The 115,343-nt window shown below is 71.6% G+C and carries 94 protein-coding genes, 5 pseudogenes and 1 riboswitch; of the genes and pseudogenes, 42 read left to right on the top strand and 57 right to left on the bottom strand.

Annotation, left to right across the window (positions count from 1 at the left end):
- Positions 1-22: 22 nt before the first annotated feature.
- Positions 23-1,162, top strand: a complete 1,140-nt coding sequence (locus tag P3T39_RS11760) for a glutamate--cysteine ligase (protein WP_280697428.1) — start codon at positions 23-25, stop codon at positions 1,160-1,162.
- Positions 1,163-1,242: 80 nt separating this feature from the next.
- Here P3T39_RS11760 and P3T39_RS11755 read toward each other — a convergent pair whose 3' ends face one another.
- The gene (locus tag P3T39_RS11755) at positions 1,243-2,820 is read right to left on the bottom strand and encodes an adenosine deaminase (protein ID WP_280697427.1); all 1,578 of its coding nucleotides are present in this window, start codon (positions 2,818-2,820) and stop codon (positions 1,243-1,245) included.
- 572 nt (positions 2,821-3,392) lie between these two features.
- On the opposite strand from P3T39_RS11755, the gene P3T39_RS11750 reads away from it, so the two are divergent.
- From P3T39_RS11750 to P3T39_RS11740, 3 genes are all read left to right on the top strand, one after another.
- Positions 3,393-5,132, top strand: coding sequence for a TIGR03767 family metallophosphoesterase (locus P3T39_RS11750; protein WP_280697426.1), 1,740 nt, complete (start codon positions 3,393-3,395; stop codon positions 5,130-5,132).
- Positions 5,133-5,281: 149 nt separating this feature from the next.
- The gene (locus P3T39_RS11745) at positions 5,282-5,599 is read left to right on the top strand and encodes a hypothetical protein (protein ID WP_280697425.1); all 318 of its coding nucleotides are present in this window, start codon (positions 5,282-5,284) and stop codon (positions 5,597-5,599) included.
- 618 nt (positions 5,600-6,217) lie between these two features.
- A complete protein-coding gene (locus P3T39_RS11740; protein ID WP_280697424.1) occupies positions 6,218-6,883 on the top strand; it encodes a transcriptional regulator in 666 nt (221 codons plus the stop codon).
- A 152-nt stretch (positions 6,884-7,035) separates the two neighbouring features.
- On the opposite strand, the gene P3T39_RS11735 is transcribed toward P3T39_RS11740, so the two are convergent.
- The 4 genes from P3T39_RS11735 to nadE form a co-directional block, all read right to left on the bottom strand.
- On the bottom strand, positions 7,036-7,242 hold the full coding sequence (locus P3T39_RS11735) for a cold-shock protein (protein WP_280697423.1): 207 nt from the start codon (positions 7,240-7,242) through the stop codon (positions 7,036-7,038).
- A gap of 161 nt (positions 7,243-7,403) precedes the next feature.
- On the bottom strand, positions 7,404-8,324 hold the full coding sequence (locus P3T39_RS11730) for a PfkB family carbohydrate kinase (protein ID WP_280697422.1): 921 nt from the start codon (positions 8,322-8,324) through the stop codon (positions 7,404-7,406).
- On the bottom strand, positions 8,321-9,247 hold the full coding sequence (locus tag P3T39_RS11725; RefSeq protein ID WP_280697421.1) for a pseudouridine-5'-phosphate glycosidase: 927 nt from the start codon (positions 9,245-9,247) through the stop codon (positions 8,321-8,323). The genes P3T39_RS11730 and P3T39_RS11725 overlap by 4 nt, the downstream gene beginning before the upstream one ends.
- Before the next feature lie 258 nt (positions 9,248-9,505).
- Entirely contained in the window at positions 9,506-10,336 is an 831-nt protein-coding gene (gene nadE, locus P3T39_RS11720; RefSeq protein ID WP_280697420.1) for an ammonia-dependent NAD(+) synthetase, read from the bottom strand.
- 197 nt (positions 10,337-10,533) lie between these two features.
- Here nadE and P3T39_RS11715 point away from each other — a divergent pair, with 197 nt between their 5' ends.
- Positions 10,534-10,761 carry a (2Fe-2S)-binding protein gene (locus tag P3T39_RS11715; RefSeq protein ID WP_280697419.1) on the top strand — a complete coding sequence of 76 codons (228 nt, stop codon included), beginning with the start codon at positions 10,534-10,536 and terminating at the stop codon, positions 10,759-10,761.
- 173 nt (positions 10,762-10,934) lie between these two features.
- On the top strand, positions 10,935-12,389 hold the full coding sequence (locus P3T39_RS11710; RefSeq protein WP_280697418.1) for an amino acid permease: 1,455 nt from the start codon (positions 10,935-10,937) through the stop codon (positions 12,387-12,389).
- A 6-nt stretch (positions 12,390-12,395) separates the two neighbouring features.
- Here P3T39_RS11710 and P3T39_RS11705 read toward each other — a convergent pair whose 3' ends face one another.
- Positions 12,396-13,115, bottom strand: coding sequence for a Mut7-C RNAse domain-containing protein (locus P3T39_RS11705; RefSeq protein ID WP_280697510.1), 720 nt, complete (start codon positions 13,113-13,115; stop codon positions 12,396-12,398).
- Positions 13,116-13,190: 75 nt separating this feature from the next.
- The gene (locus P3T39_RS11700; RefSeq protein WP_280697417.1) at positions 13,191-14,045 is read right to left on the bottom strand and encodes an SAM-dependent methyltransferase; all 855 of its coding nucleotides are present in this window, start codon (positions 14,043-14,045) and stop codon (positions 13,191-13,193) included.
- A 127-nt stretch (positions 14,046-14,172) separates the two neighbouring features.
- On the opposite strand from P3T39_RS11700, the pseudogene P3T39_RS11695 reads away from it, so the two are divergent.
- Positions 14,173-14,271 (top strand): annotated as a pseudogene (locus tag P3T39_RS11695) (short-chain dehydrogenase); the annotation flags it as partial.
- A 44-nt stretch (positions 14,272-14,315) separates the two neighbouring features.
- Here the strand turns inward: P3T39_RS11695 and P3T39_RS11690 are convergent.
- Positions 14,316-15,665 carry a phosphoribosyltransferase family protein gene (locus P3T39_RS11690; protein ID WP_280697416.1) on the bottom strand — a complete coding sequence of 450 codons (1,350 nt, stop codon included), beginning with the start codon at positions 15,663-15,665 and terminating at the stop codon, positions 14,316-14,318.
- 203 nt (positions 15,666-15,868) lie between these two features.
- On the bottom strand, positions 15,869-17,011 hold the full coding sequence (locus P3T39_RS11685; protein ID WP_280697415.1) for a polyprenyl synthetase family protein: 1,143 nt from the start codon (positions 17,009-17,011) through the stop codon (positions 15,869-15,871).
- Positions 17,012-17,864: 853 nt separating this feature from the next.
- On the opposite strand from P3T39_RS11685, the gene P3T39_RS11680 reads away from it, so the two are divergent.
- The 3 genes from P3T39_RS11680 (at position 17,865) to P3T39_RS11670 (ending at position 23,078) form a co-directional block, all read left to right on the top strand.
- A complete protein-coding gene (locus P3T39_RS11680; RefSeq protein WP_280697414.1) occupies positions 17,865-18,611 on the top strand; it encodes a transglycosylase SLT domain-containing protein in 747 nt (248 codons plus the stop codon).
- A 269-nt stretch (positions 18,612-18,880) separates the two neighbouring features.
- Positions 18,881-19,873, top strand: a complete 993-nt coding sequence (locus P3T39_RS11675; RefSeq protein ID WP_280697413.1) for a glycosyltransferase family A protein — start codon at positions 18,881-18,883, stop codon at positions 19,871-19,873.
- 169 nt (positions 19,874-20,042) lie between these two features.
- Entirely contained in the window at positions 20,043-23,078 is a 3,036-nt protein-coding gene (locus tag P3T39_RS11670) for an FAD-binding and (Fe-S)-binding domain-containing protein (RefSeq protein WP_280697412.1), read from the top strand.
- 191 nt (positions 23,079-23,269) lie between these two features.
- Here the strand turns inward: P3T39_RS11670 and P3T39_RS11665 are convergent, their stop codons facing one another.
- From P3T39_RS11665 to P3T39_RS11655, 3 genes are all read right to left on the bottom strand, one after another.
- Positions 23,270-24,256 carry a RimK family alpha-L-glutamate ligase gene (locus P3T39_RS11665; RefSeq protein ID WP_280697411.1) on the bottom strand — a complete coding sequence of 329 codons (987 nt, stop codon included), beginning with the start codon at positions 24,254-24,256 and terminating at the stop codon, positions 23,270-23,272.
- Between the two features lie 471 nt (positions 24,257-24,727).
- Positions 24,728-25,147 carry an MFS transporter gene (locus P3T39_RS11660; RefSeq protein WP_280697410.1) on the bottom strand — a complete coding sequence of 140 codons (420 nt, stop codon included), beginning with the start codon at positions 25,145-25,147 and terminating at the stop codon, positions 24,728-24,730.
- Positions 25,148-25,199: 52 nt separating this feature from the next.
- On the bottom strand, positions 25,200-26,042 hold the full coding sequence (locus tag P3T39_RS11655) for an NAD(P)H-binding protein (RefSeq protein WP_280697409.1): 843 nt from the start codon (positions 26,040-26,042) through the stop codon (positions 25,200-25,202).
- A gap of 100 nt (positions 26,043-26,142) precedes the next feature.
- Between P3T39_RS11655 and P3T39_RS11650 the strand changes: the two genes are divergently transcribed.
- Positions 26,143-26,637: a MarR family winged helix-turn-helix transcriptional regulator gene (locus P3T39_RS11650; RefSeq protein ID WP_280697408.1), complete on the top strand. Its 495-nt coding sequence runs from the start codon at positions 26,143-26,145 to the stop codon at positions 26,635-26,637.
- A gap of 312 nt (positions 26,638-26,949) precedes the next feature.
- Positions 26,950-29,133, top strand: coding sequence for a SpoIIE family protein phosphatase (locus tag P3T39_RS11645; RefSeq protein WP_280697407.1), 2,184 nt, complete (start codon positions 26,950-26,952; stop codon positions 29,131-29,133).
- Here the strand turns inward: P3T39_RS11645 and P3T39_RS11640 are convergent.
- Both P3T39_RS11640 and P3T39_RS11635 read right to left on the bottom strand, forming a co-directional pair.
- Positions 29,120-29,347, bottom strand: coding sequence for a hypothetical protein (locus P3T39_RS11640; RefSeq protein WP_280697516.1), 228 nt, complete (start codon positions 29,345-29,347; stop codon positions 29,120-29,122). The genes P3T39_RS11645 and P3T39_RS11640 overlap by 14 nt on opposite strands.
- Before the next feature lie 20 nt (positions 29,348-29,367).
- Positions 29,368-29,607, bottom strand: a pseudogene (locus P3T39_RS11635) (AraC family transcriptional regulator); the annotation flags it as partial.
- On the opposite strand from P3T39_RS11635, the gene P3T39_RS11630 reads away from it, so the two are divergent.
- The gene (locus tag P3T39_RS11630; RefSeq protein ID WP_280697406.1) at positions 29,513-30,376 is read left to right on the top strand and encodes an NADP-dependent oxidoreductase; all 864 of its coding nucleotides are present in this window, start codon (positions 29,513-29,515) and stop codon (positions 30,374-30,376) included. The pseudogene P3T39_RS11635 and the gene P3T39_RS11630 overlap by 95 nt on opposite strands.
- Before the next feature lie 37 nt (positions 30,377-30,413).
- Here P3T39_RS11630 and P3T39_RS11625 read toward each other — a convergent pair whose 3' ends face one another.
- On the bottom strand, positions 30,414-31,079 hold the full coding sequence (locus P3T39_RS11625; protein ID WP_280697405.1) for an SMI1/KNR4 family protein: 666 nt from the start codon (positions 31,077-31,079) through the stop codon (positions 30,414-30,416).
- Between the two features lie 108 nt (positions 31,080-31,187).
- Complete coding sequence (locus tag P3T39_RS11620; protein WP_280697404.1) at positions 31,188-31,685, bottom strand: hypothetical protein; 498 nt, start codon at positions 31,683-31,685, stop codon at positions 31,188-31,190.
- A gap of 459 nt (positions 31,686-32,144) precedes the next feature.
- On the opposite strand from P3T39_RS11620, the gene P3T39_RS11615 reads away from it, so the two are divergent.
- The 3 genes and pseudogenes from P3T39_RS11615 (at position 32,145) to P3T39_RS11605 (ending at position 35,503) form a co-directional block, all read left to right on the top strand.
- Positions 32,145-32,492 (top strand): hypothetical protein, encoded by a 348-nt coding sequence (locus P3T39_RS11615; protein ID WP_280697403.1) that lies wholly within the window; start codon positions 32,145-32,147, stop codon positions 32,490-32,492.
- Between the two features lie 176 nt (positions 32,493-32,668).
- Positions 32,669-33,428, top strand: a pseudogene (locus tag P3T39_RS11610) (transposase); the annotation flags it as partial.
- 773 nt (positions 33,429-34,201) lie between these two features.
- Positions 34,202-35,503, top strand: coding sequence for an aspartate aminotransferase family protein (locus P3T39_RS11605; RefSeq protein WP_280697402.1), 1,302 nt, complete (start codon positions 34,202-34,204; stop codon positions 35,501-35,503).
- 148 nt (positions 35,504-35,651) lie between these two features.
- On the opposite strand, the gene P3T39_RS11600 is transcribed toward P3T39_RS11605, so the two are convergent.
- The gene (locus tag P3T39_RS11600; RefSeq protein ID WP_280697401.1) at positions 35,652-35,963 is read right to left on the bottom strand and encodes a hypothetical protein; all 312 of its coding nucleotides are present in this window, start codon (positions 35,961-35,963) and stop codon (positions 35,652-35,654) included.
- On the opposite strand from P3T39_RS11600, the pseudogene P3T39_RS11595 reads away from it, so the two are divergent.
- Positions 35,931-36,338, top strand: a pseudogene (locus tag P3T39_RS11595) (amidohydrolase family protein); the annotation flags it as partial. The gene P3T39_RS11600 and the pseudogene P3T39_RS11595 sit on opposite strands and share 33 nt — an antisense overlap.
- 137 nt (positions 36,339-36,475) lie before the next feature.
- Here P3T39_RS11595 and P3T39_RS11590 read toward each other — a convergent pair.
- From P3T39_RS11590 to P3T39_RS11555, 8 genes are all read right to left on the bottom strand, one after another.
- Positions 36,476-36,775 (bottom strand): AzlD domain-containing protein, encoded by a 300-nt coding sequence (locus P3T39_RS11590; protein ID WP_280697400.1) that lies wholly within the window; start codon positions 36,773-36,775, stop codon positions 36,476-36,478.
- Positions 36,775-37,464 carry an AzlC family ABC transporter permease gene (locus P3T39_RS11585; protein WP_280697399.1) on the bottom strand — a complete coding sequence of 230 codons (690 nt, stop codon included), beginning with the start codon at positions 37,462-37,464 and terminating at the stop codon, positions 36,775-36,777. The genes P3T39_RS11590 and P3T39_RS11585 overlap by 1 nt, the downstream gene beginning before the upstream one ends.
- Before the next feature lie 9 nt (positions 37,465-37,473).
- Positions 37,474-38,217, bottom strand: coding sequence for an alanyl-tRNA editing protein (locus tag P3T39_RS11580; protein ID WP_280697398.1), 744 nt, complete (start codon positions 38,215-38,217; stop codon positions 37,474-37,476).
- A gap of 86 nt (positions 38,218-38,303) precedes the next feature.
- Positions 38,304-39,983, bottom strand: a complete 1,680-nt coding sequence (locus P3T39_RS11575; protein ID WP_280697396.1) for an FAD/NAD(P)-binding protein — start codon at positions 39,981-39,983, stop codon at positions 38,304-38,306.
- Positions 39,980-40,687 carry a class I SAM-dependent methyltransferase gene (locus P3T39_RS11570; RefSeq protein WP_280697395.1) on the bottom strand — a complete coding sequence of 236 codons (708 nt, stop codon included), beginning with the start codon at positions 40,685-40,687 and terminating at the stop codon, positions 39,980-39,982. Before P3T39_RS11570 ends, P3T39_RS11575 begins: the two co-directional genes overlap by 4 nt.
- Positions 40,684-42,948, bottom strand: a complete 2,265-nt coding sequence (locus P3T39_RS11565) for a pyridoxal-phosphate dependent enzyme (RefSeq protein WP_280697394.1) — start codon at positions 42,946-42,948, stop codon at positions 40,684-40,686. Before P3T39_RS11565 ends, P3T39_RS11570 begins: the two co-directional genes overlap by 4 nt.
- Positions 42,938-43,828, bottom strand: coding sequence for a kinase (locus P3T39_RS11560; RefSeq protein WP_280697393.1), 891 nt, complete (start codon positions 43,826-43,828; stop codon positions 42,938-42,940). Before P3T39_RS11560 ends, P3T39_RS11565 begins: the two co-directional genes overlap by 11 nt.
- On the bottom strand, positions 43,825-45,327 hold the full coding sequence (locus tag P3T39_RS11555) for a lyase family protein (protein ID WP_280697392.1): 1,503 nt from the start codon (positions 45,325-45,327) through the stop codon (positions 43,825-43,827). Before P3T39_RS11555 ends, P3T39_RS11560 begins: the two co-directional genes overlap by 4 nt.
- 601 nt (positions 45,328-45,928) lie before the next feature.
- Here P3T39_RS11555 and P3T39_RS11550 point away from each other — a divergent pair.
- The gene (locus P3T39_RS11550) at positions 45,929-47,557 is read left to right on the top strand and encodes a phosphodiester glycosidase family protein (RefSeq protein ID WP_280697391.1); all 1,629 of its coding nucleotides are present in this window, start codon (positions 45,929-45,931) and stop codon (positions 47,555-47,557) included.
- Positions 47,558-47,896: 339 nt separating this feature from the next.
- Here P3T39_RS11550 and P3T39_RS11545 read toward each other — a convergent pair whose 3' ends face one another.
- Positions 47,897-48,544, bottom strand: coding sequence for a hypothetical protein (locus P3T39_RS11545; protein ID WP_280697390.1), 648 nt, complete (start codon positions 48,542-48,544; stop codon positions 47,897-47,899).
- Positions 48,545-48,682: 138 nt separating this feature from the next.
- Between P3T39_RS11545 and P3T39_RS11540 the strand changes: the two genes are divergently transcribed.
- Both P3T39_RS11540 and P3T39_RS11535 read left to right on the top strand, forming a co-directional pair.
- Positions 48,683-49,360, top strand: coding sequence for a response regulator transcription factor (locus P3T39_RS11540; protein WP_280697389.1), 678 nt, complete (start codon positions 48,683-48,685; stop codon positions 49,358-49,360).
- Complete coding sequence (locus P3T39_RS11535) at positions 49,353-50,762, top strand: HAMP domain-containing sensor histidine kinase (RefSeq protein WP_280697388.1); 1,410 nt, start codon at positions 49,353-49,355, stop codon at positions 50,760-50,762. The genes P3T39_RS11540 and P3T39_RS11535 overlap by 8 nt, the downstream gene beginning before the upstream one ends.
- 142 nt (positions 50,763-50,904) lie before the next feature.
- Here the strand turns inward: P3T39_RS11535 and P3T39_RS11530 are convergent, their stop codons facing one another.
- The gene (locus P3T39_RS11530) at positions 50,905-52,041 is read right to left on the bottom strand and encodes a hypothetical protein (RefSeq protein WP_280697387.1); all 1,137 of its coding nucleotides are present in this window, start codon (positions 52,039-52,041) and stop codon (positions 50,905-50,907) included.
- Positions 52,042-52,178: 137 nt separating this feature from the next.
- Between P3T39_RS11530 and P3T39_RS11525 the strand changes: the two genes are divergently transcribed.
- Positions 52,179-52,619, top strand: coding sequence for a MarR family transcriptional regulator (locus P3T39_RS11525; RefSeq protein ID WP_280697386.1), 441 nt, complete (start codon positions 52,179-52,181; stop codon positions 52,617-52,619).
- Positions 52,620-52,638: 19 nt separating this feature from the next.
- On the opposite strand, the gene P3T39_RS11520 is transcribed toward P3T39_RS11525, so the two are convergent.
- A complete protein-coding gene (locus P3T39_RS11520; RefSeq protein ID WP_280697385.1) occupies positions 52,639-53,658 on the bottom strand; it encodes a zinc-binding alcohol dehydrogenase family protein in 1,020 nt (339 codons plus the stop codon).
- A 234-nt stretch (positions 53,659-53,892) separates the two neighbouring features.
- On the opposite strand from P3T39_RS11520, the gene cbiE reads away from it, so the two are divergent.
- Together cbiE and cobM are read left to right on the top strand one after the other, a co-directional pair.
- Positions 53,893-55,227 carry a precorrin-6y C5,15-methyltransferase (decarboxylating) subunit CbiE gene (cbiE, locus tag P3T39_RS11515; protein WP_280697509.1) on the top strand — a complete coding sequence of 445 codons (1,335 nt, stop codon included), beginning with the start codon at positions 53,893-53,895 and terminating at the stop codon, positions 55,225-55,227.
- Entirely contained in the window at positions 55,224-55,985 is a 762-nt protein-coding gene (gene cobM, locus P3T39_RS11510) for a precorrin-4 C(11)-methyltransferase (protein WP_280697384.1), read from the top strand. Before cbiE ends, cobM begins: the two co-directional genes overlap by 4 nt.
- A gap of 257 nt (positions 55,986-56,242) precedes the next feature.
- On the opposite strand, the gene P3T39_RS11505 is transcribed toward cobM, so the two are convergent.
- The gene (locus P3T39_RS11505; protein ID WP_280697383.1) at positions 56,243-57,445 is read right to left on the bottom strand and encodes a cobalt-precorrin-5B (C(1))-methyltransferase; all 1,203 of its coding nucleotides are present in this window, start codon (positions 57,443-57,445) and stop codon (positions 56,243-56,245) included.
- Positions 57,446-57,465: 20 nt separating this feature from the next.
- Here P3T39_RS11505 and P3T39_RS11500 point away from each other — a divergent pair, with 20 nt between their 5' ends.
- Positions 57,466-58,242: a cobalt-precorrin-6A reductase gene (locus P3T39_RS11500; protein WP_280697382.1), complete on the top strand. Its 777-nt coding sequence runs from the start codon at positions 57,466-57,468 to the stop codon at positions 58,240-58,242.
- A 48-nt stretch (positions 58,243-58,290) separates the two neighbouring features.
- On the opposite strand, the gene P3T39_RS11495 is transcribed toward P3T39_RS11500, so the two are convergent.
- The 3 genes from P3T39_RS11495 to P3T39_RS11485 are packed head-to-tail and all read right to left on the bottom strand — an operon-like array spanning position 58,291 to position 61,687.
- Positions 58,291-59,838, bottom strand: coding sequence for a precorrin-2 C(20)-methyltransferase (locus P3T39_RS11495; RefSeq protein WP_280697381.1), 1,548 nt, complete (start codon positions 59,836-59,838; stop codon positions 58,291-58,293).
- On the bottom strand, positions 59,835-60,461 hold the full coding sequence (locus P3T39_RS11490; RefSeq protein ID WP_280697380.1) for a precorrin-8X methylmutase: 627 nt from the start codon (positions 60,459-60,461) through the stop codon (positions 59,835-59,837). The genes P3T39_RS11495 and P3T39_RS11490 overlap by 4 nt, the downstream gene beginning before the upstream one ends.
- Positions 60,458-61,687 (bottom strand): cobalamin biosynthesis protein CobG, encoded by a 1,230-nt coding sequence (locus P3T39_RS11485; protein ID WP_280697379.1) that lies wholly within the window; start codon positions 61,685-61,687, stop codon positions 60,458-60,460. The genes P3T39_RS11490 and P3T39_RS11485 overlap by 4 nt, the downstream gene beginning before the upstream one ends.
- A gap of 161 nt (positions 61,688-61,848) precedes the next feature.
- A riboswitch (cobalamin riboswitch) is annotated at positions 61,849-61,974 on the top strand.
- Positions 61,975-62,212: 238 nt separating this feature from the next.
- Here P3T39_RS11485 and cobN point away from each other — a divergent pair.
- Positions 62,213-65,824, top strand: coding sequence for a cobaltochelatase subunit CobN (gene cobN, locus P3T39_RS11480; RefSeq protein ID WP_280697378.1), 3,612 nt, complete (start codon positions 62,213-62,215; stop codon positions 65,822-65,824).
- A 157-nt stretch (positions 65,825-65,981) separates the two neighbouring features.
- The gene (gene lnt, locus P3T39_RS11475; RefSeq protein ID WP_280697377.1) at positions 65,982-67,544 is read left to right on the top strand and encodes an apolipoprotein N-acyltransferase; all 1,563 of its coding nucleotides are present in this window, start codon (positions 65,982-65,984) and stop codon (positions 67,542-67,544) included.
- Positions 67,545-67,626: 82 nt separating this feature from the next.
- Here the strand turns inward: lnt and P3T39_RS11470 are convergent, their stop codons facing one another.
- Both P3T39_RS11470 and P3T39_RS11465 read right to left on the bottom strand, forming a co-directional pair.
- Positions 67,627-68,391, bottom strand: coding sequence for a VOC family protein (locus P3T39_RS11470; RefSeq protein ID WP_280697376.1), 765 nt, complete (start codon positions 68,389-68,391; stop codon positions 67,627-67,629).
- A 14-nt stretch (positions 68,392-68,405) separates the two neighbouring features.
- Positions 68,406-69,314, bottom strand: coding sequence for an NADP-dependent oxidoreductase (locus tag P3T39_RS11465; protein ID WP_280697375.1), 909 nt, complete (start codon positions 69,312-69,314; stop codon positions 68,406-68,408).
- A gap of 242 nt (positions 69,315-69,556) precedes the next feature.
- On the opposite strand from P3T39_RS11465, the gene ribA reads away from it, so the two are divergent.
- The gene (gene ribA / locus P3T39_RS11460) at positions 69,557-70,225 is read left to right on the top strand and encodes a GTP cyclohydrolase II (RefSeq protein WP_280697374.1); all 669 of its coding nucleotides are present in this window, start codon (positions 69,557-69,559) and stop codon (positions 70,223-70,225) included.
- 736 nt (positions 70,226-70,961) lie between these two features.
- On the opposite strand, the gene P3T39_RS11455 is transcribed toward ribA, so the two are convergent.
- Together P3T39_RS11455 and P3T39_RS11450 are read right to left on the bottom strand one after the other, a co-directional pair.
- Positions 70,962-73,271, bottom strand: a complete 2,310-nt coding sequence (locus P3T39_RS11455) for an EAL domain-containing protein (protein WP_280697373.1) — start codon at positions 73,269-73,271, stop codon at positions 70,962-70,964.
- Positions 73,268-74,074: an SAM-dependent methyltransferase gene (locus P3T39_RS11450; protein ID WP_280697372.1), complete on the bottom strand. Its 807-nt coding sequence runs from the start codon at positions 74,072-74,074 to the stop codon at positions 73,268-73,270. Before P3T39_RS11450 ends, P3T39_RS11455 begins: the two co-directional genes overlap by 4 nt.
- 303 nt (positions 74,075-74,377) lie before the next feature.
- On the opposite strand from P3T39_RS11450, the gene P3T39_RS11445 reads away from it, so the two are divergent.
- From P3T39_RS11445 to P3T39_RS11420, 6 genes are all read left to right on the top strand, one after another.
- Positions 74,378-75,508, top strand: a complete 1,131-nt coding sequence (locus tag P3T39_RS11445) for an aminotransferase class I/II-fold pyridoxal phosphate-dependent enzyme (protein ID WP_280697371.1) — start codon at positions 74,378-74,380, stop codon at positions 75,506-75,508.
- Between the two features lie 219 nt (positions 75,509-75,727).
- Positions 75,728-77,083 (top strand): ergothioneine biosynthesis glutamate--cysteine ligase EgtA, encoded by a 1,356-nt coding sequence (gene egtA / locus P3T39_RS11440; RefSeq protein ID WP_280697370.1) that lies wholly within the window; start codon positions 75,728-75,730, stop codon positions 77,081-77,083.
- The gene (gene egtB / locus P3T39_RS11435; RefSeq protein WP_280697369.1) at positions 77,077-78,423 is read left to right on the top strand and encodes an ergothioneine biosynthesis protein EgtB; all 1,347 of its coding nucleotides are present in this window, start codon (positions 77,077-77,079) and stop codon (positions 78,421-78,423) included. The genes egtA and egtB overlap by 7 nt, the downstream gene beginning before the upstream one ends.
- Positions 78,423-79,163, top strand: a complete 741-nt coding sequence (gene egtC, locus P3T39_RS11430; protein ID WP_280697368.1) for an ergothioneine biosynthesis protein EgtC — start codon at positions 78,423-78,425, stop codon at positions 79,161-79,163. The genes egtB and egtC overlap by 1 nt, the downstream gene beginning before the upstream one ends.
- A gap of 62 nt (positions 79,164-79,225) precedes the next feature.
- Entirely contained in the window at positions 79,226-80,209 is a 984-nt protein-coding gene (egtD, locus tag P3T39_RS11425; RefSeq protein WP_280697367.1) for an L-histidine N(alpha)-methyltransferase, read from the top strand.
- Positions 80,210-80,320: 111 nt separating this feature from the next.
- Entirely contained in the window at positions 80,321-81,745 is a 1,425-nt protein-coding gene (locus P3T39_RS11420) for a sugar porter family MFS transporter (RefSeq protein WP_280697508.1), read from the top strand.
- A gap of 194 nt (positions 81,746-81,939) precedes the next feature.
- On the opposite strand, the gene P3T39_RS11415 is transcribed toward P3T39_RS11420, so the two are convergent.
- Positions 81,940-82,587 carry a TetR/AcrR family transcriptional regulator gene (locus P3T39_RS11415; protein WP_280697507.1) on the bottom strand — a complete coding sequence of 216 codons (648 nt, stop codon included), beginning with the start codon at positions 82,585-82,587 and terminating at the stop codon, positions 81,940-81,942.
- A 179-nt stretch (positions 82,588-82,766) separates the two neighbouring features.
- On the opposite strand from P3T39_RS11415, the gene P3T39_RS11410 reads away from it, so the two are divergent.
- From P3T39_RS11410 to fabG, 3 genes are all read left to right on the top strand, one after another.
- Positions 82,767-83,930, top strand: coding sequence for an acyl-CoA dehydrogenase family protein (locus P3T39_RS11410; protein ID WP_280697366.1), 1,164 nt, complete (start codon positions 82,767-82,769; stop codon positions 83,928-83,930).
- 134 nt (positions 83,931-84,064) lie between these two features.
- Entirely contained in the window at positions 84,065-85,252 is a 1,188-nt protein-coding gene (locus P3T39_RS11405) for an acetyl-CoA C-acyltransferase (protein WP_280697365.1), read from the top strand.
- Between the two features lie 138 nt (positions 85,253-85,390).
- Positions 85,391-86,149: a 3-oxoacyl-ACP reductase FabG gene (fabG, locus tag P3T39_RS11400; protein ID WP_280697364.1), complete on the top strand. Its 759-nt coding sequence runs from the start codon at positions 85,391-85,393 to the stop codon at positions 86,147-86,149.
- A 757-nt stretch (positions 86,150-86,906) separates the two neighbouring features.
- Here fabG and P3T39_RS11395 read toward each other — a convergent pair.
- The 3 genes from P3T39_RS11395 to P3T39_RS11385 all read right to left on the bottom strand — a co-directional run bounded on the left by P3T39_RS11395 (position 86,907) and on the right by P3T39_RS11385 (position 90,687).
- On the bottom strand, positions 86,907-87,125 hold the full coding sequence (locus tag P3T39_RS11395) for a hypothetical protein (RefSeq protein ID WP_280697363.1): 219 nt from the start codon (positions 87,123-87,125) through the stop codon (positions 86,907-86,909).
- A 121-nt stretch (positions 87,126-87,246) separates the two neighbouring features.
- Positions 87,247-87,882, bottom strand: coding sequence for a cyclase (locus P3T39_RS11390; protein WP_280697362.1), 636 nt, complete (start codon positions 87,880-87,882; stop codon positions 87,247-87,249).
- Positions 87,883-88,548: 666 nt separating this feature from the next.
- Positions 88,549-90,687 (bottom strand): SpoIIE family protein phosphatase, encoded by a 2,139-nt coding sequence (locus P3T39_RS11385; protein ID WP_280697361.1) that lies wholly within the window; start codon positions 90,685-90,687, stop codon positions 88,549-88,551.
- Between the two features lie 235 nt (positions 90,688-90,922).
- On the opposite strand from P3T39_RS11385, the gene P3T39_RS11380 reads away from it, so the two are divergent.
- Positions 90,923-91,555 (top strand): hypothetical protein, encoded by a 633-nt coding sequence (locus tag P3T39_RS11380; RefSeq protein ID WP_280697360.1) that lies wholly within the window; start codon positions 90,923-90,925, stop codon positions 91,553-91,555.
- A 100-nt stretch (positions 91,556-91,655) separates the two neighbouring features.
- Here the strand turns inward: P3T39_RS11380 and P3T39_RS11375 are convergent, their stop codons facing one another.
- A complete protein-coding gene (locus P3T39_RS11375; protein WP_280697359.1) occupies positions 91,656-93,866 on the bottom strand; it encodes a tetratricopeptide repeat protein in 2,211 nt (736 codons plus the stop codon).
- A 257-nt stretch (positions 93,867-94,123) separates the two neighbouring features.
- On the opposite strand from P3T39_RS11375, the gene P3T39_RS11370 reads away from it, so the two are divergent.
- On the top strand, positions 94,124-94,576 hold the full coding sequence (locus tag P3T39_RS11370; protein ID WP_348534332.1) for a DUF4232 domain-containing protein: 453 nt from the start codon (positions 94,124-94,126) through the stop codon (positions 94,574-94,576).
- Between the two features lie 136 nt (positions 94,577-94,712).
- Positions 94,713-95,687, top strand: coding sequence for a magnesium transporter CorA family protein (locus P3T39_RS11365; RefSeq protein WP_280697358.1), 975 nt, complete (start codon positions 94,713-94,715; stop codon positions 95,685-95,687).
- A gap of 272 nt (positions 95,688-95,959) precedes the next feature.
- Here P3T39_RS11365 and P3T39_RS11360 read toward each other — a convergent pair whose 3' ends face one another.
- The 13 genes from P3T39_RS11360 to P3T39_RS11300 all read right to left on the bottom strand — a co-directional run bounded on the left by P3T39_RS11360 (position 95,960) and on the right by P3T39_RS11300 (position 109,595).
- Positions 95,960-99,955 carry a LysM peptidoglycan-binding domain-containing protein gene (locus P3T39_RS11360; RefSeq protein WP_280697357.1) on the bottom strand — a complete coding sequence of 1,332 codons (3,996 nt, stop codon included), beginning with the start codon at positions 99,953-99,955 and terminating at the stop codon, positions 95,960-95,962.
- Entirely contained in the window at positions 99,955-100,368 is a 414-nt protein-coding gene (locus P3T39_RS11355; RefSeq protein WP_280697356.1) for a hypothetical protein, read from the bottom strand. Before P3T39_RS11355 ends, P3T39_RS11360 begins: the two co-directional genes overlap by 1 nt.
- A gap of 121 nt (positions 100,369-100,489) precedes the next feature.
- Positions 100,490-100,936, bottom strand: coding sequence for a TadE/TadG family type IV pilus assembly protein (locus P3T39_RS11350; protein WP_280697355.1), 447 nt, complete (start codon positions 100,934-100,936; stop codon positions 100,490-100,492).
- A gap of 13 nt (positions 100,937-100,949) precedes the next feature.
- Positions 100,950-101,312, bottom strand: a complete 363-nt coding sequence (locus P3T39_RS11345; RefSeq protein ID WP_280697353.1) for a TadE/TadG family type IV pilus assembly protein — start codon at positions 101,310-101,312, stop codon at positions 100,950-100,952.
- A 77-nt stretch (positions 101,313-101,389) separates the two neighbouring features.
- Positions 101,390-101,659: a hypothetical protein gene (locus tag P3T39_RS11340; protein ID WP_280697352.1), complete on the bottom strand. Its 270-nt coding sequence runs from the start codon at positions 101,657-101,659 to the stop codon at positions 101,390-101,392.
- Positions 101,660-101,691: 32 nt separating this feature from the next.
- A complete protein-coding gene (locus tag P3T39_RS11335; protein WP_280697351.1) occupies positions 101,692-102,576 on the bottom strand; it encodes a hypothetical protein in 885 nt (294 codons plus the stop codon).
- A complete protein-coding gene (locus P3T39_RS11330; protein ID WP_280697350.1) occupies positions 102,573-103,520 on the bottom strand; it encodes a type II secretion system F family protein in 948 nt (315 codons plus the stop codon). The genes P3T39_RS11335 and P3T39_RS11330 overlap by 4 nt, the downstream gene beginning before the upstream one ends.
- Complete coding sequence (locus P3T39_RS11325; RefSeq protein ID WP_280697349.1) at positions 103,520-105,070, bottom strand: CpaF/VirB11 family protein; 1,551 nt, start codon at positions 105,068-105,070, stop codon at positions 103,520-103,522. The genes P3T39_RS11330 and P3T39_RS11325 overlap by 1 nt, the downstream gene beginning before the upstream one ends.
- Positions 105,060-106,127 (bottom strand): hypothetical protein, encoded by a 1,068-nt coding sequence (locus tag P3T39_RS11320; protein WP_280697348.1) that lies wholly within the window; start codon positions 106,125-106,127, stop codon positions 105,060-105,062. Before P3T39_RS11320 ends, P3T39_RS11325 begins: the two co-directional genes overlap by 11 nt.
- Complete coding sequence (locus P3T39_RS11315) at positions 106,127-106,942, bottom strand: SAF domain-containing protein (RefSeq protein WP_280697347.1); 816 nt, start codon at positions 106,940-106,942, stop codon at positions 106,127-106,129. Before P3T39_RS11315 ends, P3T39_RS11320 begins: the two co-directional genes overlap by 1 nt.
- A gap of 111 nt (positions 106,943-107,053) precedes the next feature.
- Positions 107,054-107,974 (bottom strand): hypothetical protein, encoded by a 921-nt coding sequence (locus P3T39_RS11310; protein WP_280697346.1) that lies wholly within the window; start codon positions 107,972-107,974, stop codon positions 107,054-107,056.
- Between the two features lie 14 nt (positions 107,975-107,988).
- Positions 107,989-108,375 (bottom strand): hypothetical protein, encoded by a 387-nt coding sequence (locus P3T39_RS11305; protein WP_280697345.1) that lies wholly within the window; start codon positions 108,373-108,375, stop codon positions 107,989-107,991.
- A 371-nt stretch (positions 108,376-108,746) separates the two neighbouring features.
- Positions 108,747-109,595, bottom strand: a complete 849-nt coding sequence (locus P3T39_RS11300; RefSeq protein ID WP_280697344.1) for a hypothetical protein — start codon at positions 109,593-109,595, stop codon at positions 108,747-108,749.
- Positions 109,596-109,826: 231 nt separating this feature from the next.
- Between P3T39_RS11300 and P3T39_RS11295 the strand changes: the two genes are divergently transcribed.
- The 3 genes from P3T39_RS11295 (at position 109,827) to P3T39_RS11285 (ending at position 112,496) form a co-directional block, all read left to right on the top strand.
- The gene (locus P3T39_RS11295) at positions 109,827-110,258 is read left to right on the top strand and encodes a pyridoxamine 5'-phosphate oxidase family protein (RefSeq protein WP_280697343.1); all 432 of its coding nucleotides are present in this window, start codon (positions 109,827-109,829) and stop codon (positions 110,256-110,258) included.
- Between the two features lie 176 nt (positions 110,259-110,434).
- Positions 110,435-110,890: a MaoC family dehydratase gene (locus P3T39_RS11290; protein ID WP_280697342.1), complete on the top strand. Its 456-nt coding sequence runs from the start codon at positions 110,435-110,437 to the stop codon at positions 110,888-110,890.
- A 322-nt stretch (positions 110,891-111,212) separates the two neighbouring features.
- Positions 111,213-112,496 (top strand): MBL fold metallo-hydrolase, encoded by a 1,284-nt coding sequence (locus tag P3T39_RS11285; protein WP_280697341.1) that lies wholly within the window; start codon positions 111,213-111,215, stop codon positions 112,494-112,496.
- A gap of 22 nt (positions 112,497-112,518) precedes the next feature.
- Here P3T39_RS11285 and P3T39_RS11280 read toward each other — a convergent pair whose 3' ends face one another.
- The 3 genes and pseudogenes from P3T39_RS11280 to P3T39_RS11270 form a co-directional block, all read right to left on the bottom strand.
- Positions 112,519-113,595, bottom strand: coding sequence for an ADP-ribosylglycohydrolase family protein (locus P3T39_RS11280; RefSeq protein WP_280697340.1), 1,077 nt, complete (start codon positions 113,593-113,595; stop codon positions 112,519-112,521).
- A 68-nt stretch (positions 113,596-113,663) separates the two neighbouring features.
- Positions 113,664-114,014 (bottom strand): annotated as a pseudogene (locus tag P3T39_RS11275) (DUF389 domain-containing protein); the annotation flags it as partial.
- Positions 114,015-114,376: 362 nt separating this feature from the next.
- Positions 114,377-114,781, bottom strand: coding sequence for a hypothetical protein (locus P3T39_RS11270; RefSeq protein ID WP_280697339.1), 405 nt, complete (start codon positions 114,779-114,781; stop codon positions 114,377-114,379).
- Positions 114,782-115,343: the final 562 nt, after the last annotated feature.

Here is a 115,343-nt window from a genome sequence, read left to right as displayed (position 1 = left end):
CTGACCGCTGCCGGGAGAGACTATGGCCGTCCGCCTTCCTGTGCTCGGCGCCACGACATGCGCCATCCAGGTCCCGACCATGGGGGTCGAGGAGGAGTTCTTCCTTGTCGACGCCGACAGCCGGACACCGGTCGCCCACGGCCCACAGGTGATCGCCGACGCCCGCCGTACGCTGGGCCCTCTCGTGCAGGCCGAGCTCTACCCGACCCAGATCGAGGTGTGCAGCAGCCCGACCCTCTCCGGCAGCGACCTCCGCGCCGAACTCTCCTTCCTACGGCGCACACTGGCCAGTGCCGCAGAACGGGCGGGGTGCCTGCTGGTGGCCTCCGGCACCCCGGTACTGCCCGGTGCGGCGCCCACCAAGGTGACCGACACCCCGCGCTACCGGCGGATGGCAGAGCGTTTCGGGGCGGTCGCCGACGGCAGCGGCGGCGGTGTCTGCGGCTGCCACGTCCACCTCGGTACCGCCTCCCGGGCGCAGGCGCTCGCCCTGGCCAACCGGATCAGGCCCTGGCTCCCGATGGTGCAGGCGCTCGCCGTCAACTCTCCCTTCCACGCCGGAAAGGACAGCGGTTTTGCCAGCTGGCGGGCGATCCAGTGGAACCAGTGGCCGACCGTCGGCCCCTCGCCCGTACTGGACGAAGCGGGCTATGAACAGCTCGCCGACGCCCTGGTGGACTCGGGGATGCTGCTCGACCGGGGAATGATCTACTGGTACGCCCGCCCCTCCGAGCACGTCCCGACCCTGGAAATCCGCGTCGCCGACGTCAGCGCCGACCTCGACACCACCATCGTGATCGCCCTGCTGGTCCGAGGCCTTGCCGCGGTGCTGCTGGCGGAGCTCGAAGCGGGCATCCCGCACACGGACCTGCCCACCGAGCTGCTCCGGGCCGCGCACTGGCGCGCCGCCCACGACGGCCTCGCGGGCGAGGGCCTCGACCCGGTGAGCGGCGACCGCCGTCCGATGCGCGAACTGGTCGGCCGCCTCCTCGACCGGGCCGAGCCCGGTCTGGCCGCCGCCGCCGACGCCGGCACCGTCCGCCGTCTGCTCGACACCGTCATGGCCCGGGGCACCGGCGCCACCCGGCAGCTCCACGCCTATCACCGCCGCGGTGAACTGCGCGACGTGGTGGACGACCTGGCGCAGACGACGCTCTCCTGAGCCGGGCCCGGACAACGGTGGGCCGCGACAGCTGCACGGCTGTCGCGGCCCACCGTTGTCCAGGCCCGGCTCAGGAGAGGTCAGTGCGCGGCGGCCCCGTGCTGGAGGACGTCGGCCTCGAAGGCCGTGAACGCGCGCTCCTCACGCCACTCAAGCGCAGCCTTGGGGCTGTGCGCCAGCAGCTGGGCGCACCGGCGGCTCGGCCTGTCGGAGCCGGGGCGGTCCTTGGCGCACTCGGGCACCGGCCGGAAGCCGTCACGACTCGCCCAGAGGCTGCCGCCGGGCAGGAATGCGTACTCCAACGAGGTGCGGGCGAGGTTCTTGAGGTCGCGGTAGGTCAGGTCGTACCTGGCGGCGGCCTTCCGGTACTCGTCGGTGATGTCGATCCGCTCGACGCCGGGGTCGTCCGTCGCGAGCGCGACGGGCACACCGTACTTCCGGTAGAGCGGGAAGGGATGCGCGGGGCCCGACACGCCCAGGATCTGCTCGTTGCTCGTCAGCGGGACCTCGATCATGATGTGACGCTCCGCCAGGGTCCGCAGCAGTTCCTTGTACGGCTCCTCATGGGTCACATCGACGCCGTGGCCGATGCGTTCCGCGTGGCCGGTGAGCACCGCCTCCCTGATGTGGAAGGTGAGGTCCTCGGGCTTGACCAGTCCGGGCACCAACTCGCCAGCGTGGAGGGTGATGTGTGCGTCCGGGTACTTGCCGTGGAGGTAGTCCAGCATCCTCATCTGGAGGTCGTAGTTCTGCAGCGAGGCCTGGTAGTCCTCGGGCTGGACCAGGTTGACGGCGACGAACCTCGGGTCGCGTTCGGCCAGTTCCATGCCGAGCAGCAGCTGGGTGAAGACCCGCTCGGGCGTGGAGGCGCGCGAGGCCTGCGAGATGAAGCGGATCGTCATCGCGCAGCCCGGGGCCGGGGTGTCGGTGTCGCACTTCGAGGTGGTCCGGAACTCCGCCATGGCCCGGTCGGCGTCGGAACCGGCCTGCCGGACCAGGGTGTCGATACCGCCGTCGGCCAGCAGCTTGTCCCGCAGCCGGTCGAAGTCGCTGTCGTAACCGACCTTGGCCGCCAGCGCTGCGGCACCGGAGGACGCGGGCGTCAGCATCGTCTCCAGGTAGGACTGGTGCTGAGTCGCCGCCGTGTCGGCGACCTCGCTCAGCATGCGGCCGGGATGCCGCCAGCTCGCCTCGCCGAACTTGCCGAAGGTGGCGAAGAAGTGGTCGTGCCCGGACTCGGCGCCCGGTACGAAGTCCTGCATCGACCAGGCGCGGATGACCTGGAGCCTGAACGCCTCGTCCGAGGTGGTGTCGGCGGCCGGTCGGCTGGTCGCCGGGCACGGCGGCGGCAGCGCGGTGAACGAGCTGCTGTCGATGCACAGGCCGTCCTCGACGGCGAGTTGCAGCAGGAGTTCGGTGGAGACCGCCCCCGACAGGTGGTTGTGGAGGTCACCCCCCTTGGGCAGGTCGTGGAAGAACGTGCGCAGCTGCTCGGGGCTGCCCTGGATGGTCTTCAGGTAGGCCGAGACGGCCGGCTCGCTGCCGCGGCCCGGCACCGGGGAGGTGGCCGGTGCCGCGGCCTGCGCCGGGACCAGGGACATCAGCATCGCTGCACCGGCCGCCAGGGCGACCGAGGTGCTACGTCGTACAGAGATCATGGGTCCATCCTGACGGTTCGTCACACCTCCTCTGATCGCAACATGCCAGGACCGGTCGTAAACCAGCCATTCGCGGGAGCAGGCCGTCGAGACGTCGCTCGCCACCGGCAAGTACCGTGTGGTGCCGATGAGTTGTAAATCCGATTGCCGCAGCGGGCACCGTCCGCGCAGCCTCCCCGACGTGGCGGTCGACGGCCACGGCAGCGTGGTCGGCATCCGGCTCAGTGGCGAGTTCGCCCGGGTGGATGTCTGCCGCCGCTCCGTCATGGCGCTCTGACACCGTCGTACCCCTGGCCCGTGGCCGGCTCCGGCCGGCCACAGGCCGTGGTGTGCCCCCGGGCAGGTGACCCGGCGTCCGGTCGGCTGCCGCACACGGACGTTGCCAAACGTTCTCGTCCCGTTCCGTCAGGAAGCTATGCCCTGCTCCTACCGATGGGTAATATGCGCCCCGGCCAGCATCGGTCCACGACTCGAAGCGGGCTCCGCACCGGGCAGGACCGCTGCGCCGAACGGCTTCAGGGCAGACCGTCGGGGTACTGCCGGACCGTCAGGAGGGGTTTCGCATGCGTGCAATGACCAGACGTTCCTTTGTCGGCGGTGTCTCCGCCACCGCCGCCGGGGCGGCACTGTCCCTGGCCGGTGGAACGTTCGCCTCGGCGGCCGAGCGTGACCGGGCGCTGGCGGCCACGGCGGCCCGGGCGGTACGGGTCGAGGGGACGACACTGGAGCAGGTCGCCACCCCCACCGGCACCACCGGCTACCGGCGGCTGGCCGCCGGGCCCGGCTGGCCGCTGGTGGTCCGTGCCGAACTCGCCGCCGCACAGCCGGGCCGCGACGACCGGCGCACCGCACTGGCAGGCTTCGTCCAGTTCACCGACCTGCACCTGGTCGACACCGAGTCCCCGGTGCGCTTCGAGTACCTGGCCCGGTTCAACGACAGCGCGCACCGGCCGCAGGAGACGCTGACCACACGCGGAGCCTCCTCCCTGGTCGAGCGGGTGAACGCGCTCGCCGCCGGTCCGCACACCGGCAAGGCGTTCAACCTGGTGATGACCACCGGTGACAACACCGACAACCACGAACACATAGAACTCGACTGGTACCTCACGGTCATGAGCGGCGGCCGTCTCACCCCGAGCAGCGGCGACCCCACGCGGTACGAGGGCGTGCAGGACTCGGGCAGCAGCGCCTTCTGGAACCCCGAGACGTCCTTCCGCGACGACTACAAGGCCAAGGGCTTCCCCCAGCTGCCGGGCTTCCTCAACGCGTCTGGCCGCTCCTTCGACGCGCCCGGCCTCCAGGTGCCGTGGTACAGCACGGTCGGCAACCACGACGACAGCCTTGAGGGTTCGCTGCCCGACCTCGGTCTGCTCGGCGCCCTGTACGCGGGCGACCGCAAGCTCGAAGGGTGCAACGACGCCGACGCGGCGAAGCTGATGGAGGCCCTGCGGCGCGATCCGGCCGGTGCCGCGCTGCTGCTCGGCCGCCTGCTGGCGGACGGCAGTGCGGTGCGCCGGATCACCCCGGACGAGCGCCGACGGCCGTTCACCCTCAAGGAGTTCGGCAAGGCGCACCTGGACCCCGCCTACACCGGACCCGGGCCGGTCGGCCACGGCTTCACCGCGGACGCCGTCGGCAGCGGGAAGCTCTACTACACCTTCCGCATCGCCAACGGCGTCCTGGGCATCAGCCTGGACACCACCAACCAGGCCGGTTTCGCGGACGGTTCGCTCGGCACCGCCCAACTGCGCTGGCTGGAGCAGACCCTGCAGGCGCACAGCGGCCACTGGTACGACGGCGACGGACGCACCGTGCGCGGCGGCCAGGGCAACGACCTGATCGTCCTCTTCAGCCACCACACCAGCACCACCATGGGCAATCTGCTGCCCGATCCGCGCAACGTGTTCGAGAAGCGGCACGACGGCAACGAGCTCGTCTCGCTGCTGACGCGCTACCCGAACGTCGTCGCCTGGGTGAACGGCCACACCCACGAGAACCGGATCACCGCACACGGCCACGCGGTGCCCGAGCGCGCCTTCTGGGAGATCAACACCGCCTCCCACGTGGACTTCCCCCAGCACGCCCGCATCATCGAGATCGCCGACAACGGCGACGGCACCCTCTCCCTCTTCACCACCCTGATCGAGTCCGCCGCCCCGTACGCGACCGACTTCAACGACACCTCCGACGCCAATCTCGCCGCCCTCTACCGCGAGCTCTCGTACAACGACCCGTACGCGACGCCCGCCCAGAAGCTCGGCTCCCCCGTCGACCACAACACCGAGCTGCTGCTCACCAAGCCGACCGGCTGACCCACTCCGACCATCGGCTTTCACCACCGGCTCGACCACCGGCGCCGGTCTCCGGGTGCCTCGCCCGGGGACCGGCGTGCCGTACGTGATCCGGCGGGGGCCGGGCCCCGGTCCTAGACTGGCCGGAGAGGGCCGCGAGGGAGTGCAGCATGCGTCGTCGCCACAGTTTCCACCGGGACCAGGCCGGTCACTCGATCACCGTGAACGTCCGCTCGGGGCGGCTCACCGAGACCGAGCTGCTGGTGGACGGCAAGGAAGTCGGATTCCTGCGCGAGCGTGGTCCCGGCCACCTGCCGCGCAGGCTGACGGGTGAGCTGCCCGACTCCCCCGGCCACCCCTTCTCCGTACGGCTCGACCGTCCGACGGCCGGGCTCCACCTGCCGACCTGCTTCCTGGAACTGGACGGGCGGGACTGGCCGATGGCCGACCAGGTCGCCCGGACGACACCCGACGGTGCACCCCGCTGACCAGGCCCACCCGGCCGGTCCTGCGGACCGGCCCGCCGGTGGTCACCGGGTGGCTCCGTCCAGGGTGCGCCGCAGCGCGCGTCCGGGGAGCGCGCCGGTGTGCCGCCCGTCGGCCATGACCCGGGTGCCGCCGACGAAGACATGGGGGATACCGGCCGCCGGTCGGCCCGGGTCGGCGAAGGTCTCGGCGTTGTGACGGCCGCTCTGCCGCCGGTCCCGCTCATCCTGCCGCCCCCTCAGAACCAGGATTGCATTATGTGCAACGCTGATTGCGCATTACGCGATCCTCGTTCCAGCACCAGGGCGGAGAGAGGGTCAATCGTTCGACGGGACCCGGCCGTGAGCGTGCCGCGCACCGCTGCGGCCAGGGGAGGCGGGTCCGTGGCGGCGGGTGAAGGCGATGATGCGCTGCCAGGCGTCGGTGCAGGCCGCTGCCCAGCTGTGCGAACTGCGCTCGAAGAAGGAGTGCGGGGCACCGGGACAGGTGTTCGCCGTCGGACTCGCCCCTTCGCAGCTGCTCCGGACCGAGGCGCCGCCCCGCGCGGGCTCCCGGACGCAGCGCTCTCCCCCGCCTAGGCTTGGCACGCAACCTGACTGACCGTCACTCCGGGAGAGCCGATGAACGCGCAGGCACGCGAGGTGTTGCAGACCGTCCGCCGCGAGCTGGCGCCGGGTGCGGGGGAGAACCGGCTGGTCCCGCTGATCGCGGAGGGACGCGCGCCGGTCTCCGTCCTGGCCGAACTCGCCGCGCAGCAGCACCAGATCATCACCAGTGATCGGCGCAGCCTGCTGCTGCTGGCCGCCCGCTGCGCCGACACCCCGGCGGGCGGCTGGTTCGCGGGGCTCGCCGAGGGCGAGAGCGAGGCCTTGCATGCGCTCACCGCCTTCGAGGAGGGCTGCGGCCTGACACCCGCCGAGGTGGCCGCCCGGGAACCGCTCGCCGGCTGCCAGGCGTACCCCGCCTACCTCGCCTGGCTGACCCTGAACGGCGAGCCGACCGGCACCGTCCTGGCCCTGTCCGCCAACTTCGCAGCCTGGGGCGGCTACTGCGCCACCGTCGCGCGGGCCCTGCGCAGCCACTACGGCTTCACGGACGCGGCCTGCGCGTTCTTCGACTTCTTCGCCGAACCCGCGCCGGAGCTGGAGGAACAGACCATCGCCGTCCTCGCCGCCGCGAGCCTCAACACCGAGCGGATCGACGGCGGTCGCGGCTACGGACGACTGCTCCAGGCCTACGAGCTGATGTTCTGGAACACCCTCGCGGACACCCTCCCGGCCGCCTGAGCGCCTGACCGGACAATGCCGGAACCGATCGCGGGCACTCGCCGCTCGTGTGGCCCACGGATCACCTGTCCGGCTCAGCGGTCCTGCCGGCGAACGGCGTCGGCGTCCTGCCCCTCCGGCCGGTCCGGGACGACAGGACGCCGTGGAGTCCGCTACCTCAGGGGGACGACATTCTCCGCCTGCGGCCCCTTGGGGCCCTGGGTGACGTCGTACTCGACCTGCGTTCCCTCCGCCAGCTCCTTGAAGCCGGTGGTCTGGATCGCGGAGAAGTGGACGAACACGTCGGGGCCGCCGCCGTCCTGCGAGATGAAACCGAAGCCCTTGTCGGCGTTGAACCACTTCACGGTGCCTGTTGCCATCAGTGCCAATCCCTTGTTCCGAGCCACGGCGCGACCTCGCGCGCCGACCGCAGCCTCGGCTCGGCCACGGCTCCTGATCCTTTCCCTCCCGATGTGCTCTTCGAATCGTCCCGTTCGGCCGGTCGACGCACGCGGACCGAACGGCCTGCGGGTCGGCGTCGTCAGCGCCCGGCATCGCGGTCCAGGGGTGGGCGGCCGCCGACCACTTCGACGGCGGCGGCGCCCGAGCGGCAGCCTGCGGCCGTCGCCTCGGCCAGGTCCGCGCCGGCGAGCCGGGCGGCGAGGAAGCCGCCGGTGAAGGCGTCGCCCGCGCCCGTGCTGTCCACGGCCGAGGCGGCGACGCCGGGGACCTCGGCGATGAGCCGGCCGCGCTCAGCGGCGAGCGCGCCCGCCGCGCCGAGCTTGACCACCGCCTCGCCGTGGGCCGCGCTCAGCCGCTCGGCGGCGGCCACCGGATCCGCCGTCCCGGCGAGCAGACGCGCCTCCGCCAGGTTCGGCAGGATCAGCCCGGCTCCGCCGACCTCGGCCAGGAAAGCGGGCAGGCCCAGCTTCTCGATGAAGCCGGTGGACGCCGGATCGACGCTGACCGGCAGGCCCCACGCGCGCCCGGCCGCATGTACGGTGGCGGCCAGCTGCCGCCCCGGCCGGGTGAAGTAGAGGTATCCGGAGAGGTGGATCCGGGCGACCGAGTCCAGCAGGGCAGCGTCCCAGTCCTCCACGCCGAGGCGGACGGCCGCGCCGCTGTCGGTGACGAAGGTCCGTTCGGCCTCGGCGTCCACCAGTGAGATCACCACCGCCGTCGCCGCCTTCTCGTCCACCACCAGGTGCGGTCGGACTCCGGCGTCGAGCAGCTCGTCGCGGTGCCAGTCGGCCGAGTTGGCGCCCACCCTCGCCAGCAGCCGCACGTCGGCTCCCGAACGAGCTGCCCACGCTGCCGTGTTGGCGCCCGAGCCGCCGGGCCGGAAGGCGATCCGGGCGGCGGTGTCGGTGCCCGGGGCCAGTGCGTTGGCGTGCAGCGCGACTACGTCGGTGACCACGTCACCGATCACCAGCAGCCCGCCGGCGGCCGACTGTCGGGTCATCGCTCGGCCCACCGGACGGCGATCCGGGCACCGAGCCCGACATTGCCGCGCACGGCGGCCAGGTTGGCCTCCAGAGAGGCGCCGCCGGTGTGCTCGACCAGATAGGAGAGGAGGAACGGCGTGATGGCCTGGCCGCTGACGCCCGCGCGGTCGGCCGCCGCGAGACCCTCGGCGAGTACCCGGTCGTGCAGGCGCGGGTCGAGCTGCTCCGACTCCGGCACGGGGTTGGCCACGATCACCGCCGAGTCGAGCCCGCCGAGGGCGTCCTGGGCACGCATCACGGCCGCCACCTCGCCGGCGTCCCGTACCGTCCACTCCACCGGGCGGCCCGAGCTCGACAGGTAGAAGCCGGGGAACTGTGCCGTGCGGTAGCCGAGTACGGCCACGCCCAGGGTCTCCAGGCGCTCCAGCGTGGCGGGTACGTCGAGGATGGACTTCACCCCCGCGCAGACCACGGTGATCCTGGTGCGCGCCAGCAGCCGGAGGTCGGCGGACTCGTCCTGGGTCGTCGTCCACTGGCGGTGCACGCCGCCGAGCCCGCCGGTGGCGAAGACCCGGATGCCGGCGCGGGCGGCCAGGAAGGCCGTCGCGGAGACCGTGGTGGCCCCGCTCGCCCGCAGGGCCGAAGCGGGGGCGAGGTCGCGGAAGCCGAGTTTGCGCAGCGAGCTGTCGTTGGCGACGCGCTCAAGCCCGTCCTTCTCCAGCCCGATGTGCGGCACACCGTCCAGGACGGCGATGGTCGCGGGGACAGCGCCCGCCGCCCGGACCAGATCCTCCAGCTCGCCCGCCACCCGAAGATTGCCGGGCCGGGGCAGACCGTGGGCGATGATCGTTGACTCCAGCGCGACCACGGGCGCGAGACGCTCCAGGGCCTCCCGTACCTCGTCGGAGACCCGGGCCACTGGCATCGGAGATTCCGTCATCTCCCAATCCTGGCGTCCTACCGGCCAGTTCAAACCCGCACCGCTCCGCGCCCCGGATGGCACAGGCCGGATCACGCGCGCCGCACGGACCCGCCGTGGCGGGCAGGTTCCACTCGACGGCCGGGCCCAGGGGCTCCTGGCGAAATGACGAACGGCTCTGCTTCCCCCACCGGGGGGGGTGGAAAACGCGCGCGTTGGCGGAGATCGCCGTGGAGGACGAGGCCGTCCGGCTCGAGACCCGGCTGACGAGGGACCAGCTCAGGGGGCGATCGGCAGCTGACGCTTGTGCTCGGTGAGCCGGTAGCGGCGGACGACAGCCACGAAGGCGGCCTCATCGACCGGCTTGCCTTCCAGGAGGTCGTCGATGTCGTCGTAGGTGACGCCGAGCGCCTCCTCGTCGGGCCTGCCCGGGTTCAGTGTCTCCAGGTCTGCGGTCGGGGTCTTCCCAACCAGCGCGGACGGCGCACCCAGAGCCTGCGACATGGCCCGTACGCGCCGCTTGGTGAGGCCGGTGAGCGGAACCACATCGGCCGCGCCGTCGCCGAACTTGGTGAAGAAGCCGGAGACCGCCTCGGCAGCGTGGTCGGTGCCCACGACCAGGCCTTCGTGCGCGCCCGCGACCGCGTACTGAGCAGTCATGCGCTGCCGGGCCTTGATGTTGCCGTGCACGAAGTCCTGGTGGTGCGCGTCACGGAAGACCGTGCCACCGGCCAGCACCGCCTCCAGCGCGGCGTCGCTGGCGGACTTCACATCGACGGTCAGGACCCGGTCGGGCCTGATGAACTCCAGCGCCAGCTGCGCGTCCTTCTCGTCAGCCTGGGCGCCGTACGGCAGCCGCATCGCGAAGAACGTCGATTCCCGCCCGGCGGCACGGACCCGCTCGACCGCGAGCTGGCACAGCCGGCCCGCGGTCGTGGAGTCCACACCGCCGCTGATGCCCAGCACCAGCGAGCGCAGGCCCGTGGAGGTCAGCTGGTCGGCGAGGAAGGCCACCCGGCGCTCGATCTCGTGCCGTACATCGAAGGACGCGCTCACCTGGAGATCCCGGGCGATCTCCTGCTGCAGGGATATGGACGCCAGGTCGGTCACGGTTACTCCTCGGTCGGGCCCGTGGGCAGGGTCGGCACGCGCCGCCGGGCCGGGGCCACTGGCGCGTGCAGGGGACGGAAGCACTCTAGAGGAAGGCTGCGAAGTCCTGATCAAGGAATGTGACTTGGCAGCCGCTGTCCCCCTTCGGGAGAGGCGGGCGACTGGACCGCATGCCGCGTATTCGACGGGTCTGTCGGATGCGGAGCGGGAGCTGTTCGGCCTCCCGTACCGCCGCCGACGCGGCCGGGACGGCCCGGCTGCTCGCCGAGGACCTGCCGGCCCGCGACCCGCTGCGCGGCACGGGCACCGTCTCGCACCGCAGAGCCTCGTTCCGCCGCTCCACCTGCTGCCCCTACTACCGCGTACCGGGCTCCGGGCTCTGCGGCGACTGCGTCCTCCCTACCGCACCCGGCCGCCGCCGCTAAGCTCTCATAGAGCTCAATTACGTAAAGCTTATGTGTCCAAGACGTCAACAATTTGTACCCAAAGGTTCCCTTGCGCCGGATTTGTGGCTAGGTTTGCCAGCCAACGCGTGGGCCTGTCCCCACCCCTGTCACCCACAGACCGAGTGCCCGCGCTGGGAAGGCAGTCACACCTGATGAGCATGGAAACCACCAAGGGCCCGCAGCAGGCCGACACACCAGACCAGAGCCCGGCGACCCCGGGCTCTGGCCACGGTCACCTCCAAGCGGGCCTGAAGAACCGGCACCTCTCGATGATCGCGATCGGCGGTGTGATCGGCGCCGGGCTGTTCGTCGGCTCGGGCGCCGGGATCGCGTCCACCGGCCCCGGCATCCTCCTCTCGTACGCACTGGCCGGCACGCTGGTCGTGATGGTCATGCGGATGCTCGGCGAGATGGCCGCCGCCGACCCGCAGAGCGGTTCGTTCTCCGCCTACGCCGACCGGGCACTCGGTCGCTGGGCCGGCTTCTCCATCGGCTGGCTGTACTGGTTCTTCTGGGTCGTGGTGCTGGCGGTCGAGGCCACCGCAGGTGCGAAGATCCTCAACAGCTGGGTGCCGGGGGTGCCTCAATGGGCGTTCGCACTGATAGTTATGGCCGTGCTCACCGCGACCAATCTCTTCTCGGTCTCCTCCTACGGCGAGTTCGAGTTCTGGTTCGCGGGCATCAAGGTGGTGGCGATCACGGCCTTCATCGTGATCGGAGCCCTGGCGATCTTCGGGGTCCTGCCGGGCACCCACTCCCCGGGTATGACCAACCTGACCGGTAACGGCGGCTTCCTCCCGCACGGCATCGGCGCGGTCTTCACCGGCATGCTCACCGTGGTGTTCGCCTTCATGGGCAGCGAGATCGTCACCCTCGCGGCGGGCGAGACCGCCGACCCGAAGACCGCCGTCCGCAAGGCCACCAACAGCGTGATCTGGCGTATCGGCGTCTTCTACCTCGGCTCGATCGCCATCGTCGTCACCCTGCTCCCCTGGAACTCCGCCGCCGTCAAGGGCAGCCCGTACGTTGCCGTCCTGGACCACGTGGGCATCCCCGGTGCCGGCCGGGTGATGGACGTCATCGTCCTGACCGCCGTGCTCTCCTGCCTCAACTCCGGCCTGTACACCGCCTCGCGGATGGCCTTCTCGCTCAGCCAGCGCGGTGATGCCCCGCGCTCCTTCGGCAAGGTCAGCGGGCGCGGGGTGCCGCGGACGGCGATCCTCGTCTCCGTCGTCTTCGGCTTCCTCGCGGTCTTCTTCAACTACATGTGGCCGGCCACCGTCTTCCAGTTCCTGCTGAACTCCTCCGGCGCGGTGGCGCTCTTCGTCTGGCTGGCGATCTCCGTCTCCCAGCTGCGGATGCGCCGGATCGTCGAGCGTGAGTCGCCCGAGAAGCTGACCGTCCGGATGTGGCTGTTCCCGTACCTGACCTGGGCGACCATCGGGATGATCACCTTCGTCATGGCCTACATGTGCACCGACCCCGACGGGCTGACCCAGATGATCCTCTCGCTGGTCGCCGCCGCCGTGGTGCTCGCCGCCTCGGCCGTCGTCGGCCGCCGCCGCAAGGCTGCCGCAGCACTCGCCACGGCACCCGCCGAGGCCTGACGGCCGTCAGTTCCCGCCTTCGCTTCGCCCGCTGTCGCCCAGCGCCGCGGCCACGATCGTCTCCAGGTGCCGATGATGGGCACCGTCCCAGTAGACGTGGCCGCACGCACGGCAGCGGGCGAAGCTGTCGTACGTCCGGCGGGTGCCGGGCCGTAGCAGTACCTCGACCTCCTGCTTCGCCACCGGCACCAGCAGCCCGTTGCACGCCGTGCAGCGACTCCACGGCGCCAGCGGGGGCGCGAACCGCTCCAGCACATCGGCGAGTTGCTCGTCAGGACCGGAACCCCGTACGTACGCGCCCAGCCAGAGCGCTCGGCGGCACAGCAGCCCCCGGTCCTTGGTGAGCAGGATCCGGCGCTCCGCGTTGGCCCGGACGACCAGTTCATCGTCGTCCAGGTCGTTGCGGTAGGCGGTGTCCACCCCGAGCAGCCGCAACCGCCGCGCAAGGGCGCCGAGATGGACGTCGAGGAGGAAGCACGACGACGGCGCCCGCTGCGGCCGGGGCACCGGCGTCACGCGTACGAGGTCGCCGCCCCGGGGCCGGTGGTCCTGGCCGACCCGGCGGCCCGCCACCTCCAGCGAACCGACCTCGGTCAGCGGCACCCCCAGCGACTGCACCAGGTGCCCGAGCGAGGCCGTCCCGTCATGGACGGCCCGTACCGGCTCGCGGCGGTGGCGCTTGCGCAGGAACAGCCACAGCTCGGGGGCGAAGCACAGGGACACCATCGGCGTCGAGGGCCCGGTCACCACTCCAGTGCAGCACATCCCCGCAGCGGCGACCTCGGCCGTCCGGGACAGGGCCTACGGCTTGCGGGCCACGCCCGCCCAGTAGTACGCGGCGTGCGGGTCGGCGGGCGGCTCGCCGTCCGGGTGCCAGGCCATCACGGGTGCGACGCCGGGCTCGACCAGCTCCCACCCCCCGAAGAACTCCTCGACCCGGGCCCGGGTGCGCGGGACCAGCGTCATCCGGCCCTGCGCCGCCTTGGCGGCCACCTGCGCCATCGCCTCGGGGTCGAAGTCGCCGGTCGGGTGCGTGATCACCACATGGCTGCCCGAGGGCAGCGCGTCCAGCAGGGTGGCCACCTTGCCCCTCGGGTCGTCCTCGTCGCGCAGCAGCATCAGGATCGCCACCAGCATCAGGCCGACCGGCTCGGTGAGGTCCAGTGTCCCGGTCAGCGCCGGATGCGCGAGGATCGCCTCGGGTCGGCGCAGGTCGGCGTGGATGTAGGCGGTCTCGCCCCGGCCTTCGCTGACCATCAGGGCGCGGGCGTGGGCAAGCACGATCGGGTCGTTGTCCACGTACACGACGCTACTGCCGGGCGCCTCGGCCTGGGCGACCTCATGGGTGTTGCCGCCGGTCGGGATGCCCGTGCCGATGTCCAGGAACTGCCTGATCCCGGCCTCGCGCGCCAGGTACCTGACCGCCCGGCCGAGGAAGTGGCGGTTCTCCCTGGCCATGGTCCGGATGCTGGGGATGGCCTGCTCGATGCCCTCGCCCAGGGCGCGATCCGGCGCGAAGTGGGTCTTGCCGCCGAGCCAGTAGTCGTACATCCGGGCGGAGTGCGGCACCGAGGTGTCGATCTCCGGCGGCTCCCAGCCGTCGAACCCGCGTCCGATTGCGATCAGTTCGCTCTGCTCACCCTGACGCTCCGACAAATCGACCCACCTCCAGTGGACTTCACCATCAGCCGGGCCACAGCCTAACCGTCCGAACGGCCGTCCGTAGCACGGAGCCCGTCCGCCCCTGCGGAGCAGGCCCCGGAACGCCGGACCGGGAGACCCGATCGACGACATCGCCCCGTACGTCAGGTTCCTGCTCACCGACGGCTGGTGGCTCAACGGCCAGACCCTCTTCGTCAACGGCGGCTACACCACTCGCTGAGGTCGCACCGAGGATCGGCCGGACGGGACCGGACCTCGGCCCACTCACCGCCGGGCGGCCGCCAGGTGCTCGCTGAACCAGTCCGCCGCAAGGTCGGCCGCGGCGGCCAAGGTGCCCGGTTCCTCGAAGAGATGGGTCGCGCCGGGCACCACGGACAGCCGGCTCTCGCAGCTCAGCCGAGCCTGCGCCTCGCGGTTGAGTTCGAGCACCAGGTGGTCGTCACCGCCGACGATGAGCAGCGTGGGTGCCGTCACCTCGGGCAGCCGGTCCCCCGCCAGGTCGGGCCGACCGCCCCGGGAGACCACCGCATCGACGGGCGTGCCCGGATCGGCGGCGGCGTACAGCGCGGCAGCCGCTCCGGTACTGGCCCCGAAGTACCCGAGCGGGCGCCGTTCGGCCTCCGGCTGCTCCCTCAGCCAGCGGGTCGCCTCGGCCAGGCGCTCGGCCAGCAGCGCGATGTCGAAGACCTTGGCCCGGTCGGCGGCCTCGCCGTCGGTGAGCAGGTCGAACAGCAGGGTCGCCAGTCCGGCGCGGTTCAGCCGCTCGGCCACGAAGCGGTTGCGCGGGCTGTGCCGACTGCTGCCGCTGCCGTGGGCGAACACGACGACACCGGCCACCGCGCCCGGCGGCACCGTCAGCGTTCCCCCCAACCATCCGCCACCGAGCGGCAGTTCGACCTCCCGCGTGCCCGGGTGTGGATCCGGTGCGGGATCCTGGCTGCCGTTCGTTCCGGAGTCACCGGCGGTGCCCGCCGCCGTCCGCCGCGCCGCGCGGTCGAGGCAGGATGCGACCTCCGCGTCCGAGGTCTGCTCGAAGTCCTGGTAGAACTGGCCGATCGCGTAGAAGGCCAGCGGCGTACGGACGCACACCAGCTCGTCGGCCTCCTCACCGAGCCGGTCCACCCAGTCGGTCGGCGCCACCGGCACCGCCAGCACCACCCGGGCCGCCCCCAGGTGCCGCACGATCCGGCAGGCGGCGCGCGCGGAGGATCCGGTGGCCACGCCGTCGTCGACCACCACCACGGTCTTCCCGGCCAGCCGGACACCGGGACGTTCGCCTCGGTAGCGGGCCACCCGGCGGGTGAGTTCGGCGCGCTCGCGCTTCTCGACCGGGGCGAGCTGCTCCTCCGAGACCCCGGCGAGCCGCATCACCTCCCGGTTGAGCACCCGCACGCCGCCCTCGCCGATCGCGCCGAGCCCGAGTTCCGGCTGGAACGGCGCGCCCAGCTTCCTGATCACACAGATGTCCAGCGGTGCGTCCAGCACCTCGGCGACCTCGGCCGCCACCGGTACACCGCCGCGCGGCAGGGCGACCACCACCACGTCCTGACCGCGCAGCTGTGCCAGCCGGGCGGCCAGCTGCCGACCGGCGTCCCGACGATCGGTGAAGTACACGGCTCGACCTCCTCACCCCCGCCCGCAGCACTCCTCCCCCCTCCAGCCTGCGCCTCCGAACGGCTCATGGCGCACCACGCGCTCGGGTCCCGTCCGGCCGGTCCTTCAGTGGCCGGTGGCCAGGCACTCTTCGGGGGCCGGCGTCCAGAGATCGGCCGGACAGGACCCGGCACCGGGCTCGCCCGCCCTCCGCACCACGGGCTTCAGCGGGCCCGCTCGCCCGCCTGCCGGGCCAGTGCGTCGAGCCGGTCCCGGCTGGGCGTGTGCGGCAGTACGTCGAGCGACCGGCAGGCGCGCTCCGCGTACCGGCGGGCCTCGTCGCGGGCTGCGGTGTGCGCCCCCGTACGGTGCACCAGCTCGCGCAGCGCCGCGAGGGCGCGACCCGGTGGTGCGTGGTGCGCCTCTTCGAGGCCGCCACGGTCACCGCCGACCCGTTCGAAACCGGCCCGGTCGCGGCGGCGGGCCAGCAGCAGTGGCAGAGTGGGCCGCAGGTTGCGCAGGTCGCTGTCGCCCGGTTTTCCGGCGGCAGCGGGATCGGCGGCGAAAGGGAGCAGGTCGTCGCCGATCTGGAAGGCGAGCCCGAGGGCCATCCCGTACTCCGCCAGCGCCCCGGCCTCGGCGGGACCTGCCCCCGCGAGGACGGCGCCGATCCGGCAGGCCGCCGAGGTGACCACGGCGGTCTTCAGCCGGGCCATCTCCAGGTAGTCCTCCGTGCGGCAGTCGAGGTTGCCGGCCATCGCCAGTTCCAGCTCGGCGCCCCGGCAGACGTCGATGCCGCTGGACGCCTGGATACGCATCGCCTCGACCACCAGCTCGGCCGGCACGCCCCGGTCCCGGCACTCGGCCAGCGCTTCGAACCAGCTGAGCAGGAGTGCGTTGCCGGTGACGATCGCGCGCTCCGTGCCGAAGCGGCTGTGCACGGCAGGCCGGCCTCGCCTGGTGTGGTCGCCGTCGATGATGTCGTCGTGGACCAGGCTCCCGGCATGTGCGCACTCCAGCCCGACCGCTGCGGGCAGCACCCGCTCCACCAGGCCGACCGCCGCCCCGGGCCCGGTAGCGGCCGCGGTGGCACCCCGGCTCGCGCCCACCGCGAGCGCGGACCGCACCAGCAGCAACGGTCGCAGCAGCTTGCCGGGCGGCAGCACGGCGTGGCGCAGCGAGGTTTCGAGCTCCAGCCCATCGTCTCGGCCCGCTGCCTCCGCGCCGGGCTTCCAGCGTGCCGCCAGCTGCTCGCTCACCAGCTTCAGCAGCGCGGCGTCCGACTCCACCTCGCTCGACGGCGAGGGCTTCTGGGACGGTAGCGGTGAAGTCGGGGGTGTGGACAACGGCCTACCGGCACTGGCCAACGGGGCTCCTTCATCGCATGGATTTCGGCAGCTTTCTCGCGCAGTCACAGTTGACGATCGGTCAACTCGGCTCTGTGGAGCGCCGGCACGAATCCACTCTCTCGTCGGTGCCATCAACCTATCCCACGCAGTCGGCAATTCCTCTTGCACTTTCGACCCTGCCGGCGACCCCGACCTGATGCTCAGCTCGTCCGGCCGGTGAGCCGGCCGGGGATACGGCTTCCCGGCCCAGAGTGACAACGCGGTCACCGTGCGGTTGGGTCGGCGCGCCAGGCGCGGCCCGGCGGTGGCGTCGGTCCCGTGACCACAGGCGCGCCTTCCGCACTCGACCGGTCACACTCGGCGACCGGGACGGGATGGTTGTTGTGAGGCCGCCCACACCGGTTCCGCCGACTACTGCCCTCGATAGTCGTCACACCCCGGTCGCTTCGCCGCACCCGCCTGCCGGGTGTCCGGACCGCCGCTCGGGCGCCCGGAACGCCGCTGGTCAGGGCCGCGATCACAGACTGTCACGACTTCCGCCTACGGCTCGCGTATGTTCCGGGTAAACCCGTCGATCACGCCCGGCCCCGTGCCGGGCGTTCCGCTGTCCTACGACCGCCGGTAGTACCCGAGCTCGTTGCTACGACCGTAAGCCTCTGCAAAGAATGTCCCCGGTCGCAACGTCCCCGGTCGCAACGCAGCGTGGCCGGTCCGATCCCCCAGGTCGGCTCGTCGCGCCGTCCCGCCCACCCCGATCCCCAGCGGGGTGCGAGGCCGTCCGACACGGCGCGCGGGCTGTTCCCCCGAGCACGCTTCACGATACCCGTGTGCCTGCGCACGGCCCCACCGACGGAAGAGGTCTGTTCCCTCCATGCAGCTCCCGCAGCTCCCGCAGCTCTCGAAGCTCTCGAAGCTCACCAAGAACCGCCGGAACGCCGTCATCACCGGTGTGGCCACCTTCGCCGTCGCAGGCTCCGCAACCCTGGCCCTGGCCCTGCCCCAGGACTCCTCCTCCGCCCCGGCCGCGGCGCCGAAGGCCGTCGCCGCCGTCGGCGCCGACGAGACCCAGCAGATCGCCGCCGCCCAGGCCCAGGCCAACGCCCAGGCGGAGGCGCTGACCAAGGCCGAGGCCGACGCGAAGGCCAAGGCGGATGCCCAGGCCAAGGCGGATGCGGATGCCAAGGCCCAGGCCGAGGCGAAGGCGCAGGCCGACGCCCAGGCGCAGGCCCAGGCGGATGCCGAGGCCAAGGCACGAGCGGCTGCGCAGGCCCAGGCGGACGCGGCCTCGCGTTCCGAGCAGCGGAGCACCCTGAGCACAGGCACCGGCTACTCCGGCACCCCGCAGGAGATCGCCGCGCAGATCGTCCCGGCGAGCCAGCTCCAGTGCTTCGACAACATCGTCCAGCACGAGAGCAGCTGGAACGTCACCGCGACCAACCCGAGTTCGGGCGCGTACGGCCTGGTCCAGGCCCTGCCCGCCTCCAAGATGGCCGCGGCCGGTGCCGACTGGCGCACCAACCCCGCCACCCAGATCAAGTGGGGCCTCACCTACATGAACGAGGTCTACGGCAGCCCCTGCGGCGCGTGGTCGTTCTGGCAGGTCCACCACGCGTACTGAGCCCGGTCGCTCGTACGCGGTCTTCTACGGCTCCTGGCAGGCCCTTCTCGCACGTCCTTCCGGTACGCCTCCGAGGGCGGCACCTCCCGGGTCCGGAACCCGGTGGGGTGCCGCCCTCCGGACGCACTGACGGGCTCTCAGGTTCGTCACTCACGGTGGCAGCTTGGTGAAGATATCGCGCACACCAGTCGTGATTTGACCGGTGTTGGGTGGTTTCACGGGCATTTTGACCTTTGCCCGGACGTGTACACGCCCTTAGCCTCCCGCCCATGCCCTCCCCACTGATCTCCGTAGTGCTCTCCGCCTACGACCAGCAGCAACAGCTGAAGGACTGTCTGGACTCGCTCCTGTCCCAGTCCTCCCGCGACTTCGAGGTTGTGCTGGTCGTCGACCGCTCCCCCGACTCCCCCGAGCGCCTCACCGAGGCGTACGAGATGCGCGACCCCCGGGTGAGCGTCCTGCGGCTGGACGCCGCGGTCGGTATCGGCCGCAGCCGCAATGCAGGCGCGGCGCACGCCAAGGGCGAGTACCTGCTCTTCCTGGACAGCGACCACGTGGTGGAGCCCGAGGCGATCAAGGCGATGGCCGGCCGGCTGGCCGAGACCGGCGAGGTCGACGTCCTGCTGTTCGGGCACTCCCGCGAATACCGGGACCGGGTCTGGCCCGGCGGGGCGGCCGAGCTGCTCTCGTCCGCCGGCCCGGAGGTCTTCTCCCCGCTGGACCGGCCGGAGGTGTTCGGCGCGCCGCCGCTGATCTGGGACCGGCTGGTCCGACGGGACTCCGGTCTGCCCGCCTTCCCGGACGGCCACTACGAGGAGATCCCGGTGGTCCACGAGGTGCTGCTCGCGGCGAAGCGGATCGCTGTCCTCGACCAGGAGTGCGTCCGGATCCGCCGCCGCCACACCCTGCACCCGACCGGCTCCCCCGGCAGCAGCCACTTCGACATCTTCGAGCAGTACGGCCGGAGCCTGGAACTGCTCGGCGAGCACGAGGAGTTCGCCGCCGCCAAGCCCTTCCTCTTCACCCGGATGATCCGGAACTTCCTTTTCGTCTTCGACCTCGCGGGCTGCGTTCCGCGCGCCGAGCGCCCCCAGTTCTTCCACCGCGCCTCCGAGTACTACCGCTCCCACCTGCCCGCCGACTACCGCCGCCCCGGCGGCCGCGAGGGCGTCAAGTTCTCCCTCCTCTCCAGCGGTGCGTACGCCGCCTTCGAGGTCGCCAAGCTCTCGCAGATCGCCCGCAACGCCGTCGGCCGCTCCTGACCCCTGCTCGGTCCGGCCGCGCCACGGGGGGCAGCAGGCGACGGCCGGACCGGGTCCCGATCAGGACCGCGCTCCGCGGCCGGGTTGGGTCGGGGCAGTCGGGTTGACCTCGCGATGGCCTCGGGGTGGCCCACTGCCCGCTTCGGCCCGCCGCTGGAATGATCGCGGTATGGCGACCACCCCGGGAACCGATGACCTCGCCCGCGCCCTGCGTGCGGCGGTGCGCGGCGACGTACGCTTCGACGCGGCCGAACGCACGGTCTACAGCCACGACGCGTCCAACTACCGCCATCTCCCGCTGGGGGTGGTCAAACCCGCCGACACCGACGACGTCCGAGCTGCCCTCACACTCTGCCGCGAGTACCGGGTGCCGGTGGTCCCGCGCGGCGCGGGTACCAGCATCGGCGGGCAGGCGATCGGCCCGGGAGCGGTCGTCCTCGACTTCCGGCGGTACGTCAACCGGGTGCTCTCGGTGGACCCGGACGCCCGTACCGCCCGGGTCGAGCCGGGCGCGGTGCTGGACCGGCTTCAGGCGGCGGCCCGCCCGTACGGGCTGTGCTTCGGCCCTGACCCGTCCACGCACAGCCGGTGCACCCTGGGCGGCATGATCGGCAACAACGCCTGCGGTGCCCACTCGGTGGCCTGGGGACGCACCGCCGACAACCTGCACTCCCTTGACCTGCTGCTCGCCGACGGCACCGAACTGACCGTCACCGGGCAACTGCCGCCACCCGAGCGCGCCCTGCTGCGTCAACGACCGGGCCGCGAGGGCGAGTTGCACCGCGCCTTGCAGGACCTCACCGCCGACGGTCTCCCCGCACTGCGCCAGGGCATGCCCGACCTGCCCCGCCGCACCTCCGGCTACGCACTCGACGCCCTGCTGCCCGAGCGCGGTTACGACCTCGCCCGCGCCTTCACCGGCAGCGAGGGCACCTGGGCCGTACTGCTCGGTGCCACCGTCCGTCTGGTCGAGGCACCCGCCGCACGTGCCCTGGTGGTGGCCGGCTACCCCGACGAGACGGCGGCCGCCGACGCCGTTCCCGCCCTGCTGCCGCTGCGTCCGCTCACCGTCGAGGGCATGGCCTCCGACCTGATCGCCGCCCTGCTTGCCGCCGGACGCCGCCCGCCCGCGCTGGACCGGCTGCCCGAGGGCGAGTGCTGGCTCTTCCTGGAGACCGGCGGCGCAACCGAGGCCCAGGCCCTGGACGCCGCCCGCGAGTTGGCCGACGCCGTCCGCCGCGAACAGCGCGCCACCGTCACCGTGGTCACCGACCCCGGCGAGCAGCGCCAGCTGTGGGGCGTACGGGAGGCCGGTGCGGGGATCGTCAGCCGGCTGCCGAACATCGCGACCGGGGACACCTCCCAGCCCGAGGCCGACGGAGGCACCGAGGCCTGGCCCGGCTGGGAGGACTCGGCGGTGCCGGTGGAACGGCTCGGCGACTACCTGCGCGAACTGCGCGCGCTGCTCGGGCGGCACGGCCTGCGCGGCGTCCCGTACGGGCACTTCGGCGAGGGCTGCGTACATCTGCGGCTGGACTTCCCGCTCACCGAACCGCGCCGACTGCCGGAGTTCCGGGCGTTCATGGAGGAGGCGGCCGATCTGGTGGTGGCGCACGGCGGTTCGCTCTCCGGCGAGCACGGTGACGGCCAGGCCCGCTCGGAGCTGCTCCCCCGGATGTATCCGGCCGAGATCATCGACCTGTTCGGGCAGTTCAAGCGGGTCTGGGATCCGGACGACCTGCTCAACCCCGGCGCGCTGGTCGACCCGCGCCCGCTCGACACCGACCTGCGCTTCACCGGACGCGACCTGCCGCTCGCCCTCCCCTACGAGAAGGACGGCGGCAGCCTGCTGAAGGCCGTCCACCGCTGCGTCGGAGTGGCGAAGTGCGTGGACACCACCAGCGGTGTGATGTGCCCGAGTTACATGGTCACCGAGGAGGAGCGGCACTCCACGCGCGGTCGTGCCCGGCTGCTCGCGGAGATGCTTCGCGGCGTGGCGGTGGCAGGTCGTGGTGGCGATGTGACGGACAGCGCCGTCACTGACGGCTGGCGTTCGGAGGAGGTCAGGGAAGCGCTCGACCTCTGCCTCGGCTGCAAGGGCTGCGCTGCCGACTGCCCGGTCCATGTCGACATGGCGACCTACAAGACCGAGTTCCTGCACCAGCACTACCGGCGGCGCCTGCGACCTGCCTCGCACTTCTCGATGGGCTGGCTGCCGCTCACCCTGCGCGCCGCCGCATTCGCTCCTGGCATCGCCAACCGCCTGCTCTCCGCACCGAGTTCGGCAGCCGCACTCAAGCGGCTCGGCGGTATCGACAGCCGACGTGCCCTGCCCACCCTGCCGAGCGAGACCTTCGAGCACTGGTTCCGCCGCCACCGGGCAGAGCACCCGGCCCGGCCCGGCGCCACGCCGGTCCTGCTCTGGCCGGACACCTTCAGCAACCTGCTGGACCCCGAGCCCGCCAGGGCCGCCGTCGAGGTGCTCGAACACCTCGGCTTCGCCGTCCGGCTCCCCGGCGGCCCGGTCTGCTGCGGCCTTACCTGGGTCTCGACCGGGCAACTGGACGTCGCGCGACGGGTGATGCGACGCAGCCTGCGCGCCCTCCCACCGGGACTCCCCGTGGTCGGCCTCGAACCCAGCTGCACCGCCGCGCTGCGCGAGGAACTGCCCAAGCTGATCGGCGCGGAGGCGGGCGATGTTCCCGGGCGGGTGCGTACCCTGGCCGAGTTCCTGGAGCAGAGCGAGGTCGAACTTCCCACCCTCGCCGGCCCGTCGAGGGCGGAGCCAGGACGAGAACCGGGACCGGGACGGGAACCGGGACAGGTGCAGGGACCGCGACAGGTGCAGGGACTCACCCAGGTGCACTGCCATCAGCACGCCGTGCTCGGCACCGCGGCGGACCGCCGGATCGAAGCCCGGATCGGCCTGGCGAACCAGGTTCCGGACTCCGGCTGCTGCGGCCTGGCGGGGAACTTCGGCTTCGAACGCGGCCACTACGAGGTCTCGGTGGCGGCCGCCGAACGCGTCCTGCTCCCTGCCGTACGGGCAGCCGCGCCCGAGACCGTCCTGCTCGCGGACGGTTTCAGCTGCCGCACCCAGATCGCCCAACTCACGGACGGCCGAAGGGCGATGCACCTGGCCGAACTGCTCCGCCGAGCCATCCGCGAAGAGTCCGACCGGGCCGGCTCCCGATCCCCGGGATAACAGCGCTCACCGGCGGGACTCAGCGGCTCGGCCTACCCATCGCCATCCAGCCATACGTCAGCTCCGCATCGGCGACCCGGCCCGCACACGGAGCCGACAGCGATGACCCGGAGCGAGCCGTCCCACGCGTGGGCATCCGAGCTCCAGTGCCGCGTTCACTGTGGCCGCCACCGGGGCAGCCGGCCTGGTTGTCAAAGGTGTTGCCCATTCGGCTCGTTCGGGAAGTCCGGCCTGAGCCGGGCCGCACAGGCGGTGGCGACGGCCGGGGCGATCTCGGACATGGTCTCGCGCCAGCTGACGTTGGCGTTGACTTCGCACAGCGTGAAACCGCCGTCGGGCCGGAAGAGCAGGTCCACCCCCGCGACCCCGAGCCCGATGACGGCGACGGCCCGGACGGCCAGCTCCTCCGCTTCGGGATAGCGGCCGAGGCAGTACGTGGATTCGCCGCCGAGCGCGAGGTTGGACTTGAACCCACCATCGGTGGCGCGCCGGACCTGCGCCGCGACCGCTCGGCCGTCGACCACGACGACTCGCAGGTCCCGGCCGTGCGAGTGCTCCAGATAGTGCTGGAAGAGATAGGGCACCTCGTTGCTGAGGCTGCCGTGGATGTCCCGGAGCATGTCGGCGGTCGGGGCAAGAAAGACCCGGCCACCGCGCTGGCCGCGAACTGCCTTGACCACACAGGGCTGTTCGATCCCGGCAGAGATCACACGAGAGAGCGGGGCATCCGTGTAGGTGAGGGTGTCAGGCACCGGCAGGCCCGCCAGCGCGAGCTCCTGCAGCTGCCAGAACTTGTTCGCACAGGCCAGAACGGCGTCAATGGGGTTGAGCAACACCGTTCCCATGGCCTGCAGTTGGCGCAGCAGGGTCACTTCACAGTCGGTACGAAGCCGTGGCGTGGACATCCGAGCGTACGCCACCGCCGGGGCGGCCACCGGTCGGCCGTCGAGGTCGCCGAGGGTCAGCTGCCCGGCCCGCACCCCCAGGAGAAGGTCGGCAGTACGCACCGTCGCGCACTCCTCGCCGAATGCCAGCGCGAAGGCCGCAGCCACCTCCGCCGCGACGCGGGTCTGTTCGAGGCCGCTGCCGATGAGCAGCCACACCGAGGCGTCGCGCCGCATCCGCGACCGGTCGACACCGGGGTTCGATACTCCGTCGCTGCTGGTAGTGCGGGACACGCTGCCTGCTTTCCGGCTCGGCGCGACACGGGCGGCGGGGCCGCCCGGACAGGACCCATCGCGTCGAGGGTACGAGGCGCGGCTACGGTGCCGCCAGCACTCGGCACCTGCGCGCCGCAGCCCACGGCAGGCCGGAGTGCCGGGCGCCGTCCGAACATCGAGCCGTTGATCACAAAGACCTTGGAAATGTCGCCTGGCGGACGCCGGGACGCGGCGCAGGTGGCAGTCCGGCAGGCCGCGATCGAGGCAGCGAGACCTGTTGCGGCAGCAGGGCGCACAGACTGTCGTAACGAGGCGGAACGGAGCCGATGCGCACAAGCGCTGATGCGAGCCGGTTGCGGTGGTCCGCCGTCAGGTGGTCCACCGTGCCGAACAGGTAGCACCTCAGGGCTTGTCCAGGTAGCCGGTGAGGGCCTTGTCGGTGCGGTTGAGCCAGTAGCCGATGGACTTCATGTCTTGCTCCTGAGCGGGTCAGCGGTGCTGGGGCCGGGCTTTGCGGGGCAGCAGCCACACGAGGGCGCAGCAGGCGAGGGTGGCTGCTGCGCCCACGGCGAGGCTGTGGGTGGCGGCGTTCGTGGAGCCGCCGGAGGTGTGGAAGTAGACCGTGGTGATGGCTGCGGCACCGGTGCGGCGGCGGCGTCCGAACTTGTCGCCGAGCCTGCCACCGACCACCAGCAGGACGCCCATGGCCAGGGCGTAACCGGCGCCGGGCCACCGGACGAGGGCATCCGCGCCGTTCAGGTCGGCGGCGATGGTCGGGGCGGCGATATTGGTGATCGTCGCGTCGAGGAGGTCGAGGATCGCGGCGAAGAGGACGACGGCGAGGACGGCCCATCGGCGGCGGCCGGAGGTCTGCGGGGTGGCGGGGGCTTCGGCGAGAGCCGTGGACACGTAGTCCCTTGGGTGGAAGGGACGGGCCTCCGGTTGGTACGGCCCGTCCAGGTCAGTGCTGGGTGAAGGCGCCGACGTTCTCGCGGGCCCACTGCTGGAAGGTGCGGGCGGGCCGACCGAGGAGGGTCCTGGTGGTGTCAGCGATGGCCGCAGGGCCGTGGTCGGCGGCTTCCCACAGGTTGAGCAGCGAGGAGACCATCGGCACGGGCATGTAGTTGCCCATCTGCTGCTCGGCCTGGGCGCGGGTGATGTGCTCGACCGGGATCTCACTGCCGGTGGCGTCAGCCAGGATCGCGAGCTGGTCGCGGAAGGTGAGCGACTCGGGGCCGGTCAGGGTGACCGAGCGGCCGGTGAGGGAGGTGCCGGTCAGGGCCTCCACGGCGATGTCGGCGATGTCCTCGGGGTGGATGGGCACGATGTGCGCGTCCGGGTAGGCGAGCTGGATGGGCATCGACCGGCCGGTGAAGTGCGCCCAGCCGAGGGAGTTGCTGGCGAATGCGTCCGGGCGCAGGAACGTGCAGGTCAGATCGGAGTCGGCGAGGGCGCGCTCGACCTTGAGGCTGTGGCTCGCGAGCGGGTCGTTCTCAGCGGCGGGGCCCAGGACGGATGACGAGGACAACAGGACGACGTGCTCGACGCCTGCGGCCTGGGCGGCCTTGATCAGATCGTGGATGCCGGCGGGCTGGGGATAGAGGAAGACCTGGCGGACGCCGCGCAGCGCGGAGTCGAAGGTCTCGGGCCGGTCGAGGACGAGTTCGGCGACCTCGACGCCGGCCGGGACGGTCAGTTCCGCGGGCTCGGCGCTGGCGGCGCGGATGGTGAGGCCGGCGCGGTGCAGGCGGCTGATGATCGCCTGGCCGACCTTGCCGCGGGCGCCGGTGATGAGGATGGTCATGGGAGGACTCCGTTCGCTGCTGAAGACATATGCATGTTTACATGCACACGTTTTCAAGTCAACACATGTATTCGATTGGTCATGTATGTACGATGAGGGCATGACGAAGCACGAGCCGAGAACAGCCGACGAGCTGCTGGACGCCGTGGGCCCGGCGTTCGGCAAGCTGCGGCGCTCCTCACTCCTTGAGGTCGAGAACCCGGTCTCCCAGAAGGACCTGAGCCGCACGCTGATCCTCAACATCGTCCTGGAGGCCGAGCAGGACGATGCCCGCGAGGTCACCGTCGGCGCCGTGGCCGAGCACCTGGGTGCGGACCCCTCCGTAGCCAGCCGCATGGTGTCCGACTGCATCTCCGCCGGCTACCTGATCCGCGCCGCCTCCCAACAGGACGGCCGCCGGACGATCCTTCACCTCAGCCCCGAGGGCAAGGACCTGATGGCCCGCTTCCGCCGGCACCAGCGCTCGGCCTTCGAGTCCATCACCACCGGCTGGACCGAGCGCGAACGCCTGGAGTTCGCCCGCCTCATGCTGAAATACGTCGAATCCCAGGACGCCCTCCGGCACCGCGCCCCGGACAAGGACGCCCGTCGCTGATCCGTCCCGACGGCTTCCCCGGGCCGGGGGCGTCCCGGTCACGTCGGCCCGGCATGCCGTGCAATGAACGCCCGCGGCCGCTCTCGTCGACGATCAAGTTCCCGGTGAAGCGCGACCATGACGAAGGCCCCGGTGGGCGGAGGCGGAGGATGGCTGGACTCGTGAAGGTGACGGGAGCCTCCCGCCGTCGGAGCCGCAGGGATCCCCATCTTCGGGGCGCCGAATCCGGGACCTGGAATCCGCGTAGCGGTGTGTCATCGTAGGGGTAGGGCGCGACGGCGCGGTCGGCGAATGCAGAAGAGGGCAGCTGTCATGTCCCTACAGCCTGATCACCTTGGCTCTGCCACGAGACACCTCGGGTCCCCTTACGGGCGGAGCAAGGAGTATGCGGACCTGTTCGGGCAGGCTCCGGTGATTTTCGCTGCGCTGAGCGGCCCGAGGCTTCTGCTGGAGGCAGCGAATTCGGCGTTCTTCGAGGCCTGTGGAGTCGACCGCAGGCGTACCGGCGTGCCAATCGGAGAACTGATTCCGGAACTGGCTCCGCAGGGCGTCCTCGACCGGCTCGATGCGGTGTACCGCACCGGCACCGCGTACCGGGCCCAAGACAGGCGGCTCGTGCTCGGTGAGCCGGGGGCGGAGCGGGAGGGGTTCTTCGACTTCACCTACGAGCCCCGCCGAGACGTGATCGGCCAGGTCGACGGAGTGGTGGTGATCGCGGTGGAGACCACCGCGTACCACCATGCCCAGCTCCTGGCCGCCGAGCAGCGCATCCTGCTGGAGCAGATCGCGCGCGACGCCCCGTTGGACGAGATCCTAAGCGGCATGGCCAGGGCTATCGAGGACCTGTCCCCGGAAATGATCGTCTCGGTGCTGCTTGTCGATCCCGACGGCCGGCACCTGCGGCACGGCACCGGCCCGACCCTGCCCGCCTTCTACAACGAGGCGGTCGACGGGATCGCCATCGGCGACGGCGTCGGCTCGTGCGGCACGGCCGCCTTCCTGCGCGCGCCAGTGATCGTCACCGACATCGCCACCGATCCCCGGTGGGAGGGCTATCGCGACCTGGCAAAGCGGGCTGAGGTTGCGGCATGCTGGTCCACCCCGATCGAAGGAGTGGACGGTCGGCTGCTGGGCACCTTCGCGATATACCACCGCACCCCCAAGGCCCCAGAGGACAAGGACGTGGCGCTCAGCGCCGCGTTCACCCGCATCGCCGCCCTGGCCATCGAACGCCACCACGCGGTGGAGGCAGGCCGTGCCGCCCAGGAGCGTGAGAAAGCGGCCCGCGAGGACTTGGCTTTCGTGTTGGACGCCAGCACCGCCATCACGCGCGAACTGCACTATTTCGACTGCCTGCGCTGCCTGGCCCGGCTGACCGTGCCGACCTTGGCCCCACTGTGTGCCGTCCACGTGGTCGAGGGTGGCCAGACCCGGCGGGTCGCCGTGGCCGCCTCCCCCCGGGCCGAGGCAGGCCCCCTCGCCTCCCCCGAACTGAGCGCCGAGCTCGACAACGCGGTTGCTCGTGTGCTGGCCTCCGGCACCACCGAGACCGGCCACTTCGGCGCCCGTGCGGACGACCCCTTTGCACAGCTCGGCGTCACCGGTTACGCGTGCGTGCCGCTGGCCACTCGCGGCGGCACCTTCGGCGTACTGACCCTGCTGGATACTGACCGGCCGATGGACAGCCACATCGTCGCCCTAGCCGAGGAGCTCGCCCGCCGGGCCGCGTCCAGTGCTGACAATGCCCACCAGTTCACCGACCGCGTCCAACTGGCCCGCGATCTGCAGGCAGGCCTGCTGCCTCCCGAGTTGCCCAGGATTCCCGGCACCACTCTGGCGGCCTCATACCATCCCGCCGGCGAAGGACTCGACGTCGGTGGCGACTTCTACGATGTCTTCCCGCTGTCCGACGGCCGCTGGGCGCTCATGATAGGTGACGTGTGCGGGCGCGGTGCTCTGGCCGCCACCACTACCGGCATGGTCCGCCACACCGCACGCGCCGCCGCCCGTCTCCTGAACGACCCGGCGGCGGTGGTCGCCGCCATCAACGACGCTCTGGCAGATAACACCGCCGACGAGGACTGCTTCGTCTCACTCGTCTACGCCGAACTGCGGCACACCGCATCCCACCTCGCACTGAACCTGATTCGCGCCGGCCACGTACCCCCACTCGTACGCCGCGCCGACGCCACCGTCGAAGAACTCGCCCATCCAGGCCTGCTCCTGGGTATCGGCCCCGACCCCGACGGGTCCGCTTGCAGTATCGACCTGTATCCGGGCGACGCTCTGGTCCTGGTCACCGACGGCATCACCGAGGCGCGCTCAGCCGACGGCGAGTTCTTCGGCGAGGACCGCTTGGCTGAGGCCCTCGTCACGCTTAGGACTACGTCCCCCACCGCCACCACCCTCATTGAGTCCGTCACCGCCGCAGTCGCCGCCTTCGCAGCTGATTCCACCATCGACGACCAGGCCGTGCTGGTTCTCACCGCCACCTGACAGCGACCGACGCCGCAGACGCCGCGTAAGGAGCGCTGTCGAAGGCCGGCCGCGCTGTCTTCGGCCAGGGCGTCGGCGATGTGGCGGTCTTCATGGTGTCGTAGGACAGCGGGTCAGTGGTGAGGACGAGCTTGTTGTACTCCGACAGCTGCTCGACGCTCCACGCAGACTTGTCGGCGCCCACGGCGGTGACGGCGGCAGTGGTCCCAAGCACCTGGGCCGCGAGTGGGGCGCGGCGGGCCGGCCGTCGAGCAGCCCGGCGGCGGCGAGGACGAAGGAGGCCGTGCAGATCGACACCAGGCGGGTGCCGGGCCGGAGCCGGCCCAGAGCGGCAGCGACCGGCTCGGGGAGCGGGTCGCTGCCGCCGATCGGATCATCGATGGCCGCCACGATCAAGGTGTCGGCGGTGGCGATCACGCTCGCGTCGTGCTCGACGGCGATCGAGAAGTCCTCGCTGGTGCGCACCGGCCGACCTGGTGATGGCATCGTGGGGTGGGACGTCTCGGGTGTGGTGGAGACCGCCGGCCTCGGCGTGACGCTCTTCCGGCCGGGTGACGAGGTGTACGGCATGCCGGGCTTTCCGCGGATGGTCGGCGGCTATGCGCAGTACGTGGCCGCTCCGGCACGCCACTTCGCCCCCAAGCCGGCCGGACTCGACCACGTGCAGGCGGCGGCCCTGCCGCTGGCCGCGCTTACGGCCTGGCAGGCCCTGGTGGACATGGCGGCCCTGCAGGAGGGGCAGCGAGTCCTGGTGCACGCCGCGGCAGGTGGCGTGGGGCACCTGGCGGTGCAGGTCGCCAAGGCGTACGGCGCGTACGTCATCGGCACGGCCAGCGCGGGCAAGCACGAGTTCGTGCGGGGGCTGGGTGCGGACGAGGTGATCGACTACACGGCGGCCGACTTCGCCTCGATGGTCTCCGATGTGGATGTGGTGATCGACCCGATCGCCGGGGACTACCAGGAGCGCTCGCTGTCGGTGCTGCGGAACGGTGGCACGTTGATCACCCTCCCGGCCCGCGAGACCGAGGCGCTCGCCTCGGCCGCGGCCGCGCGCTCCATTCGCTCGGGCTTCATGCTGGTCGAGCCCGACCGGCGAGCGCTGTTGGCCATCACGGAGTTGGTCGAGACCGGCAAGCTGAAGGTCCACGTCGACGCCGTCTTCCCGTTGGCGGACGCCGCCAAGGCCCACGAGCTCGGTGAAACCGGGAGGACCACGCGGAAGTTGGTGCTCACCGTCGACTGATGGAACGTCATCGTGTGGTGGAGTTGGCGTGGGCGGCCTACCAGTGGGCGCTGTCGTCCCAGAGGCGGAAGCCGGCGAACTCGATGGGTCGTCGTCCCTCATCCAGCGCGGCCAGCCCTTCGGTGCTGAAGGTGCCGCGCTGCCAGGTCAGGAGAGTGTCGATCAGACCCTGCTCCAGGGGCGGTCCCTGGTCTGCGTGGCGTGGCCAGACGATCAGGGGCCAGTTGTCGGGGTCGCCTCCTTCGGTGAGCCAGCCGAGTTGGTCGCCGTCGATGGAGTTGGCGAACGGGAGGAACCCGCCGGGCTCGGGCCAGGTGGCGAGCGGATACCACTGGGGGTGGTTGCCCTTGAGCTGCCGGTACCCGTCGGTGGTCGACTCGACGTGCTGAAGGTAGCGCCGTTCGCCGGTGCGCAGCGGGGTGAAGAAGCGCAGCCAGCCGCTCCAGCAGCCGGCGCCGTACAGGTTCATGAGGGTCACGTACTCGCGCGGCAGCGTCGTGCCCAACTCGTCGAAGAGTCCTGCCCAGGTGCCGCCGCCGAGGTAGGGATTCCCCGGTGGCGGAGACAGCAGGCGCAGGGCGTCCAGGCCGGTACCGGCTTCCAGGGCGATGCGGCGCTCGGCGTCGGTGAGCCGGGGAGTGGTGGGCTCGGGCGGGGTCCAGGTCTGGGCGGTCGGCAGGAAGGCGGCTACGTCCAAGCTCACGTGGGTTCCTCTGCGTTGGGCGGCTCAAGTAGATGCCAGCGAGAGTATGCGAGCTTGATCGCGTGAGGCCGGCTTGGTCACGTTGATCCGGCAGCCGGCGGGTGGATGTCAGAGGTGAGCCCGGACCTGGCGCACGGGGTGCCCGAGCACGTCCGCGAGCCTGGTCAACTCCTCGTCGGTGAACCAGATGCGGTCGGGGTTCCAGACGGCGATCTCGAAGCGGGCGAATCCGCGGGGCCAGTCGTACTCCAGCGCATCGAGTGACGACTCGGTGTCGCAACACGGGAGCTCGATCGCCAGGGTGGCGAAGCCGTCCTCGCAGTGTGCTTCCAGTAGGTCCGCCCACCACTCGGTGTCGATCGACGCGCCGCAGTGCGGACAGCCGATCCTCTCCAGGTTCTCGCCGCAGTCGACGACCGTGAGCCCGTCGTGCCATGTGACGTCGATCTCGACGTCGACGCCGTCGGGCGTGCCGCACGCCAGCTCCGCGACGATCGCGGCGGCACGGTTGCCAGCGTCCTGGTCGGGTTGCCAGTGCAGATCGGTCGGGATGACCGACAGGACACTGGCATGCCTCCGTGCCGGATTGGGACGGAGAAGTCGCACTTCGCCGGACTATCCGTGCACGGATTGACGTAGCGATGGCCCCTCCATGCATCAGCCGGCTCGGACCGTCATTGCCATCCTCCTGAGTGGGATTCCCGAGCATGATCGGGGATCCGGAAGGCGACGGCGGACAATATCACCAAATCGTGGGCATGTCAGACCTGTGGTCCTCGACGCCGGGGCGCTGTTCCGAACGGTCTTCGAGTTGGCTGTCTTCGGTGCGACTCTTGCCGCTGTTCTGTTCGATAAATGACCGTTACCGTGCAGTTGGGCCCTGGTTGGACACGCCACCGTTTGAGTGACATTGTCCGGCCATGGCGACTCGAGGCAGTAGTTCTGGAGATGCGGGTGTTCGTAGGAATATTACGTATTCGGGCACTCCGAAAAACAGGGCCGGGCGGATACTGGTGAAATGGATGCCCAGAGAAGCCTCGGCGCATGACGGCAAAGGAGTTTTCGATGACAAAGAGCAAGTATGGGAAAAACCCGCTGCTCAGTGCGAAGGCGGTGAAGGGAAGCCTCGTCGGTGCGGCACACGGCAGCATGGTTGCCGAACTCCGCGACGCGGAGACGAACATGGGAATCGGCGGTGAGCTGATCACGTTCAGCGTCGCCAGCTCGGGTGAGGATTTCGGCCAGGCGACAACCAATCGCATGGGTGAGGCAAGGCTCGACAGCGGTTCGAACATCCTCGATGTGCAGTTGATGGCAGAAGCCGCCAGCAGCGGCTACATGGTCAACTACGCCGGCAACGAGAAGTACAACCCTGCCTCGGCCAAGGGCACGTTCGTGGTCAGCCTCGGCTGATCTCTGCCCGTCTGCTTGCCCGCTCCGCCATCAGCGTGGTCATGCTGTGAGGCACAGGGTACGGCGGTCCCGGCCATCACCGTCCTGGCCGGGACCGCCGCACTCCCGCACGCGGGACGCAAGCGCCGGTTTCGCGGCACGCCGTGTGGGTGGCCGACGGTCACGGCAAGGACGTGCTCCGCTCCTTCTTCGACGCGCTCGGCACCGACCGCTCCCACAGGCTCACCCACATCAGTGCCGATGGCGCGGAGTGGACCGCCGACGTGGTCGCCGAGCGAGCTCCGAACGCGGGTCCGGGCCATGGACCCGTTCCACGTCGTGGCCTGGGCCACCGAAGCCCTGGACGAGGAACGCCGCTCCGCATGGAACCGGGCCCGGCGCGAGGCGGCCGACCCCGAACTCGCCCGCCGCCTCAAGCACTCACGCCACGCGTTGTGGAAGAACCCTGAGGACCTCACGCCCCGCCAGCAGGTCAAACTCGCCTGGATCGCGACCAACGACCCTCGCCTGCACCGCGCCTATCTGCTGAAGGAGGGCCTACGCACGATCTACCGGATCGCTGCCGCCGAAGGCGTCGACGCAGCGGTGAAGGCCCTGGACCGGTGGCTGTCCTGGGCCGTCCGGTGCCGTCTTCCGACCGTCGCCGATCCGGCATGCAAGATCAAGCGCCACTACGAGGCCATCCTCCACGCGATCGTCGAGAAGCTGTCCAACGGCCTGATCGAGTCCACCAACACCAAGACCCGCCTGATGCTGCTGATCCTCGGTGTCCCCGAGCGGGTGGTGATGCAGATCATGGGCTGGTCGTCCACCGCCATGGCCGCCCGCTACCAGCACGTCACGGGCGGCATCCTCAAGGATGTTGTCGAGCGCGTGGGCGGACTCATCTGGCAGGTGGCCAAGGACGCCGACGGGGGCGACTCCGAAGCCGCCTGATCGGGGCTGTTGAGACTACAGATGAGACTGCGAACGCAGAAGGCCCGCACCGTTCGAACGGTGCGAGCCTTCTAGCTGCGGAGGATACGAGATTCGAACTCGTGAGGGGTTGCCCCCAACACGCTTTCCAAACGTGCTGCATTGCCGATGGCCGCAGCCTGGCGGAGGGCCGACTGTCTGAGGCTCGGGCAGCGAGGACGGCACCGCGAACACTCCCCCGAGCAGTCGGCCCGGGCGTCCGGCGCAGACCCGCGCGACCGCATACCCAGGGGCGGCGAACAGCCCGTTCTCGGCGCAGAGTTGGGAGAGCGCCCAGAATTGCCACGAGGAATCCCACCACCGGGAGCTGGGAGCTGGTCCGTTCCCACGCCTGCAACGGCGAAGGCCGGCACCGCCGGCAGCGGAGCGACGGACACGATCTCGGCGGCGGCGGCACTCAGGCCGGTTCCTCCAACTCATCGCCGCGGTACGTCCGCGCGGCGCTTTGGCGCGCAGCATCCCATCGGCCCTGCACAGGTCATCGGCCGGGTCGCTCCTGGCCGTCAGGAGTCTGCCCGTGGTGGCCAGTGGTCTCCCCCAGCGTCCGATGCGTCGATGTCCACGGCGACGGCGATGTGATGCGGGTAACATCGCGGCGTGGCCTGAGGCCGCGCCACCGGGTGCGAGGCCACCGCCGCTGTACCGCTCCGGACTCCCCGCGCGATGCGGTGCGGGGGTGCCGGGGTGCGGACGATCAGCCAGTTCGCCCACCCGAGAGGAGAGCGAGACCTGATATGTCGGAACTGTTGGATCGGCATCGCGCAGTCCTGCCAGCCTGGTTGGCCCTGTACTACGACAGCCCGTTGGAGATCGTGAGCGGCCAGGGCCGCCGCGTCCGGGATGCAGCCGGGGTGAGCTACCTCGACTTCTTCGGCGGCATCCTCACCAATATGCTCGGCTACGACATCCCCGAGGTGCGCGAGGCCGTCGAGCGTCAGCTGCGGACGGGCATCGTCCACACCTCGACGCTGTATCTGATCCGCTCCCAGGTTGAGCTGGCGGAGAAGGTGGCCCGGCTCTCCGGGATCCCGGACGCGAAGGTGTTCTTCACCAACTCCGGTACGGAGGCCAATGAGACGGCCCTGTTGCTGGCGACCCACGCCCGCCGTTCCGACCAGGTACTCGCGCTGCGCAACAGCTACCACGGCCGCTCGTACGCGGCCTCCGCCGTGACCGGGAACCGGAGCTGGAAGAACTCCTCGCTCTCTCCGCTGAATGTGCACTACCTGCACGGCACGGACCGCGAGCAGTTCCCGCAGCTCTCCGAGGAGGAGTACGCCCGGTTCTGCGTCGAGGACCTGCGCAGGTGCCTCGCCACGGCCACCGCCACCGACGTCGCCTGTCTGCTCGCCGAACCGGTGCAGGGCGTCGGCGGGTTCACCGCCGTGCCCGACGGTCTCTTCCGGGAGTTCAAGCAGGTCCTGGACGAGCACGGGATCCTGCTGATCTCGGACGAGGTCCAGACCGGCTGGGGCCGTACCGGCGAGACGTTCTGGGGTATCGAGGCCCACGGCGTGACACCCGACATCATGACCTTCGCCAAGGGAATGGGGAACGGTCTCGCGATCGGCGGCGTCGTGGCGCGGGGCGAACTGCTGGACGGCCTGCCCGCGAACGGCGTCTCGACGTTCGGCGGCAACCCGCTGGCGACCACTGCCGCGAACGCCACCCTCGACTACCTGCTGGAACACGATCTCCAGGCCAACGCGCACCGGGTCGGCAGCCGACTGATCGCCGCTCTCCGCACGGCGGCCGAGAAGCTCCCCGTCGTCGGCGCGGTGCGGGGCAAGGGCCTGATGTTCGCCGTCGACCTCGTCGACCCGGCGAGCGGACGGCCCAGCCCGCCGCTCGCCACCGCCGTAATGGAGGAGACCAGAAGGCGCGGCCTGCTGATCGGCAAGGGCGGCCTCTACGGCAACACCCTGCGGATGGCCCCACCGCTCACCCTGACCGAGGACGAGGCCGACGAGGGCCTGACGGCCCTGACCGACGCCCTCGACTCGGTGGCCCGGGAACACTCGGCCTCGTCGGGCTGACGCTGCATCGGGAAGGCGGGCCGGGCCGGCAAACAGCCGGCCCGGCCCGCCGGATCCCGGAGGCTCAGCCCCGGACACCCTCAGCGGGCCTCGGCGCCCACCCGGACGCGCCCGACCTGGAGCCGACGTACGGCCGACCCGGAGTCACTCAGTCGAACTTCGCCAACTCCTCGTGGAGGTCGGCCCGTTCGTCCGGCCGACCGAGCGCGGCGACCAGCATCGCCCGGGTCTCGCGCATGGTCGCCATCGAGCGGTCGATGGCCTCGATCTGACTGCGCAGCCGCTCGCGTGCCGTCTCGCAAGGGGTGAGCCGGCCGTCATCGGCGAAGCACGGCAGCAGACGCTCGACGGCCTGCGGGCCGAGTTCGCCCGCCTGGGCTCCGTCATCGCCGGGGAACAGTCCCCGCGTGAGGACTACCGTGCGGCGGTGACCGAGCTGCGGGAAGCACTCGATGCCCACCCCGAGGAGCTGGTCGGCTTCGCCTCCGTCCCACTGGGCCTCGACAGCCGGGCGACGGGCGCCTGGCTGGACGAGCAGCTCAGCCGGCCGGGGATCGTCGGCATCGGGGAACTGACCCCTGCGCCCGACCGGGCCCGGGCGATCGAACCCGCCCTGGCGGTCAGTGCCGACCATGGCGGTCTGCCCGTGCTGGTACACGGATTCGCACCGAACACCGTGGGCGATCTGCGGACCTACGCAGCCCTGGCCGCGCGCTTCCCGCAGGTGCCGGTGATCGTCGGGGCGTTCGGCGGGCTCAACTGGATGGAGCTGGTCGACCTCGCTCTCGAACGCCCCAATCTCTATATCGACCTGTCCAGCGCGCTTCAGGTGTTCGCCGTCCGGATGGCCGCCCGGGTACTTCCCGAGCAGTGCCTCTTCGGTTCCAACACCCCCTGTGGAGATGTCCTCGCCACCCGCGTCATGGTCGACGCCCCGCAGGCCCAGGACTCCGCGCTCGATCGGTCGGGGCCCTACACGAAGTGCCGCACCAGCGCGGTCGTGGCCGCGGCGACCAGCACCACCACCAGGAACGGTGCGCGGAGCAGGACCGCGGTGAAGGCCGCCAGCACACCCGCCGACCGGGCGTCGAGAGTCAACCGATGGCTGCTGGAGAAGGTCTGAATGGCGATCAGGGCCGCCAGCAGGGCCACGGGCAGCAGTGCGGAGATCCGTCTGACCCGGTTGTTCTCCAGTACGCGCCGGGGAACGGACAGACCCGCCAGCTTGAGTCCGTAGCAGGCGAGCGCGCCCAGCAGGAGCCCGAGCCACATCAGTCGGCCACCTCCGGCAGCAGTCCGATGACGAGCGCGATCCCGACTGCCGCCACCAGGGCGGGAGTTCCGATGGGGACGAACGGGACGGCGGCCAGGGCGACGGCGCCGGCCGCGAGGGCCACGACCCAGGGCCCGCGGGACCGGACTCGTGGCGCGAGCAGGGCGATGAAGGCGGCCGGGGACGCGACGTCCAGCCCGAGGGCGCTGGGATCGGGGAGGGCGGCGGCCCCCCAGGCGCCGAACAGGGTGGCGAGGTTCCAGAGCACGAACACCGAGGCACCGGTGGCCCAGAACGCCAGCCGTGCCGAGCGGTCGTCTCTGCGGCCGATGGCCATCGCCGAGCTCTCGTCGAGGACCAGATGGGCGGCCAGTGCGCGGCGCGGGCCGTGCACGCCGAGCAGGGCGGACAGGTTCAGTCCGTACAGGGCGTTGCGTGATCCGAGCAGAGCGGCGACCGCGGCCCCGGCCAGTGGATTGCCCCCCGCCCCGATCACGCCGATGAAAGCGAACTGCGACGCCCCGCTGAACATGAGCAGTGATAATGCGGAGGTCTCGACCAGCGACAGGCCGAATACCGCGCTCAATGCACCGAAGGAAATCCCGAGCGCGCCGACCGCCAGACCGACGCCGACCGCGTCTCGGATGACCGAGGCACGCTGCCTTGGCCAGTCGACTACTGATTCCATGGTCATCTCTTAGTCTGCCAGCCTGATCCGCACCCTGCGGTTCTGCTTTCCCTTGTTCTCCACCTTGGTCACCTCGATCCGGCCGATCTGGCCGGTGGACGCGACATGGGTGCCGCCATCCGCCTGCACATCCAGGCCGACGATTTCCACAATCCGCAGTTCCGGGGTGTCGGGCGGGGCCGCCCCCTGCGTCCTGACCAGACCGGGAATGGCATAGGCCGCTTCCTTGGAGAGCACCCTCACATCAATCCTGCGGTCGTTCAGGATCTCCTTGTTGACGGTATCCTCGATCAGCTGCTTGAAGCCCGGCGGAACCTCCGGGAGATTGAAGTCCATTCGGGCCTCGCCCGGCTCCATATTGCCGCCGGTGACCAGGACGCCGAAATCCCGGAATACCGTCCCGCACAGCACGTGCAGCGCGGAGTGCGTCCGCATCAGGGTGCTGCGCCTGACGTCGTCGAGAGCGCCGCGGACCGCTGTGCCGGCCGACGGGATCGGGTCACCGGGGGCAGGGAGCAGAAAGAAGTCGTCACCCTTTCGAGTGCCGATGATCCTGGTGGTCACCCCTTGCCAGAGCAGGACACCGTAGTCCGGCGGCTGGCCGCCACCCCCCGGGTAGAAAGCCGACCTGTCCAACACGATCCCGGCCTCCGGATCGGCCGGGTCGGACCACACCACGGTGCAGTCCCACTCACGAACCGTCGGATCGGCCCAGTCCAACCGATGGGTGTGGCCATGAAATTCGACTGACATGGACCCAAGCTAGCACGACGGTGAGCATGCCGTTCGGAGTTTCGCCATACCATCACCAAAGCGCACGGGATCCTCGACGGCCCGTCTCACGCCAGCATCGTCACGACACGATCCATTGCCGCCAGAACGCGCATGGGAAGCCCGGGAGACGTTATGTAGTGATTGTAATAACTTGACCCTTCGGTCGTCGGACCGAAGGCGGAAATCGACGATTCCACCTCGCCGATTCCGTTTATCAGGTGGTCATCCGAATCGACCATAATGCCCAGTTCCAGGCCACCCGCCCACATCGACCTCAGCCGATTCTCGCCGGCCAGGCTGACGAGTACCGGATTGGACGACGACTGGGCTGTCGGAGACCGCGAGTAGGCCGCCACCAGATAGTCCGATCGCAGCTGCGCGGCCGTGCGCAGGCGGGTGGACGCGATCACCCACTCGTGCCGGTTCTCGTCCCAGGTCGCGGACGGGTCGGGCCCGGGGCCGAAGCGCACCACCTCGGCCTCGATCAGGGCCAGCAGTTCCTCGTGCCGTTCCAGGTGCGGACCGGTGACGGTCCGGTTGGAGAGCGCGGTGATCCGCCCGAAGAAGTCGGCCAGCGAGTCGGCGCTCAGACCGGGTGCGCCGACGATGTCGCGGAGCAGCTCCCGGTAGTCCCGGAAGACTTCGAGGGCGTTCTTGGCCGGGCTGGAGTCCAGTCCGCGCTGCGCCTCGGCCAGGTCCTCCCGGACCGCGGCCCGGCACCACGCGGCGTACTCCTGATGGTTCGTCAGGGCGGGCTCGGGCACCCCGTTCGACAGGACGTCCAGTTCGCCCTCGCCGCCCATGGCCCGGTACCGGTACCTGGCCTCGGCCACGAACAGCGGCAGCACGTCCTGCGCGAAGTCCAGGCGACCGTCCGTGGTGAGTCGGCGCAGCCCGTCGATCGTCTCCCTGTCCAGGAAGGCGGTCGGCAGCGGGCTCGTTCTGTCGTACGCCCTCGGGCGGGCCCTCGGAGGGACGCCGAACCTGTTGGACAGCACGATGTGAGGTTCGGCGCCGCTCGGCAGGTAGCGCAGGCCGCCGGGCGCAGGCTCGTACCGGCCGCCGCGTCCGACGGTCAGGGCCGCCAGCAGGTCGGTCGCGGTCAGGCCGGCGCCGAGCAGGCCGACGGTGGCGCCGGGCGGGACGGTCCCGACCGCGTCGGGGAGCGGGTACGGCGTCGCTATCCAGCGCCGGGGGTCGGCCGCCGGGTCCGGGGCGGCGGGTGCCGGGACTCCGGTGTGCCCCACGGTCAGGACCACGTGGTCGGCGTGCAGGCTGGTGCCGTCGGACAGCCGGATGTTCTCCCGTCCGTCAACTCGTGTGACACTCAAGGCTGTTGCCCGGTGGTGCAGGATCTCTAGGCCCGCCGGGGCCACGGCGAGGATCTGCTGCGCGGCCCACTCCAGGTACTGCCCCAGCAGGGCGCGCGGCAGGTAGTCGGACTCTCTCACCGGTGCGAGTTCGCCGGTGTTGGAGGCGACCTTGACCCCTCGTGCCGTCAGCCACTCGTACAGCGAGGGGCCCCTGACGCCGCCGCCCTGCACCATCTGCGGGTCGACGAAGGCGGTCAGCTGGGCGGCCACGGTGTTGAGCAGCAGGTAGTCGGGCTGGTCGGGGCGGTGCAGCCCACTGCCGAGCTCGTTCGGCTCGATCACATGGACCGTTCCGGTGCGCCAGCGGCTGACCAGCCGTTCGAGCAGGTTGAGACCGCGGGGACCGCAGCCGACGACCGCGAGCACGGTCATTTCTGCACCACGAAGATCAGGCTCTCGTGCTCGTGCTCGTAGTCGCGGTAGCCGACGTGCGGCGGCTCCCACCAGCGTTGGGTCTCCACGGACTTGGCCGCCATGCCGACCGAGTCGAGCAGCGCGTCGAGGTCGGGCCGGTCGTAGAACCGGCAGTAGTAGTCGAAGTGGTCGATGTACTTCTTGTCCTCGATGTGCCGGATGTTGGGGTCGGTGACCTGGCAGTCGTTCATCGTCCACATGTTGGCGACCAGGTGGCCGCCGGGGCGGAGGATCCGGTGCAGCTCGTGCAGGGCCGGCTCGGGGTGCTCCAGGTGCCCGAGCAGGTCCCAGCAGAGGATGCCGTCCACCGAGCCGCTCGGCAGGCCGGTGGAGACGGCGTCCAGTTCCAGCAGGACGACGTTGTTGCGCTCGCCGGCCTTCTCGACCACGGTCGCGGCGAAGTCCAGTGCCTTGCGCGAGGTGTCGGCACCGACGACCACGGGCGCGCCGACCGTCAGCGGCGGCAGGTTCCGGCCGTCGCCGCAGGGCAGGTCGAGGACGACGAAGGCCCCGTGGTCGGCGAACAGGCGGGCGGCGGTCGCCGCGTAGGGCACGGGCGGGTCGCCCCAGAGGTTGGTGTTGCCCTGCTGCTGGGTGGCGCCGTAGTGGTCGTTCCAGAGCCCCTTGGCGGCCACGTCGCGGTCGCTTGCGTCGAAAGTCATGACGTCCTCCGGGAGATGGCGATGGTGAGACGGCGTTCCGCCTCGTCAAGGGCGGCCAGGACGTCTTCCTGGCGGTCGCCGTGGGCGATCAGGTAGCCCAGTCGGTCGTAGGCGTTGCGGGCCGGGGTGACGTCGGAACCGGCCTTGGCGGTGATGGTCACCTGGGCGATTCCCGGCACGGCACGGGCCTCCTCGCAGCCGGTGATCCTGTCCAGCACGCCGGGGTACCCGGCGGTGAGGAAGCGGATTCCGGCGTGCCGGTGCAGGCTCGGCTCCAGCTCGGCGGGCAGGCCACCGGCCGCCCGGAGCTGCTGCTCGAGTGGTTCGACGCCGGTGGCCAGGCGGATCAGCTCGGGGATCATGCCGCCGGCCAGCCGCGGGTTGATCTCGATGATCGCCGGTCCGTCCGGGGTGAGCTTCACTTCGGTGTGGCTCGCGCCCAGGACGAGTCCGGCGGCGGCCACCGCCCGGCGGACGGTGTCCGTGATCTGCTCGGCGAGCGGCGGGGCGAGCTCGGCGGGGAAGAGGTGCCGGGTCTCCACGAAGTAGGGCTCGCCCGTCACCTGCTTGTCCGTGATCCCCAGCAGGTGGTCGGCGCCGAAGAGTTCGACGCTCAGCTCGGGGCCGTCCAGGTACTCCTCGACCAGGACCCGGCGCGCGGTGGGAAGCCCCCGGCCGTTGGTGACCGGGGCGAGGATCGACTCGGCCTGCCGGCCGACCTCTTCGGCACTCTCGCAGCGCAGCACCCCGTTCGATCCCGAGTCGTCCACGGGCTTGACCACGCACGGCAGACCGACCGCCTCGACGGCCGCGCGTACGTCCTGCGGTCCGAACCCCTCGGCCAGGAAGGCGAACCGCGGCTGGTGGACGCCGGCCGCGGCCAGCGCCTCGCGCAGCGCCCCCTTCTCCCGGCAGGTGGCAACGGCCTGCGCGGGGTTGCCGGCCAGGCCGAGCCAGGCCGTCAGCTCCGCGACGGCGGGGACGTAGAACTCGCTGGTCGTCGCGACCCCGGCCAGCTCCTCGCGCCGGAACCGGTCCAGGATCGCGGCACGGACCTCGACCAGCCGGTTGGTCTCGCACAGCAGCACCTCGCAGCCGGCCTCGGCGAGACCCGCGTACCGCTCCGGTGCACTCGTCAAAAGCACCGGCACCAGGCCTAGTTCGCGGGTCCGGTGCAGCGCGAGCATGCCCGTTCCCGTGGTGTTGGACTCCACGAGCAGCAGGTACTGCCGACTGCTCTCGGCGCCCCGGTTCACGGCCCTGGACCAGCTCTCGACAGTGGTGCCGTACCCGACCAACCGCGGCGAGGCGGCGACGGGCAGTGCGGCGAGGCCCTTCTCCTGCCAGTGCTCGTCGTCGAAGACCGTCTCCGCGTACCGGTCCCCGCGGTCGGGGAGGATGCCGACCAGGGTGCTGCCGGGTGCGGCGCGTTCGGCGGCCCAGCGGAGCACCCGGTAGACGGAGCCCGAGGTGTTGCCGCCGAAGATCTGCTGCTCGGCGGCGAGTCGGCGGGTGGCGGCGAAGGCCTCGTGGTCGTTCAGCCAGTGGATCTCGTCGATCAGACGGCGGTCCAGGTTCTTCGGCAGCAGGCTGTTGCCGAGTCCGCTCTGCAGCCGCCCGGGCCGGTCCGGCTGGTCGAAGAGGACGCTGCCGACGCAGTCCACGCCCAGCACCCGGAGATCCGGGAGCGCGGCGCGCAGGGCTCGGCTGCTGCCGCAGAGCGATCCGCCGCTGCCGACCGAGCCGACCAGGAGGTCGATGTGCCCGAGGTCGGCGATCAGCTCCTCGGCCAGCCTGCGGTAGGCGGCCGGGTTGTCGGGGTTGGTGTACTGCTGGGGCCAGAAGGCGCCCGGCAGATCGGTCAGCAGCTTCTGCAGGCATTCCAGGCGGGCGCTCTGCCAGCCGTGCGAGGTCATCGTCTCCACGATGTGCAACCGGCAGCCGAGGGCGCGCAGTTTGGCCAGTGTGACCCTGTCGATCCGGGGGTCGGTGACGATGTGTACCTCGTGGCCGAGCGCCGCGCCCACCAGGGCGACCCCGAGCGCCATCGTGCCCGAGGAACTCTCCACGATCGGCGCGCCAGGTAAGAGCTCCCCGCTCTGCCGCGCCCTGAGGATGATGTTCTGCGCCACCCGGTCCTTCATGCCGTACGGATTCTGCAGTTCGAGCTTGGCGTACACCCGGACGTCCGGTGCGCTGTCGACGGCCAGCCTGACGAGGGGGGTGTGCCCGATCAGGTCGGTGATGCTCTCAAAGCGCATGGACTCCTGCCTTTCCCAGCGTTCGGTAGGTGGACACACTTCCGCCGAGCGGGCGGCAGGACTTGCGAACGTATGCGATCTTCTCCGCCGCCTCGGAGTCGGAACCGTCCAGCAGAATGCCCAGCGTGGTACCGCTGTGGGCGAGGATCAGCCCGAATCCGGCCACCTCGCGGGCTATTTGCAGCAATTCCTCGAAGCCCGCTCTCGGCCGCAGCTTGGCATTCAGCTCCGCGCTGCGCGTGGACACCGCGCCGACCGCTGGTAGATCACCGTCTCGGATCGCTCGGGTCAGTTCCTCCAGCAGATCGGCGTAGTGCCGTCTCTCGTGGTGGTCGAACGGCTTGGGCAGCCGGTTGAACGCGACGGTGTCCACCTCTCCGCCCTCGTCATGGGCGACGATCGTCAGCTCCGGCAGAAATCCCAGGCGTTCACGCAGCCGGACCTCGCGGTGGTAGAAGGCCACGGTGTCCGGATACATCACCCCGTCGGTCGGCTCGATCTCCCGGAGGAAGGACTCGACCTCCTCCTCGTCCAGGTCGATGTTGTACGCCTGGCCCACCGCCCGGGCGGTGGCGACCAGATCGGCGGAGGAGCTGGCGAAGCCCTTGCCCTCGGAGAGGCTGCTGATCAGCTGGAGCCGCCCGCCGACCGGCCGCGCGTACGCCCGGAGCAACTCCTCGGCCAGCCGGCGCGACTTGCGCTTGGAGGGCGGGTACACCTCGACCTCGAAGCGGTCGGGCAGCGGCTGGAAGGTGGCGATGGACCGGTCGGTGATCGGCAGGGTGACCAGGAAGTCCAGACCGTTGGGCAGGACGCCCTGCAGCAGCTCGCCGAAGGTCCCGTGTGCCACCCCGACCCCGATCGGCTGCCGCTCCGTCATGTCGAGGCTCCGAGGGCACCGTCGAGGGCCAGCAGGGCCTGCCGTCGGCGCTCGCAGCGCGCCTGCCACTCGGCCGCGAGGGCCTGGGACTCCTCGTTCTGCGCGCGCAGCAGCTCGGCGACCGAGTCCGGGCTGACCGAGCCTGCGGTCCGCTTGCCCCGCACACCGCGCTCGACGTCGAAAGCCTCGCGCAGCAGGGCCGCCGGATCATCCGCCGCGAAGCCCGCCTCGGCCAGCAGCTCCCGCAGCAACTCCGGTGCCACCTCGGCCGGCCGGCGGCCTTCCGCCGTCGCCGCCACGATGTAGCGGCCGGCCAGCACCTGGCTGCGCCGCCAGGGCACCTTGGCGTGCAGGGTGAGCAGGTTGGCCAGGGTGAAGCCGCCGAGGTACTCGCTCTCGCAGGCGGCCAGCATGCGCTCCTCGCTGAAGCGCAGGTTGTCGAAGACCGCCGTGCACAGGCGCAGAAGCGTTTCTGCTGTGTCGAAGGCGGTCCGCAGGTGTGTCGTCGACTCCTTGGAGACCTCGACCAGGTTCTGGTACGGCGTGTTCCGCTGGCCCATCAGCAGATCGAGATGGAAGCTGCTCAGATGGGCCGACTTGCCGCGGATCCGTTCCAGCACGGGGAAGTTCTTCTTCTGCGGCATCGCCGAGGAGATCCCGCTCAGCTCGTCGGGCAGGTCGATGAACCCGTACTCGCTGCTGCCCCAGGTCAGCAGGTCGGTGCAGAACCTGCTCAACTCCACGCCGAAGAGCGACAGTTCGGCCGTCAGCTCGCAGGCCCAGCGACGCGAGGCCACCGAGGTCAGGGCATGCGGCCTGGGCCCTTCGAAGCCGAGCAGGGCGGCCATCGCCTCCCGGTCCCAGGGCAGGTCCTGGCCGGCCATCGCGCCCGCGCCCAGCGGGGAGAGGTTGTTGCCGTCGTAGCAGGCGAGCAGGCGGCGGGCGGAGTGCAGGGCGTGGTCGGACACCGCCGCCAGGTAGAAGCCGGGGGTCATCACCTGGGCCGCCTGGAAGTGGGTGTACCCGGGCATCGGGATGTCGACGGCCTTCGCGGCCAGGCGCTGGACGGCGGAGGCGAATTCGAGCAGCGCCTCGACCGTGTCCAGCGCACGGCTCAGACCGAAGAGCAGCTGGGCACACGCCTGGAGATCGTTCCGGCTGCGGTCGATGTGCCAGGCCGGGACGGGTTCGGTCAGTGCGCCCTCCACCTGGCGCTCCAGGGCGAAGGCGATGTCGGACATATTGGCGAGCGGGTCGGCGGTCTGCAGACTCGCGCCGGCCCCGTCGAGCGCCCGGCCGAGCTCGGCGAGCTGGGGGGCGGTGACGAGGCCCTGCCGGTGGTACTCGACCGCGAGCACCTTTTCGATGGCGACGTACCACCTCAGCAGAAACTCCGCCTCGAATCGGAACTGCGGTTCAAGCACCGCTTCGTGCAGCAGATTGCTCGGCATACCCTGAATCCGGCCGCTGAACGGATCCGGCCGCACGTTGGCGGACATCCTGCTCTCCCTCCCCACTGTCAACATCCGGAGATCACCCGGGCGTTGGAGGGTCAGATTGATCACAGATGGATATAGGCGGCCCCGGCGGTACCAGAGACGGCGCCAGGACGGAGACATCCTTCGCGAAACCCGCGGTTTCAGAATCTATCTTGGGCGAATGACTCCTGCAAGGCCCTCCATCGTGATCGCTCGGCCTGCACACGGACGATCCAACTCCGTTAGTCCGGAGGATCATTGATGCATTGTCAGACTTTGACAGTGCATCCCCGCCGGCCGCCCGACCGCACCCGGCATACCGGACCACCGAGCTCCGCATCAATACGCCCGCCCCGGGCACACCACCGTGTGTACACGCCTGAGCACAGGACCTGCCACTCGCTGTCGGTCACCCGGGCACAGGCCCCAAGGCCGCACCCCCACGCGCCCGCGCGGCCGCACAACGCGCCGTACCGACAACGGGCACCGAACGCTGTCGCGCCGTTCACCCGTCCGTGGTGGCGGGCGGGCGGGCGCAGCGTCAGGCTGCGGTCAGGCGGAACGGCCGGCGTGGGACGGACGGCACGGCGGCTTCGACCGACCGCCACTGGAGGGGACAGCGATGCCGATTTCCACCCGGCCCCGCGCGGCCGCGCTCGCCGGACTGCTCGCGGTCGTAGCGCCGTTCACCATGGGTGCGGCCGACGCCGACCGGGTCGCCGCCACGGGACTGCCACTGGGGTCGGCCACTCTGCCGGAGACGCGTACGACACGGACGCTGGCCGAGGGCGTCACCCTGACCACCATCGTCCGGGGACGGGTCTCGCCCGGCGACCACTGGACGGTGAACGTGGCGATCCCCACCGGCCAACTGCCGCCCTCGCCCGACCCGGACGCCCCGGCCTCCGTCCTGGGCAGCAGGGCGAAGGCCACGGCCGTCGCGGCCAGGCTCACCAAGGCCGGTTACATGCCGAAGCTGGTCGAGGAGAAAAGTCCCGCGTACCGCGACTTCCCGGCCGGTTCCCAGGGCTTCGTGGTGCAGATCGGCAGCTTCCGCGATCCGGCCTCGGCGAACGCGGCCGCCGCCCGGCTGAAGGCGCTCGGTTTCAAGGGCGTCAGCACCTTCACCGGCGGCGAGCGCACCCAGGTCGACGGCCCGTGGGTACTGCGCGAGTTGGTGATCGACCCGCACCGCTTCGAGGGAAGGATCGAGGAATCCCACGGCGGCAGTCAGACCGGACGTCGGACCACTTCCCAACTCGCTTCCTCCGCAGAAGCATTGGCGGCGGTCAACGGCGGCTACTTCATCATGGACCCGGCCGACGGCGAACCGGGCCAGTCGATCGGCGTGGTGGTCGAGCACGGGAAGCTCCTGAGCGAGGCGACCAACGGCCGGATCGCCGCGATCCTTCGCGACGGCGGGCGTCGGGTGGAGTTCGCCGAACTCACCACGGTGCTGAAACTGCGCCAGCAGAACGGCGTCCACACCGTGGCAGGACTCAACCGCACTCCGGGTCTGATCCCCAACTGCGGTGGCCGCCCCGGCGATCGGCCCACCAGCGCACCCCTGATGGACTCCGTCTGCACCAACCCGAACGAGAGCGCCGTGCTCACTCCCGAGTACGGCTCCGCTCCCCCGGCCGGACCGGGTGTGCAGGCGGTCGTCGACCCGGCCGGGACGGTGGTGTCCGTCGGCCCGCGCGACGGCAGGCCGGTCCCGGCCGGGGACTCGGTCGTACAGGCCATCGGCACCGAGGCCGACTGGCTTGCCCGCAGCCTCCGGGCCGGTCGGCACATCGGCCTGGAGAGCACGGTGACCGACCGGCAGGGGCGAGAGGTCCGGTTCGGACCGGACGACTCCGTCGTCAACGGCGGGCCCAGGCTGCTGTCCCGAGGCGTCGCCGACATCCGGCCCGTCGCCGACGGCCTCGTCCACCCGGGCGACCCGTCCTTCTTCTACGGCTGGGGCATCCGCCGCAATCCGCGCACCGCGATCGGTACGGACAGGAACGGCCGGATCATCCTGCTCCAGGCCGACGGCCGCCTCCCCGGCCGCAGCCAGGGCCTCACCCTGGAGGAGGAGGCCAAGGTGCTGCGCGCACTCGGCGCCGTCGAGGCGATGAACCTGGACGGCGGCGGCTCCTCGGCCATGTACGCCGGCCAAGGACTGGTCAACACGCCGTCCGACCCGAGCGGCGAGCGGCCGGTCGGGGACGCGGTGCTCGTGCTGCCCGCCACCGGGCTGAACTGACCCGGGGCACAACGGGCTCGGACGCTCCGCCAGTAGGCGCCCACCGGAGTCGGTTGCACTGTCCAGGAGCCCGGAGCCAGTTGCACGCCCCTGGGATGCCCCGCCCTGATGGGTTACCCAACTTAGACCGACCGGCAAGGGCCCGCGGCGTCGCGCCCCCTATTGCCGGTCGGTCTTACGCAGCGGTGACGGGCACCCGGCCCGCCGTGGCGGCCGGGGAACCGCTCACGGGGGGTGTGACCGGGCCGGGTGCCCCTCCCGGTACTGCTCACCGGGAGTCCTTGGGCCGCCGAGGGCTCCGTGTCGGGAGCGCTCGGGCGGCAAGGGCGGATCGGCAGGTCAGCCGTTGTCCGCTGCCGAGGAGAGGACGGAGTTACCGGTCACCGAACCGGCGGTTCCGTCCACGGTCACCAGGTGGCGCACGCCGTCGGCACCGATGACCTCGACCGCCCAGGCGCTGCCGCCGCCCTGCTGGCCGACGACGCGCACGGCGTCCGCCTTGCCACCGGGGACAGCGGCGACGGCCTTGGCGAGGGCCTGGTCTGCGGGGAAGGCCGGGACGGGAGCGGGGGCGAGAGCGGCCTCGCCGGAGCCGGTCCCGTTCTCACCGTCACCCTCGCTGGTGCGACCGTGCCCGTGCGAGCGGCCGCCGCCCTCGCCGAGCCCGGCCTTGCCCTGGCCGTCGCGGCCGTACTCGCCGTCGTGACCCTCCCCGGCGGCGAAGTGCCCGTGGCGGCCTCCCTCGTGCTCCATGCCGTGGTGGACGACCGCGGCGGCACCGACGGCCCCGACGCCGAGGACGACCACGGCCGCGCCCAGCGCCACCAGGCGGGGACGGCGCCGCTTCGGCAGGCGCAGGTACCGGTTCCGGAGCGACGCCTTGGCCTCGACGGCGGGGCTCGAAGCAGCGTCTGCGGCGGGCTCGGCACCCTCGAACGGATGCGGCTCTGCGGCCTCGAACGGCTCCGGGGAGACAGGCTGGGACATTCTGGCGTTCCTCCTCACGGCTGCCGGACCTGTGCCGGCCGCGCTGCGCTCAGCATGGCCACGCCTTGCTGAAGCCAGCCTGAAGCAAACTGAAGACGGCTTCAGTCGCCCACGGGACGGTGTGCGACCCTGGACCCCGTGCGTGTACTGGTGGTCGAGGACGAGAAACGGCTGGCCCAGGCCCTGCAACGGGGTCTGCAGGCCGAGGGGTTCACCGTGGACGTCGCCCACGACGGGAACCAGGGGCTCTGGCTGGCCATCGAGCACGACTACGACGTCATCGTGCTCGACATCATGCTGCCGGGGCTCAACGGCTACCGCGTCTGCGCCCGGCTGCGCGCGGCCGGGAACGAGACCCCGATCCTGATGCTCACCGCCAAGGACGGCGAGTACGACGAGGCGGAGGCCCTGGACACGGGCGCCGACGACTACCTCTCCAAACCGTTCTCGTACGTCGTCCTGGTCGCCCGGCTGCGCGCCCTGCACCGCCGCACCGGCCGTCGACTCCCCCAGACGCTCGCCCTCGGCGACCTGGCGATCGATCCTGCGCGCCGCTCCTGCACTCGGAGCGGAACCGAAGTACGCCTCACCGCAAGGGAGTTCGCCGTACTGGAGTACCTCGCCCGGCGAGCGGGAGAGGTGGTTTCCAAGCGCGAGATCCTCGACCAGGTCTGGGACTCGGCCTTCGAGGCCGACCTCAACCTCGTCGAGGTGCATGTGAGCGCCGTCCGCCGCAAGATCGACACGGCCTTCGGACGCTCGGCGCTGGAGACCATCCGCGGTGCGGGCTACCGCCTGGCGGCCGACGGTGGCTAGCGACCACCCGCGCACCCCGGCCGCCCGTCTGCGCGTACGCGCCCTGCGGCGGCTGCGTCGGCTGTGGCCCGACTCCGTACGCGCGAGGGCCACCGTCGGCGCGACCGCCGTGGTGGCCGGCGCGCTCGGCGCGGCCTCCTTGGCCCTGCTCGGCATCCTGCACGCCAACCTCAGCCACAACGCCGAGAACGCCGCCGCCCAACAGGCCGACACGGTGGCCCAGCTGGCCGCACAGGGCCGGCTCCCCGACCTGGTACCGCTGGCGCACGGCGCCGACTTCATCCAGGCCGTGGACGCTCACGGCCGGGTGGTGGCCGCCAGCCAGAACCTGGCGGGCAAGCCGCCCGTCGCCGACCTCCGCCCGGCGGACGGCACGGTCCGCACCACCTGGTCCGGCGTGTCCGTCGACGACGACCACGACCAGCGCCTCGTCGCCGTCTCCACCCACACCCCGGGCGGCACCCTCACCGTCTACGCCGGCACCTCACTGCGCCAGGCCGACGCGGCCGACGAGATCACCAAGGCCGCGCTCGCCGTCGGCGTACCGCTGCTGCTCGCCACCGTGGCCTGGGTCACCTGGTGGGTCGCGGGCCGGGCGCTGCGCCCGGTGGAGGCGATCCGCGCCGAGGTGGCCGACATCACCGAACACCGCCTGCACCGCCGGGTCCCCGTCCCGGCCGCCGAGGACGAGATCGCCCGCCTGGCCCGGACGATGAACGCCACCCTCGACCGGCTGGAGGAGGCGGGTGCCCGCCAGCGCCAGTTCATCGCAGACGCCTCGCACGAGCTCCGCAGCCCGATCACCGTGCTGCGTACGCAACTTGAGGTCGCCACCGCCCACCCGGACCCGGCGCTCTGGCCGGATCTGGTCAAGGACGCGCTCGAAGACACCGTCCGGCTCCAGGACCTGGCCGCCGACCTGCTGCTGCTGGCCCGGCTGGACGCCGCCGACCCGGTCAAGAGCCGGCCCCTGGACCTCAGCGAACTCTGCCGCTCCGCGGTCGCCGCCCGCCACGGCGACCGCCTTGCCATCGACACCGCCCTGCAGCCCGACATCTGTGTCGTCGGCAACCGGAGTTGGCTGACCCGGCTGCTCACCAACCTGCTCGACAACGCCCAGCGCCATGCCGAGGCGCAGATCCAGCTGGTGCTCCGCACCGCCCCCGACGGGCGCACCGCCGTCCTGGAGGTACGCGACGACGGGCCCGGTATCCCGGACGCCGACCGCACCCGGGTCTTCGAGCGCTTCACCCGCCTCGACGACGCGCGCAGCCGCGACCACGGCGGTACGGGCCTCGGCCTCGCCATCGCCCGCGACATCACCACCCACCACGGCGGCACCCTGACCGCCGAACCCTCCGATCGCGGGGCCCTGCTGGTCGCCCGCCTGCCACTCGGCTAGCACGGCACCACGCCCGGGGGTGCGGGGAGAACCCCGCGCCCCCGGGCAGTACATGGCCGTCCGCGCATCCGGCGCCAGCCTGTGTGCCGACCCGGCGACCCGGCGACCCGGCGACCCGCCGAACCGGCGGACCGGCGGACCGTCAGACCCCGACGGCCTCCTCCATCTCCTCCTCGGCGAGCTCCTCGGCCCCCTCCGCTGCGGCCCTCTCCTCGACGGCCGCAGCCTCGACGGCCAGCACCGCCACCGGGAGCGACGCCGTACGCTGCCGCCGCTCGTACCCGCCCGCGACGGCCAGCACGGCCAGACCCGCCACGAACCAGAGCACCAGAGTGAACACCCGGCCGCCGAGACCCGCGCCGCCGTCGAAGTAGAGGATGCTTCGCGCGCCCTCCACGAACCCGGCGCCGTTCCAGAACGAGTGCAGCGCGCCGAAGAAGCCGTTCTGCAGCTCCGGGCGGTAGATCCCGCCGGAGGTGGTGAAGTTGAGCATCACGAACAGGACCATCAGCGTCAGCGTGGTCCAGCGCTTGAGGAAGGTGTGCAGCCCGGTGCCGATCGCGATGATGCCGGCCGAGTAGAGCCAGGCCAGCGCCCAGACGGCGGCCCGGTCGTGATCGACGATGTGGAACAGCGGCCCTGCCGTGGCGATACCGATCACGCTGACGACGAGCGAGGTCGCCAGGCCGACCAGACCGCGCATGCGCATGCCGAGCGCCGCGCCCGCCGCACCGATGACGGCCACACTGCCGTAGGAACCGATGCTCAGCGCGACCAGCAGGAAGAAGATCCCCTGACCGGTCGGGTCACCGGCGGCGAGCGGCGTCACATCGGTGACGGCGAGCGGCACGCCCTGTTGCGTGGCGACGGTCTGGAACACCGCCTCGGCGGCCATCGCGGAGGTGTCGGAGTTCGCCTTGGCGACGAGCAGCTCGGGGTGCTGGGCGTTCGGGACGAAGGCGCCGACCAGGTTCCGGTCGCGGAGCTGCTGCTCGGCCGACTGGCGGTCGGGCAGGGTGATGACGTCGAGGGCGTCACCTGCCTTGTCCTTGACGGTCTGCGCCAGGATCTGCGCCTTGGGCGTGGTGCCGACCACGGCCACCTTGAGGTGGTGCGGCTCCGGCTGGTGGAAGGCGCCCTGGTAGGCCAGGGCCATGCCCAGGCACATCAGCAGCGGGGTGAGCAGGTGCACGGCGAGGTGCTGGAGGCTGCGCCGCAGGCTCGGGGCGGCGTGTGCGGCGGTGGGGTCGGCTGTTGCGGTTCCCGGGGATGCGGTCATGGTCCGTGCAGCCCTTCTCATGGCGGTGGCAGAGCGGTCCTCCCGTCGGTGATCGGCGACAGGCAGGCAGATCGGTTGGTCAATACAACCCAGAGATAGGTTGGTAAATACAACCTATGTGGATGTACTATACAACCATGAACGAGAAAGCCCCAAGCACCTCCCGTGACGAGGCCCTCAGGTCGATCCAGCGGGAGCTCACCGCCTTCGCCCGGCGCGCCCGCAGCCGGGCCACCGAGCTGCACCCCGACCTGTCGCTGGTCGCCTTCAGCATGCTCGATCTGATGACCGAGCGCGGCGGCTGCCGGGGCGCCGACCTCGCCGCCTACTTCATGCTCGACAAGTCGACCGTCAGCCGACAGGCAGGCGCCCTGGAGAAGCTCGGCTACCTGGTTCGCGAGACCGACCCGGACGACCACCGCGGCCAGATCCTGCGGCCCTCCCCCGCCGGCCTCAAGGCCATGCGCGAGGCCCACGAACAGCGCCGCATCGCCTTCCTCGACCGCCTCGCCGACTGGGACGACGCGGACATCGCCCAGCTCGCCGCCTACCTGGAGCGCTACAACTCGGCCGTCTGACCTGCCCCGACGGCCGGGCTCACCCCTTCGCCGTCGGCCCTTCGCCGTTGACCAGCACCGCCGCACCCGTGACCCGGTCGGCCGCGAGATCCGCCAGCGCCTCTGCGGCCTGCGCCATCGCGTACCGCTGGAGGCTCACCACCGGCGGGCGCGCGGCCACCTCCGCCAGATAGGCCCGGCCGTCCGCCCGGGTGTTCGCGGTGACGCTGCGCAGCGTGCGCTCCTGGAACAGCGCCCGCTGGTAGTCGAGCGCGGGAACATCCGTGAGGTGGATCCCCGCGACGGCCAGCGTCCCGCCCCGGTCCAGCGCTCCGAGCGCGACCGGCACCAGCTCGCCGACCGGAGCGAACAGGATCGCCGCGTCCAACGGTTCGGGCGAGTCCGCACAGGCGCCCTGCACGGATGCCGCCCCCAGCTCCAGAGCCAGCCGCTGCGCCGCCTTGGACCGGGTGAAGACGTGGAGGGTGGCACCCCGGGCCAGCGCCAGCTGTGCGGTCAGGTGCGCGGAGGCGCCGAAGCCGTAGATCCCCAGCCTGCCGCCGGGCGGCAACTCGGCCCGTACGAGTGCGCGGTACCCGATGATGCCCGCACACAGCAGCGGCGCGCACTCCTCGTCGGAGATTCCCGCCGGCAGCCGGTAGACGTAACGGCTGTCGGCCACCACGAGGTCCGCGTACCCGCCGTGCAGGTCCCAGCCCGTGTAGCGCGAGTGCGGGCAGAGGTTCTCCCGCCCGGACCTGCAGTACCGGCACACCCCGCAGGTCCGCGCCAGCCAGGCGACCCCCACCCGGTCCCCCGGGGCCAGACCCACCACGGCGGCTCCGGTCCCGACCACCCGGCCGACGATCTCGTGGCCGGGCGTGCACTGGGGCAGGTGCGTCGGCAGATCTCCCTCGACGAGATGCAGATCCGTCCGGCACACCCCGCACACCTCGACCGCCAGCTCGACCGCGTACGGCCCCATCCCGGGCACCGGACGCTCCGTCCAGCGCACGCCCCGGTCCACCGCCCACGCGCCCGTCCGGCCGACGCCACCCATCAGCCGCTCCTTCCACCGTGCGACCCCGCACCGTACTGATACCCACGGCCGACACCTCCGGGAACACCGGTGCCTGCCGGCCCGCTCCGCACGGCAGGCTCCCGGCACCGGGCGGCCGCAGGCGCCCTTCCCCGGCCCAGGTAGGCTGCGGCCTGCCCGTTCCGACCTGCGCGGACCGTCAGAGGATCACCGAAGGACCAGAGGAGTAGCCCGTTGGCCACCGCCACGCCGCCCGTGCCGCCAGGACCGACGGGACCCCCTGCGCCGGAGCCGACCCTCGGCCCACCGGTCACCGTCGTCGGGATCGGCGCCGACGGCTGGGCCGGGCTGACCGACCCGGCACGGACGGCACTGCGCTCGGCGGACGTGGTGCTCGGCGGCCCGCGCCAACTGGAGCTCCTCCCGCCGGAGGTGGCCGCCGAGCGGCTGCCCTGGCCCTCACCGCTGCGCCCGGCCGTACCCGGCCTGCTCGCCGCCCACGCCGGTCGCCGGCTCGCGGTGCTGGCCAGCGGCGACCCGATGTTCTACGGGATCGGCCGCGCGCTCGCCGAGACCGCCGGCCCCGACCGGCTGCGGGTACTGCCGCACCCCTCCTCCGTCTCGTACGCCTGCGCCCGGCTCGGCTGGCCGCTGGAGGACACCGAGGTGGTCAGCCTGGTCGGCCGGCCGCTGGAGACCCTCAACCTCGCGCTGCACCCGGGGCGGCGCCTGCTGGTGTTCAGCGCCGATGCGAGCACCCCCGCCGCCGTCGCCGCGCTGCTCACCGAACACGGCTACGGCCCGAGCCGCCTGCGCGTACTGGAGCAGCTCGGGGGCCCGCAGGAGCGGCAGTCGGACGGCCGCGCCGAGAGCTGGCCGCACCAGCCGGGTGCCGCGCTCAACCTGATCGCCGTCGAGTGCACGGCTGCGCCCGGTGCGCCCCGGCGTTCACTGGTGCCCGGTCTGCCCGACGACGCGTACGAGTCCGACGGGCAGTTGACGAAGCGTCATGTCAGGGCCGCGACGCTGGCCGCACTGGCGCCGGCGCCGGGCGAGTTGCTGTGGGACGTCGGCGGCGGCTCGGGCAGCATCGCGATCGAGTGGCTGCGGGCGCACCGGTCCTGCCGGGCCGTCAGCGTGGAGCGCGACCCCGTCCGGGCCGAACGGATCGCGCGCAACGCCGCCGCTCTGGGTGTGCCCCGCCTTGAGGTGGTGACCGGTGCGGCGCCCGCCGCGACGGCCGAACTCCCCACCCCCGACGCGGTGTTCATCGGCGGCGGACTCACCGCCCCGGGGCTGCTCCAGGCCTGCTGGGACGCGCTGCCGCCCGGCGGACGACTGGTCGCCAACACGGTGACGCTGGAGTCCGAGGCCCTCCTGGCCCAGTGGTACCGCGGCCACGGCGGCGAGCTGCTGCGGCTGGCGGTCGCGCACGCCGTACCGGTCGGCACCTTCACCGGCTGGCGGCAGGCGATGCCGGTCACCCAGTGGTCGGTGGTCAAACCCGCACTCGACGTACCGAACCCGGGCCTCGACGCACAGAGCCCGGAACAGAACCAGAATCGAAACCAGGGAGCGCAGACGCCATGACCGTCCACTTCATCGGAGCCGGTCCCGGCGCCGCCGATCTGATCACCCTGCGCGGCCAGCGGATCCTGGCCGCCAGCGGGGTCTGCCTCTACGCGGGGAGCCTGGTTCCGCGCGAACTGCTCGCCGAGTGCCCGTCGGACGCCCGCCTGGTCGACACCGCCGATCTGAACCTGGACCAGATCGTCGCCGAGATGGTCCTCGCCCACGAGGAGGGCCTGGACGTCGCCCGACTCCACTCGGGCGACCCCTCGGTGTTCAGCGCGGTCGCCGAGCAGATGCGGCGGCTCGACGCGGCGGGCATCCCGTACGAGGTCGTGCCCGGCGTGCCCGCCTTCGCGGCTGCGGCGGCGGCGCTGAAGCGCGAGCTGACGGTACCGACGGTCGGTCAGACGGTCATCCTCACCCGGGTCGCCAGGCAGGCCACACCGATGCCGGAGGGCGAGGACCTGGCCACCCTCGGGCGCAGCGGCGCGCTGCTCGTACTGCACCTCGCGACGCGGTACGTGGACAGCGTGGTGGACGAACTGCTGCCGCACTACGGCGCAGACTGCCCGGCAGCGGTCGTCGCGATGGCCAGCCGCCCGGACGAGCTGGTGCTGCGGGGGACGCTCGGAGACATCGCCGGGCAGGTGAAGGAGGCCGGGGTGCTGCGCACCGCCGTCATCCTCGTCGGCCGCACGCTCGGCGCCGAGCAGTTCCGCGACAGCCACCTGTACTCGCCGGAGCGCGAGCGCCCGCACGAGCCGTGCGGCAGCTGACCTGCCCCGCACAGCAGCGGATGACACCGGTACCGCTCGGGGGCGCGCTTGCGCTGTCCAGGGGCGCGGGGAACTGCGCGACCAACCCACCACAGCGGTGCACGATCGCAGCCCCCGAAGCGGTGCACCCCACCGGACGGTCGCAAAGCGCCACATACCCCCGGGTCCGACTGAACGATGCTGCCTTCCGATCCGCGCACGCAATTGATCAAGCAGAGCCCCGCGCCCCCAGAGCGCTGCACCCCGGGGCAGGGCGCCTATGCGTGGCCGTGCCCCGGACCGGCCGGTGGGGCCTGGCCGACGATGGTGCCGGCCCGGTCGATGCAGATGACGTCGACCGCGACCGGCGAGCCGGTCAGGACGCCGAGGGCGGTGGCGCGGGCGGCCTCGGCGACCAGGTTTCCGAGCGGCACCCCTGCGGCCGAGCAGAGCTGGACGGCCTCCAGGCCGGTGTTGGCCGAGGCCACGGCGGCCGTCAGGGCCTCGTCCGCCCCGCCCTGCCGGGCGAGTTCGGCGAGGTAGCCCTTGTCCACCTGGGAGCGGGCCGAGTGCAGGTCGAGGTGTCCGGCCGCGAGCTTGGAGAGTTTGGCGAAGCCTCCGGCGACGGTCAGCCTGGGAACGGGGTGGCGCTTGAGGTACTTGAGGACGGCCCCGGCGAAGTCGCCCATGTCGAGCAGGGCGTCCTCGGGCAGCCCGTGCACGGCGATCGCGACCTTCTCGGAGGTCGAACCGGTGCACCCGGCCACGTGAGTACGCCCGGCCGCCCGGGCGACGTCCACGCCGCGCCGGATGGAGTCGATCCAGGCGGAGCAGGAGTACGGCACCACGATGCCGGTGGTGCCGAGGATGGACAGGCCGCCCAGGATGCCCAGGCGCGGGTTCCAGGTGGAGCGGGCGATCTCCGCACCGCCGTCGACGGAGATCTCGACCTCGACGTCACCGCTGCCGCCGTGCCGGGCGGCGATCTCCGCGACCACGTCGCTGATCATCTGCCGGGGCACGGGGTTGATGGCGGGTTCGCCGACGGCGAGCGGCAGTCCGGCCTTGGTCACCGTGCCGACGCCGGGCCCGGCGCGGAAGACCACGCCGCTGCCGGGGGGCGCCTGCCGCACGGTGGACCGGATCAGCGCACCGTGGGTGACATCGGGATCGTCCCCGGCGTCCTTCACGACCCCGGCCATGGCCCGGTCCCGCTTCGGCGGTCCGCTGCCGTCCCCCTGACCGGATCCCGTTCCTCCAGCACCCCGGCCGACCTGACGTACCGTCAGTTCTTCCGTCGCGAGGGCGAAGGCAGGCTGCTGCCCCTTCGGCAGCGTGATGGTCACCGGGTCGGGGAACTCCCCGGTCAGCAGTGCCGTGTACGCGGCGGCGGTCGCCGCCGTGGCGCAGGCGCCCGTCGTCCACCCGTGCCGCAGGCCGCTGCTCTTGAGCTGTGCGGCACGGCCTCCCGTCTCAGCCACGTACGTCCCCTGGAGTTCCCATGCCCGTGCGGCACATCCTGATTCTCGGCGGTACCACCGAGGCGCGCCGGCTCGCCGAACAGCTGGCCGGGCAGTCGGCAGGCCGTCCGGCCGACCGGCCGCTGCGCGTGACCAGTTCGCTCGCGGGCCGGGTGGCCGCGCCCCGGCTGCCCGCCGGGGACGTGCGGATCGGCGGCTTCGGCGGCCCGGCCGGGCTCGCCGCCTGGCTGCGCGAGCAGCACGTGGACGTGCTCATCGACGCCACCCATCCCTTCGCCGGAACCATCAGCCGCAACGCGGCCGAGGCGGCCGCAGAGGTCCATGTTCCCCTGCTCGCCCTGCGCCGCCCCAGCTGGGTGCCGGTTTCCGGGGACCACTGGTATCCGGTCGACTCGCTGGCGGAGGCGGCGGCCGCGCTGCCCGCCCTCGGCCGACGGGTGTTCCTGACCACCGGGCGCCAGGGGCTGGCCGCCTTCTCGGAGCTCACCGACCTCTGGTTCCTTGCCCGTTCGGTGGACGCCCCCGAGGCGCCGATGCCCCCGCAAACCGAAGTCCTGCTGGACCGGGGCCCGTTCACCCTGGACGGCGAACGGGCCGTACTGCGCGAGCACCGGATCGACGTCCTGGTGACCAAGGACAGCGGCGGCGCCGCGACCGCCCCGAAGCTGACGGCCGCCCGCGAACTCGGCCTTCCCGTCGTCATCGTCCGCCGTCCTGAGCTGCCGCCGGGCGTCCCGGCCACGCCGGACGTCCCGGGCGCACTCGCCTGGCTGGCTGCTCTCGCACCGCGGACCTGACGGGGCGCCGGAGTGAAGTCCGGCGCCCCGCCAGGCCGGTGATCCGGCTCAGGCCGACGGGTAGCGGCGCGGTGTCCAGACCACCTCGGTGCCGTCGTCGCGCCGGACCGCCTGGGTCTGCGAGGAACCGATCAGCAGGATGGTCCGCATGTCGACCTGGGCGGGGTCGAGTTCGGCCAGGCGGACGGTTCTCACGCGCTCGGTCGGACCGCCGACGTCGCGGGCCATCACCACGGGGGTGTCGGGGGCGCGGTGTTCGAGCAGCAGGTCGCGGGCCAGGCCGACCTGTGTGGTGCGGCTCTGCGAACCGGGGTTGTAGAGCGCGAGGACCAGGTCGGCCTCGGCGGCGGCGTGCAGGCGCTTGGCCACCGCCTCCCAGGGCTTGAGCCGGTCCGAGAGCGAGACCACCGCGTAGTCGTGCCCGAGCGGAGCACCGGCGCGGGAGGCTGCGGCGTGCGCGGCCGTCATCCCGGGGACGATGCGCACCGGCACCGAGCGGTACGGCTCCTCGCAGGCGGCCTCCAGGACGGCGGTGGCCATCGCGAAGACGCCCGGGTCACCGGAGGAGACGACGGCCACCCGGTGTCCACGGCGGGCCAGGTCGAGCGCGAACTCGGCCCGCTCGGCCTCCACCTTGTTGTCGGAGCCGTGGCGCTGCTGGCCGGGGCGCACGGGCACCCGGTCGACATAGGTGGTGTAGCCCACCAGGTCGGTGGCGGCGGCGAGTTCACCGCGTGCCTCGGGGGTCAGCCAGAGCGGCCCGGCCGGTCCGAGGCCGACGACCACGACCTCACCGGTCTCCGAGCCGGCCTCCGACTGCTCGGGCGCGGCGGGCTCCACTGGGCCGAGTCCGATCCGGCTGGGCAGCACGGCGACGGAGAAGTACGGGACGGTCGACGGGTCCACCTCGGCCAGCGGCGCGGTGCGCTCCCCCGCCATGGTGGCCCGCTCGACGTACCGGGCCTCCTCCAGTCGGCCCGCTCGCTCCAGCGCCCGCCGTACGGTCGGGAAGGTGCGGCCCAGCTTCATCACCACGGCGGAGTCGGTGGACGCCAGGCGCGCGGTCAGCTCCTCCTCGGGGAGCGTGCCGGGCAGGATGGTCAGCACCTCCTCGGCCTCGACCAGCGGCGTGCCGAGCCGCGCGGCGGCGGCGCTCACCGAGGTCACACCGGGCACGACCTCGGTGGGGTAGCGGTGCGCGAGGCGCTTGTGCATGTGCTGGTAGGAGCCGTAGAAGAGCGGGTCGCCCTCGGCCAGCACCACCACGTCGCGGCCCTCGTCCAGGTGCGCGGCCAGCCGGGCGGCGGCCTCCTCGTAGAACTCGTCGAGCGCGCCCCGGTAGCCGCCGGGGTGGTCGGTGGTCTCGACCGTGATCGGGTAGACCAGCTTCTCCTCGATCTGGTCGCCGCGCAGGTAGCGCTCGGCTATCGACCGGGCGATCGAGCGGCCGTGCCGGGCACTGTGGTAGGCGACCACATCGGCCCGACCGATGAGCCCCGCCGCTCGGACGGTCACCAGCTCCGGGTCGCCGGGACCGAGGCCGACGCCGTACAGACGGCCCGTCGGTCCTCCTTCGGCAATCTGATGATCCGTCACTCTTCCTCGCTCGCAATCGCGTTGATGGCAGCCGCGGCAATCGCGCTGCCGCCGCGCCGACCGCGCACCACCAGGTGCTCCAGGCCGGACGGGTGCACCGCCAGCGCCTCCTTGGACTCGGCGGCGCCGATGAAGCCGACCGGCACCCCGATCACGGCTGCGGGGCGCGGCGCACCGGCCTCGATCAGCTCCAGCAGCCGGAAGAGCGAGGTCGGGGCGTTGCCGACGGCGACCACCGCGCCCTCGAGACGGGGCAGCCACAGCTCCATCGCGGCGGCACTGCGGGTGTTGCCCATCTTCTTCGCCAGCTCGGGCACCGAGGGGTCGGAGAGAGTGCAGACCACCTCGTTGTCGGCGGGCAGCCGCTTGCGGGTGACACCGCTGGCGACCATCGACACATCGCACAGGATCGGCGCACCGGCGTGCAGCGCGGCGCGCGCGCTCGCGACCACGCCGGGCGACCAGAGCAGGTCCTTGACCAGGTCGGTCATGCCGCAGGCGTGGATCATCCGCACCGCGACCTGGGCCACGTCGGCGGGCAGGTGGGCCAGGTCGGCCTCGGCCCTGATGGTGGCAAAGGACTCGCGGTAGATGGCCGCGCCGTCCCTCTCGTACTCGATCACATCGTCCTCCGGGCTTCGGCCACTGCCTCGGCCATCTGCTCTGTCGTCACATCTACTGAGGGTCCAGCAGTCCCGTCCACGGCCATCCGCGTCACCCGGTAGCCCTGCCCCGTGGCGAGTACGTCCACCCACCGGCCCGCCGGGTGTCCGCAGCGCCGTTCGCAGCCCGACCAGTGCACGGGCAGGCCGCCGCCGACGGCAGCGTCCAGAGCGCGGGCCGCGTCGGTGCGCACATCGGCCACGGACTTGGCGCAGCCGGGCAGGCCGGTGCAGGCGCCGGCCCGCTCCCAGGCCGTGCCCGGGTCGGTACGGAATCCGGCCCGCGCCAGTTCGGGCAGCCGGGCTGCGGGCGCGCCGGGCAGGACCACGCCGCGCCAGGGGGTGAGGCGCAGCTCGCCGGCCGCGTCGGCCGCGACCTCCGCCAGGGTCCGCCACTGCACGGCGCTCACCCGCCCGAAGCGCAGCCCGACCAGCAGGCCACCGGCCAGCGCGCCCGGCGCCAGGGTGGTCCCCGGCAGTGCGGGCAGCGGCTCGGCGCCGGGGTCGAGCAGCTCCGGGACCTCGCGCAGATGCCAGGCCCGGCCTCCGCCCGCGCGCAGCGCCCGGAGGAACTCCTCTGCGGCGCCCAGAGCCTGCCGTACCGCCTGATCGGCCGGTACGCGGCGCGCGGTGGCGGCGCGGCCGAGGCGCAGCAGGACGCCGCCGCCGGCGGTTGCGATCAATGTCACATCGGCATCGAGTGCGGCGACATCGCCGCGTCCGTCGTCCAGCGCGAAGAGGAACTTGCCGGAGAGGCCGGCCGCCGCCTCGCTCGCGCAGAGCAGCCGGTCGAGTTCGCGCACCCATGCCTGCACGTCGGCGTGGCCCTGGCCGTCGAGTCCTGCGGCCGGGGAAGCGACGATGTTGCGGACCCGCTCGTGGGAGTCCGAGGGCAGCAGCCCGGCGGCGCGCAGGCGGCGGCCGAGGTCGAGGCCGGAGCCCGAAGGCAGGCCGCGCAGTTGGACGTTGCCGCGTGAGGTGGTCTCCAGATGGCCGTCGCCCAGTTCCCCGGCGGCGTCGGCGAGAGCCATGGCCTGACGGTCCGTCAGGAGTCCGCCGGGTATCCGGATCCGGGCGAGGGCTCCGTCGTCGGCGGTATGCAGACGGAGGGCCCCCGGACAGGCGTCCGAGCGCCCGCGGTCGGGCGCACCGGGGCCCGGTGCGGTGGCGTCGGGTGTCGGTGGCATGGCCGCGAGCATACAGATTGCCGGTGCGGATGCCCCGTCCCGCGGCGGTCGCATCCCGGCCGGCAGTTCCGGTCGGACCTCCCCCGGACCGGACCCACCACGTACGATGCTCCCGGACGGCCTTGACGGGCCGTCCACGTCAGCGACGGTGAGGGGGTGTCGGGCCTGGTCGGCCGGACAGCCCCTCGGGGAGGAAACCGGTGCAATACCGGTGCGGTCCCGCCACTGTGACCACGGCTCACCGGCCGTGGGAGCCAGGAACTCCTGCCGTCCTCCACCTTCCCCCAGCCTCCGGCCGGGGACACCGCCCCGGGGCGCGGACCCCGAGGAAGGCCCGAGAACTATGCGCTGCCGCACGCCCGTACGCGCTGCTGCGACTCGCCTGCTTGCCTCCAGGCGCCCTGAGCCAACGCTGACCTCTTCCACTCCCACGCTCCCTCTTTCGCCGGCCGTCCGCCGCTCATCGCTCATCGCGTCGGCGCGCCCTTCGGCTCGGAGCACCAACCTGGCCGGGAGGGCCCTCACGTGATCCTGCTGCTTTCCACCTCGGACACCGATCTGCTGAGCGCCCGCGCCAGTGAAGGCCCGGTCCGCTACCGCCTCGGCAATCCCGCCCGGCTGACCGCCGAGGACCTGCCCGCCCTGCTGGAGGGCACCGACCTGGTGGTCGTCCGCCTGCTCGGCGGTCGCCGGGCCTGGGAGGAGGGACTGGAGGCGCTGCTGGCCGGTCCCCGCCCGGTGGTGGTGCTGACGGGTGAGCAGGCTCCGGACGCCCAGCTGATGGAGCTCTCCACCGTCCCCGCCGGGATCGCCGCCGAGGCGCACGCCTACCTGGCGCACGGCGGCGCGGCCAACCTCGCCGAGCTCGGCGCCTTCCTCTCCGACACGGTGCTGCTCACCGGCCACGGTTTCGCTCCGCCCGCCTCCGCTCCCGCCTGGGGCCCGCTGGAGCGCACCGAGCGCAACGCGGCGGGCCCCGTCGTCGCGGTGCTGTACTACCGCGCCCACCACATGAGCGGCAACACCGCCTTCGTCGAGGCCCTCTGCCAGGCGATCGAGGACCGGGGCGCCCGCCCGAAGCCGCTGTACTGCTCCTCGCTGCGCGGCGCCGAGCCCGAGCTGCTGGCCGAGCTGGGCCAGGCGGACGCGATCGTCACCACCGTGCTCGCGGCCGGCGGCACCCGTCCGGCCGACGCGCAGGCGGGCGGCGACGAGGAGGCGTGGGACGCGGGTGCGCTCGCCGCGCTCGACCGCCCGATCCTCCAGGCGCTCTGCCTGACCTGGTCCCGCCAGGCGTGGGAGTCGAGCGACGACGGCCTGTCCCCGCTGGACACCGCCACCCAGGTCGCCGTGCCGGAGTTCGACGGGCGTCTGATCACCGTCCCGTTCTCCTTCAAGGAGCTGGACGAGGACGGCCTGACGGTCTACGCCGCCGATCCCGAGCGTGCCGCCCGGGTCGCGGGGATCGCCGTCCGGCATGCCCGGCTGCGGCATGTCCCGGCCGCCGAGCGCCGCCTGGCCCTGGTCCTGTCCGCCTACCCGACCAAGCACGCCCGGGTCGGCAACGCGGTCGGCCTGGACACCCCCGCGAGCGCGATCCGCCTGCTGCACCGCCTGCGCGAGGAGGGGATGGACCTCGGCGAGGGCCTCCCGGGTCTCGACGGGAGCGACGACGACGCCCACGAGGGCGACGCGCTGATCCACGCCCTGATCGCGGCCGGCGGCTACGACCAGGACTGGCTGACGGAGGACCAGCTCGCGCGCAATCCCGTCCGGATCCCGGCCGCCGACTACCGCCGCTGGTACGCCGAGCTGCCCGAGGAGCTGCGCAGCAAGGTCGAGGAGCACTGGGGCCCGCCGCCCGGCGAGCTCTACGTGGACCGCAGCCGGAACCCGGACGGCGACATCGTCCTAGCCGCGATCCGGTCCGGCAATCTGCTCGTCCTGATCCAGCCGCCGCGCGGCTTCGGCGAGAACCCGGTCGCGATCTACCACGACCCGGACCTGCCGCCCTCGCACCACTACCTGGCGGCCTACCGCTGGATCGCGGCCGCCCAGCAGGACGGCGGCTTCGGTGCGGACGCGGTGATCCACCTCGGCAAGCACGGCAACCTGGAGTGGCTGCCCGGCAAGACGGCCGCGCTCTCCGCCGCCTGCGGCCCGGACGCGGTGCTCGGCGATCTCCCGCTGATCTACCCGTTCCTGGTCAACGACCCGGGCGAGGGCACCCAGGCCAAGCGCCGCGCCCACGCCACCCTGGTCGACCACCTGGTGCCGCCGATGGCCCGTGCCGACTCCTACGGCGACATCGCGCGCCTGGAGCAGCTGCTGGACGAGCACTCCAACATCGCCGCGATGGACCCGGCCAAGCTGCCTGCGATCCGCGCCCAGATCTGGACGCTGATCCAGGCCGCCAGGCTCGACCACGACCTCGGCCTGGAGGAGCGGCCCGAGGACGACGGTTTCGACGACTTCCTGCTGCACGTCGACGGCTGGCTGTGCGAGGTGAAGGACGCCCAGATCCGGGACGGCCTGCATGTCCTCGGCCAGGCTCCGGCCGGCGAGGACCGGGTCAACATCGTGCTGGCCATCCTGCGCGCCCGCCAGATCTGGGGCGGCGTGAGCGCCCTGCCAGGGCTGCGCGAGGCACTCGGGCTGGACGAGGCCGCGCCCACCCTCGGCGCCACCGACGCGGCCGAGGCCCAGGCCCGCGAGCTGGTGGAGGCGATGGAGGCCGAGGGCTGGGCGCCGGAGGCGGTCGAGAAGGTCGCCGCCGGTCACCCCGGTGCGGTCCGCGAGGTCCTGGACTTCGCCGCCCGCCAGGTCGTACCGCGCCTCGCGCAGACCACCGACGAGCTGGACGCCGTCCTGCACGCGCTGAACGGCGGTTTCGTCCCGGCGGGGCCGTCCGGATCGCCGCTGCGCGGTCTGGTCAACGTGCTGCCGACCGGCCGCAACTTCTACTCCGTCGACCCCAAGGCCGTCCCCAGCAAGCTGGCCTGGGAGACCGGTCAGGCGCTGGCCGCCTCCCTGGTCGAGCGCTACCAGGCGGACAACGACGGCGAGTTCCCGCCCTCGGTCGGTCTCTCGCTCTGGGGCACCAGTGCGATGCGGACGGCGGGCGACGACATCGCCGAGGCGTTCGCGCTGCTGGGCGTCCGCCCGGTCTGGGACGACGCCTCGCGCCGGGTCACCGGCCTGGAGGCGATCGGCCTGGAGGAGCTGGGCCGTCCTCGGATCGACGTCACACTGCGCATCTCCGGCTTCTTCCGGGACGCCTTCCCGCACGTGGTCGACCTGCTGGACGACGCGGTGCGCCTGGCGGCCCGTCAGGAGGAGCCCGAGGAGCAGAACTTCGTCCGCGCCCACGTCCAGGCGGATCTCGCCGTCCACGGCGACGAGCGCAAGGCGACCGTCCGCGTCTTCGGCTCCCGCCCGGGTACGTACGGAGCGGGTCTGCTCCAGCTGATCGACAGCCGGGACTGGCGCACCGACGCCGACCTGGCCGAGGTCTACACCGTCTGGGGCGGTTACGCGTACGGCCGCGAGCTGGGTGGACGCCCGGCGCGGGAGGAGATGGAGACCGCGTACAAGCGGATCACCGTCGCCGCCAAGAACACCGACACCCGCGAGCACGACATCGCGGACTCGGACGACTACTTCCAGTACCACGGCGGCATGGTCGCCACCGTGCGCGCGCTCACCGGCAAGGCCCCGACCGCCTACATCGGCGACTCGACCCGCCCCGAGACGGTCCGCACCCGCACGCTGACCGAGGAGGCGGCACGGGTCTTCCGCGCCCGCGTGGTCAACCCTCGCTGGCTGGAGGCGATGCGCCGCCACGGCTACAAGGGCGCCTTCGAGATGGCGGCGACCGTGGACTACCTGTTCGGCTACGACGCCACCACCGGCGTGGTCGCCGACTGGATGTACGAGAAACTGACCCAGGAGTACGTCCTGGACCCGACCAACCGGGAGTTCCTCGGCGCCGCCAACCCCTGGGCGCTGCACGGGATCAGCGAGCGCCTCCTGGAGGCAGCCGAGCGCGGCCTGTGGGCCGAGCCCGACCCCGAGCTGATCGACGCACTGCGCGCCGCCTTCCTGGAGACCGAGGGCGACCTGGAGGGCGACGCGTAGGCTCTGCCGGGCAGCCTCCCTCAGGGGAAAGGAGCGCCCCTGATTGCTCACCCTTGCCCCTGCTGAAGTGTTTCCCCGGTTGCTCGGAGTCGCCGGGTGCGAACACACCTGTTCCGATGACTCGATCAACCCTGGCATCGGGGCGGACAATCGGGGCATGACGTTGCGCTGCGCCCTTGCCCGACCCGCCCGTTACGGGGCGCTCCTCGCCGGTGCACTGCCCGTCCTCGCCTTCCCGGCGCCGGGGCTGGCCGCACTGGCGTGGGTCGCCCTGGTCCCCGGACTGCTGCTGATGCAGCGTTCACCGGGCGGGCGGGAGGCGGCGGTTCGGGGCTGGTGGTTCGGCACAGGGTTCATCCTGGCCGCGATGTACTGGCTGATTCCGTCGATCGGCCCGGCCCTGCTCCTGCTGGCCGTGATCTTCGGCTCTATGCAGGCCGCGCTCGGGGTGGCGGTGTGGCGGGTGCTCCGCCCGCCCGTCACCGCCCGGCGGGCGCTGGGTGCGCTGGTGGTCGTCCCGTCGGTCTGGGTGAGCTGCGAGTACGCCCGCTCCTGGCACGCGCTCGGTGGGCCGTGGGCGCTGCTCGGCGCCAGTCAGTGGCAGCACCCGACCGTGCTGGCACTGGCCTCGGTCGGCGGCGCCTGGCTGGTGAGCGCCGCCGTCGCGGCCGTCAACACCGGAGTCCTGCTTCTGTTGACGGCCCGCCGGCTCTCCGTCCGGGCAACGGCCGCCGCCGTGACGGCACTTGCGGTGGCGGCCGGGCCGCTGCTGTTCGCGCTTCGCACCCAGCCCTCGCCCGGCGAGCAGGCCACCGTCGCGCTGGTCCAGCCGGGCAGCACCGAGGACCCCGCGGCCCGATTCGACGCCGGTGTCCGGATCACCACCAACCTGATCGGGCGACCGCTCGACCTGGTGGTCTGGGCCGAGAGCAGTACCACCGACGACCTTGACCGCGACACCGCCGCCGTGGACCGGTTGCGCAGCCTGTCCACCGCGACGGGCGCCCAGCTGCTGGTCGGCGAGGACGCCCGCAAGGCCGACGGCCGGATCTCCAAGGACGCCGTCCTGATCACCCCCGAGGGCATCGCCGCCCGCTACCGCAAGATCCGCCTGGTGCCGTTCGGCGAGTACATCCCGCTGCGGCCGCTTCTCGGCTGGATTGCCGGGATCAGCAAGGCCGCCGGTGAGAACCGCGCCCCCGGCACCGGGTTCCACCTGCTTCAGGCGAGCGACCGCGAGGGCCGCCCGCTGCCGCTGGGCACACTGATCTGCTTCGAGTCCGCCTTCCCCGACATGTCCCGCACGGCGGCGAACGACGGTGCCCGGCTGCTGGTCTACCAGTCCTCGACCTCGACCTTCCAGCACACCTGGGCCCCGGCCGAGCACGCCTCACTCGGCGCACTGCGCGCCGCCGAGACCGGCCGCCCGGTCGTGCAGGCCGCGCTCACCGGCGAGTCGGTGGCCTACGACCGGCAGGGCCGACGTCTCGCCCGTCTGGACACCTCCGCCACCGGCGCCCTCACCGTCCGGCTGCCGCTGGCCGATCCGGCCGCCCGCACCTGGTACGGGCGGCTCGGCGACTGGGTGCCGGCCTCGGCCGTGGCCGTCACACTGGCCGCCGCCGCCACGGCGCTGATCCGCCCCCGCCGCATGCCGGACGGCTCGGCAGCGGCACCTTCAGCCACCACCGAGCCGTCCCGATCGACCTCCGACGCTTGACGCCTGCCCGGCCGATCCCGGGCGCAACGTCAGCCGTGCACGGTCCAGGGGCGCGAGGAACCGTGCGAAGAGATCCGCGGGATCAGCCCTCCGTACCCGCGATGTGGATGCCGAACCGGGCCCCCTGCGCATCGTGCAGCACCGCCAGCCGGGGGCCCTCCGGCACGTCGGTCGGCGGGAGCATCACGGTCGCACCCAGTGCGGCGGCCCGCTCGGCCGTCGAGTCCACGTCCGCGACCGCGAAGTACGGCATCCAGTACGGCGCCACCTCTGCCGGGAACTGGTCGCCCATGTCGAGCATCCCGCCGAAGTCCCGGCCGTCGAGGCCCCATTGCGTGTACATCTCGCCGATGGTGACGCTCCAGCCGAACACCCGGCTGTAGAACTCCTTGGCCCCCTCGGTGTCCCGGGTCGCCAGCTCCACCCAGCCGAGCGAGCCAGGTTCGTTGAGCACACCCGCACCCTTGAAGGACTTGGCCTGCCAGATGGTGAAGACCGCACCCGACGGGTCTCCGAGCACGGCGAAGCGGCCCTCGTCCGAGACGTCCGTCGGCGCCCTCAGCACCGTGCCTCCCGCGTCGGCCACGGCCGCCGCGGTGGCCTCGGCGTCCGAGACCGCGAAGCAGACCAGCCAGGCGGTCGACTGCTTGGGCGAGGCGATGGCGGTGATCGCGGCGACCGGGGCGTCGCCCAGCCAGAGCAGGCTGTAACCGTCGATCTCGGGGCGTGTGTCGGTCTCCACCCGCCAGCCGAAGAGCTCGTGGTAGAAGACCCTGGCGGCCTCGGGGTCGGAAGTGCCCAGTTCAACCCAGCTGGGCGCGTTGACGGTCGGGGTGGTGATCTTCACGGTCCGGCCTCCGGTCAGCCAATTTCGAGGACGAGCTTGCCGCGGACATGGCCCGACTCCACCTCGGAGAGGGCGTCGGCGGCGTGCTCAAGGGGATAGGTGGCGGCGATGTGCGGGTCGAGGGCGTCGAAGGCGACCAGCTTGGCCAGCGCGGCCAAGGTGTCCGCGCTGCGGGTGCGCTTGACGAAAGCTCCGCCGAGTTCGGCGGCAGTGGCCGGGTCGACGGCGGAGACCAGCCTGCCGGGATTCCTCAGCGTCGGGGCGGCGGCCCGCGCGTTCTCGCCGCCGACCAGGTCCACGATGCCGTCCACCCCGTCCGGCGCGGCGGCCCTGATCCGCTCGGCCACGCCGTCCCCGTAGCGCACCTGGGTGGCTCCGAGCGACTCCACAAAGGCCCGGTTGCCGTCGCTCGCCGTGCCGAGCACGGTCAGCCCGTGCCCCTTGCCGAGCTGCGCGGCGACGCTGCCGACGCCGCCCGCGATACCGAGGATCAGCAGGGTCTGCCCCGCCTTCAGGTCGAGCTGCTGCACCGCGTCGTACGCGGTGGCGGCCGCCACCGGCAGGGCCGCCGCCTGGACGAAGGTGACGTCCGGACGCTTGTGGGCGGTGCTCGCGGCGTCCAGCAGGGTGTGCTCGGCGTAGCCACCGGTCACGGTACTGCCGAAGACCTCGTCCCCCACCGCGAAGCCCTCGACCCCCTCCCCCACGGCCTGCACCACCCCGGACGCCTCTGAGCCGAACACCACCGGCGGTGGCTGCCCGGTGCCCAGATAGCCTTGGCGGATCTTCCAGTCCACGGGGTTCACCCCGGCGGCGCGGACGGCGATCAGCAGCTGGCCGGGTCCGGGCGAGGGGGTGGGGCGGTCGAGGAACTTCTGGTTCTCGGGCCCGCCATAGGCCACGAATCCGAATGCCTTGGACATGCTTTTCCTTACGCTCGGCGACACCCCTTCACCAGCTTGCGGGCGGGGCTGCAGGGGCGGACGGGGATGCTGCGCCGAACGGGGCTGGGGATCTTGGAGAAAAGCACTGTTGTTCAAATTGGAACTACAGTGTACGGTCGAGCCGGTCGACTGTTTCGAATTCGAAGCACCTGCAGCACCTGCGATCCACAGCGACCCGACCATGTGGCGACCGGCCACCTGACGACCACCGGAGGCCCGGCATGCCCCACCCCGAGCAGCACCAGACGCACCGCCCCCAGCCGGGACCGGCCACCATCCGCTCCCAGGTCCGCATCCCGCTCACCTTCGGCGACGGCTACCGCGTCGAGGCCGAGGTCCACACCTTCCGCGGGCTGGCCGACGGCGCCGAACACCTCGCCCTCAAGCTGGGCCGACCCGAGGGCACGCCCCTCGTCCGCCTGCACTCGGAGTGCCTCACGGGCGACGTCTTCGGCTCGGACCGCTGCGACTGCGGCCCCCAACTGCGCGAGGCTGTCGAGCGGATCGCCGACAGCGGCGGCTATCTCCTCTACCTGCGCCAGGAAGGCCGGGGCATCGGCCTCTACAACAAGCTCGACGCCTACGCCCTGCAACAGAACGCCGGCCTGGACACCTACCAGGCCAACACCGCGCTCGGCCTGCCCGAGGACGACCGCGACTACACCGCCGCCGCCCAGATGCTCACCGCCCTCGGCGCCCCCGGCATCCGCCTCCTCAGCAACAACCCCGACAAGTCGGCCCAGTTGGCCGCCCTCGGCATCGAGGTCACCGAACACGTCCCCACCGGCGTCCACCTCTCCGAGAGCAACGTCCACTACCTCCACACCAAGGCCGGCGGCACCGCCACGACCCTCGGCCACGGCATCGAGCTGCTGCCCGTCGGCGCCTAGCCGCCCCTGCGCGAGCGGCAACGCACCTCCGCAGGCGGGCGCTCGCGCAGTTCGCCGCATTCCGAAGCCGTGCATGGCCGATCACAAATTGACGATCCGCCAACTCTCGCTCCGGGCAGCCGAGTCAGGTCCGGTGAGGACGGCAGTGGCGCCGGCCGGTTCCGTCCGTCCAGTGGCGGAGGAGCAGCAGCGCGGACCGACAGGGGCCGATCCACAGCGGGCCGTCGGACCACTGCGGGGTCCGTCACCCGGCCACGGCCGACTCGGCCATGGCCGCGAGCAACCCGCGGACGCCGGTGCGCTTCCGACCCGACAGAGGAAGCGCACCGGGCGTCGCGGTGGCACTGGGGTCATCGCACGCCGGGCGGGCGTGCCCGTTCCCCATGGGCACACCCTTGCCGGGCGGCGGTCTGCGGTCGGGTCTCGACTGACGCAGCTGCCAACGGGTCTGCTGCGGGGGCCTGCCTCATCGAGGGCGAACCTCCCCGACACCTTGCTCACGCGCCCCCGGCGGGTCGGCGGGGGGGCCGCATCGGTCGGTCTCCGGGGCGTCGGAGTTGAGGCTGGGAGTTGAGGCTTGGCGGGCTTCGTCGCCCGAGGCGGTGCGCCCAGGAACGGTGCCAGAGACCCATCATCGGCAGATACCTCACGCAATGTCAAGGGTGTTTGTCCCGTTTTTTACCGATATGACTGCGTGATTGACAGTGCACGCTGAGTGGGGAGTCGGCGCATAGGGTCAGCGCGGCGGAACGCCGGCCTCGGCGATGCGCCGGGCGATGCCGGCCGGATTGGTCGGGCGGCCGAAGTGCCAGCCCTGGGCCCAGTCGCAGCCCATCAGCCGCAGCCGGTCGGCGTCCGCGCCGCTCTCGACGCCCTCGGCGGTGACGGTCAGTCCCAGGGTGTGGGCCAGCGAGACCAGTCCGCTGATGATCCGCCAGCCGAGGTGGGCGTCCTTGCCCGGGTCGTGCAGGTCGCCGACGAAGGAACCGGCGATCTTCAGTCCGGAGACCGGCAGGTCGCGCAGGTAGGCGAGGTTGGACCAGCCGGTGCCGAAGTCGTCCACGGCCAGCGAGACACCCATGTCCACCACGGCGTGCAGGGACTTGAGCGCCTCGTCCTCGGGGCCGACCACGGTGGACTCGGTGATCTCCAGCTGGAGCTTCTTCGGGCTGAGCCCGGTGGAGCGCAGGATCCGCTCCAGATCGCCGACCAGGGCGGCGCTGCGGGCCTGACGGACCGCCAGGTTCACGTTGATCTGCGGGGCCGCCTCGCCGAACCGGCCGACCCACTCGGCGCCCTGACGGCACGCCTGCTCGAGCACCCAGCGGCCGAGCGGCATGATCAGACCGGTCTCCTCGGCAATCCCGATGAACTCCTCAGGACCGAGCACACCCAGCTGCGGATGCCGCCAGCGCACCAGCGCCTCCACCGCGACCAGCGAACCGTCGTCGAGCGAGCAGAGCGGCTGGTAGTCGATGAAGAACTCGCCCCGGTCCAGCGCCGCGGGCATCCGGACCGAGACCGTGTAACGGCTGACCGCCCGCGCGTTCTCCTTCGGGTCGAAGAGGGTCCAGCGGCCGCGCCCGGCCTCCTTGGCCCGGTAGAGCGTCAGATCCGCCGCCCGGACCGCCGCGCCCGGCGTGGTGGTGGCGACCCTGCGCTCCAGGACGCCGACGCTGGCTCCGACCGCGAGCTTGTGACCGCCGATCAGTACGGGCTTCGCGAGGGCCGCCAGCACCGTCTTGGCCGCCGCCACCGCCTCCTGCTCGCCCCGGCAGTTCTCCAGCAGGACGACGAACTCGTCGCCGCCGAGCCGCGCCACCAGGTGTCCGAGCGGGGTGAGCGCCGCCTCGAGCCGGCCCGCCACCGCCGCCAGCAGCTGGTCGCCGGTGTCATGGCCGAGGCTGTCGTTGACGACCTTGAAGCCGTCCAGGTCCACGTAGCACAGGCCGAAGCGGGCGCCCGGCTCCGGCTCCTCGAAGAGCTTCTCCAGCCGCTCGAAGAAGGCCACCCGGTTGGGCAGCCCGGTCAGCGGGTCGTGGGTGGCCTGGTGGCGCAGCCGTTCCTGGAGGCGGTAGCGGTCGGTGATGTCCTCCAGCATCGCCACCTGGTAGACCGGCTTGCCCTCGTCGTCGCGGATCAGCGAGACGGTCAGATGGGTCCAGACGATCTCGCCGTCGTGCCGGTAGTAGGGCTTGTCGAACTGGAAGTAGTCGCGCTTGCCCGAGATCAGCTCCTCGTACGCCTCCCAGACGCCCGGGGTGTCCTCGGGATGCACCAGGTCGTTGACCCGGCGGCCCTGGAGGTCCTCGGGGCGGGCGCCGAAGAGGTCCTGGAGGGCCCGGTTGACCGCCAGGATGTTGCCGTCCACGTCGCCGAGGCCGATCCCGATCGCCGCGCTCTCGAACAGGGCCCTGAACCGGGCCTCGGAGGCGCGCAGGGCCTTCTCCACCTCCTGGCGCGCGGTGTCGGCCGCCAGCCGGATCGACTCCTGCTCGCTCAGGGTGCGCTCGCGCAGCGCCGCGGCCCAGCCCGCCGCGAAGGCGCCGCAGAGCGCCGGGGCGCGGCCGTCCGGTACGGGCTGCGTCTGGAGCAGTTCGACCGCCCGGGACAGTACGTCGGGGTCGGTGAAGTGCGCGTCCACCAGCAGGGCGCCCGCCCTGGCCGCGTACTCCTGCCGGAACGGCTGCTCCAGCTGCGCGCGGTGCAGCAGCCCCGCCGTCCGGGAGATCAGCCGGCGGAGGATGCCCGGGTGCACGGCGACGCCGTGACCGGACTGGAGCAGGTCGGCCCACTCCTCGTGGAAGCGGGTCGCGCTGCGGTACTGCCCTGCGCTGCCGTGCCCGTCGGCGCGGTTGTGCCCGTCGGCGCTGCCGTACCCGTCTGCGCGGTTGTGCCCGTCGGCGCTGCCGTACCCGTCTGCGCGGTTGTGCCCGTCGGCGCTGCCGTACCCGTCGGCGCGGTTGTGCCCGTCGGCGCTGCCGTACCCGGCCGTCCCACCGTGTCGCTCGGGCGGGACGGCCCCTGCCGACGGAGGCGCACTCACCGCAGGAACCCGACCCCGGCCATCCCGGACATCCACTCCGGGTGCGGGCCGATCGTCCCGGGGTTCTCGGGGTGCCACTCCGGCAGGTACACCACGCCGGGGTCGACCAGCTCGAAGCCGTCGAACAGCTCCAGGATCCGGTCGCGGCCGCGCATGGTCAGCGGGGTGGGGGTTCGCTTGTAGAGGTCCTGGTGCGGTCCCGCCTGGTCCGGGCGGCCGTCCACGGAGGCGTGGCTGAGCACCAGCGCGCTGCCGGGCGGGAGGGCGTCGCGCAGCGTGGACACCAGCCTGGTCGGGTCGTCGTCGTCCGTGACGAAGTGCAGCACCGCGACCAGCATCAGCGCGACGGGCCGGCCCTCGTCCAGCAGCCCGGTGACCTCGGGGCGGGAGAGCAGGTCGTCCACCGAGCGCAGGTCGGCCTCGACCACCTCGCTGAGCGGGTCGTCCTTGAGCAGCAGCCGGCTGTGCGCCACCGCGACCGGGTCGCGGTCCACGTACACCACGCGGGCCTCGGGCCGGATGCCCCTGGCCACCTCGTGCACGGCCCCGAAGGTCGGGATGCCCGAGCCGATGTCCAGGAAGCGGCTGATGCCCGCCTCGGACACGTGCTGGACCGCGCGGCGCAGGAAGGCCCGGTTGGAGCGCATGATGGCCGGGAGGTCGGGCCAGAGTTCGATGGCCTTGCGGGCCATCGCGCGGTCGGCCTCGAAGTTGTGGGAGCCGCCGAGGTAGTAGTCGTAGACCCGGGCGGCATTGGGCTTGTCGAGATCGGTTCCGGCGGGGACCCAGTTCGGTCGTCCCATGGTGGTAAACCCCTCCGGAGCTGAAATAGACAATAAAACGCCAAGATCTTCCTATCATCATCTCCCGCCTGCAAGCCGTGGCGGCCCAAACGGTGCGGTCTGTGATGCAGACGGGACCTGTGGGACACGCAGTGTCACACGACTCGGGCCGCACCGAGCGCGGCCTTTCGCGCACGCAGTTGATCAAGCAGAGCCCCGCGCCCCTGAAAAGCTTGCCCGACAGCCCGGGGCCCCTCCCGCACTGCTCCCCCTCGGACGGGGCCTACCGTGGAGTGGCCCGTACCCGTCCCGCAGGGAGCAGCGATGGAGCGGTTCGACCGCAGTGGTACCGGAAGCGTCAAGTGGGCCCGTGCCGGGGAGGGGCGGATCGCGCTGGGGCTGGCGGACATGGACCTCCCGGGTCCGCCGGAGATCGGTGCGGCGCTGGCCGAGCGGGCCGGGCACAGCGCGTACGGCTACACGGCCTGCGATCCGGCCGGGCGCGAGCTGGTGGCGGCCTGGTACCGCGAGCGGCACGGGGTCACGGTGGATCCGGACTGGGTGCTGCTGCTGCCGTTCAGCCCTCGGACGGCGCTGCGGCTGCTGTTCACGGCGGCCGGTCCCCGGCGACCGGTGGCCTTCCCGGCGCCCGAGTGGGGTGGTTTCGCACAGATCTGTGATTCGGCCGGGCTGCCGTACCGGGCGGTGCCGCTGGCCAGGGACGCGACCGGCTACCGGCTGCCGGTCGCCGCGCTGGCGCGGGGCGGCGCCGATCTGATCGCGCTGAGCAGCCCGCACAACCCGTCCGGACGGGTCTGGACGGCCGAGGAGATCCGGTACCTGGCCCAGGCGGTGGCCGACAGCGGCGGGCTGCTGGTCTCGGACGAGGTGCACGGCGACCTCGTCCACCCGGATCACGGGCTGGCGCAGCCGGTGGCCGCCGTCGTCGCCGAAGGCGCCTCCCGGCATGTGGTCACGCTCAACTCGGTCGGCAAGACGTTCAACACCTCCGGAGTCCCGAGCTGCTTCGCCCTGGTGCCGGATCCCGGCCTGCGGGAGCGGCTGACCACGCTGATGGCGGGCTACGGGCTCTGGGAGGGCGGGCTGCTCGAACAGGTGGTGCAGCAGGCCGCGCTGCGGCACGGCGGCCCGTGGCTGGACGCCCTGCTCGGCGAACTGGTCTCCGCCCGCGATCTGGTGCTGGCGGCGCTGCCGGACGGCGCCGTGCTCTCCCGGCCCGAGGCTTCGTATCTGCTCTGGCTGGATTCCGCCGCTCTCGGGCTGCCCGCCGACCGGGCGCGCGAGGTACTGCTCACGGAGCGTGGCGTGGAGCTCTCGGACGGCGCCGACTTCGGGCCCGCCGGGCGCGGCTTCCTGCGGCTCAACTACACCCTGCCCCGGCCACTGCTGCGCACCGCACTCACCCGTCTGACCGGTTCCTCCTGCGGAGAGTGACGGCCTTGCGGCCCAGGGGCAACGCCCGGACGATGGCCGGAAACCGGCCTGCGAACGGTTGTTGGAGATCGGCGTTGATGTTTGATTCGTAGCAGACTGAGGCAAGAAGAACCGGGCCGCGAGCGCGGCCTGAGGATGGTGAGTCCGGTGACAGCCGTACAACCGAACCGAGCGCCCCAGACAGCGCCAACCCCGACAGCGCACCACGCGCGGACCGAGGTGAGCAGACTGACCGACACGCTGACCGACATATCGCCGCCCTGGGCCGATGTGCCGCCACTCACCGAGGCGAACGCCGAGGGACATCTGACCGCCATCTGTTTCAAGATCGGCCCGCCCCGGCTGGTCGGGGTGGAGGCGGAGTGGTTCATCCACGACACCGGAAACCCGGGTTCAGCGGTGGCGCCGGACCGGGTGGACCGGGCCCTGGCAGCACTGCCCACCCGCCCCGACGGCCAACACCCCCACCCCGACGGCCCGTTCCTCCCGGCGGGCTCCCGTCTCACCCGCGAACCCGGCGGCCAGGTAGAGCTCAGCTCCCCGCCCGCCGACAGCCCGGCCGACTGCGCCGAGGGCTTACTGCTCGACCAGGCCGCCCTCCGCACCGCACTCGCCGCCCAGGGCCTGCGCCTCACCGGCTCCGGCACCGATCCACTGGCACGCGAACGCCGGTTGGAGCTGTGCCAACCCCGCTATCTGGCGATGGAGCGGCACTTCGACCGCGCCGGGCCATGGGGCCGGATCATGATGTGCGGTACCGCCTCCCTCCAGGTCTGCGTGGACGCCGGGACCGCCGACGGCCCGCTGGCGTACCCGGATCGCTGGCGGCTGATCCACCTGCTGGGCCCGGTGCTGGTCGCCGCGTTCGCCAACTCGCCACTGCTGGACGGCAGGGCGACCGGTCACCGTTCCACCCGGCAGATGGTCTGGTCCCGGATGGACCCGAGCCGCACCCTGGCACCGCAGCTCACCGACCACGACCCGCGCGAGAGTTGGGCGCGCTACGTCCTGGACGCCGAGGTGCTGTGCATCCGCCGCACCGACGGCCTGCCCTGGACGGCCCCCGCCGGGCTCACCTTCCGCGACTGGCTGCGCGGCGCGGGCGAGCGCCCACCGACCCAGGCCGATCTGGACTACCACTGCACCACGCTCTTCCCGCCGGTCCGCCCGCGCGGCCATCTGGAGCTGCGCATGATCGACGCCCAGCCCGGCAGCGGCTGGCTCGTCCCGCTCGCCCTGGTCACCGGGCTGCTGGACGACCCGACCGCCGCCGACACCGCGCTCGCCGCGCTCGAACCGCTCGGCACGGCCACCCGCCGGCCGCCGCGCACCGAGCTCTGGCGGCGGGCCGCCACCCTCGCCACGGCCGACCCGGGACTGCGCCGGGCCGCACTCGCCTGTTTCGGCGCCGCCGACAGCGCGCTCGCCCGCCGCCCCGGCACGGAGCGGCTGCGTACGGCACTCGCCGAGTTCGCCGATCGCTACCCCGCGCGCGGCCGATGTCCCGCCGACGACCAGCTGGACGCCCTCCGCGCCGGCACTCACCCCGCCTTCCAGGAGGCCGCCCGATGCTGAACGCCGACCGCCGCACCCTGGCCGACGCCACCGCGCTCGGCACCGAGTCCCTGCGTGAGCGGATCGCCGCCGAGCTGCTCACCGCACGCGCCCGCACCGCCGAGCTCACCGACTGCGTGGACGACCGCGACCTCACCACCCAGCACTCCCCCCTGATGTCGCCGCTGGTCTGGGACCTCGCCCATATCGGCAACCAGGAGGAGCTCTGGCTGCTGCGCAACGTCGGCGGCCGCGAGGCGATGCACCCCGAGATCGACTCGCTCTACGACGCCTTCCAGCACTCGCGTGCCGAACGCCCCACCCTCCCGCTGCTCGCGCCTGCCGAGGCACGCGCCTACTCGCACGAGGTCCGCGGCCGGGTCCTGGACCTGCTCGCCGCCAGCCCGCTCGAAGGCGTACCACTGCTGGACGAGGGCTTCGCCTTCGGGATGATCGCCCAGCACGAACAGCAGCACGACGAGACGATGCTGATCACCCATCAGCTGCGGCAGGGCCCGGTCGCACTGGACGCACCGCCGCCACCGGCCGCGGACCAGGGGCCGCTCCCGGCCGAAGTCCTCGTCCCCGCCGGTCCGTTCACCATGGGCACCGACACCGAGCCCTGGTCGCTGGACAACGAACGCCCCTCCCACCGGGTCGAAGTCGCCGCCTTCCGGCTGGACACCGCCCCGGTGGGCAACGCCGCCTACCAGGAGTTCATCGCGGACGGCGGCTACGACAACCCCCGCTGGTGGACCCCCGAGGGCTGGGAGCACCGCCGACAGGCCGGGCTCACCGCCCCGCTGTTCTGGCACCGCGACGGCGGCCAGTGGCTGCGCCGCCGCTTCGGGGTCACCGAACCCGTGCCGCCGAACGAGCCCGTGCTGCACGTGTGCTGGTACGAGGCCGACGCGTACGCCCGCTGGGCCGGACGGCGGCTGCCGACCGAGGCCGAGTGGGAGAAGGCCGCCCGGTACGACCCCGCCACCGACCGCTCCCGTCGCTATCCCTGGGGCGACGCCGAGCCCACCGCCGAGCAGGCCAACCTGGGCCAGCGCCACCTTCGGCCCGCCCCCGTCGGCAGCTACCCGGCAGGCGAGTCGCCCCACGGGGCCCGGCAGTTGATCGGCGATGTGTGGGAGTGGACGGCGAGCGACTTCCTGCCGTACCCGGGCTTCAGGGCCTGGCCGTACCAGGAGTACTCCGAGGTGTTCTTCGGCCCGCAGTACAAGGTGCTGCGCGGCGGCTCGTTCGCAGTCGCGCCGGTCGCCTGCCGAGGCACCTTCCGCAACTGGGACTACCCGATCAGGCGGCAGATCTTCTCCGGCTTCCGGACCGCCGCCTCGGTGGAAGGCAGCTGATGTGCCGCCATCTCGCCTACCTCGGTGAGCCGTTGGCCATCCGGCGGCTGGTGCTCGACCCGCCCATGGGCCTGTACCGGCAGTCCTGGGCGCCCCGCCTCCAGCAGTACGGCAGTGTCAACGTGGACGGCTTCGGCGTCGGCTGGTACGCCGAGCACGACCCCGTCCCGGCCCGCTACCGGCGGGCCGGGCCGATCTGGGCGGACGACTCCTTCGCCGACCTCGCCCGGGTGGTGCGGACGGGCGCCCTGCTGGCCGCCGTCCGCTCCGCCACCGACGGCTGCGCGGCGGGCGAGGCGGCCGCCGCGCCGTTCGCAGCCGAGCGCTGGCTGTTCAGCCACAACGGCGCACTGCCCGGCTGGCCGCACCAGCTCGGCAAACTGGCCGGCACCCTGCCGCCCGAGGAGCTGCTGAGCCTGGCCGCAGGCAGTGACTCCGCTCTGCTGTGGGCGCTCGCCCTGCACCGGCTGCACGAGGGCGCGAGGCTGGACACCGCACTTGCCGACACCGTCCGCGAGACGGCCGGACACTGCCCCGAGGCCCGGCTCAATCTGCTGCTCACCGACGGCACTTCGATCGCCGCGACCGCCTGGGGCGACACGCTCTGCTACCGCACCGGACCTTCCTCGGTGGTCGTCGCCTCGGAGCCGTACGACGACCTGCCCGGCTGGGTCCACCCACCCGACCGCTCTCTGCTGCTCGCCACCCCCGACGGCGTGACCGTCCGGTCCATCAACTGACCGCACCAACCCAGTCGCGTCAGTAGCGTCAACTGATCGCACTGCGAGAGGAATTCCTCGCCATGAGCACCTTCGACCTCACCCGCCTGCTGCCGACCGACCACTTCGGCCGCGCACTACGGCACGATGTGCAGCAGGGCCTGACCGCCAGCCCCAAGTGGCTGCCGCCGAAGTGGTTCTACGACGCCCGGGGAAGCGAGCTGTTCGAGCAGATCACCCGGCTGCCCGAGTACTACCCCACCCGCGCCGAGCGCGAGATCCTGACCGCCCGCGCACGCGAGATCGCGGCGGTGACCAAGGCCCGCACCCTGGTGGAACTCGGCTCGGGCTCCTCCGAGAAGACCCGGCTGCTGCTCGACGCCCTGCGCGAGGTGGGCAGCCTGCGGGCGTACGTACCCGTGGACGTCAGCGAGAGCGCGCTGGCGGCCGCCGGGCAGGCGCTGACCGAGGAGTACCCCGGACTCGCGGTGCACGGCGTGGTCACCGACTTCACCCAGGGCCTCGGACTGCCCCCGGGCAACGGGCCCCGGCTGGTCGCCTTCCTCGGTGGAACGCTGGGCAACCTGCTGCCCGCCGAACGGGCCGAGTTCCTCGCCGCGCTGCGCCGGGAGCTGGAGCCGGGCGACTCGCTGCTGCTCGGCACCGACCTGGTCAAGGACGTCCATACGCTGGTCGCCGCCTACGACGACGCCGCAGGGGTGACGGCCGCGTTCAACCGCAATGTACTCAACGTGGTCAACCGCGAGCTGTCGGCGGACTTCGACCCCGAGATGTTCGACCATGTCGCGCTCTGGGATCCGAGGGCCGAGTGGATCGAGATGCGGCTGCGTTCGCGCAGGTCGCAGATGGTGACGGTGGCGGCGCTCGGTCTCTCGGTGCACTTCGAGGAGGGAGAGGAGCTGCGGACCGAGGTCTCGGCCAAGTTCCGGCACTCCAGGATCGCCGACGAGCTGGCGGCAGCCGGGTTCCGGCTGGCCGACTGGTGGACGGACGAGCAGGGGCGGTTCGGACTGTCACTGGCGGAGCCGGTCGGGCCGCACGCCTGAGCTTGTGTTCAAGTTTTGAAGAGGTGAAGTGATGAAATCGGACCTGATGTACAAGCCTTAAACGATCTGGGGTTACTATCTCAGCGCCTCAGCGTTGAGTACAGGAGTCAGATCGTGAGCGTCACCCAGCAGCCCCAACGGTCCGGGGCCCAGGCCCCGGACCGACTCGGCTTCGTCGTCTTCATCACCGCAGCCGCCGCTCTCGGCGGCTTCCTGTTCGGCTACGACAGCTCCGTGATCAACGGTGCGGTGTCCGGCATCCAGAACAGGTTCGGGATCGGCGACGGTGTCACCGGCCTGATCGTCTCCTCCGCCCTGCTCGGTTCGGCGGTCGGCGCCGCACTGGCCGGGCGCTTTGCCGACCGCTATGGCCGCATTCGAGTCATGAAGGTCGCGGCCATCCTCTTCGCGATCAGCGCGATCGGCTCGATGCTGCCCTTCGCGGCCTGGGACCTGGCGTTCTGGCGGGTGCTCGGCGGCGCGGCGATCGGCATAGCCTCGGTGATCGCCCCCACCTACATCGCCGAGGTCGCACCGACCAGGTACCGGGGCCGACTGGCGTCCTTCCAGCAGGCCGCGATCGTGCTCGGCATCGCGATCTCGCAGCTGGTCAACTGGGTGCTGACCGAGTCGGCGGGTGGCGACACCCGCGGACACCTGCTCGGCCTGGAGGCCTGGCAGTGGATGCTCGGGATCTGTGTGATCCCCGCCGTGGTCTACTTCGTGCTCTCCTCGATGATCCCGGAGTCGCCCCGCTACCTGATCTCCATGAACCGGCTGGCCGACGCCCGTACGGTGCTCCGCGAGGTCGAGGGCGAGGGCATCGACACCGACGCCCGGATCGCCGAGGTCCAGGGTCTGATCGCCTCCGACCACCAGCCGCGCTTCAAGGACCTGCTCGGCGGGCGCTTCGGCCTGCTGCCGATCGTCTGGGTCGGTATCGGGCTCTCGGTCTTCCAGCAGCTGGTCGGTATCAACGTCATCTTCTACTACTCGTCGATCCTCTGGCAGTCCGTCGGGATCGACCAGAGCAGCTCGCTGCTGATCAGCTTCTCCAGCTCGATCATCAACATCGTCGGTACGGTGATCGCGATCCTGCTGGTCGACCGGATCGGCCGCAAGCCGCTGGCGGTGATCGGCTCGGCCGGTATGGCCGTCTCGCTCGGCGCCGCCGCCTGGGCGTTCAGCTCGGCAACCGGCAGCGGGAAGAACGTCCACATCCCCGACCTTCAGGGCACGGTGGCACTGGTCGCCGCCAACGCCTTCGTCCTCTTCTTCGCGCTGTCCTGGGGCGTGGTGGTCTGGGTGATGCTCGGCGAGATGTTCCCGAACCGGATCCGGGCGGCAGCGCTGTCGGTCGCCGCCTCGGCACAGTGGATCGCCAACTGGGCCATCACCGTGTCGTTCCCGTCGATGGCCAGCTGGAGCCTCTCCGCCACGTACGCGATCTACGCGGCCTTCGCGGGACTGTCGATCATCTTCGTGGCCCGCTTCATGAAGGAGACCAAGGGCGTCCGCCTGGAGGACATGGGCTGACACCCGACCCGCTCGCCGAAAGGCCCCGCACCGAAAGGAGCGGGGCCCTTCGTGCACCCCCGCGCCGTGCCTCACCCACCCGACGTCGGCCGATCGTCCGGGCACGGCCCGCCCGGCTGGGCCTGGACACCTCCACCGTAAGGGCCTGTCTGACAGTTCCCGCCGGATCAGCGCGCGGCGTCGGGTGCCCGGGGTCAGTGAGTGGCGCCGACGATCCGCCGGTAGCGCAGTTCGAGGCCGTCCAGCAGCGCCTCAAGACCGGTCTCGAATGCGCCTTCGTCGATACTGCGGCGGTGTTCGGCGAGCAGGTGGGCCTCGCCGAGGTGCGGGTACTCGGCGGCGTAGACCTGGGCGTCCTCGGGGAAGCCGGCGGCGAAGGAGCCGAGGGCCGAGCCGGTGATGAAGTACCGCATCAGCGCACCGATCCTGGTCGCCTGGCCGCGCGGCCACCCGGCGTCCACCAGGCACCCGAAGACGGCGTCGGCGAGGCGCAGCGCGTTGGGCCGGCGGCCGGGCCCCTGGGCGAGCACCGGGACGATGTTGGGGTGGGCGGCGAGGGCGGCGCGGTAGGAGCGGGCCCAGTCGCGCAGCGCCGTACGCCACTCGGGGGCTTCCTGCCCCTCGAACATACCGAGGTCGACCTCGCCCATCACGGTGTCCACCACGGCGTCGAGCAGGTCGTCCTTGGTGGCGAAGTGGTTGTAGAGCGAGGGGCCGCTGACCGAGAGTTCGGTGGCCAGACGGCGGGTGGAGAGCCCTTCCAGACCCTCGGTGTCGATGAGTGCGAGAGCTGTTGTGACGATGCGGTCGCGGCTGAGCAGCGGGGTGCGCGGGCGCGCCATCATCGCCTCCTTCGGATGTGTGTTCCCGATCATTCTGGCAGCCCCCGCCGGCCCCGATCCGGGCGCCTCTTCCCAGAGCCGGTCCTGGCGGGCTACAGTCCGAGAAAAACTTGCACCGCTAGTTTAACCGCTCCGGCCTCCCGGCCGGGGACGGGACGAGGACGAGGGGTCCGCCGCCCATGAACCTGGAACTCTCCGAGGAGCAGGCCGCCGTACGCGAGCTGGCCGCCGAGTTCACCGATCGCGAGATCGTGCCGTACGCCGCCGCCTGGGACCGCGCCGAATCGGTGGACCGGGCGATCATCGGCAAGCTGGGCAAGCTGGGCTTCCTGGGGCTGACCATCCCCGAGGAGTACGGCGGCAGCGGCGGGGACCACCTGGCGTACTGCCTGGTGCTGGAGGAGCTGGGCCGGGGCGACTCCTCGGTGCGCGGGATCGTCTCGGTGTCGCTGGGCCTGGTCGCCAAGTCCGTCAACGGCTACGGCAGCGAGGAGCAGAAGCGGCACTGGCTGCCCCGGCTGACCTCGGGCGACGCGCTCGCCTGCTTCGCCCTCACCGAGCCCGGCACCGGTTCGGACGCCGCCAACCTCACCACCCGGGCGGTCCGGGACGGCGACGACTGGCTGATCACCGGCGCCAAGATGTTCATCACCAACGGGACATGGGCCGATCTGGCGCTGGTCTTCGCCCGCACCGGCGGCACCGATCCGGACCGGCAGGGACATCGCGGAGTGACCGCCTTCCTGGTCCCCACCGACCTGCCGGGCTTCGAACGCCGGGAGATACACGGCAAGTTGGGCCTGCGCGGCCAGGCGACGGCCGAACTCGTCCTCACCGGCGTACGGGTCCCCGACAGTGCCAGGCTCGGCGCCGAGGGCAAGGGCTTCACGGTGGCGATGGCCGCGCTGGCCAAGGGCCGGATGTCGGTCGCGGCCGGCTGTGTCGGCATCGCCCGCGCCTGTCTGGAGGCGGCCGTCGGCTACGCCAAGGAGCGCGAGCAGTTCGGGAAGCCCATCGCCTCGCACCAGTTGGTGCAGGAGCTGCTCGCCGACATCTCGGTCGAGGTCGAGGCGGCTCGGCTGCTGACCTGGCGGGTGGCCGACCACATCGAGCGCGGACTTCCGTTCGCCACCGAGTCCTCGGTCGCCAAGCTCTACGCCAGCGAGGCGGCGGTCAAGGCGGCCAACAACGCGCTCCAGGTCTTCGGCGGTTACGGCTTCATCGACGAGTACCCCGTCGGCAAGTACCTGCGCGACGCCCGGGTGATGACCCTTTACGAAGGGACCAGCCAGATCCAGAAGCTGCTCATCGGCCGGTCGCTGACCGACGTCAGCGCATTCTGAGCAGTGGCGTACGCCGAACCATCACGTCCCGAACCGTCACACGCCGAACCATCACGTCCCGAACCGTCACACGCTGAGCCGTCACACGCTGAGCCATCACGTCTTCCGAACCACCTGTAGAGGAGCCCGAGAAAGTGCGTCCCGTCTACTTCGCCGCCGCCCGCCGGACCCCGATCGGACGGCTGCGCGGCGCGCTGTCCACCGTACGCCCCGACGACCTCTCGGCAGCCGTACTGCGTGGACTGCTCGATCAGGTACCGCAGTTGGACCCGGCCAGGATCGACGACGTCTACTGGGGCGCCGCCAACCAGGCCGGGGAGGACAACCGCAACGCCGCCCGGATGGCCGTACTGCTCGCCGGACTGCCGGACAGCGTGCCCGGCGCCACGCTCAACCGGCTCTGCGCCTCGGGGATGGAGGCCGTGACGACGGCGGCGCGGGCCATCGGCTCCGGCGAGGCGGAGATCGTGCTCGCGGGCGGCTGCGAGTCGATGAGCCGCGCGCCCTTCGTCCTCCCCCGCCCGGACGAGGCACTGCCGCACCGGATCGAGACCTACGACACCCGGCTCGGCTGGCGGCTCACCAACCCCCGGATGCAGGAGCTGCACGGCGTGCTCTCGATGGGCGAGACCGCCGAGGAGGTCGCCGCCCGGTACGGCATCGGCCGTGACCAACAGGACGAGTTCGCGCTGCGCAGCCACCAGCGGGCCGCCACCGCCCGCAAGGACGGGCACTTCGACGCCGAGATCCTGCCCGTGCTGCGGCCGGACGGAGTGACGGTCGAGCAGGACGAGAGCATCCGCGAGGACACCACACTGGAGAAGCTCGCCCGCCTGAAGCCGGTCTTCCGGGAGGGCGGCACGGTGACCGCCGGGAACGCCTCGCCGATGAACGACGGCGCGGCCGGACTGCTGCTGGTGAGCGAGGAGGCACTGCGGGAGCTGGAGTTGGAGCCGCTCGGCCGCTACGTCGGCGGGGCCTCGGCCGGGGTGCACCCCGATGTGATGGGCATCGGCCCGGTACCCGCGACCCGCAAGCTGCTCGGCCGGGTCGGCTGGCAGGTCGGGGACATCGAGGAGGCCGAGTTCAACGAGGCGTTCGCCGCCCAGGCACTGGCCTGTGTGGGCGAGTTGGGCTTCGACCCGGAACTGGTGAACCCGAGCGGCGGCGCGATCGCGCTCGGCCACCCGCTGGGCAGCTCGGGTGCCCGTATCCTCACCACCCTGCTCCACCGGATGCGCCGTACCGGCGCGCGGCGCGGCCTGGCCACCATGTGCGTGGGCGTTGGCCAGGGCAGCGCCGTGGTCGTCGAGCGCGTCTGACCCACCTGCCTGTCCGCCGACGGCAACCATGCCTAGGCGGCCCTGCGCCTGCTCCTCGGGCCGGGGCCGGCCAGGCGCCCGGGATCGGCAGGACAGGCCCGGAAGATTCCGACCATCAAGCTGGCAAGGAGAATTGGCATGGCACGTTTCGCAGGCAGGGTCGCCGTGGTCACCGGGGCGGCGCAGGGGATCGGTGCGGCCACCGCGCTGCGGCTGGCCGAGGAGGGCGCCGCGGTCGCCGTAGTGGACCTGACGGCCGAGCGGGCGCAGGGCACGGTGGAGGCGATCGCCGCCAAGGGCGGGACAGCGCGGGCGTACGGCTGCGACGTGGCGGACTACGACGCCGTGGACGCGGTCTTCGCTGCCGTGGCCCAGGAGTTGGGCGGGATCCACATCCTGGTCAACAACGCCGGGATCACCCGGGACAACCTCTTCTTCAAGATGCCCAAGGCGGACTGGGACGCCGTGCTGACGGTCAATCTGACCAGCGCCTACAACTGCAGCCATGTGGCGCAGAAGTACATGGTCCGGCAGAAGTACGGCAAGATCGTCTCGCTCAGCTCCCGCTCCGCGCTCGGCAACCGGGGCCAGGCCAACTACGCCGCCGCCAAGGCCGGGATCCAGGGCCTGACGGCAACGCTGGCGATCGAGCTGGGCCCGTTCAACATCAACGTCAACGCGGTGGCACCGGGCTACATCGCCACCTCGATGACCGCCGCCACCGCCGAGCGGGTCGGCGCCACCGCCGAGGCTCACCAGGCCGAGGTGGCCGACCGCACTCCGCTGCGCCGGGTCGGGCAGCCGGAGGAGATCGCCTCCGTGGTCGCCTTCCTGGCCAGTGAGGACGCCTCCTACGTCAGCGGCCAGACCCTGTACGTGAACGGAGGGGCACGCTGATCGGGTGACTGACCGGCCGTCAGATGGCCGATTCCGGTGTGGCGTTACCGGCACCGGGATCGGCCACTACCTATTCAGGTGGCCGGTAGGGGGCCCAGCCGGCACCTCCGATGGCCATGGCACGAGAGCTCCCGGACGGACGAGACGGCGGGGTCGGCCTTCCATGGCCGGAGCCCGTTGATTCGCCGTACCGAAGGAGTCCCATGGGCAGCTCCCCCGCCACCGCAGCGCCCCGACGCTCCACGGTGGTCCGCGCCTTGGCCCTGCTCGCCATCGGCGCCACCGGCCTGACCCCCACCGCGCCGACCGGCACCACCCTGACCGCCAGCTCCTCAACCACCGGCGACCACCGCGGCACACCCGACATCAGCATGAGCGCAGCCGTGGACGGCGCAGCCTGGACGTACGAGTCCTACGACCCGGCCCGCGCCGGCTGGCACCTCACCGGCGGCACCAGCGAAGCCACCCCCGTCTTCTCGGGCGTCATCGCCCTCGCCGGCCAACCGGCGGGGCACCGCCTCGGCCAGCTCAACCGGCGACTGTACGGACTCGCACTCGCACCGCCCGGGCGGAGCGGCCATCACCGATGTGACGAGCGGCGACAACTCCTGAGCCGGCGTCGAGGGTTACCAGGCCACCAAGGGCCACGACCTGGCGAGCGGCCTCGGCATGATCGACGGGGCCCGCTTCGTGCACGCCATCGCCGGCCGCTGACGGGGTGGCCCCGTGAAGCGGCCGGAGGCCTCTTCCCGGATGCTCAACGTCGACGCCGACGCAGAGCACCAGCGGTGCCGCACAGGGCCATGAACAGGGAGCCGCCCACCAGCCATGGCAGATTCGAGGCGAGCGATGTCGCAGGGTGGTCCTCGAAGAACGTCCGCGACGTCGCTTCCCCGAGCAACCCACCCGTCAGCGCGATCGCCCAGAACACCAGGAACAACGTCCAACCGTTTCGGGCAGCTATCCAGTCATTCACGCGATCATCATGCACCCGGCACCTTGCCGGCCACGCGTCGGCCCCGCCGCGCGGCGACCGCGTACCGAGACCACACCGCCCGAGATCGCACCGCCCCGGGCAGCCGGGCGCGGAACGCCGCTCAGCTGACGCTTGTCGAGCTGAGGATCTCGTTCGACGAGGGGAAGCAGGCGGTGGGCACGTCGACGTTGAAGAAGCCGACGGGGACGCTCGCGGTGAAGGTCAGCCCGGGGGACGAGTAGCTGGTGCCGCCGAGCGCGGTCTGGACGGTGCTTCCGGAGGCGCCGGCCGTCAGGTCCAGCGTGAGGGCGGGCAGCGTGAACGTGCTTCCTCCGGCAATCGGACCGGTCACCGTCACAATGACGTTGCCGCCGTTGACGGTGACGCTTGCGCTACCGGGGTCGGACCCGCCCGCGATCGACTCGTCGATCAGTGTGGTGTTCGCGGGCACCGGGACCGTGAGCTGGATGTCGCTGATCGACTTCAGGGTGTACCCGCTCACCGAGGTGGGGACCGCGAGCGGATCGGGAGCCAGGGTGACGGAGAACTGACTGCCGGAGGCCACCGTGCCCGGCGCGGTGGCGTTGACGCCGGCGTGGAGGGAGAAGGTCTGTGCGGAGCCGATCGGCGGCGTGGCCTGGCAGGCCAGGTCGACCGACGTGTCGGCGGCCGACGCGGGAGGCGTGAACAGCCCGGCCGCGACCAGCCCACCGGCCAGCACTATCGAAACGCGCGGGAGGACGGACGTCGTTCTCATGCACTTCTCCTGTCTCATCCGGGGGTTGCTCCCCTGATTCTTTTCCCTGGCCATGCCAAGAGGGTTTCAGGATGGGCGCCGCCACCCACCACAACAAGCCTTCCGGCAAATGGATCTGAGACAGTTTCGGCCATTCGTACCCCTGCTCGCCCTGCGCATGGTAGAGCGCCCCGGAGGGCACGCCGGCACACTCAGGCATGTCTCCAGTTCAAGGTCCCGACATCCGGTGTGATCGTCTGGGATCCCTCAGCCGTCGGGCAGGCAGGCGCGGGCCCGACCTCGGCGAGGTCCGGTTCTGCGGGAGGCCGGGCGGTCCAGCCGGGAGCGGTGTCGCGAGGCCATGCCACGCACAGGTACGACGTGGTCGACCCCGCGAACGGATACCGGTCACCGGACCGCGACCCGGCGAAGCCCACCCCGCCACAGATGCCCCCCGATGTGACAACTGTCCTGGCGGGCAGCCTTCCTGGGACTTCCCGGCCGAGCACGACGTACAAGTCGGCGTACGAGACCCAGGCCATCCGGGCGAGCCTCCAGCAGCTGACCCAGGTCGGGCAGGGCATCGCAGCCGTGGTCAAGAACGCCACCACCGTCGACTCCGCCGGCGTTCTCCGAACAGCCCCTGATCGGGACGACGGTGAGGCGGGGGCCCCGCCGGCTTCCGGTTCAGCGGGGAACGGAACGGACGAGCAGCAGCGCGATGTCGTCGGTGCGGTGTCTGGACTGCTCGGCGTGGCCGATGAGCTCGTCGGCCACGTGCTCGAGCGGTTCACCCCCGTGGCGGGCGAATGTGGCGCAGAGGCCGTCCAGAACGTGGCCCAGGTCGACGCCGGGCCTCTCGACCAGGCCGTCGGTGTACAGGGCCAGGGTGGTGCCGACCGGCAGGGGGATGCGAGTCAGCGGGTAGTCGACGGCGGGATCCACGTTGAGAAGCACGCCGTTGTGCGGGTCCAGCACACTCGCCCGGCCGTCGTGGCCGCGCAGCAACGGCGGGGGATGTCCGGCATCGGCCAGCCAGGCCTCCCGCCGGGACAGGTCGACCCGCAGATAGGCGCAGCTGGCCAACAGCGTGGTACCCAGCTCGAAGAGCAGACGGTTGGTACGGGCCAGCACGGTGCGGGGATCGGCATCGGCCGTCGCAAAGGCGTGGACGGCGGTGCGGATCTGTCCCATCAAGGCGGCGGCGTTGGCATTGTGACCCTCGACGTCGCCGATGACGACGGCCGCGGTGTCGCGATCAATGCGGATGAGGTCGTAGAAGTCGCCGCCGATGTCCATGCCTTCGGTGCAGGGCAGGTAACGCACGGCGGTCTCCAGCCCTGGAACCGCAGGCAGGGCATGCGGCAGCAGACTCTCCTGGAGACCGCGGGCAAGGCCGAGTTTGACGTCGTACAGCCGGGCGCGGTCGAGGGCCTGGGCGATCAGGCCGCCGAGTGCCGTGAGCACGGCGCGTTCGTCCACGGTGAAGCAGTGCGGCTCGGCGAAGGCCAGCACACACGTCCCGATCAGCCGACCGGAGACCACCAACGGCAGATAGGCCCAGGCCGCCATGCCGTCCTGTGTCTCACGACGGCCCGGGTAGACCCGCTCCAGCTCCTCGCGGGTCTCGAAGAAGGCGGGCGCCGGGATGGTCAACGCCTGGACGCCGGGGGTGGGAGCGGTCAACGGGGTGCTGTCGAACCGGTCGACCAGGCCGGGTGAATAGCCGCGGTGGCCCACGATGCGCAGTCGGCCGCTCTCGGCCAGCAGCACGGCGACCGCCTGACCACCGAAGGCCGGCACGATCTGCTCGGAGACCATGCTCACCACATCCTGCACGCTGACCGCCTCGGTCAGCGTGCCGGCGAGGTGCAGGATGTGGTAGAGGACCCCGGTCCGCGTCGGCACGGCAGGACCGATGGCCGTTCTGGACGCCGGCAGGTCACTCTGGGCGACCTCGGCGTCGGTGATACGCACGGTGAGTCCGGAGGCGTCCGGGTAGAGCTCGAAGGACAGCCACCGGCCCGGCGGCCGCAGTGCCACGAACGACGTGGGCTGTCCGCTGATCACCGCCGCCCGGTGCCGGTCCTCGTACACGGGATCACGGAGCCACGGCAGCACCGCCCAGGGGCGGGCACCCCGGAGTCGGTCGGCGGGCTCGCCCAGCAGATCGGCCGCGCGCTCCGTGAGGAAGGTCACCCGACCGCGCTGGTCGATGGCGCAGATCCCCTCGGGCAGCCGGGCCATCACCGCGGTGGGCGCATCGCCACTCTCCGTGCCGACCGACAGCGGCCTCGGGCCGGGCCGGAGCGGTCGGCCCGCGCGGTCCGCCCGTTCCAGTTCGGCGGCCAGCTCGCCGGCGAGCGCCGTGAGCCCGTCGCGCTCCTGCCGCGACAGCTCGGCGGGATGGGCCGCGGGCCAGAGCAGGAACACCGCGCCGTACGTACGCCGCCCGGTGGCGAGCGGAGCAACCGCGAGGCAGAAGGCGTAGGGCATGGCCACCGCGACCCGTGGATACCGCCGTGCCATCTCCGCTGCGCCGCCCACCCAGACCAGGCGGCCGTCGCGCACCGCATCGGCTACCGGGATCGGTGCGGCCAGGCCGATGCGCTCCCAGGGCCGGGTGAACTGCTTTGCCGCGCCGAGTGTCATCGCCAGGTGGAGTACTTGCAGGTCATCCGGGAGCAGGTACAGTCCGCCGATGTGCGCGCCGAGTCCGCCGGAAGCCGACCGCAGGATCGGAACCAGCACACCGAAGTCGCCCTCGGCTACCGGTTTCGCTCCGCCAGGCGCGGGCCGGGAGAGTACGGACCGTGACGTGCTCACCGCAACCACCTTGCCTCCAGCCGACGAGGTGCGCCCGCGACGGCCCTGTTCCCATACTCGCCCGGACTGCACCGGATGTCCCGTACGGCGACGGAACGCAGGGGACGCATCCCTGGACGGTTCCCTCGTCCGAGACTGTCGTCAACCTCTACGGTTACCGATGGTCGAACTTACGGTCGAAGTAGCGAGGGACTGCACGTTGGAGCTTGTGCCGGACGATGATCCGCTGGGTGGCATGCGTCCGCTGTTGGAACAGGCCGAGGCCCTCCTGGGCTATGAGCCCCAGGAGGGTTTCCCCGACCGTTGCTGGGTTCTCCACACGGCCTACGGGGGAGAGACGCGGGTCCGGTGGAACGACCTGCTGGCGAGGGCCGGCAAGCGCCTGGAGGACTGGCAGTGCACCCCGTCGTATCGAGTCTTCAGGGGGCTCGACCTGCCCGCGGGCTTCGAGGGTCCGTCGCTGGGGGAGATCGACCGGGAGTCCCTTTCCCGCCTGGTCGGGATTCTGGCCCGGCACAGCCCTGACGGGCTGGGCACGGAGTGCTACTGGGCCCAGGCAGCGATCGAGGACATCCCCTGCCCGGTCCCGGCCCGCCGCGGCCGACTCCACGAGGCGCTGGCACATCACGACGCCTGCACAGCACCCGATCGGGTCGTGTCGACGCAGTTCCCCGCACATTGGTGGCCCTTGGACCGGTCCTGGTTCGTCCTCACCGACTGGGACCTGAACGGGACCGAGGTCTTCGGCAGCCCGGCCCTGATCGCCGATCTGCTCTCCGACGGCGCACTGGACGCCGTGCGCCACCCGAGCATCACCGAGGTCCAGGGCAACTCCGCGCAGTGGCACGCTCAGAGGCCCCGCCAGTAGGCAGTCACGGGAGTCGGTTGCACCGTCCAGGGGCGCCCCATCCTGACGGGTTGCCCACTGGCGGAGCCCTTGGGCGGGTCAGGGCCGAGCGCTCGGAGCGCTACAGCTGGGTCTCGATCTCGGCGGTCACCAGCTGCTTGAGGTAGCGCTCGGCCGCACGGAGTTTGCGGCCGTCCGGTCCCGGAAGGTAGGCGCGGAGCTCGATGATCTCCGGGGCGACCCTGATCGCCTCGGTGCGGTCCCGGATCGAGCGCCAGCACGCCTCCGCGTTGGTCGCCGCCTGCTGGGTCTCCGGGTGCTCGGCCCCCTCCGATCGAAGCAGCGTCAGGGCCACCTCGCGGTACAGCTCGGCGGCCAGCTCCGGACGGCCCGCCAGGCGCAGTACATGGGCGCGGACCTGACGCACCTGCAGAACGGCCGGTGCGACCGGGCCGTGGGCGGACAGCGCCTGCTGCTCCAGTTCGAGCGCGAGCTCGGTGGCGGCCTCGTGCTCGCCCGCGTCCGCGTTGCGGACGATCCGGCCGATCGCCTCGCGGTACACGGCGAGCGGGTCGGCATCGGGTGCAGGCTCCGGCGCGGCTTCGGGCTCGACGGCCGGCTCTGGCTCGGCTTCGGGTTCGGGCTCGAACTCGGGCTCGGGCTCGGGCTCGATGGGCAGCGGCTTGCCGAGGCTGACCGGGGGGACGGGCTCCCCGGCAATCAGCTCGGCCCCGGCCTCAACGATCGGCTCGGGCTCGGATTCAGTCTCGGGCTCGGGGGCGGGCTCGAACTCGGGCTCGGGCTCGATGGGCAGCGGCTTGCGGAGGCTGACCGGGGGGACGGGTTCCCCGGCAGTCGGTTCGGCCCCGGCTCCGGGCGCGGCCTCGGGCTGAACCGCCGGAACACGGACCGCCTCCAGCGGCTCGGGGGCGGGCAGGGGAAGGACCTTGGACAGGCTCACCAGAGCCTCCCCCACCTCGGCGAACTCAGGCCGGGGCACCTCGGGGAGCTGCCGCTGCGCCGTCTTCAGCAGAGAGACCGGGCGTCCCCGACGCGGTGGCGTCGGCGGCACGCCGGGCTTGAGCAGTGAGACCGGTCCGCGCGGCGCCGCCGCCTTCGCCGCCTCCTGGGCCACGCCCTTGGACAGCATCACGACCGGCTTCGCCGCCCCCGGGCGCGGACGCGCCGCCCGCGCCGGCGGCTTCGGCAGCACGGCGGCCGGACGCGGGCCCTCGTACGGACGGGGCACCCCGTCGCCCAGCTGACGCGCCGTATTGCGGAACAGCGGCCGGTCGGCCGGGTGCGAGGTGTGGATGATCACGTCCGGACGCAGCACCGAGTGCACCTGCTGACGCAGCTGCTCCGGCGCGAGGACGGGCTCCGCGCCGGGGCGTCCGCCGTGCAGTGCCTCTATCAAGGCCCGGGTGAAGGTACCGATCTGCTCCGGATCCGGGGCGATCACCGCCCAGAGCGGGAGGCCGTCCGTCAACGTGGAGACGGTGCCCTGCAGTTGGGGCCAGAGCGCCTGTTCGGCGCTGAGGTCGGCGATCACCAGGGTGTCCCACTCCGCCGGGCGGTGCCGCAGCTCCGCCGCGACGGCCGACCAGGGCAGTCCGTCCTGCCGGACCGTGCCCGGCTTGGTGTCGCGCAGCGTCAGGTAGAGCTGGCCGCCGCGCCGGTCGGCGATCAGGTGGCCGCCGAGGTGGACGAGCAGCGGTCCGGCGTGGCGTGCAGCGGCCCGCAGGTGGGCGAGAACGCTCTGCGGATCGGCGGCACCCGGCAGGTGGACGGCGTCCACCGCGTCCGCCGCCAGCAGGATCGAGGGCGACACCCCCGCCAGCATCGCCGACAGTACCGGCGCCTGCGCGGACCCACTGCGGCCCCAGGCACGACGGCCTGACGCACCGTAGCCGCCTTCGACCACCAGGATCCGGCCGCGCAGTCCACCGCCGAGGCCGGGGCCGGCCGCTACGGGCGCCACGCCCGGGCTGCCCGCACCGTTCGGACCGTTCGGGGCACTCGGACTCGCGATGGGCTGCTGGGGCGGGATCGCGGGCATGAGGCCCGTCCAGCCGGTCGAGGGCATTGCGGCGTCCGGACCGCCTGGGCTGCCTTGGGCGCCTGGGCCGTCGGTGACCGGCGGGAGTGGCGCCGTGCGCTCGGCGTGCGGCGGCACAGCATCCCGCTGGTACGGGGACGCGGCCGCGTACGGTGCGGGGGACGGGTCGGCCGGGACGGCCGGCGGTTCCGCCGGGTACGGGGGCAGCGGGGTCGTCTCGTCGGCTCCGGGAGGCCTGCTGCCACTCCCGGAGGTCGATGTGAGGTCCGCCACCGCCGGTCTCCGCCCCACCCCGCCTGTTCACGCGGGGTCCGTATCTCCCACCGTGGTGCCCTTCACCACGCCCGATCTCGCCACCATACGGTGTGATCCCTCGGCCGATCCAGACCGGGGCAGCTCAGCTGTCGGCCGATGCGAACCTGTATTCGGCCGCGGGACGCCGTTCCGGCCGTGGAGCGAAAGCAAAGAGATAGTCAAACGCCGTGACACGATGAGCATATGGACTCGCCAGTGGTCAGGCCTCGTCAGATATCGCTCATCACCGTGGGCTCGCGGCTCACTGCGAGCGCTCTGCTAACCGCCTGCGGTACGCGGTCCGCGGCAGGCTCCGGGACCGGAAGCCCAGCGGCCGCCGCACCTTCCCCACCACCCCCAGGCCCTGCCCGGAGACGGGAGCCAGGCTTCGGACCGGGGATACCGAGGCCGCGATGGGCCTGCGGGTGATGACCGTCGAGCTGGTCAACCGCGGCAAGCCGCCGTACGCCCTTGACGGCTGTCCGACCGTCCGTGTCCTTGACGACAGTCTGGAGCCCTTCGACGTCTACGTCAGTCACGGTTCCTCCGCGATCTCCACAATCGAACGTTTCGACGCGGGGCCCACCCCGTTGACCGTGCGGCCCGGTGAGACCGCTGTGACCAGGCCGACCTGGAGGAACACGGTGACGGATGTCACGGCCACGCCGGCGACAGCTTCACCAGCCTGATCGAGCTCTTCAAGAAGGCCGCGTAACAGCACGGCCGGCCCTCGACGGGTGCGGCACCGAAACGATGCCGTACCCGGCTCCGCTCTCCGTGGCAGTCGCCGTCGGGCGCAGAAAAGCCCTGGCTACGCTGTCCCGCATGACTAGAACCCGGCTCTATCGCAGCGGCAACCTGGTGCTCGAGGATTTTCCCGTCGAGGACATCTCCGAGTACGTGTCCGACCCCTCGGCGGTGGTCTGGCTGGACCTGTGCGCACCCGGCCCCGCCGACCTCGCAATGATCAGTGAGGAGTTCGGCCTGCACGCGCTGGCCGTGGAGGACGCGCGGAACGACCATCAGCGCCCGAAGCTTGATCGGTACCGCACCCACTCGTTCCTGAGCGCCTATGCGATCAGCACGGACCGGGAGAGCGGGCTGCTGACGACGAGCGAGGTCTCGGCATTCATCACCGACACCGCCCTGATCACCGTCCGCAAGGACGCCGGCTTCGACATCGAACAGGTGGTCGCCCGCTGGGACGACACTCCTGACCTGGTCAAGCACGGTGTCGGCTTCCTGCTCTACGGGCTGCTCGATTTCATCGTCGACGGCCACTTCGCCGCCGTGCAGGACCTCGACGACCGAATAGAGGAAGTCGAGGACATGCTGTTCGAGGACAGCACCCGGGAGATCGAGTCCGTCCAGCGCCGCTCCTTCGAACTGCGCAAGAGCCTGGTGAGACTGCGCCGGGTCGTCCTGCCGATGCGTGAGGTCGTGAACAGCCTGCTCCGCCGCGATCTCCACATCGTCAGCGAGCCGCTGATGCCCTACTACCAGGACGTCTACGACCACGTCCTGCGGGCCACCGAGTGGACCGAGTCGCTGCGCGACATGGTGACCTCGATCATGGAGACGAACCTCACCGTCCAGGGCAACCGGATGAATCTCATCATGAAGAAGGTGACGAGCTGGGCGTCGATCATCGCCGTCCCCACCGCCATCACCGGCTTCTACGGGCAGAACGTCCCCTACCCGGGGTTCGGGACCGAATGGGGCTTCCTCGTCTCCACGGGGGCCACCGTCGTACTCTCCGCCGTGCTGTACGTCAGCTTCAGGCGGAAGGACTGGATCTGACGGAACTCGGATACGCCGCGCAGCGGCCGGGACGTGGGCCGATGTGATCGGCTCACACGTCCCGGCGGTCGGTGCGCGGGTGTGGCACCCGGTTCGGGGCAGTGCTCTCGCTGACACCAAGCCCGGTGGCCCTGGCCGCGTGGCGGTGCGTCATCGGCGTCCAGGACCTGACCGCAGCGGTCCTTGAGCAGGCCACGGACTTGCCAATCCATTGCCGACGAACCACCTTCACTGCCGGTGAAGTTGCGGATGCCACAGGCAGCGGCCAAGGCTCAGTTTCCGGCGAGCAGGTCGCGGAGGAGTGCGACGGTGTCCGCGTCGAGATCGCGGCCGGTCCGGCGGCTGAGGGCGTCCAGGCGGTTGACGGCGCGGACGAGTTGGTCACGGGCTCCGGCGGAGGCGTAGGTGTAGAAGAGGTCGCGGTGCAGGAGCTCGACGTCGGGAGCGACGGCGAGACCGCGGAAGATGGCGGCCTCGGCGCTGCGGTGGTCACCGTACTGGAGGCGGCGGGCGGCGAGTTCGTGGGCGGTGTCGACGATGGCGGCGAGCATGTCCTGACGCTCGGGCTCGGCCCAGGTGTAGGCGGTGGCCGGTGCCTCGGCGAACGGGGCGCCGCGCACCAGGGCGAGGGCGTGGGCGAGCGCGGCGTCGGCAGTACTGCTGGTACTGCGCATGCCGCGCCGGTACAGACTGCGGAACTCGTCCCAGTCGCAGGTCACCGTCGGGGCGAAGGCGTAGCCGTCGGGTGCGTCCGGGCGGAGGAGGGCCCGGCCCTCGGCCGAGGTGCCGAACCAGGCGGCCAGTTCGGCGAGTCGGGCGGGCAACGGGGTCTCGGGGTGTTCGACTGCGCCCTCGGAGGCGGTCTCGGGCGTGCTCTCACGGGCAGGGGCGAGATGCGCGGCGCCCGGGTGCAGGGCCCGGTCGAGAGCGCCGTGTTCGACCCCCGGGCGGAGAGCGAGCAGAGCGGCGAGCTCGGTGAGGCGGGCGACGGCCGCCGGTTCGGCGGGGCCGGCAGCACCGAGTACGTCCACCGGACCGAGGAGGCGGATCCGGGGCGCGGTGCGGACGGCGTGCGCCTCCGGGGAACGCAGGATGGCGAGCAGGTCGTCGCTGTCACTGCGGCCGACGGCCGACTGCGCAGGGGCCGGGACCGGGGCGGACATCGGACGCTCCGGACGCTCCGGATACGCGGCGTCGGCGGGCGCCGGGCGCGCCTGGTCGGCCAGGCCGGCGGAGGCCTCCGGCGGGGGTGCCGACTCGTGCATCGGCACGGGCTCGGGTGGCACCGTCGGGGCAGCGGGTGTTGTGGGTGTTGCGGGTGTTGCGATCGCGGACTCTGACCGCCCGTCAGCAATGGGACGCGTGGGGACGGGCTCCACAGGCGCGACGGGAGCAGCGGGGCTGACCTCAGCGGTGGGCGGCACCACGGGCGGGACCGCACGGGGGCCGGTCGGCGCGGAGGGCACCGAACTGCCGTTGCTGTGCAGGCCACGGCCGTTGGCGCTGTACCGGGACGGGCGCCCGGAGGCGTCGGGGGTGCTCGGGGCCACCGGGGCAGTCGGGGCCATCGGGGCCACTGGGGCGTCCGGGGTCGCAGCGGCGCTCGGAGCACCGGGCTTCGAGAGTGCCACCGGGCCGGCCGGTCGCGGGGCCGGGGTAACGGTCGGGTCGGTGCCCGCGAACGGGCTGGCGCCGGTGCCGATCACCCTGGTGACCAGCTGCGCCCCGGCCAGGTCCGCCGGAAGCGCGACGGAATCGCCCGAGGGGGCCCCTACGCTCGCCAGGACCGGTACGGGAAGCGGAAGTTCGGTCGGATCGAGGTCGGCACCCGGCCCGTCCAGGGTCCAGTCGGGTGCGGGGTACTGGGTGGTGTCGCAGGCGACCCGCAGCAGTTCACCGAGCTGGTCGTACTGCTCGGGGTCGAGGCGCTGGAGTTCCACGGCGAGATGCAGGCCCGGAATGGTCGCCGCGCCCGTACTGGGGAGCGTCCAGCGCGCGACCGGGCCGCTGCCGCGTTCGGGCGCACGGGTGACGACGGCGAGGCAGGTACGAGGGGTGTTGTCGAGCAGCCGTCCGAGTTCGGCGGGCAGGTTGCCACCGGGCGGCTGCGCGGAGAGCACGATCTCGGGCACCCAGGACGCATCGGCGTGGCCCCGGCTGCGGGCATCCCTGGGGCTGGCGGCTTCGGCGGCCACCAGCGTGGCCCTGGCCTTGGCCGTACGCGGGCCGAGCGCGGTGATCGCGGACTCCAGGGTGTCGTACCTGTGCACCCGTTCGACGGCGGAGCCGGTGAGCGGCAGGTCCTCGGCCAGCCCGACCAGGTGCAGGTGCAGCCGGTCGGCGAGCGGGCTGTGCGCCAACTCGACCGCCAGCGTGCGCAGTACGTCGCGCGCGTCGTCCGGATGCCCGGACAGGTGCATCAGCCGTACGGTCTCCAGGTCGGCGAGCACCACCGCCCCGTCCGGCGCGGTGCCCAGGGTGACCAGGGCCGGGTAGGGGGCCGACGCCTTGGCCGCCTGCGCGGCGGAGAGCAGCTCGGGGGAACCCTCCGGGCACCACCAGACATTGGGCGCATGGGCGGCCCGGAAGGGCGCGATCGGGGTGGCAGGCGCGGCGAGGTGGAGTTCCACCGTGTGCCCGGGGGTGACCCGGACGGCGACCAGAGCGGGCAGGCGCTTGCCGGTGCGGACGGTGTTGCGGGCCATGGTCCGCAGCGCACGGTTCAACAGGTCGAGACCGAGTTCGCTCTGACGCACCTTCAGCTCCGCCTCGAAGGCGGCGGCGGGTGGCGGCGGCAGCGCGATGCGGTGCCGGGGACGGCGAGCACGCTGCTGATCGCCCCGGCGGCGCGCGACGGTGCCGATCATCACCGCCGCCAGCAGGACACCGACGCTGGAGGCGGCGAGTGCGACGCTGTAGTCACCGCTGGGCGCGGACGCCCTGGCGGGGGTGTGAGCCGGTGCCTTGGTGGGCGAAGCCGCGCCGTTGGCAGACGGCTTGCTGTCGGACGGCGCGGACGGCTTGGCCGTGGGCGGCGGTACGACGGGGGCCTGACTCGGCACGGCGCTTGGCACACTCGGCGCGCTCGGCTCCGAACTGGCCGGACTGGCCGGACTGGTTGGACTGGCCGGACTGGTTGGAGTGCTTGGAGTGCTTGACGTCGAAGGCGGTGGCGTTGCCGGAGCCTGCGCCCCGGGCAGGGTCAGGATTGTGCCGGGGACCAGCACGTCGGGATCGGTCAACCGCGTCCCGTCCGGTGCACCCGCCCCCTTGTTGGCGTCGAAGAGTTTCGGCCATGCCTCGGCATCGCCCAACTCCCTTTCGGCGATGGCCGACAGAGTGTCGCCGTTCCGCACGGTGACACTGGCGTGCCGCCCGGCGGCGGGCTTCACGGAGGCCGTTCCGCTCTCCTGGGGTGTGCTGGGCGCGGGGCTCTGGGCGGGCGTCCCGTCCGGCTTGGCGTCACCCGGCATGAGCAGCTTCCAGCCGGGCTGGATGGGCCGGTCCGCGTCGAAACGGATGCCGGAATCGTCCATCACCCGTCCGCTGTTGAGCTTGGCAATCTCCATCCAGCGTTCGCCGGAGCCGAGTTGACGTTCGGCGATGGACCAGAGGCTGTCCGCCGGCCGGGCATCCCTGACGGTGTACGTCGGGCGCTGCTCGGCGGCGGGTGCCAGTGCGGGGGCGACGGGCGCCGCGGGCAGGGCGGCGTACGGTGCGCGAGCCGTCAACTGGGCCGGAGCCACCGCGGCTTGGGCATTCTCGGGAGTGGCGGCGAAGGCTCCGCCCGCGACCGGCAGTACGGCGAGCACCGAGCCGACCAGACCGGCGGCGAGCCGCTGGCTCCAGCCGAAGGCGGGAATCCGGCGGGCGATCCGGCCGCGAAGCTGGGCCGGGATCTCCAGCAGCACGGAGAAGGCGAAGCAGAGCCACGCCACCCAGCCGACCGCCACCAGCGCCCAGAGGAACAGCCGTCCGTCGTCCGGTCCGGTGAGCATCGGGACGAGCCCGCCGGAGGCCGGGTCGCCCATGCCCTGGACCGCGAGCGTGCCGTACAGCAGCACCACGGGCAGGCCGATCAGCAGACCGGCAAGAGCGATCAGCGCGCCGAGCGCACCTGCCAGAGAGCCGGCGCTCCGTCGGCGGCGGTGCGGGCGCAGCGGCACCGGGCGCCGCTTCTCGGGGCCGGGCGAGCCGGCGGCGCCGCCGGGGGCGGGCGAGTCCGTACGGGTGCCGTGGGCGTGGTGCCTGGCTCGTGGCGCAGCCATCAGCCGTTCTCCGCTTCCGTTACTCCGTGCACCAGGGTGGCCGTTCCTCGGCCGTGCACCGGGAGGGTGTTGACGTTGATCGCGCCAAGCAGCGCGGTGCGGTACGTGGTGTCGATGCTCACCGTGACGGTGTGGTCGTCCTTGAAGGAGATCTCGGCGCTCAGGTGGTACTGGTCGAGGTAGGCGTCGGCGGCTCGGGTGGCGACGTCCAGGTCGTGCTCCCGGGCGCCGATCACGGGATAGCCGTCACCACGCAGGACCGCTGCCTCGTCGAGCTGCTGGCCGGCCACCCGGGCGGCCTCCTGGGCGCGGGCGTCGGTGTTCTCGATCGCGCGCAGGCGTCCGCCGCAGTCGAGCACGATCCCGATCACGACGACCAGTCCGGCGGCGCAGATCGCCACAAAGGTCGACACGGCTCCGGCGTCCGCCGTTGCGCCTCCCCCACGTCCGCTGTGGCGTGGCATCAATTCCCCTCCCCCACCTGGTGGTTCGACCGGCGGCCGACCAGTGCGACAAGTCCCCCGGCGGACCGGCTCACCCGGTTCCCCGGTACCGGTCGATCACCGAAGTGAACCGGCCGGTCATCGTCCTGCTGCCCGGCACTCCCCCTACCGACAGGTAGTCCAGGGCTACCTTGCAGCTCACCGTGACGCTGACGGTGTCGAGTTGGCCGGTCGGCGTGCTGATCGTGCCGTACTCCACCGGGGCTATCGAGGTGTCGCTGCACGGCACCCGCTGGTCTCGGAACACCTCCTGTGCCGCGTCGTCCGCCGCCTGCCTCGCGCCTTCCGGTGTCCGCGCCAGCGAGGCCGCGCGGGCGCCGGAACGTGCTGCCGCATCCACTACCCCGCCGGTGGTCTGAATACGCCCGGCCACTACGGCGATCATCACGAAGATCACCACCACCGGGATGATGATGGCCGCCTCCACCGCGACGCTTCCGGCATCGGGCGACTTCCGCAGGGATGGTCGCCGCCTCATGACCGACCCCGTCTCATGGCCGGCCTCCCTGCGGGACGAACTTCTCGCGTGGCGCGGTGACTTGACGGACGATGGTCAGCCCCGGCATGCCCGGGAGCAGCGCCTGCGCCCGGACGGAGACTCGAAGGCTGAACATCTGCGCGTCGCCGCCGGGGGCGACGTCCACCTGCTCGGCCAGCCCGCCCTGCCGGGTCAGGAAGTCCGAGGCCCGCTGGACGGCCTTCTCCGGTGTGCCGCCTCGGATCCGGCCCGCGTCCGCGCCCTCCCGGGCCGCGGTGAGCGCGGCCTGGCTCGCGTACCACCACAGGGCGGCCTGGACCACGAGTACTACCAGGAACAGCACGGCCGGGAAGACGATGGCCAGGCTGAGCGTCATCGCTCCCCGGTCGCACGAAGGGCCGGACCACCGAGGGACTGGGACCGACCACCGGCGGACTGGACGAGCTCCTCCGGTCACGTCGAGGTCGGCGCGTCGATCGGGGCGTCGTTGACCTTGGCCTTGACCTTTCCGGCCAGCGCGTAGAGAACTCCCACGACACCCGCCGCCACCGCGACCAACGCGACGACGGCCAGTGCGAGTTCGATGCTGATCGCTCCTCGGTCCCCGGCCGCACAGGCGGCGCGCACCCGGCCCATCCGGTACTGGAAGACGTACCTGCTCAGCTGCACCGGCAGCAGAAGGGGCAGCAGAAGTGCTGCGAACAGACTCCGGATTCGGTTCATGATCGGTGTTCTCCAGGCGAAGTGGTGGGCGGCTAGACAACGTTGAGCATCTGGTAGAGCGCGGGAAAGACGATCAGCACCGTCATCAGCAGCGTGAGCACCGAGCCCGGCGCGACCATCCGTTCGCTGTCGGTGTTGGCCTTCGTCAGTTCCTCGGCGAGCAGCTCGCCGCGCAGGCTCTTCGCCCGCGCGCGCAGGGTGTCGTACACGGCCGCGCCGTCGGTGCCGGAGATCCGCATGATGTCGGCGACGTCCTGCAACGGGGTGAGGCCGAGTTCGACGGCGAGTGCGTCCAGGCCGTCCCAGGGCGGGAGCCGGTCGGTGGCGGCGCGTTCGAGGGCATCGCGGATCCGGCGGAAGACGGTGCCCCGGCCGACGGCGGCCGCCCGCCGCAGCGCCTCGGCGGGACCGCAGTCGGCGGCCCGTTCCAGCGCGACGAGTTCCAGGTAGGCGACGAGGCCGTGCAGGTACTCCGTCCTGGCCTCCTTGGCCTCACCGGCCACGAGGGCATCCGGGACGAGCCAGCCGAGCAGCGCCAGCGCGGGCCCCAGCACCAGGGGGGCGGCCACCGGCAGCCCGATGCCGACCACGGCCGCCATCGCCACCAGGTATCCGGGAAGCAGCAGGCCGATCAGCGCGAAGAGCAGCTTGTGCGCCATGAAGCGGGCCGGGGTGCGGCCGATCAACGCCAGTTGCTGGTGCGGGATTCGGGCACCGGGCAGGGAGAGCGAGCGCTCACCGACCCGGTCGTACCAGGAGAGCTGCTCCTGCTCCTCCACCGGGCGTCCGTCCGGGACACGGTGCAGCCGGTCCAGGGCCTGTCCCAAGTCGGGTGGGGAGGGCCGGAGTTCGGCGGCCAGCAGGGCGAGGCCACCGGCGGCCACGGCACCGGCCAGCACGGCCCAGGGCGAGATCACCGGACCTCCTTGACCAGCGGGTCCTCGTGCTCGGCCGGATCCGCCATCGGCAGCCGGCCCGCCTTGCTGCGCCGGTCGGGTTCGAGCAGGCGGGGTGGCGGGGTGTGCCGGGCCAGCGAGCGCATCCAGGAGATCACCAGGACGAAGGCGGCCGAGACCACGCCGAGCACCACCTGGCCGACGAAAGTCCCGTACGGCGCCGTGTAGTGGTCGTTGAACGCACCGACCGCCAGCACCCCGACGATGATGGCGACCAGCCAGCGGATGGTGGTGCGGTGCTTGGCCCGGTCGGCCTCGATGGCGCGGCGCTGGCGGACTTCCTCGCGGACCGACTCGGCCAGGTCGGCGAGGGCCCGGGCCAGCCCCGGGCCGCTGTCGCCCGAGCGCAGCAGCAGGGCGGCCAGGACCTTGTCGGCGGTGGCGTCGGCGAGGCTGTCGGCGAAGGCCCGCAGCGCGTCCTCGGGGCGCCAGCGGGACTGCAACCGGGCGGCGAGCTCGGCGATCTCACCCTCCAGGGCGGCCGGGGCGGTCCGCCGGCTGGTCAGGATGGCCTGATTGAGACCGACCCCGAGGAGCAGCACGTCGGCGAGCCGTTGGGTCCACTCGGAGAGCGCCTCCAGGCGCTCGATCCTGCGGGTGTCGGAGCGGGTGCTGTCGAAGAGCCAGGGCAGGCCGAAGACGGCCAGTGGCACCAGCACGACGGTCAGCGGAACTCCGGTGAACAGCCAGGCCAGTGGCGCTCCGGCCAGCGCGAGCGCGGTCTGGATCCGCCGCAGCCGGGCGACCTGGGGCGTGGGGCTGCCCGGCGCGCCGTACCAGAAGGTGTGCAGCCGTCCGCTCATCGGGCTGCGGTCGGCCTCCTGGGGCGGGCCGCCGACCAGGGCGGTCACCAGTGCGACGGCGCCGCCGGCCACCAGCAGGCCGCAGAGGACGAAGAGCAGCATCACCGCGCACCGCCGATCCTGAGCGCCAGCGGTGCACCCCAACTCCCGTACGGGTTCTGGAGCAGCGCGGCGTCGAAGCCGGCCCGGCGCAGGTCGTCGATGCACTGCGGCGGGGTGTGCGGGACGGCGCGCGGCTCGCCGTGTTCGGGGCGGGGGCCGAAGACGGTGTTCATCGCGGGGCGTCCGCTCTCGCCGAGGCCGGTGACCTCCAGGACGTGCGAGACGAAGCGGTGGCGACGGCCGCCGACCGCCGTCTCGTCGACCATGGCGACATGGACGATGAGGTCCACGGCATTGGCGGTGAGCCGGTAGGCGAGGCTGTCGGTCATGTGCGCGCCGTACTCCAGGCAGAGTTCGGCGATGCGGTCCACCACCATGTGCGGGCCGCGCGCGTGCAGGGTGCACATCGAGCCGCCCTCGCCGTTGGTCATCACCCGCAGCATCGGGACGACCTCGCCCGAGCGGACCTCACCGACGATGATCCGGGAGAGGGTCATCCGCAGCGCGGCCGGGATCAGCTCGCCGATCGTCAACTCCCCTGCGATGCGGCCGTCCACACGTTCGCCGTTGCCCTCGCGGGCCTCCATCGGCACGACCTGGCGCAGATGGCCGAGGGTGTGCAGCCAGAGCTCGAACTCCGACTCCAGGGTGCCGATCCGCTCGTCCGGCGGGATCTCGGCGGCCATCGCGCGCAGCAGGCTGGTCTTGCCGACGCCCTGGGTACCGGTGATCATCACGTTCTTCCTGGCCCGGATGGCCGAGGCCAGAAAGGCGCCCAAGGTGGCGTCCAGGGTGCCGAGTTGGACCAGGTCACCGAGGGTGGCGGAGGCGACCCGGTGCCGTCTGATCGCCACGTACGGGCGCGGGGTGACCTCGGTGAGCGCCTGCAGGCGCATCCCGCCCTCCAGCCGCAGCGCCAGCGTCGGGCTTGCGGTGGAGAGGCTGCGTTCGCCGCCGCCGTGCTGACGGGCCAAGTCCTGGAGCAGTTCGATGAGTTCCTCGTCGGAGTCGGCCACCGGCGGTACCTGGCGCAGAGGTTGGTGGACGCGGGAGACCCAGACGTCGTCGCAGCCGTTGATCAGGATGTTCTCGATCTCCGGGTCGTCCAGGTAGGGCTGGAGCCGTCCGGCCCGGAACAGCAGGTCGTAGACGGCCTCGGAGAGCGCCCGGTCCTGGTCCCTGGTGGGCGGGACGCCGTGCGTCTGGGCGTGTGCGTCGGACCAGCGGGCGACCGCCTCCTCGATCAGCGCGCGCCCGCGCTGGCGTCGGGTGGCCCGGTCGGCCTCCAGGCCCGAACCGTCGGCCAACCGGGAGAGCTGCTGGTGGAGTTCGGCCGCGACCTGGCGCTTGAGCTCGCGGGCGACCTGCGGATCGACGACGGGCTTGACGGCGACCGGTTGCAGCGCGGGCGCCGCCGTCCCCCGGACCGGTCCCGGCGTGAACCGTCCGGTGGGTGCGGCGGTCGGCACCACCGGCTGGGCGGGGGCCCACGGCAGTGCGGCCGGGTCCACCGTGCCGCCCGGGCTCTTGTGCAGGGGGCTACCGCGCACGGAGCACCTCCCCGTATGCCAACTGCTGCGGCGGCTGCGGCTGGAACGGCGCCGGGGCAGGTGGCTGCGGCACATAGGGCGCCGGGGCCGGCTGCGGCGGCTGCTGGTGCTGCTGGTGCTGCTGGTGCTGCTGGTGCTGCTGGTGCTGCTGGTGCAGATGCTGTTGCTGGTACTGCGGGTACGCCAGCGGGTGCGCCTCGGGCTGCGCCGGAGCGACGGCTTGCGCCGGTATCGGCGGCTGCGGTAGCTGCTGCACCGGCGGCCCCGCCGGGGCGAGCCGCTGACGGCGGCGCCGGACGAGCAGCTGGATCTGGTCGGCCGCCGACCTGGCGGTCCGCATCAACTCCGAGCGCACGAAGCGTCGGTCGGTGGTGTCGCCGCCGTCGGAGAGCACCTGCGCGGTACGCGGAGCGTACGGGAGAAGGCCGAGCGCGGGCAGGGCGAACTGCCGGGACACCTCCGTTGCCGGGTACGGGCCTTCGGCCACCAGCAGCAGCCCGAGCGCGTCCGCACCGGCGCCGGAGGTGTCCAGGTCCTCGCGGAGCGCGGCCAGTCGGGGGCGGGCGGCGCTCAGCCCGCGCAGGGTGGTGCGCAGCACGACGGCGACCACGTCGGCACGGCGGGCGAGCACGGCCCCAGCCCCGGTGGCGCCGGAGCGGCCGAGATCCAGGATGACGTCGTAGCCCTGCGGTTCGAGCGCGTGCAGCGTCTCGACCAGCGGCTCCCAGGTGTAGGCGAGGCCGGGCGCCTGGGCGGGGTCGGTCAGCCCCGGTAGCAGCAGCCGCTCTCCGTTGCCGGCGGGCGAGAGGTCGATCAGTTGCTCCCAGAGGGTCTGGGCGAGCAGGCCGCGCCTGTCGGCGACGGCCAGGTTGCGCAGCCCGTACACGGCCTCGACCCGGCCTTCCAGGGCACCGGCCAGTACGGCGCCGCCGTCCGGGTCGCACTCGACCAGCAGGATCCGGCGGCCGGGCGGCAGGGGCCAGGCCAGCAGCAGGGCGAGCGCACTGGTGGTGGCGCCCGGCGCGCCGGGACCGCCGACGACGGCGACGACGGCCATCAGTTGCCACCCCCGCCCGGGACGCTCGGGCCCGCCGAGCCGCCACTCGGCGTCGCGCCGGTGGACGGAGCGTTGGACGCAGCGCCGGAAGGGCTGTCGGAGGGGTTGGGTGCGGCGGCGGCCGTCCGTGGCGCGAGGATCACCTGGAACTTGCCGCCGGCCACCCAGGACGCCAGCCGGGGTCCGTCGGTGGGCGGCACGGCGACGTCCACCACTTGGCCGCCGTCAGTGTCCACCCGGCCGATGGTGACCACGGTGGCTGCCATGGTGTCCGGCGTCCGGGTGGTACCGCCCTGGCCGTTGCCCTGGTCCGAGGTGGCGACGACCAGTACCCGCAGGCCGGGTTGCAGTTTGGTGGCGGGCAGTTGGGTGCGTTTGGCGGCGAGGCCGACGATCTGCTGGCCGGGCTCCAGCGCCGGGTCGGCCGTGACATCGGCCTTGAGCAGCAGCGCACCCCGGCGCAGGTCCGTGGTGGCGCGCAGCCCGACGGTGCGGTCGCGGTCCCTGGCGTCCAGCGGGCGCAGTGCGGGATCCCCGGCGATCCGGGCGACGACCACGTCGTCGGCGGTGAGCGCCTGCCCCATCGGGACGTCGCGGGCCAGCGCCAGGACGGCGATCCGCTGGCCGGTGCTGTTGTAGAGCACCGCGCCGCCGAGCCCGCCCGCCGCGATCAGCGCCACCGCCATGGCGAGCACGGCCGGCCTGCGGCGGCGGGCGCGCAGGGTACGCGCGGGCGTGTGCGGCACCGCCCGCGCGGGCTCGGGCACGAAGGTGGCGGTGCCGGGGCTCGGCGACGCGAAGGTTCGGTTCTCCACCGGGCTACGGCCTTTCGTACGGGGGATCTTCGACGCGCTGTCAGGGCCGGCGGTCGGGCCGGCTGTCAGAGGCTGGTGGTCGGCTGTGAGGTGTCGGTGGCCGGCCGGCGGTCAGTTGAGGACCTGGACCTCGCCGACCCGGAGCGGGAGCGGCTTGTCGCTGGTCACCGGGAAGTCGAAGGTGAACACCTTCTCCCCGGTGTCGTTGACCACCGCCGTGACCTTCCAGTCGAGTGTGGCGGTCAGGTAGTACCTGCCGTCCTGCTGCCTGCCCGAGCCGGCGCGGTAGAGGTGTCCGCAGTCGGGCGAGGGTGAGCCGCCGGCGTCCGGGTGGTACGCGGTACCGGCCGAGGCACAGTCCACACCGGAGCCGTCGCCGGTGTCCCAGTGCACGCTCGCCAGCGTGACGGTCGCGGTGACGCCGATCTGCCGGCCCTTGGCCGTGGCGGTCAGCGGGCCCGTGGTGGCGTCCGAGCGGTCGTACCAGAGCCAGACCGGGACGCCGACCACGGCGGTGCCGGTCGGGGCGGCGTGCAGCTGCGGCTGGGCCAGCGTGATCATCTTCAGGGCCTTGAGCCCCAGGTCGTAGGGGCGGTCCGGCGGGGGCGGTCCACCGGGCGGCTGGGCGAAGAACATCGGGTCCTTGGGCGTCAGCTGGCCGTCCACGCCACGGCAGTTGACCTCGTACACCGCACCCTCGGACGGCTTGTGGCCACCCCAGGCCGGGTCGCCCGCCGGTGGCTGGTGGTCCGCCTGGTGGTAGTAGCAGCCGTCCGAGGTGGAGAACCACCCAAGCGAATCGTCCCAGCACGGCCACTGCTTGCCGTTCCAACTGCACATCTGCACACCGCCGCCGCTGCCGCCGCCGGGAGTGGACGTCCCCCCGGGATCGGGGCCACCGCCGGGCTCGGTGATGACGATGCAGATATCGCGTACGGCGCATGGGCCCACGCCGCCACCTGGTTCGTCCGCGACCGCCGGTGCGAGGGTGGCGGCGAGCATTCCGAGTAACACGGCGAACGAAATCGCCATTCGCCGACCGGACTTCAGCATGTTCGGTCCACCTCCCGCTTGAAGTCGAAGATCAACCAACTGCCGTCCGATTTGCGGAGTCGAACGGTGGCGGGGTAGCGCGAGAGGCGCTGTTTCGGATCCTTCAGCGCCTTCGTGGCGGCATCCACCTGATGCCAGTCGCCGACATCGAGGCAGTCCTCGATCTCCGCCGTCTGTGGATTGGAGCTGATGTCGATCGCCTTCACCACCGGCGAGTTGTGCGGACTTCCGATCATCACCAGTTTGGCCTCGTGCAGTTGGTGAAGACTGGCCAGGGCCTCACTCAACGCCAGGCCGGTGGAGTACGCCTGCAACTGGGAACCGTCCGCATCGGATCGGCCGAAAGCCGCCGTCTGGGCGTCCCACCAGCTCTGATACATCCTCAGGACAACACGTCCGACGGCCCCTTCGGGACCTTCGGTCGGAGCAACGGTCTGCGGACCCGAACCACTCGAAGGAGCTACTGGAGTCACACTCGCAACACTGGCCCCAGGCGCGGCAAGACGGTCCGTGGAACCGGCGGATCCGCCACCGGCGCATGCGGCGAGAACCGTCAGCAGAACCACGCCGCCGACCCCAACCACCCCAGAGCGCAACACATTTCCGCGCTGCCGCATAGCCCCACCTCGTCGCGACCGGCCCCATCCGTTGCCGCGGCCGCCAGAAGATATCCGCCGTCCCGCAGTGTTGCTTCGGGGCATCGATTCTTCGCCAACCCACCCCTTGCGGCAACACCTTGGGCCCCCTGACCTTACGCGGAAGGCGGATCCGTTGGGGCACTTTCTCGCCACAGAACTGCCAACAGTTCTTCAGAAAGCGACAATCCGGCCAATGCGCCCCGCACGGCGGCCCGATTGCGCATCAGCAACCGGCCGTTCTGGCCGGGAACGAACAGCCGTGCCCCCACCGCCGGGGCCGGTTCGGCCCAGCCCAGCTCGGCCTCCAGCGCGGGCTGGAGCTCCGCCGGGCCGACGGCCGCCGCCGCACCCGGTACACCGTTCTCCAGGACGCGCGCGAGCGCCCAGGCGAACGAGCCCTCCCCGCCCGGGAGTACGGCGTCCCGTCCGCGCCGTCCGGTGGTGAACCGCCCGACTCTCCCCCACAGCGGCACCCGCGAGTGCGCCAGCAGCTCGCCCGCGCCGTCCTCTCCCCCACGCTCCAGCGCCGCCCACGTCTCCCGGTCGGCGACCGTGTCCACCAGCAGCAGGGTGTCCTCGGCCTCCCCGTGCACCATGGTGCTGACCACCCAGTCCCAGGCCAGACCGCGCCGGTAGGCGTTGGCGGAGGTACTGCCACCGGCGACCAGCGCCAGGCGGCGCCCGCGCGGATCGACCACCAGTTGCCCCAGCAGGCAGACGACCAGCCAGCGGGCCGGGCGCTGAGCGGCCGACCGCAGGGCGGTGAGCATGGCGTTGGCGTCCGCGTCCGGCGGCAGCAGAGTCACCCTGCACCCCCGGGTACCGGTGTCGAAGCAGCGCCCGGGCAGCACCTCGGCGAGCAGCCCGGCCCCGTCCGCCGCTCGCGCGGACCCGCCGTACGCGCGGTCGGGACCGCCGTCCGCGCCGATCACCACCAGTTCGATGCCGCCGCCCATCCGCACCGCCCCCTCCTCCACCACCGGGCCCGGCCACGCGCCGCCACGGGGCCCGTAGAGCCGATCTGCTCCGCAACAAGGGCGGACTACCGCCGACAAGCTACCGCCGCCGTGCGCGGCCGAGAATCTGTGCAGCTCGGGATCCAGCTCGGGATCCGGCTGAGGATGGGGCTCGGGATGGAGCCAAGGGACCATGGGCCCTATCGAGCCCGGGGTCGGGACGGCACCATCGGTGCCATGGACCGTGACAAGCGCGTGGAGACCCTGAGCGAGGCCGAGTGCCTGCACCTGCTCAGCACCGTGCCCATCGGGCGCGTGGTGTACACCGAGCACGCGCTGCCCGCTGTGCTCCCGGTGGCCTTCGAGGTCACGACCGACGGACGGCTGATGCTGGCGCTGCGCGCCGGACACACCGTGCCCCGCGCGCTCGACGGCACGGTGGCCGCCTTCCAGGGCGACCAGCTCGACGCGGTGACCAGAACCGGCTGGTCCGTCCTGGTCCACGGCCGCGCCGAGGTGGTGCGTGACCCCGTTCTGCGCGAGCACCTGCTGCACACCGGTCCGCGACCGTGGGTGACCGGCCAGGAGCAGCTGTTCGTGACGATCACCCCGGAACTGCTCAGCGGCCGCCGCCTGCTCCCGGCCGGAAGGGCCGTCCAGACCTCCTGACGCTCCGGTCGCCGTCGCTCCGTTCCATCGGCCCACCGGGTCCATCGGTCCATCGGGTCCATCGGTCCATCGACGTACCGGTCCGTCCTGGGGCTGCCCGCTGACATGTGACCCGCGAGTAGGCATACTCTCCGGGGTCGGAGTCCAGCCAGCAGCACCCCCCACAGGAGCACGTCGTGACGACCTTCGCCTCGCTCGCCGACCTCACCGCAGCCGTCGGCACCGAACTCGGCACCAGCGAGTGGCACCTCGTCGACCAGGAGCGGGTGAACCTCTTCGCGGAGGCCACCGGCGACCACCAGTGGATCCATGTCGACCCGGAGCGCGCCAAGGACAGCCCCTTCGGCGGCACCATCGCGCACGGCTATCTGACGCTCTCCCTCATCCCGGTCCTGGCGAAGGAGTGCTACAGCGTCGACGGCATCCGGATGGCGCTCAACTACGGCTCGGAGAAGGTCCGTTTTCCCGCCCCACTGCCGGTCGGGACGGCGGTCCGGGCCAAGGCCGAGCTACTCTCGGCGACCGAGGTCCCCGGCGGCGTGCAGGCCGTGGTCCGCTTCACCATCAGCAGCGAGAGCGGCACCAAGCCGCACTGCGTGGCCGAGACCATCACCCGTTTCTACGCGGCCTGACCAGAGCTCCCGTTCACGGTCCTGCGAGGGCGCTGACTTCACAGCCGGCCCCGGCAGCACCTGCGGTGACCGACGCTTCGGTGCGGGCCTCCGCAGGTGCTCCGCGCCGTGTTCCAGCGGCAGTTGGTGTGCGCAACCGGAGCCGTTCGAAGTCCACCGAACGGCGTGCTCGCTACCCCGTTCACCAGGTTCGACGGCCGCCGGAACGGTAAGGTCCGGTCAGACGGCTGTCGTACGGCGGTGGGTGTCCGCCGCCGTCGTACGCATCGTCGCGCGTCGGCGACGTCGCCGACGCGCTTGGTTGCGTGCCCATGGAGGTGCTGTGCTCAGCCCCGGCCCCTGGATCTCCCGGTTCACCGCTCTGATCACGCAGCTCGGCACCGGCTCCGGACTCGGCACCGGCATGCGACCACTTCGCGGACTCCCCCGCAGCACCTGGCGCAGGGTCCGTACGAACGCCTTGGGCGGGGCTTTCGGCGCTGCTTTCGGCGCGGAGCCGGCCGGTGAGCGGCTGACCCGGATCCTGAACTCGCCGAACTTCTCCGACGGCGCCTTCCAGAACCCCGTACCGACCAGGCGGCTGGTCTACGACCGCTCGCCGCTGGAGATCACCCGCTCGCAGCTCACCGCCAACCGTCCGCGCCGGGTGCCCGCCGCCGCCGTCCCGCTGCACCGGCTGCGGCCGGTCGAGCTGGCCGAGCCGCCTGCCTCCGGACTGCGGCTGACCTGGCTGGGCCACGCCACCGTCCTGGCCGAACTGGACGGCCGCCGGGTGCTGTTCGACCCGGTCTGGGGCGAGCGCTGCTCACCGGTCAGCTGGACCGGGCCCCGGCGGCTGCACCCGGTGCCGATCTCGCTGACCGATCTCGGTGCCGTGGACGTGGTGGTGATCTCGCACGACCACTACGACCACCTGGACATGGACACCGTCCGGGCCCTGGCCGGCGCCACCGAGGTCTTCGCCGTCCCGCTCGGCGTCGGCGCGCACCTGGAGCACTGGGGCGTACCGGCCGAGCGGATCATCGAGCTGGACTGGTGGGAGTCGGCCCGGGTCGCCGGGCTCACACTGACCGCCGCACCCGCCCGCCACTACTGCAGCCGTGGCCCCAAGACCAGCCCGCACCTCCTCTGGGCCTCCTGGGTGGTCGCCGGACCCGAGAACCGGATCTTCCACAGCGGCGACACCGGCTACTTCCCAGGCTTCGCCGAGATCGGCCGACGGCTCGGGCCCTTCGACGCGACGATGGTGCAGATCGGCGCGTACAGCGACTTCTGGCCCGAGGTGCACATGACACCGGAGGAGGGCGTCCGGGCCCACCTCGACCTGGACGGCCGGCTGATGCTGCCGATCCACTGGTGCACCTTCAACCTTGCCCCGCACCCCTGGGAGGAGCCCGCCGAACGTACGGTCGCCGCCGCACACGCGCTCGGCGCACACCTCGCCGTCCCCCTCCCCGGCCGCCCCTTCGAACCGGCCGAGGCCCCGGCCCTCCAGCTCTGGTGGCGGGCGGTCGCGGTGGTGCCCAAGGGCGCCGAGCTACTGGTGCCCGAGCTCGACACGCCGATCACCGAACGCCCGGTGGAGGGCGACGAGGTCGCCGTCTAGCGCCGGCGCCGCCCGTGGAGCGCTAGCGGGCGGTCAGGACATCCTGCGGGTAGCGGTCCCCGAGACGGCTGCGGTCGCCGTAGGCGAAGTTGAGCACCAGGTCGTCGGCGACCTGGAGGACGGTGTCCCGGCCCTCCACCGTGCTGGTCCACTCGGGCGGGAGGGCCGCCAGACCGTAGACGGCACCGAGCAGGTTGCCGCAGACGGCGCCGGTGGAGTCCGAGTCGCCGGAGTGGTTGACCGACAGCAGCAGCGCCTGACGGACGTCACCGGTTCGGAGAGCGTGCAGGGCGCAGTAGACGGCGATGGCCAGGCACTCCTCGGCGATCCAGCCGAGACCGACCTGCTCGACACCCTCGGGAGTGGCCGGGCCGCTGTCGGCCACCGCCATCGCACGCTGGAGAGCCTCGACGGTCTCGGTGCCCTGGGGCCTGGCCGCGACCTGGGCGATGGTCTCCTGGAGGGCCTGCCGCAGCTCGGTGCCGGTCGCCACCCGGTCGACCAGGGCCGCGAAAGCGCCGGCCGCCAGATAGCCGGTGGGATGTCCGTGCGTCAACTGAGCACAGGTGGCGGCGAGTTCGAAGGCCAGCTCCGGGCCGAACCGGGCCAGGCCGAACGGCGCCGAGCGCATCACGGTGCCGCAGCCCTTGGAGTTGGAGTTGACCGGGCCGAACTTGCCGAACCTCACGGGGGTCTTGAAGCTGCTGCGCTGATCCGCGAGGCCGGTCGTGCAGGCGTTGCCGGGTGCCCGGCTCGCGTACAGGAAGGGCTGGGCCAGCAGCCAGCCGTCCGGCGTCGCCTCGGGCTGCGGCAGGCGCTGCGTCAGCATCCAGCGCAGATACGCCTCGCACATCACCGGCGCAAGATGAGCGCCGGGCGGGCAGCGCAGCAGGCCCTCGGCGGTGAACAGAGTCATCTGGGTGTCGTCGGTGACCTCGATGGGCCGGTCGACGGGGAACCCGGTCACGCCCTGCGGGCCGTAGCGCTCCCGGATCTGCTGCAACCGGAGAAACTCGATGGGCCACCCGAGAGCGTCCCCTACCGCGCCACCGAGCAGCGAACCACGCACCCGGTCGGTGAACTGTACGAGGTCAGTCATACGAAGATCTTCTCAGACATCGACCCGCCGCCGGTGCCTACGGTCGGCCCGCTCGCCAGTGCCGCCCTGAACAGCCCCAGGCCACTCATCAGCAGCGAGAACCCGGTGGTCCGCACCATTGCCATCGCGAACCCCACCATCAGCGCCATCACCGACCGCACGGCGGGCCGGGCCCTGCGCTGCACCACCGCCACACTGAGCCCGGCCAGCGACCCGAACTCCGGGCCGATCGCCATCGCCCCGACGATCAGAATGGCGCTGTCCAGCACCGCACCGCACGCCGCCAGCATGGTGGCCACGGACATGAAGGCCTGATAGACGACGCTGAGGGTGGACTCCTCGTGCGTGATCTCGGAGACCGCTTCCCAGACCAGCGCGTCCACCCTTTCCTCCAGCGCCAACCGCTCCGCCTGGTCGGCCCACACTCCTTGCGCAAGACCTGAGGTGACGGGCGGTTCGCGAGGGACCGCCCGTCACCCGAGGCTCAGGTAACTCAGTGGGAACGATCAGACGCAGATACAGCACAGCGGCTCCAAAGCGCAGGCCTGCCAGCGCAGATAGCCCCACCCACCATAGAAGACCGCAAGCTCCGCCCCTCGGCGAACGACTCTTCATGCGCCGATTTACAGCACTTCCAGCACAGCACAATCCTCGGCGATTTCGTCATCGAGACAGGCGCGGCCTCCCAGGCTCAGCAGACTGTCACCCCGACCTTTCAACCTGAGTGGAACCAGATCCTGAGCTCACGAAATCCAGCTCAATACCGCGCTCCAGGCATCTATCACCAGTCACACCGATACCAGAAGGTCTTTCCCGCCCCTCGCACGGAGTACTGCATGGCATCCAGGGACCTATCTTCCGGAGCTCTCTTCAGAAAGTCGACCAGCACGCCTCCAAATTTCCCCGCCTGGCGGGCGATACCCAGAAATTCAACCTCGGGAGATACCCCAATGAGCTCCGCACTGTTCCAAAGAAGCGCAAGCACAATGATGACATCATAAAGGTCATCCACACTGACAGAGAGCACCGCTGCCCGCAGGCCACTCCTCAGATGACTGACATCATTGGCACGAACCGTCAGAACTGCGGCCCTCTGACAGAATACCGGGAGATATGTTTCACCCATGCTCCGAATAGATGCACTCGCTACGGAGTAATCCCGTTCGCCATCAAACCGCTTCACCATCGCGGTGATTCTAGCGTCGCGCGGAGAAGGAAGGCTGCTCTCCAGATAGTTCTCCCTGCGTTGAATTCGAAGGAACGAAAACGGACTTCCAGAGGAATCATTCATGGTAGTTCCGGGGACTCCAAGTATTGAAGGTCGGACGAAAACGTGCAGCCTCCCCTCAGGAGCCCACGAACTTCGTTTCGATACACAGTAGGTCGACCCTTGTCGGCCTTCCAGATATTGTCAAAACTCATCGGACTTGCCAGATAGAATTTCCGCCGCCCCTTAATTCCCAACTGGATCCAATCTGCATTCCCCCTGGGACTCCAATTCTCTTCATCAAAAAGAACAACATGGCCTGGCCAGCTATGCGCTACCTCAGTATCCTCCCGCCGACCGATGACAATAGTGTCCCCGGACTTGCCAGTACCACTCATCAAACACGTATCGTTGTGAACAAGCAGCGGAGTGCGCCCGGCTAGCCTCAATACCAGTGACTTAAGGATCTTTGCTGGTAGGCTGCCTGTCCAGGAGGTGCCTGGATGCCACGCCCTGGGCAGGTCAAGCCGTCGACGGACGA

Origin of the sequence: Kitasatospora sp. GP82, assembly GCF_029892105.1 — a bacterium.
Taxonomy (GTDB): Bacteria; Actinomycetota; Actinomycetes; order Streptomycetales; family Streptomycetaceae; genus Kitasatospora.
Note: the sequence above shows the minus strand (reverse complement) of the source record. Positions and strands in the feature narration are given on the sequence as shown.

Coding starts and splice junctions, on each gene's coding strand:
- P3T39_RS11350 (WP_280697355.1), bottom strand. CDS start 100,936: ATGAGGCGGCGACCATCCCTGCGGAAGTCGCCCGATGCCGGAAGCGTC.
- P3T39_RS11570 (WP_280697395.1), bottom strand. CDS start 40,687: ATGACTTTCGACGCAAGCGACCGCGACGTGGCCGCCAAGGGGCTCTGG.
- P3T39_RS11560 (WP_280697393.1), bottom strand. CDS start 43,828: ATGACGGAGCGGCAGCCGATCGGGGTCGGGGTGGCACACGGGACCTTC.
- P3T39_RS11410 (WP_280697366.1), top strand. CDS start 82,767: ATGAACCTGGAACTCTCCGAGGAGCAGGCCGCCGTACGCGAGCTGGCC.
- P3T39_RS11550 (WP_280697391.1), top strand. CDS start 45,929: ATGCCGATTTCCACCCGGCCCCGCGCGGCCGCGCTCGCCGGACTGCTC.
- lnt (WP_280697377.1), top strand. CDS start 65,982: ATGACGTTGCGCTGCGCCCTTGCCCGACCCGCCCGTTACGGGGCGCTC.
- P3T39_RS11390 (WP_280697362.1), bottom strand. CDS start 87,882: ATGAGAACGACGTCCGTCCTCCCGCGCGTTTCGATAGTGCTGGCCGGT.
- egtB (WP_280697369.1), top strand. CDS start 77,077: ATGCTGAACGCCGACCGCCGCACCCTGGCCGACGCCACCGCGCTCGGC.
- P3T39_RS11585 (WP_280697399.1), bottom strand. CDS start 37,464: ATGGAATCAGTAGTCGACTGGCCAAGGCAGCGTGCCTCGGTCATCCGA.
- P3T39_RS11320 (WP_280697348.1), bottom strand. CDS start 106,127: ATGGCCGTCGTCGCCGTCGTCGGCGGTCCCGGCGCGCCGGGCGCCACC.
- P3T39_RS11530 (WP_280697387.1), bottom strand. CDS start 52,041: ATGACCGCATCCCCGGGAACCGCAACAGCCGACCCCACCGCCGCACAC.
- P3T39_RS11580 (WP_280697398.1), bottom strand. CDS start 38,217: ATGTCAGTCGAATTTCATGGCCACACCCATCGGTTGGACTGGGCCGAT.
- P3T39_RS11565 (WP_280697394.1), bottom strand. CDS start 42,948: ATGCGCTTTGAGAGCATCACCGACCTGATCGGGCACACCCCCCTCGTC.
- P3T39_RS11750 (WP_280697426.1), top strand. CDS start 3,393: ATGACCAGACGTTCCTTTGTCGGCGGTGTCTCCGCCACCGCCGCCGGG.
- ribA (WP_280697374.1), top strand. CDS start 69,557: ATGCCCCACCCCGAGCAGCACCAGACGCACCGCCCCCAGCCGGGACCG.
- P3T39_RS11520 (WP_280697385.1), bottom strand. CDS start 53,658: ATGGGTGGCGTCGGCCGGACGGGCGCGTGGGCGGTGGACCGGGGCGTG.
- P3T39_RS11630 (WP_280697406.1), top strand. CDS start 29,513: ATGGCCGCCACGATCAAGGTGTCGGCGGTGGCGATCACGCTCGCGTCG.
- P3T39_RS11650 (WP_280697408.1), top strand. CDS start 26,143: ATGACGAAGCACGAGCCGAGAACAGCCGACGAGCTGCTGGACGCCGTG.
- P3T39_RS11735 (WP_280697423.1), bottom strand. CDS start 7,242: ATGGCAACAGGCACCGTGAAGTGGTTCAACGCCGACAAGGGCTTCGGT.
- P3T39_RS11755 (WP_280697427.1), bottom strand. CDS start 2,820: ATGATCTCTGTACGACGTAGCACCTCGGTCGCCCTGGCGGCCGGTGCA.
- P3T39_RS11545 (WP_280697390.1), bottom strand. CDS start 48,544: ATGTCCCAGCCTGTCTCCCCGGAGCCGTTCGAGGCCGCAGAGCCGCAT.
- P3T39_RS11705 (WP_280697510.1), bottom strand. CDS start 13,115: ATGGTGTCCCTGTGCTTCGCCCCCGAGCTGTGGCTGTTCCTGCGCAAG.
- egtC (WP_280697368.1), top strand. CDS start 78,423: ATGTGCCGCCATCTCGCCTACCTCGGTGAGCCGTTGGCCATCCGGCGG.
- P3T39_RS11305 (WP_280697345.1), bottom strand. CDS start 108,375: ATGTATCAGAGCTGGTGGGACGCCCAGACGGCGGCTTTCGGCCGATCC.
- P3T39_RS11360 (WP_280697357.1), bottom strand. CDS start 99,955: ATGGCTGCGCCACGAGCCAGGCACCACGCCCACGGCACCCGTACGGAC.
- P3T39_RS11295 (WP_280697343.1), top strand. CDS start 109,827: ATGGACCGTGACAAGCGCGTGGAGACCCTGAGCGAGGCCGAGTGCCTG.
- P3T39_RS11730 (WP_280697422.1), bottom strand. CDS start 8,324: ATGACCCGACAGTCGGCCGCCGGCGGGCTGCTGGTGATCGGTGACGTG.
- P3T39_RS11280 (WP_280697340.1), bottom strand. CDS start 113,595: ATGACTGACCTCGTACAGTTCACCGACCGGGTGCGTGGTTCGCTGCTC.
- P3T39_RS11575 (WP_280697396.1), bottom strand. CDS start 39,983: ATGACCGTGCTCGCGGTCGTCGGCTGCGGTCCCCGCGGTCTCAACCTG.
- P3T39_RS11605 (WP_280697402.1), top strand. CDS start 34,202: ATGTCGGAACTGTTGGATCGGCATCGCGCAGTCCTGCCAGCCTGGTTG.
- P3T39_RS11465 (WP_280697375.1), bottom strand. CDS start 69,314: ATGTCCAAGGCATTCGGATTCGTGGCCTATGGCGGGCCCGAGAACCAG.
- cobM (WP_280697384.1), top strand. CDS start 55,224: ATGACCGTCCACTTCATCGGAGCCGGTCCCGGCGCCGCCGATCTGATC.
- P3T39_RS11745 (WP_280697425.1), top strand. CDS start 5,282: ATGCGTCGTCGCCACAGTTTCCACCGGGACCAGGCCGGTCACTCGATC.
- P3T39_RS11670 (WP_280697412.1), top strand. CDS start 20,043: ATGGCGACCACCCCGGGAACCGATGACCTCGCCCGCGCCCTGCGTGCG.
- P3T39_RS11675 (WP_280697413.1), top strand. CDS start 18,881: ATGCCCTCCCCACTGATCTCCGTAGTGCTCTCCGCCTACGACCAGCAG.
- P3T39_RS11365 (WP_280697358.1), top strand. CDS start 94,713: ATGACTAGAACCCGGCTCTATCGCAGCGGCAACCTGGTGCTCGAGGAT.
- P3T39_RS11310 (WP_280697346.1), bottom strand. CDS start 107,974: ATGGCGATTTCGTTCGCCGTGTTACTCGGAATGCTCGCCGCCACCCTC.
- P3T39_RS11485 (WP_280697379.1), bottom strand. CDS start 61,687: ATGCCACCGACACCCGACGCCACCGCACCGGGCCCCGGTGCGCCCGAC.
- P3T39_RS11590 (WP_280697400.1), bottom strand. CDS start 36,775: ATGTGGCTCGGGCTCCTGCTGGGCGCGCTCGCCTGCTACGGACTCAAG.
- P3T39_RS11725 (WP_280697421.1), bottom strand. CDS start 9,247: ATGACGGAATCTCCGATGCCAGTGGCCCGGGTCTCCGACGAGGTACGG.
- P3T39_RS11525 (WP_280697386.1), top strand. CDS start 52,179: ATGAACGAGAAAGCCCCAAGCACCTCCCGTGACGAGGCCCTCAGGTCG.
- P3T39_RS11680 (WP_280697414.1), top strand. CDS start 17,865: ATGCAGCTCCCGCAGCTCCCGCAGCTCTCGAAGCTCTCGAAGCTCACC.
- P3T39_RS11500 (WP_280697382.1), top strand. CDS start 57,466: ATGCCCGTGCGGCACATCCTGATTCTCGGCGGTACCACCGAGGCGCGC.
- P3T39_RS11615 (WP_280697403.1), top strand. CDS start 32,145: ATGACAAAGAGCAAGTATGGGAAAAACCCGCTGCTCAGTGCGAAGGCG.
- P3T39_RS11740 (WP_280697424.1), top strand. CDS start 6,218: ATGAACGCGCAGGCACGCGAGGTGTTGCAGACCGTCCGCCGCGAGCTG.
- P3T39_RS11760 (WP_280697428.1), top strand. CDS start 23: ATGGCCGTCCGCCTTCCTGTGCTCGGCGCCACGACATGCGCCATCCAG.
- P3T39_RS11450 (WP_280697372.1), bottom strand. CDS start 74,074: ATGGGACGACCGAACTGGGTCCCCGCCGGAACCGATCTCGACAAGCCC.
- P3T39_RS11445 (WP_280697371.1), top strand. CDS start 74,378: ATGGAGCGGTTCGACCGCAGTGGTACCGGAAGCGTCAAGTGGGCCCGT.
- P3T39_RS11340 (WP_280697352.1), bottom strand. CDS start 101,659: ATGAACCGAATCCGGAGTCTGTTCGCAGCACTTCTGCTGCCCCTTCTG.
- P3T39_RS11645 (WP_280697407.1), top strand. CDS start 26,950: ATGTCCCTACAGCCTGATCACCTTGGCTCTGCCACGAGACACCTCGGG.
- P3T39_RS11555 (WP_280697392.1), bottom strand. CDS start 45,327: ATGTCCGCCAACGTGCGGCCGGATCCGTTCAGCGGCCGGATTCAGGGT.
- egtD (WP_280697367.1), top strand. CDS start 79,226: ATGAGCACCTTCGACCTCACCCGCCTGCTGCCGACCGACCACTTCGGC.
- P3T39_RS11415 (WP_280697507.1), bottom strand. CDS start 82,587: ATGGCGCGCCCGCGCACCCCGCTGCTCAGCCGCGACCGCATCGTCACA.
- P3T39_RS11380 (WP_280697360.1), top strand. CDS start 90,923: ATGCGTCCGCTGTTGGAACAGGCCGAGGCCCTCCTGGGCTATGAGCCC.
- P3T39_RS11270 (WP_280697339.1), bottom strand. CDS start 114,781: ATGGTGAAGCGGTTTGATGGCGAACGGGATTACTCCGTAGCGAGTGCA.
- P3T39_RS11655 (WP_280697409.1), bottom strand. CDS start 26,042: ATGACCATCCTCATCACCGGCGCCCGCGGCAAGGTCGGCCAGGCGATC.
- P3T39_RS11715 (WP_280697419.1), top strand. CDS start 10,534: ATGCGGAGCGGGAGCTGTTCGGCCTCCCGTACCGCCGCCGACGCGGCC.
- fabG (WP_280697364.1), top strand. CDS start 85,391: ATGGCACGTTTCGCAGGCAGGGTCGCCGTGGTCACCGGGGCGGCGCAG.
- P3T39_RS11710 (WP_280697418.1), top strand. CDS start 10,935: ATGAGCATGGAAACCACCAAGGGCCCGCAGCAGGCCGACACACCAGAC.
- P3T39_RS11345 (WP_280697353.1), bottom strand. CDS start 101,312: ATGACGCTCAGCCTGGCCATCGTCTTCCCGGCCGTGCTGTTCCTGGTA.
- P3T39_RS11330 (WP_280697350.1), bottom strand. CDS start 103,520: ATGCTGCTCTTCGTCCTCTGCGGCCTGCTGGTGGCCGGCGGCGCCGTC.